General features: G+C 64.9%; 55 protein-coding genes (1 of these 55 running past the window's edge). 36 read left to right on the top strand and 19 right to left on the bottom strand.

Translation table 11 applies throughout. The features are described 5' to 3' along the window. Positions 1 to 590 carry the 5' end (the start) of an APC family permease gene (locus CH292_RS01870; protein ID WP_094627579.1) on the bottom strand. 934 nt of this gene lie to the left of the window's left edge, so only the first 590 of its 1,524 coding nucleotides appear in the window; it begins with the start codon at positions 588 to 590; its stop codon lies off the left edge, out of view. Between the two features lie 259 nt (positions 591 to 849). Between CH292_RS01870 and CH292_RS01865 the strand changes: the two genes are divergently transcribed. Further along, positions 850 to 2,427 carry an FAD-dependent oxidoreductase gene (locus CH292_RS01865; RefSeq protein WP_019663509.1) on the top strand — a complete coding sequence of 526 codons (1,578 nt, stop codon included), beginning with the start codon at positions 850 to 852 and terminating at the stop codon, positions 2,425 to 2,427. 27 nt (positions 2,428 to 2,454) lie between these two features. Continuing rightward, entirely contained in the window at positions 2,455 to 3,105 is a 651-nt protein-coding gene (locus CH292_RS01860) for a Rid family hydrolase (protein ID WP_094653859.1), read from the top strand. A 3-nt stretch (positions 3,106 to 3,108) separates the two neighbouring features. On the opposite strand, the gene CH292_RS01855 is transcribed toward CH292_RS01860, so the two are convergent. Further along, on the bottom strand, positions 3,109 to 3,720 hold the full coding sequence (locus CH292_RS01855) for a nucleoside/nucleotide kinase family protein (protein ID WP_094653858.1): 612 nt from the start codon (positions 3,718 to 3,720) through the stop codon (positions 3,109 to 3,111). Positions 3,721 to 3,776: 56 nt separating this feature from the next. On the opposite strand from CH292_RS01855, the gene CH292_RS01850 reads away from it, so the two are divergent. Together CH292_RS01850 and CH292_RS01845 are read left to right on the top strand one after the other, a co-directional pair. Then, positions 3,777 to 4,367, top strand: a complete 591-nt coding sequence (locus CH292_RS01850) for an ABATE domain-containing protein (RefSeq protein WP_094653857.1) — start codon at positions 3,777 to 3,779, stop codon at positions 4,365 to 4,367. Further along, the gene (locus CH292_RS01845) at positions 4,364 to 4,765 is read left to right on the top strand and encodes an SRPBCC domain-containing protein (RefSeq protein WP_037144493.1); all 402 of its coding nucleotides are present in this window, start codon (positions 4,364 to 4,366) and stop codon (positions 4,763 to 4,765) included. The genes CH292_RS01850 and CH292_RS01845 overlap by 4 nt, the downstream gene beginning before the upstream one ends. On the opposite strand, the gene CH292_RS01840 is transcribed toward CH292_RS01845, so the two are convergent. The 3 genes from CH292_RS01840 to CH292_RS01830 all read right to left on the bottom strand — a co-directional run bounded on the left by CH292_RS01840 (position 4,756) and on the right by CH292_RS01830 (position 7,914). After that, positions 4,756 to 5,490, bottom strand: a complete 735-nt coding sequence (locus CH292_RS01840) for an aspartate/glutamate racemase family protein (protein ID WP_094653856.1) — start codon at positions 5,488 to 5,490, stop codon at positions 4,756 to 4,758. The two genes, CH292_RS01845 and CH292_RS01840, sit on opposite strands and share 10 nt — an antisense overlap. 10 nt (positions 5,491 to 5,500) lie before the next feature. Continuing rightward, entirely contained in the window at positions 5,501 to 7,060 is a 1,560-nt protein-coding gene (locus CH292_RS01835) for an NCS1 family nucleobase:cation symporter-1 (RefSeq protein WP_179277887.1), read from the bottom strand. A 137-nt stretch (positions 7,061 to 7,197) separates the two neighbouring features. After that, positions 7,198 to 7,914, bottom strand: coding sequence for a GntR family transcriptional regulator (locus CH292_RS01830; protein WP_019663514.1), 717 nt, complete (start codon positions 7,912 to 7,914; stop codon positions 7,198 to 7,200). 113 nt (positions 7,915 to 8,027) lie between these two features. On the opposite strand from CH292_RS01830, the gene mftE reads away from it, so the two are divergent. From mftE to CH292_RS01775, 12 genes are all read left to right on the top strand, one after another. Then, positions 8,028 to 8,738, top strand: coding sequence for a mycofactocin biosynthesis peptidyl-dipeptidase MftE (gene mftE / locus CH292_RS01825; RefSeq protein WP_020111186.1), 711 nt, complete (start codon positions 8,028 to 8,030; stop codon positions 8,736 to 8,738). Between the two features lie 103 nt (positions 8,739 to 8,841). Then, positions 8,842 to 10,239, top strand: coding sequence for a mycofactocin biosynthesis glycosyltransferase MftF (gene mftF, locus CH292_RS01820; RefSeq protein WP_027498702.1), 1,398 nt, complete (start codon positions 8,842 to 8,844; stop codon positions 10,237 to 10,239). Continuing rightward, positions 10,236 to 11,684, top strand: a complete 1,449-nt coding sequence (gene mftG, locus CH292_RS01815; protein ID WP_094627584.1) for a mycofactocin system GMC family oxidoreductase MftG — start codon at positions 10,236 to 10,238, stop codon at positions 11,682 to 11,684. Before mftF ends, mftG begins: the two co-directional genes overlap by 4 nt. 52 nt (positions 11,685 to 11,736) lie before the next feature. Next, positions 11,737 to 11,871, top strand: coding sequence for a hypothetical protein (locus CH292_RS29215; RefSeq protein WP_019663518.1), 135 nt, complete (start codon positions 11,737 to 11,739; stop codon positions 11,869 to 11,871). 162 nt (positions 11,872 to 12,033) lie between these two features. Then, complete coding sequence (locus CH292_RS01810; protein WP_026347506.1) at positions 12,034 to 13,326, top strand: transcriptional regulator; 1,293 nt, start codon at positions 12,034 to 12,036, stop codon at positions 13,324 to 13,326. A 115-nt stretch (positions 13,327 to 13,441) separates the two neighbouring features. Further along, positions 13,442 to 14,965, top strand: a complete 1,524-nt coding sequence (gene adh / locus CH292_RS01805; RefSeq protein WP_019663520.1) for an aldehyde dehydrogenase — start codon at positions 13,442 to 13,444, stop codon at positions 14,963 to 14,965. An 80-nt stretch (positions 14,966 to 15,045) separates the two neighbouring features. After that, entirely contained in the window at positions 15,046 to 15,537 is a 492-nt protein-coding gene (locus CH292_RS01800; RefSeq protein WP_094627585.1) for a DUF779 domain-containing protein, read from the top strand. Between the two features lie 37 nt (positions 15,538 to 15,574). Continuing rightward, complete coding sequence (locus CH292_RS01795; protein WP_094653853.1) at positions 15,575 to 16,546, top strand: cation diffusion facilitator family transporter; 972 nt, start codon at positions 15,575 to 15,577, stop codon at positions 16,544 to 16,546. 110 nt (positions 16,547 to 16,656) lie between these two features. Further along, a complete protein-coding gene (eat, locus tag CH292_RS01790; protein ID WP_019663523.1) occupies positions 16,657 to 18,096 on the top strand; it encodes an ethanolamine permease in 1,440 nt (479 codons plus the stop codon). Continuing rightward, complete coding sequence (locus CH292_RS01785; protein ID WP_019663524.1) at positions 18,093 to 19,505, top strand: ethanolamine ammonia-lyase subunit EutB; 1,413 nt, start codon at positions 18,093 to 18,095, stop codon at positions 19,503 to 19,505. The genes eat and CH292_RS01785 overlap by 4 nt, the downstream gene beginning before the upstream one ends. Beyond that, positions 19,502 to 20,275 carry an ethanolamine ammonia-lyase subunit EutC gene (gene eutC, locus CH292_RS01780; protein WP_020111180.1) on the top strand — a complete coding sequence of 258 codons (774 nt, stop codon included), beginning with the start codon at positions 19,502 to 19,504 and terminating at the stop codon, positions 20,273 to 20,275. The genes CH292_RS01785 and eutC overlap by 4 nt, the downstream gene beginning before the upstream one ends. 53 nt (positions 20,276 to 20,328) lie before the next feature. After that, complete coding sequence (locus CH292_RS01775) at positions 20,329 to 21,945, top strand: AMP-binding protein (protein WP_179277886.1); 1,617 nt, start codon at positions 20,329 to 20,331, stop codon at positions 21,943 to 21,945. Positions 21,946 to 22,001: 56 nt separating this feature from the next. Here the strand turns inward: CH292_RS01775 and CH292_RS01770 are convergent, their stop codons facing one another. Beyond that, positions 22,002 to 22,895, bottom strand: coding sequence for a hypothetical protein (locus CH292_RS01770; RefSeq protein WP_094653851.1), 894 nt, complete (start codon positions 22,893 to 22,895; stop codon positions 22,002 to 22,004). A gap of 206 nt (positions 22,896 to 23,101) precedes the next feature. Between CH292_RS01770 and CH292_RS01765 the strand changes: the two genes are divergently transcribed. Continuing rightward, positions 23,102 to 25,042, top strand: coding sequence for an acetoacetate--CoA ligase (locus CH292_RS01765; protein ID WP_094627588.1), 1,941 nt, complete (start codon positions 23,102 to 23,104; stop codon positions 25,040 to 25,042). On the opposite strand, the gene CH292_RS01760 is transcribed toward CH292_RS01765, so the two are convergent. Beyond that, the gene (locus CH292_RS01760) at positions 25,033 to 25,500 is read right to left on the bottom strand and encodes a thioesterase family protein (RefSeq protein ID WP_019663529.1); all 468 of its coding nucleotides are present in this window, start codon (positions 25,498 to 25,500) and stop codon (positions 25,033 to 25,035) included. The two genes, CH292_RS01765 and CH292_RS01760, sit on opposite strands and share 10 nt — an antisense overlap. Positions 25,501 to 25,542: 42 nt before the next feature. Between CH292_RS01760 and CH292_RS01755 the strand changes: the two genes are divergently transcribed. From CH292_RS01755 to CH292_RS01720, 8 genes are all read left to right on the top strand, one after another. Continuing rightward, positions 25,543 to 26,991: an amidohydrolase gene (locus tag CH292_RS01755; RefSeq protein ID WP_094653850.1), complete on the top strand. Its 1,449-nt coding sequence runs from the start codon at positions 25,543 to 25,545 to the stop codon at positions 26,989 to 26,991. Beyond that, on the top strand, positions 26,988 to 27,605 hold the full coding sequence (locus tag CH292_RS01750) for a TetR/AcrR family transcriptional regulator (protein WP_020111176.1): 618 nt from the start codon (positions 26,988 to 26,990) through the stop codon (positions 27,603 to 27,605). The genes CH292_RS01755 and CH292_RS01750 overlap by 4 nt, the downstream gene beginning before the upstream one ends. Positions 27,606 to 27,767: 162 nt before the next feature. Continuing rightward, positions 27,768 to 28,193 carry a PPOX class F420-dependent oxidoreductase gene (locus CH292_RS01745; RefSeq protein ID WP_033189889.1) on the top strand — a complete coding sequence of 142 codons (426 nt, stop codon included), beginning with the start codon at positions 27,768 to 27,770 and terminating at the stop codon, positions 28,191 to 28,193. A 422-nt stretch (positions 28,194 to 28,615) separates the two neighbouring features. Further along, positions 28,616 to 58,708 (top strand): non-ribosomal peptide synthetase, encoded by a 30,093-nt coding sequence (locus CH292_RS01740; RefSeq protein WP_094653849.1) that lies wholly within the window; start codon positions 28,616 to 28,618, stop codon positions 58,706 to 58,708. 145 nt (positions 58,709 to 58,853) lie between these two features. Next, on the top strand, positions 58,854 to 72,773 hold the full coding sequence (locus CH292_RS01735; protein WP_094653848.1) for a non-ribosomal peptide synthetase: 13,920 nt from the start codon (positions 58,854 to 58,856) through the stop codon (positions 72,771 to 72,773). A 263-nt stretch (positions 72,774 to 73,036) separates the two neighbouring features. Further along, entirely contained in the window at positions 73,037 to 78,856 is a 5,820-nt protein-coding gene (locus CH292_RS01730; RefSeq protein WP_256977843.1) for a non-ribosomal peptide synthetase, read from the top strand. 337 nt (positions 78,857 to 79,193) lie between these two features. Then, a complete protein-coding gene (locus tag CH292_RS01725; protein ID WP_256977842.1) occupies positions 79,194 to 82,532 on the top strand; it encodes an amino acid adenylation domain-containing protein in 3,339 nt (1,112 codons plus the stop codon). A gap of 150 nt (positions 82,533 to 82,682) precedes the next feature. Continuing rightward, positions 82,683 to 96,524 (top strand): non-ribosomal peptide synthetase, encoded by a 13,842-nt coding sequence (locus tag CH292_RS01720; RefSeq protein WP_094653846.1) that lies wholly within the window; start codon positions 82,683 to 82,685, stop codon positions 96,522 to 96,524. A 7-nt stretch (positions 96,525 to 96,531) separates the two neighbouring features. On the opposite strand, the gene CH292_RS01715 is transcribed toward CH292_RS01720, so the two are convergent. From CH292_RS01715 to CH292_RS01680, 8 genes are all read right to left on the bottom strand, one after another. Further along, entirely contained in the window at positions 96,532 to 97,452 is a 921-nt protein-coding gene (locus CH292_RS01715) for an alpha/beta fold hydrolase (RefSeq protein ID WP_020111169.1), read from the bottom strand. 254 nt (positions 97,453 to 97,706) lie between these two features. Then, complete coding sequence (locus CH292_RS01710) at positions 97,707 to 98,603, bottom strand: glycosyltransferase family 2 protein (RefSeq protein ID WP_094653845.1); 897 nt, start codon at positions 98,601 to 98,603, stop codon at positions 97,707 to 97,709. A gap of 24 nt (positions 98,604 to 98,627) precedes the next feature. Continuing rightward, complete coding sequence (locus CH292_RS01705) at positions 98,628 to 99,476, bottom strand: ABC transporter permease (RefSeq protein WP_027498700.1); 849 nt, start codon at positions 99,474 to 99,476, stop codon at positions 98,628 to 98,630. Positions 99,477 to 99,478: 2 nt separating this feature from the next. After that, positions 99,479 to 100,297: an ABC transporter permease gene (locus tag CH292_RS01700; protein WP_020111165.1), complete on the bottom strand. Its 819-nt coding sequence runs from the start codon at positions 100,295 to 100,297 to the stop codon at positions 99,479 to 99,481. Between the two features lie 23 nt (positions 100,298 to 100,320). Beyond that, positions 100,321 to 101,292: a daunorubicin resistance protein DrrA family ABC transporter ATP-binding protein gene (locus CH292_RS01695; protein WP_020111164.1), complete on the bottom strand. Its 972-nt coding sequence runs from the start codon at positions 101,290 to 101,292 to the stop codon at positions 100,321 to 100,323. A 132-nt stretch (positions 101,293 to 101,424) separates the two neighbouring features. After that, positions 101,425 to 102,378 (bottom strand): diiron oxygenase, encoded by a 954-nt coding sequence (locus CH292_RS01690; RefSeq protein WP_094653844.1) that lies wholly within the window; start codon positions 102,376 to 102,378, stop codon positions 101,425 to 101,427. A gap of 17 nt (positions 102,379 to 102,395) precedes the next feature. Further along, entirely contained in the window at positions 102,396 to 103,271 is an 876-nt protein-coding gene (locus CH292_RS01685; RefSeq protein WP_094653843.1) for a prephenate dehydrogenase dimerization domain-containing protein, read from the bottom strand. Positions 103,272 to 103,281: 10 nt separating this feature from the next. Next, positions 103,282 to 103,767, bottom strand: coding sequence for a hotdog fold domain-containing protein (locus tag CH292_RS01680; RefSeq protein WP_094653842.1), 486 nt, complete (start codon positions 103,765 to 103,767; stop codon positions 103,282 to 103,284). Positions 103,768 to 104,250: 483 nt separating this feature from the next. Here CH292_RS01680 and rpsJ point away from each other — a divergent pair, with 483 nt between their 5' ends. From rpsJ to rpsQ, 11 genes are read left to right on the top strand one after another with little or no spacing between them, the layout of a single operon-like run. Next, positions 104,251 to 104,556: a 30S ribosomal protein S10 gene (gene rpsJ / locus CH292_RS01675; RefSeq protein WP_003938093.1), complete on the top strand. Its 306-nt coding sequence runs from the start codon at positions 104,251 to 104,253 to the stop codon at positions 104,554 to 104,556. Positions 104,557 to 104,570: 14 nt separating this feature from the next. Then, positions 104,571 to 105,236, top strand: a complete 666-nt coding sequence (gene rplC / locus CH292_RS01670) for a 50S ribosomal protein L3 (protein WP_026347512.1) — start codon at positions 104,571 to 104,573, stop codon at positions 105,234 to 105,236. Then, positions 105,233 to 105,904 carry a 50S ribosomal protein L4 gene (rplD, locus tag CH292_RS01665; RefSeq protein WP_019663545.1) on the top strand — a complete coding sequence of 224 codons (672 nt, stop codon included), beginning with the start codon at positions 105,233 to 105,235 and terminating at the stop codon, positions 105,902 to 105,904. Before rplC ends, rplD begins: the two co-directional genes overlap by 4 nt. Further along, entirely contained in the window at positions 105,901 to 106,206 is a 306-nt protein-coding gene (gene rplW / locus CH292_RS01660; protein WP_019663546.1) for a 50S ribosomal protein L23, read from the top strand. The genes rplD and rplW overlap by 4 nt, the downstream gene beginning before the upstream one ends. Positions 106,207 to 106,244: 38 nt before the next feature. Continuing rightward, positions 106,245 to 107,081, top strand: a complete 837-nt coding sequence (rplB, locus tag CH292_RS01655; protein ID WP_019663547.1) for a 50S ribosomal protein L2 — start codon at positions 106,245 to 106,247, stop codon at positions 107,079 to 107,081. A gap of 13 nt (positions 107,082 to 107,094) precedes the next feature. Then, a complete protein-coding gene (gene rpsS, locus CH292_RS01650; protein WP_008718309.1) occupies positions 107,095 to 107,376 on the top strand; it encodes a 30S ribosomal protein S19 in 282 nt (93 codons plus the stop codon). Continuing rightward, positions 107,373 to 107,792 (top strand): 50S ribosomal protein L22, encoded by a 420-nt coding sequence (gene rplV / locus CH292_RS01645; protein WP_019663548.1) that lies wholly within the window; start codon positions 107,373 to 107,375, stop codon positions 107,790 to 107,792. The genes rpsS and rplV overlap by 4 nt, the downstream gene beginning before the upstream one ends. Then, positions 107,792 to 108,595: a 30S ribosomal protein S3 gene (gene rpsC / locus CH292_RS01640; protein WP_019663549.1), complete on the top strand. Its 804-nt coding sequence runs from the start codon at positions 107,792 to 107,794 to the stop codon at positions 108,593 to 108,595. The genes rplV and rpsC overlap by 1 nt, the downstream gene beginning before the upstream one ends. Before the next feature lie 2 nt (positions 108,596 to 108,597). Beyond that, complete coding sequence (gene rplP, locus CH292_RS01635) at positions 108,598 to 109,014, top strand: 50S ribosomal protein L16 (RefSeq protein WP_019663550.1); 417 nt, start codon at positions 108,598 to 108,600, stop codon at positions 109,012 to 109,014. Beyond that, on the top strand, positions 109,014 to 109,259 hold the full coding sequence (rpmC, locus tag CH292_RS01630; RefSeq protein WP_019663551.1) for a 50S ribosomal protein L29: 246 nt from the start codon (positions 109,014 to 109,016) through the stop codon (positions 109,257 to 109,259). The genes rplP and rpmC overlap by 1 nt, the downstream gene beginning before the upstream one ends. Continuing rightward, positions 109,256 to 109,534, top strand: a complete 279-nt coding sequence (gene rpsQ, locus CH292_RS01625) for a 30S ribosomal protein S17 (RefSeq protein ID WP_019663552.1) — start codon at positions 109,256 to 109,258, stop codon at positions 109,532 to 109,534. Before rpmC ends, rpsQ begins: the two co-directional genes overlap by 4 nt. Before the next feature lie 66 nt (positions 109,535 to 109,600). On the opposite strand, the gene CH292_RS01620 is transcribed toward rpsQ, so the two are convergent. The 4 genes from CH292_RS01620 to CH292_RS01605 form a co-directional block, all read right to left on the bottom strand. Continuing rightward, positions 109,601 to 112,747 carry a helicase HerA domain-containing protein gene (locus CH292_RS01620; protein WP_255122662.1) on the bottom strand — a complete coding sequence of 1,049 codons (3,147 nt, stop codon included), beginning with the start codon at positions 112,745 to 112,747 and terminating at the stop codon, positions 109,601 to 109,603. Further along, positions 112,744 to 113,430 (bottom strand): hypothetical protein, encoded by a 687-nt coding sequence (locus CH292_RS01615; protein WP_094653916.1) that lies wholly within the window; start codon positions 113,428 to 113,430, stop codon positions 112,744 to 112,746. Before CH292_RS01615 ends, CH292_RS01620 begins: the two co-directional genes overlap by 4 nt. Next, a complete protein-coding gene (locus tag CH292_RS01610; protein WP_094653841.1) occupies positions 113,420 to 114,457 on the bottom strand; it encodes an endonuclease domain-containing protein in 1,038 nt (345 codons plus the stop codon). Before CH292_RS01610 ends, CH292_RS01615 begins: the two co-directional genes overlap by 11 nt. Before the next feature lie 41 nt (positions 114,458 to 114,498). Further along, the coding region (locus tag CH292_RS01605; protein WP_373454664.1) for an AIM24 family protein at positions 114,499 to 115,343 on the bottom strand (845 nt) is incomplete at its 5' end.

Genomic DNA, 115,343 nt, shown 5'->3' with positions numbered 1-115,343 from the left:
ACGAGAAGGGCGGTGATGAACAGCAGCGAGCAGACTTCCACTACGAGGATGGCCGTCGCGGCGAATCTGACTCCGCGGAGCAGACATCCGAGCATCGCCGCTGCGATCACACCGTGCACCGCGGCGATACCCAGGATTCCGCCGGTGGGCACGCCCAGCTCGTGCAGAACCGTTCGGACGGCCTGTCCTCCGAAGTACAGGGTCATTGCGCCACTCGCGCAGTATTTGCACAGCATCGCTGCGCCCACGGTCAGTGCGCCCCTCGGTCCCGACCCCTTGACCGCGAAGCTGTACAGACCTCCGGACGAGGAGAACCTCCGGGTGAACTGGGAGACACAGAAGGCGATCAACGACACCACGATCGTCGCCGCCAGTATCGTCAGAACACCGGCGAGCATGGTCTCGTGGGTGAGCATCGTGAGCGGCAGAATCACCATCGATGCGGCGGGCGCCGTCGTGGCCACCGACTGCGCGAACATTTCGACTCCCGACAGCTGCCGACGGCCGAGGGCGCGCAACGGTGACAGTGCAGGGCGCTCGGGCTCCCGCGCTGCGAAGGACGCGGTGATGGCGTGTTCCAGTGCAGACATGATGGCCGAAAAATAGCCGTGAATTGTTGCGCCCCGATTTCGTGAATGCTTCACCTGTTCGCACGCGAGTGATAAGCCTCGGCGAATCCGCTACCGCTTCTCACTGCATCTGTCGCAAGACGTTTCCTGCGCTACGCATTCCGGAATTGTGTGCGTTCCACGATTGCCCTGACTCGAAACCAGTGATTTCGACGGCCAGGGCTACCTGGGGTGGGCAGAAGGAGTGGAAGAGCACATGGGAGTTACACGGAGATCGTTCATGCGGGGACTCGGAGTCACCGGCGGTGCGGGTCTCGCTTACGGAGCGATGTCGACGCTGGGGTTGGCGCCCTCGGCGGCAGCAGCCCCCTCACGATTCCAGGCACCGGCGATGGCCGATCTGATCGGGCGAGTCGACGGCAGCCCCACCGTGGTGGTGCTGGGCGGTGGGCCCGCGGGACTGTGCGCCACGTACGAGTTGCAGAAGGCCGGGTACTCCGTGACCGTCCTCGAGGCTCGGCAGCGTCCGGGTGGACGCGTGTGGTCGATCCGAGGCGGAGCGGAGGAAACGGATCTCAACGGAGAAACGCAGAAGTGCACCTTCTCCGAGGGGCATTTCTACAACATCGGAGCAACCCGAATTCCGCAGAGCCACATCACGATGGACTACTGCAGGGAACTCGGCGTCGAACTCCAGACATTCGGAAACCAGAATGCCAACACCGTAGTCAACTACAAGAGCGACACGTCTCTGAATCAGAAGTCCGTGTCCTACCGTGCAGCGAAAGCCGACACCTACGGGTACATGTCGGAGTTGCTGCAGAAGGCCGCGAGCCGCGGTGCCCTCGACGACGTGCTCACCGCGGACGACAAGGACGCCCTGTCGGAGTTTCTCTCCGATTTCGGAGACCTGTCCGACGACGGAAGATACGTAGGCTCGTCGCGGCGCGGGTACTCCTCGGAACCGGGCGCCGGCCTGGACTTCGGTACCGAGACCGAGCCGTTCGGCATGTCGGAAGTCATCCGCAGCGGCATCGGGCGTAACTTCAGTTTCGAGTTCGGGTACGACCAGGCCATGCTGATGTTCACCCCCGTGGGAGGCATGGACCGCATCTACTACGCGTTCGCCGAGTCCATCGGCGAGGACAACATCGTCTACGGCGCCGAAGTCACGTCCATGAAGAACACCTCCGGTGGCGCGACGGTCGAGTACGTGAAGGACGGATCCGCACAGTCGATCTCGGCGGACTACGTGATCTGCACGATTCCGCCGAACCTCATCGGGAGGCTGGACACCAACCTCCCTGCGGACGTACTCGCCGCCAATCTCGCGGCGAAGGCGTCGTCGTCGGGCAAGCTGGGCATCGAGTACTCGCGTCGGTGGTGGGAGACCGACGAGCGGATCTACGGCGGTGCCAGCAACACCGATCTGGACATCTCGCAGATCATGTTCCCCTACGACCACTACAACTCCGATCGCGGCGTGGTCGTCGGCTACTACAACTCCGGCAAACGGCACGTGGCATTCGAATCGCTCACGCACAAACAGCGTCTGGCGAAAGCTCTCGCCGAAGGCTCGCTGCTCCACGGTGAGAAGTACACCAAGGACATCTCCAGTTCGTTCTCGGGAAGTTGGCGCCGAACCAAGTATTCCGAGAGCGCGTGGGCGAACTGGGCAGGGTCGGGCGGATCGCACGGCGGCACGGCCACGGCCGAGTACGAGTTGCTGTTGAAGCCGGTCGATCGCATCTACTTCGCCGGGGACCACCTGTCCAATGCCATCGCGTGGCAGCACGGCGCCTTCACCTCCGCACGCGACGTCGTCACTGCGCTCCACGAGCGCGTCGTCGCGTCCTGACCTCTCACTTCCACGAAAGGAAATCTCTTGTCCAAGGTCACACGTTTCTTCTTCGCCGCGCTCGCTGCCGGTGCCGTCGTGTTCACGGCGGCGTGCTCGTCGGACTCCTCGGCCGCCGACACCTCGACCGACACGGCGCCGGGCGCCAGGTCGGTCCTCGAAGCGGGGGAGTCGAATCCGATGATCGCCCAGGGAGTCGAGATCGCAGGGGATGCAACGGTGTACAAGACGAGCGGTATCGGCCCCACTGCGATGAACGACGCCGCTCCGACCGGCACTCCCGAGTCCTTCGTCGACACCGACGAGTTCTCCGGCGGCACGCTCCCCGACGGCGTCACCGTCACCGAAGCGCAAGGCATCAACGTCCTGAAGAAAATCAGGGACAACCTCGAAGCCGAAGGCTATTCGCTCGAGGACGTGGTGACCATGCGTGTGTTCCTCGACAACGCACCCGGTGCCGCGGTCGCGGACTTCGCCGGCTGGAACCGGGCGTACCGGCAGTTCTTCGCCAACACCAACCTGGACTCGGACGAGACGGAACTGGTACCGATGGGTACCGCGGAGCCTGCGGCACCCGTGGAGCGCAACTCGGCACGACCGACCCGCTTCGCCCTCGAAGTCGCCACCCTCCCCGTTCCCGGCTGGCTCGTGGAGGTGGAGGTCGACGCGGTCAAGTAACCCTCACAGACGAACGCGGCGGTCCGCACGAGATGCGGTGGAGGCGACGAGGACAGCGTTGTCCTCGTCGCTTCCAAGCGTCCACGCTCGTGCTTCGAAATCCGTTTTACCGAACATGCTGTGCCGCTCCACGAGTCGGGTGCGACGCAGTTCGTCGTCGATGTCGATGAACCAGACTTCGTCGATCTCGGCATGTGCCAGTGGCCAGTCCCCCTCGTCGAGCAGAAGATAGTTTCCCTCGGTGATCACCAACGGCACGTCCGGGGCGACCGCAATGCTGCCTGCGATGGGCTCTTCGAGGGTTCTGTCGAAGCGCGGCGCGTAGACGATCCCGGCGTCGTACTCGTGTCGGAGGCGACGCAACAGATGCGCGTAACCCGCGGCATCGAACGTGTCGGGCGCGCCCTTCCTGGCCCGACGCCCGAGTGCGTCGAGGGTGGCGTCGGCGAGATGGAACCCGTCCATGGGCACCAGCACTGCGCGGTCGGATCCGAGCCCGTCGACCAGGCGTCCACCGAGCGTCGACTTGCCCGCGCCGGGCGCCCCGGCTATCCCGAGAATTCTTCGGCCCGGTCCGGCCGCGAGGTCGTTCGCCCACGCGATCAACTCGTCCATGGTGCGACAGTATGCCGAGGGTTTCCGAATCTGCGGTAACCGGTTAATGTGGTTACATGGCAGCTGCTCGGTCGGTGAATCTGGTCTCGCGCGACGGCGTCGCGTTCACGGTCGAAACGGGTGCCCTGTGTATCGATGTTCTCTACACCGGAGGTCTCGCCGAACGTGCGCAGTGGGAAACGTTGCGTTCACCCGACGATCTTCAGGTGTGGTCGGAAGGTGCGAGCGTGTTCTGGGGACCGATCGTCGTTCCGGTGACGAATCGGGATCTGGCCGACATCGTCTCGCTCCGAGAAGCGATCTGGAAAAGCGTGAATCGAGTGATCGACGGTGACGACCCTGCAGTATCGGACGTCGATTCGATCAACATTTTTGCAGACCGGTCGGCACCGAGACCTCGGCTCGAGGAGGGAACGATCGTCACTGTCGGGCGAACGGACGGTGCTGCAGTGGTGGGTGCGATCGCGCGCGACGCCATCGAGCTTCTGGGCTCTCCCAGGCGTGAACGGCTTCGCAGGTGTCACGCAACAGACTGTGCTCTGGTCTTTCTCGACACCTCGCGTGCTGGAGCGCGTCGGTGGTGCTCGATGGCCAGGTGCGGAAACCGCGCCAAGGCGCGAACGAGACGACGAACGGAGCAGCAATGAGTCCAGTCGGAAAAACCAAGGACGCAGGGTGGGAGATCGGGGTGTCGAAGACACTCCCGTTCACGGTCGACCAGGTGTGGGCAGCGTTGGTCGATTCTCCCGACCTCTGGCTGGGTTCGGGAGCGAAGATCCCGCACTCGAAGGGTGAGCCGTGGTCGGCCGAGGACGGGACGACGGGCGAGTTGCGCAGCCGCACAGATTTCGACCGAGTTCGGCTGACGTGGCGGCCGGCAACGTGGTCGCACGACAGTACGGTCCAGGTCGCCGTCCGCGCATCCGGTGAACGAACGATGGTGCGCTTCCATCAGGAGCGCCTCGCCGACGCCGAGGAACGTGAAATGCAGAGAATTCACTGGACGCAGGTACTGACACGCGTGGAGCGGGCGCTTCAGGGCTGAGAACCGAAGCCGGACAGCAAACCCGAGTATGCCTTGGGTGGAGGTGGTGCGAATTCGCTGCGCGTTCCTGTGCGCAGGCCCATGGTGACGAGCGACTGAACGGCGAGTGTTGCCGCGGCGACACCGTCGACGACCGGCACCCCGATCTCCGACGAGATGTGCTCGCACAGGTCGGCCATGCCGGCGCAGCCGAGCACGATGGCGTCGCTTCCGTCGGATTCCAGAGCGTCACGACATGCTTCGGTGACGATCTTGCGGGCGTCGGGGTCGGTCTCGAGGTCGAGGACAGGAATGTCGCATGCGTGGACCGCGAGGCATGTGCGGGTGAAACCGTAGTGGTCGGCGAGGTCCTGTGCTCTGCCCGTGGTGCGTTGCAGAGTGGTGACCACCGAGAACCCTCGACCGAGGAAGCTCGCAGCATGCATCGCAGCCTCGGCGATCCCGACGACGGGGCCTGCGGCAGCTTCACGGGCGGCGTCCATGCCCGGATCGCCGAAGCAGGCGATGACGTAACCGTCGGCGCCCTGCTGTTCGCCGATCGCGATCTGTTCGAGAATGCCTGGCACGCTGAGTGCTTCGTCGACGTGAGATTCGATGGAGGCGGGCCCCATCGTCGGGTTGACCGCGTCGACGAGCGTGCCCGGACCGGCTACGGCCCGGGCACACCTGCCGATCGTGTCGGTCATCGACGATGTGGTGTTGGGATTGATGACCTTGATGAGCACCTGCAGAATCCTATGCGCTCACGGAATCGTCGAGATGGTTCGTCACGGCGAGCTTGCTCCTGGTGGCGAGAACGTAGTACAGCCCGAACCCGATTCCACATCCGATGAACCAGCTGTACTTGGACGCGGTCGCCATCCCGGCGATCTCCATTCCCTCGATGGCGCCGTTGAACAGCACCGGGAACATGGCGATCAGTGCACCGACTGTCGTGGCGTACACGGCAGCGGGGTTGTAACCCTTGGAGTACCAGTACTTCCCGGCAGGAGACATGGTGAACAATTCGTCGACGACGACCTTCTGCTTGCGCACCAGGTAGTAGTCCGCGATCAGGACGCCGAACAGTGGGCCGATGAATGCGCCGAGGGTCTCGAGCGTGAGGTGGATGACCTCGGGGTTGTTGTAGAGGTTCCACGGGGTGATCAGGACCGAGCCGACGGCGGCGATCATGCCGCCTGCCCGCCAACTGATCTTCTGCGGGCTGACGTTGGAGAAGTCGAAGGCGGGGGAGATGAAGTTCGCGACGATGTTGATGCCGATCGTCGCGATGGTGAACGTCAACGCACCGAGAACGATGGCGAAGGTGCTGTCGATCCGGGCTACCGTCTCCACCGGGTCGGTGATGAGTTCACCGAACACGGGCAGCGTCAGGGACGCGGTGACCACGACCAGGATGGAGAAGACCAGGAAGTTGACCGGCAGACCGAGGAAGTTCCCTTTCTTCACTGCGGCGTAGGACTTTCCGTAACGGGAGAAGTCGCCGAAGTTGAGCATGGGGCCGGAGAAGTACGAGACGACGAGAGCGATGGCGCCGAGCATGACCGGAACGGAACTGAATCCTGTGTACTCGACTTCGCCCAGGTTCAGATCGATTGCACCCCAACCGGCCTTCCAGATGAGGTAGCCGCACAGCGCGAACATGACCACGTAGACGGCAGGCCCGCAGAAGTCGATGAACTTACGAATCGACTCCATGCCGCGCCAGAAGACAGCCGCCTGCAGTACCCACAGGAACAGGAAGCTCGCCCATCCGAGAGCGGAGAGGCCTGCGAAGCCGTAATCGGCGGTGACGGCGTACGGAGCAAGCGACGGGAACAGTTTGATCAGGACGATGTCCAGCGCCGCCGACGCCAGAAATGTCTGAATTCCGTACCAGGCCACCGCGATCAGACCGCGGATGATCGCCGGGATGTTGGCGCCCAGGACACCGAACGACGCCCGGCACATCACCGGGTAGGGAACGCCCGCCACCTGGCTGGGCTTGGCGACGAGATTGCAGAAGAAGTAGACGATGGTGATGCCGACGAGCAGGGACACCAGGACTTGCCAACTGGCCAGCCCGAGCGCGAAAAGGCTACCTGCGGTGACGTATCCGCCGACGGAGTGCACGTCGGACATCCAGAACGCGAACAGGTTGTACGACGTCCACGACTGCTTCTTCAGCGGCGCCAGGTCTTCGTTGGTCAGTCTCGGGTCGTAACTGTCCTTGATCAGTCCACCGCCGACGGGATGGCCTGCTGCCTCGATCATGTCGCCGACAGGCGATATCGAGCTGTTCGCTGTGTCTGTCATCGATGCTCCTGGTACGTCGTGCGAAAGAGCGCTTCGGGTGTGATCGGCCTCTGCCTTCGGTGGCCCGAGTCCGGTGAAGAAAAAGTAGCGACGAAGTGTTGCCCCTGCGTGACGGCAGGAATATATCTTTCGAGACGTCAGTCTCCGGGCGAATCGGCCAGCAACCCGGTATCGCTCGTGATGGACGAGATGACGGTGTTGAGGCGGGCGGAGTGAGACTGCGAAATGGCCAGCAGGGTTGCCGCGTCGCGGTCGAGGAACGCGTCGAGCATCGACCGGTGATCCGCATGCAGGGACGCGCGGTCCGACCCCGCGACCTGCACCATCGGCTGTATCGGCTCGGTGATGTTCCATGCGGACTCGAGCATGTGCAGTAATCGTTTCATTCGAGACGGCCTGGTCAGTGCCATGTGGAACTCGCGACTGCGGCGATGGTATTCGCGGGGATCATCGGCGGAAATGGATTCCTCGAGAAGTCGATCGGCCTCGATAGCTCGCTCCCGATCCTGCTCGTCGGCCAGTGCGACTGCGGTGGCGAGCGCCGCCGACTCCAGTACCTCACGAACGATGTACATCTCGCGGAGCTCGGCCGAGGTCAACTGTGCGACGGTGTATCCGAGGTTGGGGCGGTGGTCCACCAGACCTTCGCCGATCAGTGTCTTCAGCGATTCACGCACGGGGATTCGGCTCACGCCGAACAGTTCGGCCACATCACCGAGAGGGATGGGAGTGTTGGGCGGCGCGTCCCCGGACAGGATCACTCGTCGGAGCTCGTCGAGAATGGCGGGTTGTGCACCGCCCGGTTCGGCAATGCTCAACTGCGCCAGCAGTACCGATCGCCGACGTGGGGGCATGGTGCTCCTTTCGTGCCTCTGGTGCGCACGCTAATGGCGGATTGTTTCCTGTGTGTGACGTGCGGAGTGGAAACGAATCGAGGCAGATCGGCGCAAGCGGATACCATTCGACAGTGGCCGAGACCGAGCAACCGTCCTCCTCGTATCGACGCTTGGCCGACGATCGATGGCCGGCGGTCGACGGTCGACGCACTGTGGCGGTGCCGGTCGGTGCAGTCGAGCAGCACGGGCCTCATCTACCTCTCGACACCGATACTCGGGTCGCCCAGGCCGTGGCGGAGCGATTGCCCGGCGTGGTCGTCGCGCCGTCGATCGCGTACGGGGCGAGCGGAGAGCACGAGGGCTTCCCCGGCACCATCTCTATCGGTGCGGACGCGCTGGAGGCGATCCTCGTCGAGTACGGCAGGTCGGCGTGCCGGTGGGCGGACCGTCTGGTGTTCGTCAACGGGCACGGCGGCAACGTCGGTGCGCTGGCCGCGGCGGTTCGGCTGCTGCGGTACGAGGGGCGCGACGTGGCGTGGTTGCCCTGTGTCGTTCCGGGTGCCGACGCACACGCCGGCCGTACCGAAACTTCACTGCTGCTGCATCTTTGCCCGGAGGTGGTGGACAAGTCGCGTATCGAGGTCGGGAACACGGACTCGCTCGCGGACCTTCTGCCTCTGCTGCGTTCCGGTGGTGTCCGAGCGGTTACCCCGAACGGAGTGCTGGGTGACCCCCGTGGGTCGTCGGCGGCCGAAGGCGAGACCGTCCTGGGGCAGATGTGCGCCCTCGCGGCGGATGCGTTGCAGCGATGGGGACCGTCGGAGCGGGGCATGTTGACGTGAACCTGCGGTCCGAAAAACCGCGTTCGAACAGGCCGTGGGTATGTTTCCGAATTTCTGCGTCCACGGATAACACTTCGCGGCAATGTCCGCTTACGATCACCTGATGGGTCAAGGACGATTGCCTGATGGATTCGGGGTGCGCGTCGATCCTCGTGTACGCACATACTCGGAGGGGCGCGTTCTGATCGGGGGTTCCCCGACTCGGATGCTGAAACTGGCACCCACCGCTGCGGCGATGATCGGCGACGGATTCCTCGAGGTGACCGATTCGCAGTCCGCGCTCGTGGCGCGGAAACTGCTGGACTCCGGTGTCGCGAATCCGCGACCGATGTCCATTCCGTCTCCGCAGGACGTCACCGTGGTGATCCCGTTGAAGAACAACGCGGCAGGGCTGTCCCGCCTCCTTCCTGCGTTGCACGGACTGAAGGTCATCGTCGTCGACGACGGATCCGACGAGCCGGTCACGGTGCCGCCGGTTGCGTGGAGCATCGGCGGGGTGACGACGCTGCGGCACGAGAGTTCTCGGGGGCCCGCTGCAGCGCGCAATACCGGGCTTCGGTCCGCAACAACTGATTTCGTGGCATTCCTGGATTCGGATGTGGTGCCGCGCAAGGGCTGGCTCGAGGTCATGCTCGGGCATTTCTCCGACCCTGCGGTCGCACTGGTCGCGCCGAGGATCGTGGCTCTCGAACCCGAAGGCAACGCTCTGGCCCGGTACGAGCACGCCCGGTCGTCGCTGGACCTGGGTCGCAAGGAAGCCGCGGTTCGAGCGGGCAGCTCTGTCTCCTACGTCCCGAGCGCCGCAATGCTCATCCGTCGCCACGTCGCCGAGGAGTGCAACGGATTCGACGAATCCATGCACGTCGCCGAGGACGTCGATCTCTGCTGGCGGTTGCAGGAGGCGGGGTGGCGGCTGCGCTACGAGCCCGTTGCCAACGTCGCGCACGATCATCGCGTCACGTTCGGTCGGTGGTTCGGCCGCAAGCTGTTCTACGGCACCGGAGCAAGTCCACTCGCGGACCGGCATCCGGGCATGGTGCCCCCGCTCTCGATGTCACCGTGGACTCTGATCTCCTGCCTGTTCGCGATCAGTTTCACCAAGTTCGGCCTACTGGGCGCGTTGCTGACGCTCGGGGCGACGACAGGCAGGCTCCGCAGGATGTTCCTCGGGCTCGACCAACCGACCCGCATCGCGGCGATCCTGGCAACGGAAGGGTTCATCGGCGGGCTCTGGCAACTCGCGTCGGCGATGTGTCGACATTATTGGCCCATCACACTTCTGGCGGTCGTGCTGTCGAGTCGAATCCGCAGGATTGCGCTGGGAATCGCTGTCGCAGATGCGATGACGGACTGGTACAAGCATCGCGAGCTCGGTGGGCTCGACCCCATTCGATACGCGTTCTTCAAGCGCGTCGACGATGTCGCGTACGGAGCCGGACTGTGGACCGGGGCGGCACGGTCTCGCAGCCTGAAAGCCTTGACACCCCGAATGGACACATGAGCCCCAGCCGCACGGTCGACGTGATCGTCGTCGGCGGCGGATCGTGCGGCGCCGTCGTCGCGTCGAGGCTCAGCGAGGATCCTTCGTGCTCGGTCCGGCTCCTCGAAGCAGGGCCCGGATTCCGGACCGTCGACGAGGTTCCGCCGGATGTGCTCGACGCACGTGTACTTCCCCTGGGGGCCGACAGTCCGTGGCTCGACACGTACTCCGCCGATCTGGCGGACGGTATCGCCGCTCGGGTCTCGCGGGGGCGAGTGCTCGGTGGGTCGGGCGCGGTCAACGGTGGATACTTCGTGCGCGCCCGGCCGGACGACTTCGATGCGTGGCCTGCATCGTGGTCTTTCGCGGATGTACTGCCGTACTTCTCGGCGCTGGAACGGGACCTCGACTTCACCGGGCCCTATCACGGCAGCGAGGGACCGATGCCCGTGTCGCGGGTGCTGCCCGGAGCGGGAAGCGCCATGACAGAGGCCTTCGTTGCTGCGGCCGAACGCGCCGGGTTCGCGTTCGACGAGGACAAGAACTCGCCGTACTCGGCGGACGGCGTAGGCCCGGTGCCGCGCAACATCTCCGGAGGGGTGCGAACGAATGCCGCTCTGGCGTACCTTCTTCCGGCGTCGGATCGTCCCAACCTTCAGGTCCGCAGCGACGCAACTGTTCTCGGCATCGTCGTCGATCGGATGCGCGCGGTCGGGGTCGCCGTCGACCACGGCGGTACGAGGGAGATGCTACGGGCGGAGCGAATCATATTGTGTGCGGGAGCAGTTCGGACCCCGCAGCTGCTGATGCTCTCCGGTATCGGGCCTGCGGGCCGGCTGGGCGCGCTCGACATCCGGACCGTCGTGGATCAACCGAACGTGGGACGTGGTTTCAGTGATCATCCGGAAGTAACTCTGCCGTACAGTGTTTCGTCGACCGGTCCCGCATCGTCGCCCATGGAGGCGGTGCTGCACGTCGGAGACCTCGAGATCCGCCCCTACTCGGCTCCGTTCGACCGCATGATCGCAGGCCTCCCGGCCGGGGATCCGCTGATCGGAGTCGGCCTGATGCGACCCGAGTCGAGAGGGGACATCGAGCTGGTGTCGTCGGACCCGGCGATCGCGCCCCGGGTTCGGTACCGATACCTGGAATCCGTCGCCGACCGGCGGGCGTTGGCGTCCGGACTGGAACTCGTCGCCGAGCTCATCGAGAACACCGAATCCGTCGAGGGCGACCTCGACGGGTTCGTGCGCGCCAGGCTGGGGACATCGCTTCACCTCTCGGGAAGCTGCGCGATGGGCGGGGAGGACGCCGTCCTGGACGACACGTGCGCGGTGCGCGGCGTCGACGGGTTGTACGTGGTCGACACGTCTGCCTTCCCCGTCGTTCCTTCGCGAGGGCCCCACGCGACGGCGATCATGCTCGCCGAACGCGCCTGCCGCCTCATTCGTGGCTCGGTGGCGTAAGTTCGTGGTCTGTGGACCATTCTCGGTTCCGCAGAGAATGGGGCACCCCGCCATGTCTGACAAATCTCCTCGCAGTTCGATGTCCAAGAAACAAGGAAAGTCGTTGAAGGAGAAGCGCGCGGACAAGAAAATGAAGGCCTCGGGCGACACCGGCATCGACATCTCGGCGACCGTCAAAAAGCGCTGACCGCGCCGGGCACCCAGCTCGGTCCGGTAACCCCCGCGACGCAGGTCGAGAATGCACGGGCCCTCCGGCCTCGGCGATCCCCGCCGGGCTCGGTGGGCCTGTATTCTGCGTGTGTGAGCTGCGTTACAGTAGTGTGACCGCGCCAGAAGAGGTACTTGTGTGATGACTGGAAGAACGCCAGGACAGGGGAACCCCTGGGTTGCCCTTCGCCCTGGTGAGGACATCGACGTGCTCGCACGTCGGGTGACCACAGCGCACCGCTCTTTCGTGGAGGACTCCTCGTCCACCGCCAGTGTTCGTTCCGTGGTCCTCGATTCCTGGATGCGCAGCCGCACCAAAGGTGTCGACCCCGACGGTGGAAACGACTCGATCGTGTTGTCCGGTGCGGAACTGGAGCGCTATCGCTCCGAGCACCCCATGTCCATCATCAGGCCGGTCATCCGCAAGCTGCTGGTCGAGGATGCCGCGGACACCGGCTTGCTCGTCGCGATCTCCGACGCCGAGGGCCGGCTGCTGTGGGTCGAGGGAGATTCGGCTGCGAAGGATCGCGCGATGTCGATGAACTTCGCCGAAGGCGTCGACTGGAGCGAAGAAAGCAAAGGGACCAACGCTCCCGGCACGGCGCTCGCGGTCGACCACTGCGTCCAGATCTTCGCCGCCGAGCACTTCAGCAGGACCGTGCACGAGTGGAGTTGTTCCGCGGCGCCCGTCCATCACCCGACGAGCGGACAGATCCTCGGCGCGATCGATATCACCGGCGGTCCTCGCGTTGCGGTTCCCGAGGTGTTGTCTCTGATTCGCGCCACTGTCGCCGCCGCCGAGTCGGAATTGCGTGTGCATCTGATGAATTCGCCGAAGTCGTTGGGTGACAGTGCTCCTCGGTTGGAGGTGCTCGGTTCGGGCCGGCCCGGGTTGACGAAAGGAAGCGGTCGCAGCGCGCTGTCGCAGCGGCATGCGGAGATCCTGTTGCTCCTGGCCGATCACCCGGAGGGTCTCAGTTCCGATCATCTCGCCGTACTGCTCGACGAGCAGGAATTGGACTCGGTGACCATCCGCGCCGAGATGTCGCGACTACGCAAAGCATTCGGAAGTGCAGGTCTGGCGTCGAGGCCTTATCGGCTCGTAGGCGAACTGACCACCGATGTCTCCGACATCCGGCGCGCCCTCGACCGCGGCGACATCGAGGGGGCGTTGCGCATCTACACCGGTCCCGTTCTTCCCGGGTCCACGGCACCCGGCATCGAGGACATCAGAGAAGAACTTCGCTCCCGGGTCCAAGCCGCGCTGCTGCGGGCAGGGGATCCGGTGTTGCTGGCCCAGTGGACGTCGTCGATCCACGGGCGCACCGATGTGTACGCGTGGGAAGCGTACCGGGCCACGCTCAGTCAGGACTCCGCACTGTACGGGCAGGTCAGCGCCAGAATCGAGCATCTCGACCGCCAGCTCGGCGTCTGATCCGTCGGGCCGGGCGCCCAGCAGAAATTGCACGCAGTGCAGCAACGTAGTTGCAACGTTGCGCACTCTAGTGTCTTGAATCACATCAGTTGATGAACGACGAAGGAGTCACTAGATGTCCGTCTATGCCCGTCCAGGTACCGCCGATGCAAAGATGTCGTTCCAGCCGCGCTACGACAACTGGATCGGTGGCGAGTGGGTACCACCAGTCAAGGGCCAGTACTTCGAGAACCCGACTCCCGTCACCGGTGAGAACTTCTGCGAGGTCGCCCGCTCCACGTCCGAGGACATCGAACTCGCCCTCGATGCTGCACACGCCGCCGCACCCGCCTGGGGCAAGACCTCCGCAGCCGAGCGCGCCGTGGTCCTCAACAAGATCGCCGACCGCATCGCGGAGAACCTCGAGTCCATTGCGCTCGCCGAGTCCTGGGACAACGGCAAGCCGATCCGTGAGACCCTCAACGCCGACATTCCGCTCGCCGTCGACCACTTCCGTTACTTCGCCGGATGCATTCGGGCACAGGAAGGTTCGTTGTCGGAGATCGACGACGACACGGTGGCCTACCACTTCCACGAGCCGCTCGGTGTCGTCGGGCAGATCATTCCCTGGAACTTCCCGATCCTCATGGCCGTGTGGAAACTCGCGCCGGCACTTGCCGCAGGCAACGCCGTCGTGCTCAAGCCGGCCGAGCAGACGCCCGCGTCCATCCTGCACCTGATCTCCATCATCGGTGACCTGTTGCCTCCGGGCGTCGTCAACATCGTCAACGGCTTCGGCACCGAGGCGGGCAAGCCTCTCGCGTCGAGCCCGCGTATCGCGAAGATCGCGTTCACCGGCGAGACCACCACCGGCCGCCTGATCATGCAGTACGCCTCGCAGAACCTGATCCCCGTCACCCTCGAACTGGGCGGCAAGAGCCCCAACGTGTTCTTCTCCGACGTCCTGTCCTCCAACGACGACTACCAGGACAAGGCGCTCGAGGGCTTCACGATGTTCGCCCTCAACCAGGGCGAGGTCTGCACCTGCCCGTCCCGCTCGCTCATCCAGGCGGACATCTACGACGAGTTCCTGGCGCTCGCCGCGATTCGTACCAAGGCAGTGCGCCAAGGTGATCCGCTGGACACCGAGACGATGATCGGTGCGCAGGCATCCAACGATCAGCTCGAGAAGATCCTCTCCTACATCGAGATCGGCAAGGGCGAAGGCGCTCAGGTCGTCACCGGCGGAGAGCGCGCACAGCTCGGCGGAGATCTCAACGGCGGCTACTACGTCCAGCCGACCATCTTCACCGGCAAGAACAACATGCGTATCTTCCAGGAGGAGATCTTCGGACCGGTCGTCTCGGTCACGTCCTTCAAGGACTACGACGAAGCGATCTCCATCGCCAACGACACCCTCTACGGCCTCGGCGCCGGCGTGTGGTCTCGTGACGGTGGCGTCGCCTACCGCGCCGGCCGCGACATCAAGGCCGGGCGAGTGTGGACCAACACCTACCACCAGTACCCGGCGCACGCTGCCTTCGGCGGGTACAAGCAGTCCGGCATCGGTCGTGAAAACCACAAGATGATGCTCGACCACTACCAGCAGACGAAGAACCTCCTGGTCAGCTACGCCCAGAAGGCTCAGGGCTTCTTCTGATGTCCGACGCGCGACCTCCAGCGCGTCTCAGCGCATCGGGTCCGGCTCCGCCTGCGCGTCTCAGAGCCACCGCCGGGGCGATGGAGCTTCTCCGTCGCCTCGGCGGGATCCACGGCGCGTTGATGATGCATCAGTCCGGAGGGTGCTGCGACGGCTCGTCGCCGATGTGTTATCCAGCAGGGGAATTCATCGTCGGCGATCGGGATGTGCTGCTCGGTCTGTTGGATCTGCGGCTCGGCGTCGGCGACATCCCGGATGATCTCCCCGAGGGCGACGACGCAGTGCCCGTGTGGATTTCAGGTTCACAGTTCGAGGCGTGGAAGCACACCCAGATGGTGCTCGACGTGGTGCCCGGGCGTGGTTCCGGGTTCTCGTTGGAAACCCCTGAGGGGCTTCGATTTCTCAGCCGCGGACGGGCGTTCACTCAGCAGGAGTTCGACGTACTGAAGGAGCTGACACCGTTCGTCGGAGTCGACTGGGAAGAGGGGCGCAGGCCTCCCGTTCCCGACGACGTCATCGTCGTCGCCGAAGCGGTCGACGCCTGCCCGGTCCCGGGCATGCTGCAGGGCTGACCACTCACAAGGGAGGTGGGCGCCTACAGTCGAACGCGTGAAATCTTCCAGTACGACGCCTGCCGGTGCGGAGACCGAGAGCCTCCGCACCGTCGTCATCGCCTTCGGCGCCAATCTGGGTGTCGCGATTGCCAAGACAGTCGCTGCGGTGATCACGGGTTCGGCGTCGATGGTCGCCGAGGCGTCGCATTCGTGGGCGGACACCGGCAACGAGATATTCCTGCTCGTCGCCAACAAACGAGGCTCCCGCGGCCCCGACGACCGGAGACCGCTGGGATACGGCAGGGAAGCGTATTTCTGGTCGACACTCGCCGCGGTCGGTTTGTTCGTCGCGGGCGCCGCGGTGTCGATCTGGCACGGCATCACCTCGCTCCTCGCGGGCGAATCCAGCAGCGAGAACTACACCGTCGCGTACGTCGTACTCGCGCTGGCGTTCGTGCTGGAGGGAATCTCGTTCCTTCAATCGGTTCGGCAGATCCGCGGTGAAGCAGCCGAGTACGAGAAGGACTTCTTCGACTACGCACTCGAGACGTCCGATCCGACACTGCGTGCCGTGTTCGCCGAGGACAGCGCGGCCCTCATCGGCATCGTCATTGCCGCTGCAGGCATCGGACTGCATCAGCTCACCGGGTCCAGTGCCTACGACGCCGTCGGTTCGATTCTCGTCGGTGTTCTGCTCGCCGTCGTCGCCTTCGTGCTCATCGACCGAAATCGACGTTTTCTCACCGGCGAACCGGGTTCGCGAGCATTATGGAACGCAGTGGTGGAGCGAATCGAACAGCTTCCGGAGGTGGCGTCCGTTCGGTTCGTTCGCATCGAATTCGTCGGTCCGAAGCAGATCCTTCTGGTCGCGAGCGTCGACCTCGTCGGCGACTCGGTCGAATCCTCGATCGCGCACACACTCCGGCGGCTGGAGCGTGAGCTCGAGACCAACAAGGCTGTGGTGGACGCAGTACTGACAGTCGCAGAACCCGACGAGGGAGATGTCGGTCCGACACCGAGCCACTGACGTAATTCGCTCGTCATATTGCGATGACTCGGTGCTTACACCGCGGGCATATCTTGATTCGGATTCGCTCACCCGCGAAAGAAGTCGCATCGCTTCGAGAGAGGCCGGCCATGTCCGTCACAGAACCAACACCCACCCATCACGACGGGACCGAGTCGCACGTAGAGGGCAGCGACTATCTGGCCAAACGCCAGCTGAAGAAGGGCACGGCGGGATGGGTCCTCCTCGCTGGACTCGGCGTCAGCTACGTCATCTCCGGTGACTACTCGGGCTGGAACTTCGGTCTCGAACAGGGTGGCTTCGGTGGCTTGCTCATCGCAGGCATCCTCATCGCAGGCATGTACCTGGCCATGGTCCTCGGCATGGCCGAGATGTCGTCGGCGTTACCGGCGGCGGGCGGTGGGTACACGTTCGCTCGTCGCGCACTCGGACCGTGGGGTGGATTCGCAACCGGCACCGCCATTCTCATCGAATACGCCATCGCTCCGGCAGCCATCGCCACCTTCATCGGTGCGTACGTCGAGTCTCTCGGATTGTTCGGCATCACCGACGGTTGGTGGGTGTACCTCGCGGTGTATGCCATCTTCATCGGCATCCACCTCGCAGGTGCCGGTGAGGCACTCAAGATCATGTTCGTCATCACCGCCATCGCCCTCGTCGGTCTGGTGATCTTCGCGGTATCGGCACTGGGACAATTCGACTCGGCCAACCTCACCGACATCGCGCCGACGGACGCCGCGGGCGCGTCGAGCTTCCTTCCGTTCGGCTATCTCGGAATCTGGGCGGCGGTTCCGTTCGCGATCTGGTTCTTCCTCGCCATCGAAGGGGTTCCGCTCGCCGCAGAAGAAGCGAAGGATCCCACCAAGAACGTGCCGCGCGGCATCATCGCGGCCATGGGCGTCCTGCTGCTGACCGGCGCCGGGGTTCTGCTCCTGGTGACCGGTGCGGGCGGCGCCGACGCCATGCAGGCGTCGGGCAACCCGCTTGTCGAAGCCCTCGGCGACGGCACGGCCGCCAAGGTGGTCAACTACATCGGGCTCGCCGGCCTCGTCGCCAGCTTCTTCTCCATCATGTACGCCTACTCGCGTCAGCTCTTCGCGCTGTCGCGGGCCGGGTACCTGCCGAAGACCCTGTCGGTGACCAACTCTCGCAAAGCGCCGACGCTCGCGCTGATCGTCCCCGGCATCATCGGTTTCCTCCTCTCGCTCACGGGTCAGGGAGCGATGTTGCTCAACATGGCCGTGTTCGGTGCCGCGCTCAGTTACGTTCTGATGATGGTCAGTCACATCGTTCTGCGACGTAAAGAACCGACCATGCCGCGGCCGTACCGGACCCCGGGCGGCATCGTCACCACGGGCTTCGCACTCGTCGTCGCAGCGCTGGCTGTGGTCGCCACGTTCCTCGTCGACAGCACGGCAGCGCTGTGGTGCCTCGGGGTCTTCGCTGCGTTCATGCTGTACTTCGGGCTCTACAGCCGTCATCATCTCGTGGCGAACTCGCCGGACGAAGAATTCGCAGCCCTCGCGAAAGCAGAAGCCGAACTCGAATGAGCACGTACTCACACCAGGTATCCGGTGCCAACTTCTCGTTCGACGGCCTCGTCGAGCTGATGGCGAAGGCAACACCGTTGCGGTCGGGTGACGAATTGGCCGGGTGCGCGGCACAGTCCGACGCCGAACGAGCTGCCGCGCAATGGGCACTGTCCGACGTCTCGCTCGACGTGTTCCTCGAAGATCTCCTCGTTCCGTACGAGAGCGACGAGGTCACCCGGCTCATCATCGACTCGCACGACCGCACTGCCTTCGGTGCGATCTCGCATCTGACGGTCGGTGGGCTCCGGGACTGGCTGCTCGACGCCGCCGCCTCGAAGGATTCGGCGTCGACTCTGCGATCCGTCGCACCGGGGTTGACTCCGGAAATGGTTGCGGCCGTCAGCAAGATCATGCGCAATCAGGATCTGATCTCGGTGGCGCGGGCTGCCGAGGTGACATCGGCGTTCAGGACAACCGTCGGACTCCCTGGGACGTTGAGCACGCGATTGCAGCCCAATCACCCGACCGACGATCCACGCGGAATCGCCGCCGCGACTCTCGACGGTCTGCTGCTCGGATCGGGTGACGCAGTGATCGGCATCAACCCGGCGACGGACTCGCCGCACGCGACGTCCGATCTGCTCTTTCTGCTGGACGAGATCCGGCAACGGTTCGAGATCCCCACACAGTCGTGTGTGCTCTCGCACGTCACGACGACGATGGAACTCATCTCCAAGGGCGTTCCGGTGGATCTGGTGTTCCAGTCCGTGGCAGGGACCGAAGGGGCCAATTCAGGCTTCGGTGTCAACGTCTCATTGCTGCGAGAGGCCAACGAGGCAGGCCGGTCGCTGCACCGGGGAACCGTCGGGAACAACGTCATGTATCTGGAGACGGGGCAGGGTTCGGCGCTCAGTGCAGGCGCCCACCTCGGCGCCGGGGGACGCCCGGTCGACCAGCAGACCCTGGAGGCACGCGCATACGCCGTGTGCCGTGATCTCGAACCGTTACTGGTCAACACCGTCGTCGGATTCATCGGACCGGAGTACCTGTACGACGGCAAGCAGATCGTCCGTGCCGGGCTGGAGGATCACTTCTGCGGCAAGCTCCTGGGCCTGCCGATGGGCGTCGACGTCTGCTACACCAACCACGCCGAAGCGGACCAGGACGACATGGACACCCTTCTCACGCTGCTCGGTGCAGCCGGAGTCGCGTTCGTGATCGCAGTCCCCGGAGCCGACGACGTGATGCTCGGTTACCAGAGTCTGAGCTTCCACGACGTTCTGTACGTGCGGCAGGTGCTCGGGCTGAAGCCCGCACCGGAATTCGCAGCATGGCTGGACCGGCTCGGCATGGTCGACGGCAGCGGTCGAATCCTCGACGTCGACGCACTGAGGTCGCCGTTGCGTTCGCTGACGAGTGCACGATGAGCGCCGTAGAACGCGCCGACGACGGATTCTGGCAGGAGCTGCGTCTGAGTACGCAGGCGCGAATCGGACTGGGGCGTACCGGAGACTCGCTGCCCACCCGCCGAGTGCTCGAGTTCCGATCGGCACACGCGGCTGCGCGGGATGCCGTGCACATGCCACTGGACGTCGACGACACAGCGGCGGCCGTGGAGAAGATCGGCATCGGGGTACCGGCGGTCGTGACGTCCAAGGCGACCTCTCGCGCGGAGTATCTGCGACGGCCCGATCTCGGACGGACCCCCGACGACCTGTCCTCCATCACCCCAGGTGACTTCGACCTCGGATTCGTCCTCGGTGACGGGCTGTCACCCCGGGCCCTGATGGATCACGGACCGTCGATGCTCGCGGCGCTGGTCGAAGAACTGTCCGATGTGTACAGCCTTGCCCCGCCCGTCATCGCCACCGAGGCCCGCGTCGCGTTGGGTGACCACATCGCGGAGGCAATGGGTGTTCGCACCGTCGTCGTACTCATCGGTGAGCGGCCAGGGCTGTCGGTAGCGGACAGCTTGGGGATCTACCTGACGCATCTGCCTGCACCCGGAAAGTCCGACGCCGACCGCAACTGCATCTCCAACATTCATCCGCCGGAAGGGCTGGGGTACGAGCAGTCCGCCAGGATCGTTGCCAGTCTCGTCGCCGGCGCTCGCAGGCTCGGCAGGTCCGGTGTTGCGTTGAAGGACACCTCGCGCGCGGACGCACTCGAGAACTCCGAAGTGCTGACCATCGAGTAGTACACCCTTTCGGGGGTAGGCGACTTGTGACGGCAATCACTACTGTGGTCGACATGGAAAGTCGTAGTTATTCGTCCGGGCCGTCGTCGACAGCGTTGCTCGAGGAGACCATCGGCCAGAACCTCGACCGAACCGTAGCCGAGTACGCCGGTCACGATGCACTGGTCGACGTCCCCTCCGGCAGACGGTGGACGTACTCCGAGTTCCTCGCCGACGTCGAACTGCTCGCCGCGGGCCTGCTGGTCAAAGGCGTGACGACAGGTGATCGAGTGGGAATCTGGGCGCCCAACTGTCCCGAATGGGTGCTCGCGCAATACGCGACCGCCAAGATCGGCGCAATTCTGGTCAACATCAATCCCGCGTATCGCACGCACGAGTTGAAATTCGTCCTGAATCAGGCCGGAGTGTCGGTTCTGTTGTCCGCGCAGGAATTCAAGGGCTCGGACTACGGCGCGATGATCGAGGACGCACGCGAGGAGACCGTGCGGGAGGTCGTTTTCATCGGGAGCTTCGGCTGGGAACTGATGACCGACCGCGGACACCGGGCACTCGCCGAAAACCCTTCCCTGGTCGCGGACGTGCAGAGCTCGTTGGCGCCGAAGGATCCGATCAACATTCAATACACCTCGGGCACAACAGGGTTTCCCAAGGGCGCGACCCTGAGTCACCGAAACATCTTGAACAACGGGTACTTCGTCGGTGAGTTGTGCCATTACACCGAACACGATCGCGTGTGCATTCCGGTGCCGTTCTATCACTGCTTCGGGATGGTGATGGGAAACCTGGCCTGTACGTCGCACGGTGCGGCGATGGTCGTTCCCGGACTCTCGTTCGATCCGGCGTCCACGTTGGCCGCCGTGGAGCAGGAGAAGTGCACGTCCCTGTACGGGGTACCCACCATGTTCATCGCCGAACTCGCTCTACCGGAATTCGATTCGTACGACCTGTCCTCGCTCCGCACCGGCATCATGGCCGGCTCGCCGTGCCCCACCGAGGTGATGAAGCAGGTCATCGAAAGGATGGGCATGGCCGAAGTGTCCATCTGCTACGGCATGACCGAGACTTCCCCCGTGTCGCTGCAGACACGCAGCGACGACACCATCGAACAACGCGTCTCCACCGTCGGCGCCGTCGGGCCGCACCTCGAAGTACAGATCGTCGACCCCGTCGGCGGATCGACCGTCGCCCAGGGGGAGTCCGGTGAACTGTGCACCCGCGGATACTCGGTGATGCTGGGCTACTGGAACCAGCCGGAGAAAACAGCCGAGGCCATCGACGCCGACGGATGGATGCACACCGGCGACATCGGTGTCATGGACTCCGACGGCTACGTTTCCATCACCGGCCGCATCAAGGACATGGTCATCCGCGGTGGCGAGAACGTCTACCCCCGAGAGATCGAGGAATTTCTATACACCCACCCCGACATCCTCGACGCCCAGGTCATCGGAGTTCCCGACGCCAAATACGGTGAGGAACTGATGGTCTGGATACGGATGCAGGACGGAGCAACCCCGCTGGACGCGGATTCGATCCACGCCTTCTGTGCGGGCAAACTGGCGCACTACAAAATTCCGCGCTACGTGCACATCGTCGACGAGTTTCCCATGACCGTCACAGGCAAGGTCCGCAAAGTCGAAATGCGCGAGCGGTCGCTGGATCTGATCTAGTTCTCGGAGGCAGGTGCCGTGCTCCGAGGACAGTCAGCGCGGTTGTGAACGCACATTCAGCTCATGAGTGCACGGGCCCTGGCTCGTTCGAATCGCATGAACACCTCCGCGAAATTCCACAGGTCCCTCCAGACCCAGCGGATGACCTGGTAGCCCTCGTCACGCAGGGCGTCCTCCCTGGCCTTCTCGCGAGCTAGGTTCCGGGAGTCGCCGCCGTACTTGCCCAGCCCGTCGAACTCGCCGATGATTCGTAACTTCGGCCAGAAGAAGTCCACCCGGAAATCGAGCAAGGGGACTCTGTACTGCAGAGTGGGAGTGGGTATTCCGTGCTCCTCCATCCGCAGTCGACTGAGGGATTCGCCTGCGCTTTCGCTGAGTCCGTTCATCCGGTGAACCGCCCGCCGCGCTGCGGCTATGTTGTGCAGCCTCGAACTCCGCTCGAGGGCGTCGGCGAGCTCGTCCGGCGTGATCGCGAACTTGCGCAGTGCCGAGTCGCCGATCACCACTGCATGATCCAGGTCGAGCACGCGCGCGGTGTCGACGATCGTGCGCGCCGGGGAGGTAACCGGTACCGGCCCGAGTTCGACAGTGGTGGACGGCGTCAGACGGCCCGTATGCACGTGAAGGCTCGAGGTCCTCCTGGCCCCTGTCGCACGATCGGCCGTGAGGTGCACGCGCCCGAGGTCGGTGTTCCACATCGTCAAGCCGTGCAGCACCGCAGCGGAGACGTGGCTCACCACATGTCCCCGCTTTCCTCGAACTGCGGCGACGGCTCTGAGTCGATGAACGCCCGCCGGTGTCAGAGCATCGAATCGATCTGCTGGACAGTAGATCCCGGTGGCGACCTTTCTGATCTCACCGGAGGCGATCATTCGACGGAACTCGTCGTCGCTGTATCCGGCGGCGGATGCTGCTGCACGGGTGAGGAAGCCATCGGCGTCGGGATGCATGCGGTGATCGTGCAGTTGATGAGGCGTCGAAACCACCCCCTCGCGTCCGATTGTGGACGGACGAGGGGGTTGTGGATGAATTCTGGTTCGCTCGTACCATTCCGTCCGGTGTCCTCACAACGTCGATGGTGTTTTCACAACACGCATCAGCGTTGTGAACGCACATCCTCGTTGTGAGAAGCGACGCTCGGGGGATACTGGAACGCATGACCGAACCGCAGTGGACACCGTCGACGGAGGACGTCGAGAGCGCTCGCATCACCGACTTCACGCGGGAGGTGGAGCGCAGGCACGGCGTCTCGCTGCCGGATTACACGGCGCTGTGGCGATGGTCGACGCAGAATCTGGATGAGTTCTGGCGTCAGGTCTGGGATTACTTCGACGTCGTTGCCTCCCAGCCCGCGACCTCGGTGCTCGGCTCGTCCGATATGCCGGGGGCGCAGTGGTTTCCAGGAGCCGAGCTCAACTACGTCGACCAGGTGAGACGCCACGTGCGAGACGATCGTCCGGCCATCGTCCACGTCGGTGAGGACGGTGCCCGATCCGAGCTTTCCTGGGCCGAACTCGCGCGTCAGTGTGCTGCGTTGGCGGACGCTCTGCGCCGCGAGGGCGTCGTGCCAGGGGACCGTGTCGTCGGATACCTACCGAACATCCCGGAGGCGGTGGTCGCATTCCTCGCAGCGGCCGGCATCGGGGCGGTGTGGTCGGCCTGTGGACAGGACTACTCACCGTCGGCGGCGATCGATCGTCTCGGGCAGTTGGACCCGAAGGTCCTCGTCGTCGCCGACGGGTATTCCTACGGCGGCAAGTTTCACGAAAAGAGTGCCGACGCGGCAGAACTACGCGACGGCCTCCCGACGGTTCGGACGGTCGTCCAGGTCGGAAGCAATGTCGCCGAAGGAGCGATGTCGTGGGAGGAGTGCACGGCAGGCGAGCACGAGTGGGTCACGACGCCCGTTCCGTTCGACCACCCGCTGTGGGTGGTGTTCTCGTCCGGCACGACAGGTCTGCCGAAGGGGATCGTCCACGGGCACGGGGGAGTCCTGCTCGAGCATCTGAAGGCCGTTGCGCTGCAATCGGATATCGGTGCCGACGACGTCTTCTTCTGGTACACGAGCCCGAGTTGGATGATGTGGAACTTCCAGGTCGCCGGCTTGCTCGTCGGGGCGACCATCGTGTGCAGCGACGGGAGCCCGTCCTATCCCGCGCCCGACGGGTTGTGGTCGATCGCGGCGGCGGAGTCGGTGACGTTCCTCGGCACCAGCCCTGGTTACGTTCTGTCCTGCATCAAAGCGGACTCCGTTCCGTCTCGTGATCACGATCTGAGTGCGCTTCGCGCGATCGGTATCACCGGGTCCAGCATGCCTGCGTCGTCGTCGGAGTGGTTGGCGCGGAGCGTCGGTGAGCGGGTTCCGGTCTTCTCCATCTCGGGTGGAACCGATGTCGTGTCCGCATTTGCCGGCGGTGTTCGCACTGTTCCGGTGTGGCCGGGGGAGTTGTCGGCGCCGTTTCTCGGAGTTGCGCTCGACGCGTTCGACGAGGACGGACACTCCGTGACCGGGGAGGTCGGGGAACTGGTGGTCACGAAGCCGATGCCGTCGATGCCGGTGCGGTTCTGGAACGACACCGACGGAGAGCGATACCGAGACGCGTACTTCGACACCTATCCCGGCGTGTGGAGGCACGGGGACTGGATCACGCGCACCGACCACGGGAGCGTCGTCGTGCACGGCAGGTCCGACTCGACGTTGAACCGCAACGGTATTCGTATGGGCAGCGCCGACATCTACCAGGCCGTGGAATCCCTGCCGGAAATCGTCGAAGCTCTGGTCCTGGGAGTCGAATCCGAGGACGGTGGTTACTGGATGCCGCTGTTCGTCGTGCTGGCGGACGGCGAGGAGCTGAGCGACGTGTTGCAGGACAAGATCAAGGACTCGATTCGTCGACACGCATCGCCTCGGCACGTACCGGACGTGATCATCGCTGCGCCCGGGATTCCGCACACCCGGACCGGCAAGAAGCTCGAAGTGCCGCTGAAGAAGATCTTTCAGGGGCGAGACGCCGCGCGTTCCCTCGACCGATCGGCCGTCGACGCCCCGGACCTCATCGACTGGTACACGGATGTCGGTCGGAATCGTCAGGGCTGACGAGTCCACTTCGCCAGGTACTCCTTCTCCGCTGGACTGATCCGCCGCAGGCGCTCCGATCCGACGTCGACCATCGCCATTCGTGTCGTGGCCAGCACGGCCGGAGCGGAGTCCGCCGCAGCGCCCGCTGCGCGCACCTCGTAACCGATCGTGAAATCGACCGAACGCACCTGCTCGAACCAGAGCGTGACATCGAGCGGACTGTCCGAGTGGCGCAGGGGCTTCTTGTACGCGATGTTCACGTTCGCGATCAACGCGCTCTTGATCAAGGACTCGTTGGCCTGCGCGGCCCGATCTTCCGGACGTTCCCCTGGCGCGTCTCCAGTGCTGAGCAGCCACTCGATTCTGGCTTCCTCCAGCAAAGTGACCATCCGCGCATGATTGATGTGCGCGAAAGCGTCCATGTCCGACCAGCGGACGGTGATCGTGGCGTGGTAGCCGGGCTTCGAGTTCGTCACCGCATCACGGTCTCACGTCCCTCGGTGTTCTAGAGTCCGGGTGTGTTGATCAAGAACGTGGTCCTGACTCCAGGCGGCGGCGCGGTGGACGTACAGACGGTCGACGGCCGGATCGCCGACATCAGCGCAACCACGGCGTCGGGCAGCGCGATCGAGGGCGACACTCTCGACGGGCGCGGCGCGGCTCTGCTGCCGTCCTTCGTCGACAACCACGTTCATCTGACGCAGTGGGCGACGTCGCTGACGCGCATCGACGTCTCCGGTGCCGATTCCGCTGCGGATCTCGCGGACATCCTGGCTCGCTCGAACGAGCGGCACGGTTCGGGGATTCTCCGAGCGCAGGGATTCCGCGACGCCTTGTGGCCGGACGCCCCGCACAAGGACATCCTGCAGAACGCGTTGCCCGGCCGTCGAGCGGCGATCACGAGCATGGATCTGCACACTCTGTGGCTCAGCCCTGCGCTCCTGGACGACCTCGGGATCGATCATCCGACGGGTGTGCTTCGAGATCACGACTGCATGGAGGGCCTCGGCGCTCTCGATCGGCTGGCCGACCCCGTGGACAGTGATTGCGGTGCCCTCGCCGCGACACGAGAACTCGCACGACGAGGTATCACCGCCGTCACCGACTTCGAGTACGCGGACAATCGAGCCGTGTGGACCCGACGGTCGGCGCTGGGGCGCGCCGATGTCCGCGTCGACTTCACGGTCTGGCCCGAGTGGCTCGACCACGAACTGGAACGCGGCGCAGCCACCGGCGACATCGTCGCCGACGGTGTCGCGCTCGGACCGCTGAAGGTCATGTTCGACGGTTCGCTCAACACGAGGACGGCCTGCTGCCACGACCCGTATCCCGGCGGCACGTCGAGCGGGGTGCTGCTCGAGACGCCCGAGGACCTCGTGGCCGTCATGAGGCGGGCCAGGGCGGGCGGCATCACTCCGGCGATCCACGCCATCGGGGACCGCGCCAACTCGCTCGCACTGGACGCATTCGAGACTGTCGGCGGGGGAGGCCGCATCGAGCACGCTCAGCAGATCCGCCCCGGGGACATCCCGCGATTCGCCGCCACAGGCGTCGCAGCGTCGATTCAGCCCCAACATGCGATGAGCGATCGGGACGTGGCCGACGAGCTGTGGGCGGGACGAAGCTCGATCGCGTACCCCTACCTGTCTCTGCACCGGGCGGGAGCGCGGCTGCTGGTCGGGTCCGACGCCCCCGTCAGTCCTCCCAGCCCGCTCGACGCGGTCGCCGACGCCGTCTGGCGCACCGACGACGAGCGACCACCGTGGCAGCCGTCGGAGGCACTGCCGCTGGGCGTCGCGCTCGCCGCGGCGTCCGGGGGGCGACACTCCGTCGAACTCGGGTCGAAGGCGGACCTGGTGCTGCTCGCCGAGCATCCTGCACGGCTCGGCAACCGCGATCTCCGTGCCGTCCCCATTCTCGCCACCGTGCTCGGCGGCAGGCTGACGTTCGACAGTGCCTTCGCATGAACGACACCGGTTCCTGGCGCCGATACGAGGCGTCGACGCTACCCGCGCCGTTGGCCGCAGCTCTGTCGGCTTTCGTCGACCAGGGATATCACGGCACCTCCGTACGAGAAATCGCCGGACGAGCAGGGTTGTCCGTCCCTGGCCTGTACCACCACTACCCGTCCAAGCAGGCCCTGCTCGTCGGACTGATGACAGCAGCGATGGACGAGCTGCTGGAGAGATCGAGATCAGCAGAGACCGAGGCCGGGCCGTCGCCACGAAAACGGTTCGACGCCGTGGTCGAGTCGTTGCTGCTGTTCCACATGCACCGGCGTGAGCAGGCATTCCTCGGGTCGACGGAGATCCGAAGCCTCGACGAGGTGAACCGCATCGACTACGTCGGTAGGCGCGATGAGCAGCAGCGCATGGTCGACGCCATCGTCGCCGACGGGATCGCATCCGGAGACTTCGGCCTCGATCACGCCGAGGACGCCTCGCGAGCAGTCACGACGATGTGCATCGGAGTCGCCGGCTGGTACCGGCCGGACGGGCCCCTGGCGCCGTCGGAACTGGTCGAGACCTACCTCGCCATCGCGCGGCGAATCGTGGGGGCGCGAGTGGAGCCTGCGGAATGAGCCGGGAGGCGCGAGTGGAGCCTGCGGAATGAGCCGGGAGGCGCGAGTGGAGCCTGCGGAATGAGCCGGGAGGCGCGAGTGGAGCCTGCGGAATGAGCCAACAGAGCGCGAGTGGAGCCTGCGGAATGAGGCGTGTCGGAGTGCGGCGGTAGCGTTGCGAGCATGGCATCTCTTGCGGATCTCGAGGTCAGGAATTTTCTGCTGACGGGGACACGAACCGGAAAGCTCGGCTTCGTGGCGTCGGACGGTCGGCCGTTGGTGGCGCCGGTGTGGTTCGTGCTCGAGGACGACGCCGTCGTGTTCAACACGGGCGCGGACACGGCGAAGGGTAAGGCGATCGCCAGGGATCCGCGGCTGGTGTTGTCGGTCGACCTGGAGGAGCCGCCGTACGGGTTCGTACAGGTCCAGGGTGTGGCGGAGACATCGGAGGATCCCGACGACCTGCTCAGGACAGCCACGGCCATCGGTGGTCGGTACATGGGCTCGGACCGTGCCGAGGAATTCGGTCGACGCAACGGCGTGCCCGGAGAGCTGGTCGTGAGGATCAAGCCGACGAAAGTGATCGCGTCCATGAACGCGACTGCGTGAGTGGACCGCGAGTGGAGGGGATTCGTTGGTGTGCCGGGCTCGGTCCGCTCTCCGCGATGCCCTGTAGATTGGACAAGTGATGTGCACAGGCGCAAACGTCGCCGGCAGACGTAGATCCGGTCCTCGTCGTTTCGGGTCCCACGGAGCGCTGTCCGAATCGATATCCCACGTGATGGGACCGAGGCAGATGGCCGTGTAACGGCTGATCCCATGTGCGCAGATGTACCCATGAGTAACATCGGCGACTGTTGGGGCGTCGATTAGTTCTCGTTGCAGATACCAATTAGATTTGTGAGTTCGGTGTTCGGAAGTGTCGGAGCTGTCGACGCGGACCGAAGGCGTGTGATTGTGGGAAAGAGAGGATTCGATTGGACCCGCTAGGTTGGGACGAATCAGTCGGAGGAGCACAGGCGCATCAGGAAGTGCCGGACTCGTCTTTCCCGCTTTCTCCCGCACAGCTGGGCATGTGGTTCGCCCAGCACGTGGATCCGTCGGTGCCCGCCAACATCGCTCAGTACGTCGAGCTGCGCGGGGATCTCGATCTGGATGCACTGCGCACAGCGCAGTCTCGCGCGGCGTTGGAGCTGCAGTCCGGTTTCGTCCGCATCGTGGAGGTCGATTCCGAGCCACGCCAGTTCGTCGACTCCACCCTCGAGGATCCACTCGGCTACATCGATCTGCGGGGTGAACCGGACCCGGTCAGTGCAGCTCAGGACTGGATGCGCGCAGATTACAGCGCACCCATCGACATTCTCCGGGATCGACTGATCGCGGCAACCGTTCTGCACCTCGAGGACGACAGGTACTTCTGGTTCAACCGAGTCCACCACGTCGTGCTCGACGGCTTCGGCGCGGTCACGTTCATGAATCGTGCTGCCGAGCTGTACACGGCATCCGTGGAGGGGCACGAGCCACCGCCGAGCAAGGCCTCCGATCTCAGCAAGGTGTACGAGGCCGAGGTTGCGTACCGTGAGTCGAGCCGGTTCGAGAACGACAAGGCGTACTGGGCCGATCGGGTCGCGGGTATCGAGGCCCCCACGAGCCTCGGTGGCCGTACTGCCGCCCCCGCACCTGTCAGTCAGATCGACAGTCGATCGTTGTCCGCGGGGACGACCGCGGACCTCGCTGCACTGGTCGAGTCTGCCGACACCACGACTGCGACGGTGGTCATCGCTGCGTTCGCGAGCTACCTGGCTCAGATGACCGGCACGCAGGATGTCGTCCTCAGTTTGCCGGTGACCGCTCGCACGACGGCAGTCCTGCGTAGGTCCGGTGGCATGGTGTCCAACGTGGTGCCGTTGCGTCTGACGGTGACGACGGACATGTCCATCGAGGAGTTGCTGTCCAAGGTCACCACCGAGGTGTCCGGTGCGCTCAGGCATCAGCGTTACCGCCACGAGGACATCCGACGCGATGCGGGCAGCACCACCGGGCAGGCGTCCTTCTTCGGCCCTTGGGTCAACATCATGCTGTTCTTCAGCGAGGTACGTCTCGGGTCCATGGTCGGGACACTGAACGTTCTGTCGACGGGTCTCATCGAGGATTTCGGTCTGAACCTGTATCAGAGCGTGGGTGGAAAGCAGACCCACATCGACTTCGAGTCGAACCCCAACGTGTACTCGGCAACGGAATCCGAACGTAACCACGCTCGTTTCGTGGAATTCCTCGATCGATTCGTCGCCGCGGCACCCACCGACCGTGTGTGGGATCTGGAGTTGCTCACCACGACCGAGCAGGAGCTTGTCGTCGGTGGTTTCAACGAGACCGACCACGAGGTTTCCCAGCGGACGTTGCTGTCGGATTTCCACGCACGCGTGGACCTCGATCCTTCCGCAACGGCCTTGGTCTACGAGGGAACAACGCTCAGCTACGGTGAACTGGCCTCCCGCGTCAGCGGTCTCGCGCGACTTCTCGTGAGCAAGGGGGTCGGGCCGGAAGCGCTGGTGGGTCTGTCGATCAGGCGGTCACTCGATCTGATCGTCGGGATGTACGCCATCGTCGAGGCCGGCGGCGGATGGGTTCCCATCGATCCCGACCATCCCGCCGAGCGCACCAGGTACATCCTGGAGTCCGCCGATCCGCTGTGCGTCCTCACCGTGGCCCGCGACGAGGTCGACCTGCCCGACGGTGTCGAGGCGGTGGAGATCGACCTCCTCGATGTCGACTCGATGGACTGCACGCGCGTCGAGGACCGAGATCGCGTCGCTCCGTTGCGCCTGGACAACACGGCCTACGTCATCTACACGTCCGGTTCGACGGGGCGCCCCAAGGGTGTTGCCGTGTCGCACGCGGCAATCGACAACCAGTTGCAGTGGATGCGCGCGGAATACGGCCTCGACGCCTCCGATGTCTACCTGCAGAAAACGGCGACGACGTTCGACGTGTCCTTGTGGGGCTTCTTCCTGCCGCTGCAGGTGGGTGCAACGATGGTGCTGGCGACCCCTGACGGGCATCGAGACTCGATCTACGTCGCGGACAGGATTGCCGAACACGGCGTGACGGTCACGGACTTCGTGCCGTCGATGCTGACAGTGTTCGTCGCCAATGCCCCTGTCGGAACCTGTGATTCGCTCCGCCACGTCTTCGTCATCGGCGAAGCGCTCCCTGCCGAGACCGCGGCAGCATTCCGCGAACTGTGCGGGGCGGGTCTGCACAATCTGTACGGCCCGACCGAGGCCGCGGTGTCGGTTACCTACTACGAGAGCGGGATTCAGGACGTCAGAACCGTCCCGATCGGTGTCCCGGAATGGAACACCCGTGCGTTCGTGCTCGACGGCAGGCTCAGGCCGTCGCCGATCGGAGAAGCCGGCGAGCTCTACCTCGCGGGCGTCCAACTCGCACGTGGTTACGTCGGTCGCCCCGACCTGAGTTCGGATCGCTTCGTCGCGAGCCCCTTCGGTGCGGGCGGGGACCGCATGTATCGCACGGGCGACCTCGTGAAGTGGCGCGCCGACGGCAATCTGGACTACATCGGACGAACCGATTTCCAGGTCAAGTTCCGCGGCCAGAGAATCGAACTCGGTGAGATCGAGACGGTGCTACTGGCCGACGAGACGATCTCGCAGACCGTGGTTCTCGTGGTGGAGACGGCTACTGGTGAACAGATCGTCGCGTACGTCGTTCCATCATCCCGCGAGTCGATCGACGTCGCGGCCGTGGTGGAGCGAGCGGGCCGGTCGCTACCGTCGTACATGGTGCCTGCATCCGTCATGGTGTTGGATGCGTTCCCGCTGAACACGAGCGGCAAGCTCGACCGAAAGGCATTGCCGGAGCCCGTCTTCAGCAGTGCGCGTGAATACCGCGCGCCCCAGACCCACGCGGAGCAGGTCGTCGCGAGCGTGTTCGAGGACGTACTCGGCGCGACCCGTGTCGGACTCGACGAGGACTTCTTCGAGCTCGGCGGAAACTCCTTGGTTGCAACGCAACTCGTGACCCGCGTCGGGGCTGCACTCGGTGTGCGCCTGGGCGTACGTGAATTGTTCGAGGCGCCCTCGGTCGGTGCTCTGGCAGCGCGTGCGACGAGCGCTCTCGCGCAGGGCTCGGTGGGGCCCGAGCTCGTAGCAGGGCCCAGGCCGGATGTGGTGCCGCTGTCATTGGCTCAGCAGCGCATGTGGTTCCTGAACAGGTTCGATCCGGATACCGCTGCGTACAACCTTCCGTTCATGGTGCGACTTCGCGGCGACGTCGACAGATCGGCCGTGGAGCGCGCATTCGCAGACGTCGTCGAGCGCCACGAGACGTTGCGTACGGTCTACCCTCAGATCGACGACGCTCCACAACAGGTCGTTCTGCGGGCACGGGACGTGTTCGACGGATTGAACGTGACGGACGTCGACGAGGCCCAGCTCGTGGACAGTCTGATCGATCTCGCGCGGGGTGGATTCGACGTCTCCGTTCAGGCTCCGTTCCGAATCGAGCTGTTCAAGCTGTCCGACACCGACTACGTGTTGGCGATGGTGCTGCACCACATCGCGGCCGATGGTTCGTCGTTCGGGCCCCTCGCGCGTGACATCATGGTCGCCTACCAAGCGCGTACCGACGGGCGGTCGCCGAGCTGGACGCCGCTTCAAGTCCAGTACGCCGACTATGCACTCTGGCAGCGCCGGGTCCTGGGCGCCGAATCCGACGAGAACTCGCTGTCGGCACGACAGATCGCGTTCTGGTTGCGCACACTCGACGAACTCCCCGATCAGCTCGACCTCCCTTCGGACCGACCTCGCCCGGCCGTTGCGACCAACGGGGGCGCCAAGAGCCGCTTCGTGATCGAACCGGATGTGCATCGTGGTTTGAGCTCCGTGGCTCGCTCGCATCAGGCGTCGCTGTTCATGGTGGTTCAGGCTGCGTACGCAGTTCTGCTGTCGCGCTTGAGCGGAACGACGGACATCTCCATCGGCGCGCCGATTGCCGGTCGAGCAGACCAGAAGCTCGACGACATCATCGGCATGTTCGTCAACACCCTCGTGCTCCGCGCGCGGGTCGACCCGCACTCGTCGTTCGACGTCCTGCTGGATCAGGTCAGGAACACCAACTTGTCGGCGTTCGCGCACGCCGACATCCCGTTCGAACGGCTCGTCGAAGTACTCAATCCGGCGCGTTCGACCGCACGACACCCGCTGTTCCAGGTCGCTCTGTCACTCGAGTCCGCCCGCCAGCGTGAGCTCAGCTTCGCGGGCCTCGAGGTGGCCGCGGAGGAACTCGACGTTCCCATTGCGAAGTTCGACCTGCAGTTGTGGTTGACCGAGCATCAGGACGAGAACGGACGCCCTGGCCGGATCGAAGCAGTCTTCGAGTACGCCACAGATCTGTTCGACGAGGCCACGATCGAGAGTTTCTCGAAACGGTTCGTGCGGATCCTGGACGCCATCGTGGCCGATCCGTCGATTCCGGTGGGTGCGATCGACATTCTCGCGGCCGACGAAGCCTCGACGCTGACGTCGGTGCACGGTGGCACCGTCGACTCGCAGCGACTGTTGCACGAGTTCCTCGACGCCGGTGTTGCGGCCAACCCCGACGGCGCGGCTGTACGCGCATCCGGAGCGGATCTGACCTACAGCGAGCTCGACGTACTCACCAACCGCTACGCGCGGTACTTGATCGAGCGTGGAATCGGCCCGGAAACCGTGGTCGCTCTTGCGTTTCCGCGATCGCTCGAGATGGTTCTGTCCATCTGGGCAGTCGCGAAAACCGGCGCAGCATGGGTGCCGGTGGACCCCGAGTACCCCGTGGATCGGGTGCGCCACATGTTGTCGGACTCGGGTGCGGTTGTCGGCATCACCACCTCGGCGCGAGTCGACGCCCTGCCCGGCACGTGCGAATGGTGGCCGATCGACGCGCAGGAATTCGAGTCGTCCGTCGAAGGCCGTTCGGGCGCAGCGCTTTCCGACGCGGACCGCCTGTCCTCGGTGACTCTCGACTCCGTCGCCTACGTCATCTACACCTCCGGTTCGACAGGCCTGCCCAAGGGTGTGAGTGTCACTCATCGTGGCCTGTCCGGACTGATCGATTCCTCGCGTGAGCTGTACCGTGTCACGCCTGAATCGCGCTTCCTGCACGTGATCTCACCGTCTTTCGACCCGTCTGTCCTGGAATGGGCACTTGCTGCTTCCGCCGGTGCGACACTGGTCGTGGTGCCGCCGACGATCATCGGCGGCCCCGAGCTCCATACGCTCTTCGCCCACGAGTCCGTCACGCACGCCGTCATCACACCTGCCGTACTCGGCTCGATGGATTCCGCCGGCCTCGACGATCTCGAACTGCTGTCCGTCGGCGGCGAGGCGTCGGCTGCAGATCTGGTCGGCCGCTGGGCCAGGGGACGCCGGTACTTCAATGCCTATGGTCCTACCGAGACGACCATCGTCTCGACGCGCGGTGAGCTCTTCGTCGGTGAGCGAATCACCGTCGGTGGCCCCGTACCCGGAGTCGGGGCACTGATCCTCGACACCCGGTTGAACCCCGTCCCCGTGGGTGTCGCAGGTGAGCTCTATCTATCGGGCGCAGCCGTGGCGCGTGGGTACTACCGTCGTCCGGGACTGTCCTCGGAACGATTCGTCGCCGATCCCTTCGGTGGGTCGGGTACGCGTATGTACCGGACGGGCGACGTCGTGCGGTGGACCAACGACTTCGACATCGAGTACGTCGGACGATCCGATTTCCAGGTCAAGGTCCGAGGGTTCCGCATCGAACTAGGCGAGATCGACGCGGCGCTCGAGAGTTTCCCCGCGGTGACGTTCGCTGCCACCCTGGGCCGGGAAACCGCGTCGGGGCAGACGGCACTGGTGTCCTACGTGCACGGTTCGTCCGGCATCGACAGTGACGAGTTGGCGAGATACGTGTCGCGGCTGCTGCCGAACTACATGGTGCCGTCGGCGATCGTCGTGCTCGACGAGGTCCCGTTGACACCGATCGGAAAGCTCGACCGCCGGGCACTCCCCGAGCCGGAGTTGGGAATCAGTTTTCGAAAGTTCCGCGCCCCCACGACACCGATCGAAGAGACCGTGGCAACGGTGTTCAGCGACGTCCTCGGGGCACCCGTCGTCGGCCTCGACGACGACTTCTTCGAACTCGGTGGAAACTCGCTGGTCGCGACTCAGGTCGTCGCCAGGCTGGGTGCTGCGCTCGACGCGCAGGTGCCGGTCAGGGCGATCTTCGAGTCACCGACGGTAGCCCAGCTGGCGATCAGGGTCGAGCAGGAAGCTGGACGAGGCGCTCGCATCGAGCTCTCCAGAGGTGTTCGGCCGGAACGTATTCCGCTGTCGCTGGCGCAGCAGCGTATGTGGTTCCTCAACCGTTTCGACACCGAGTCGGCCACCTACAACCTGCCCATCGCGCTCCGTCTGTCCGGAGCTCTCGACGTGCCGGCGTTGCAGGTCGCGATCATGGACGTGATCGACCGCCACGAATCGCTGCGGACGGTGTTCCCCAACTCGGCGGACGGTCCGCATCAGGTTGTTCAGGACGCGGCACAGATCGTTCCCAACCTGATGCCGGTATCGACCACTGCGACTGATCTACAACGATCCATCGCGCACTTGGCCGCCACGGGTTTCGACGTCACCGCGGACGTTCCGGTGCGCGCGCAGCTGTTCGAGATCACCCCGACCGAGCACGTTCTGACGATCGTCGTCCACCACATCTCGGCCGACGGTTGGTCGCTCGGTCCGCTCGCGCGCGACGTGATGATCGCGTACGCCGCACGGACGGAATGGGAGTCGCCGGCATGGGTTCCGCTTCCGGTCCAGTATGCCGATTACACCCTGTGGCAGCGCGCGGTCCTCGGATCGGAGGACGACGCGTCCTCGCTGATCTCCCAGCAGGTCGCGTATTGGAAGTCGACGCTCGACGGGCTCCCTGATCAACTGGACCTCCCGACGGATCGTCCGCGCCCCGCGCGTCAGTCGTTCGGCGGTGGGACGGTGGAATTCGAGATCGAGCCGCGAATCCATGCGGGGCTTCTCGATCTCGGTAGAGAGCGCAATGCGTCGCTGTTCATGGTGGTCCACGCAGCGCTGGCGGTGCTCCTGGCACGCCTGTCGGGAACCGAGGACATCGTCGTCGGAACTCCGGTGGCGGGGCGCGGCGAGCAGGCTCTCGACGACGTCGTGGGCATGTTCGTCAACACCCTCGTGTTGCGGACCGACGTCGACGGCCACGAGAGCTTCAACGACCTGCTGGCTCACGCACGCGAAGCTGCGCTCGGGGCATTCGCGCACTCGGACATTCCGTTCGAGCGCCTCGTCGAGGTGTTGAACCCGTCGAGGTCGACGGCACGACACCCTCTGTTCCAGGTGATGCTGTCGTTCGAGAACCTAGGGCCGACTCATCTCGACCTCCCCGCTCTGAGCATCGACAGCCTCGATCTGGATGTCGCCGTCGCGAAGTTCGATCTGCAGCTGACCCTCACCGAGCGACTGACATCGGATGGCGACGCGGACGGTCTCGCGGCCGAATTCACCTACGCGACAGATCTGTTCGACGAATCGACGATTCAGGCGTTCGCAGACCGCTTCCTGCACGTGCTCGGCGCCGTCATCTCAGACAGTTCCGTTCCCGTTGGTGACATAGAGTTGTACGACGCCGTCGAGCGTGGGTTGATTCTGAAATCCTGGAACAACACCGAGCACGAACTCGGCGTCGACGCAACACTTCTCGATGCCTTCGACGCGCAGGTGGCCGCACGCCCCGATTCGGTTGCCGTCGTGTTCGACGGGCAGGGCGTCACCTACGCAGACCTCGACGCACGTGTCAATCGCCTCGCACGCGAACTCGTCGCCCGTGGCGCGCGACCGGACGAGTCGGTCGCCGTTGCGATGCGTCGATCGTTGTCGATGATCGTCGCTCTCTATGCAGTACTGCGATCGGGAGCGGGCTACGTCCCGGTCGACCCGGACCAGCCGGCCGAGCGCAACGGGTACATTCTCGAGGTCGCATCGCCGATCGCCGTGTTGACGACCTCACACGACGACCTGGACATCCGAGTCGACGTACCGATCGTCGTGGTCGACTCGCTCGACACGAGCACTCACTCGGCGGCGACGATCACCGATGCGGATCGCCTCGCGCCGCTCCGCGCGGACAACGTCGCCTACGTGATCTTCACGTCCGGATCCACGGGTAAGCCCAAGGGCGTCGCCGTCTCGCACTCCGCCGTGGTGAACCAGATCTCGTGGCTGGTCGCCGAGTACGGTCTGAGCACCGAAGACGTTGTTCTGCAGAAAACTCCGTTCACGTTCGACGTGTCGGTGTGGGAACTGTTCGGATCGCTCGCTGCCGGTGGCCGTCTGATCGTCGCCGAGCCGGACGGTCATCGCGACCCGGCGTATCTGGTGTCCGTCATCGAGTCGGAGGGCGTCACCGCGACGTCGTTCGTGCCGTCCGTCCTGTCCGCATTCGTCTCGGCCGTCGGTCCCGACGGATGTCCTTCACTGCGGACGGTTCTGGTTGCAGGTGAGGCTCTTCCGACATCGGTGGTCCGATCCGCTGCGTCGGCGCTTCCTTCCGCACGGATCCACAATCTGTACGGTCCGACCGAGTTCGCGGTTCACGCGACCGCGCGTGCCGTGGCAGGGACTCCGGGCGTGTCCGTCCCCGGCGCCTCGGCGCCCATGGGGTCGCCGGTCTGGAACGCACGGGTGCTCGTGCTCGATTCTCGGTTGCGTCCGGTTCCGATCGGCGTCGCGGGGGAGCTCTATCTGACGGGCGCACAGGTTGCACGCGGTTACTTCGGTCGTCCCGACCTGTCGGCAGATCGCTTCGTTGCCTCGACCTTCGGCGACGGCACTCGGATGTACCGCACCGGCGACCTCGTTCGATGGTCTGCTGCCGGGGAACTCGACTACCTCGGACGCACGGACTTCCAGGTCAAGCTGCGCGGTCTTCGTATCGAGCTCGGCGAGATCGAATCCGCGTTGCTCGGACACGAGTTGGTGGCTCAGACGGTCGTTCTGGTTCGTTCCGATCAGCTCGTCGCTTACGTCGTTCCCGTCCCGGGTGCAACGGTGGACACCGGGGCATTGCAATCCGCCGTCTCCACGGTGCTGCCGACCTACATGGTGCCGTCCACCTTCGTCGTGCTCGATGCTCTCCCGTTGAACGCGTCCGGCAAGCTCGATCGCCGGGCTCTGCCCGATCCGGTGTTCGAAGCGCGAGTGTTCCGTGCGCCCCGCACACCGGTCGAGGAAATCGTGGCCGGTGTGTTCGCCGAGGTCCTCGGTGTGCCGCGCGTGGGTCTCGACGACGACTTCTTCGAGTTGGGCGGAAACTCGCTCGTCGCGACGCAGGTCGTGTCGAGAGTCGGTGCTGCTCTCGGAGCCCGCGTGCCCGTACGGACGCTGTTCGAGGCCTCGACCGTCGAAAGTCTCGCTGCCCGTGCGGAATCGCACGTCGGTGGTGGTCGCGTCGCACTCGTCGCAGGCCCACGTCCGGATCACATTCCGCTGTCGCTCGCGCAGCAGCGAATGTGGTTCCTCAACCGCTTCGACACCGAGTCCGCTGTGAACAACCTCCCGGTGGCAATCCGGCTCTCGGGAAGCCTCGACGTGTCGGCGCTGCAGGCCGCCATCGCCGACGTGCTCGAGCGTCACGAAGCGCTGCGCACGGTCTATCCGGAGACCGACGGAGTCGCCTCGCAGGTCATTCTGCCGACGTCGTCGGCTGTTCCTGTGTTGGTGCCGGTCACCGTTGCCGAGGACGACCTTCCGGGACGAATCACGTCGGTGGTCTCGACAGGGTTCGACGTGACGCGGGAAGTACCGCTCCACGCCGAGCTGTTCGCCGTGACCGACACCGAGCACGTGCTCGTGTTCGTCGCGCACCACATCAGCGCCGACGGTTGGTCGATGGGCCCGTTGACGCGCGACGTGATGATCGCCTACGCCGCCAGAACGGTCGGCGAGGAGCCTGGGTGGGCTCCGCTCGCGGTCCAGTACGCGGACTTCACTCTGTGGCAGCGTGAAGCACTCGGAGACGAATCCGACCCTCGGTCGTTGATCTCGACGCAGGCGGATTTCTGGAAGTCGACGCTCGCGGGTCTGCCCGAGGAACTCGTTCTACCGTTCGATCGTCCGCGTCCCGGCGTACAGTCCTTCGTCGGTGGCACCAGCAGTTTCCGTATCGAACCGGAATTGCACCGAGACCTCGTCGAACTGGCTCGCCGTACCGGCACGACACTGTTCATGGTCGTTCACTCGGCGCTTGCAGTTCTGTTGGCCCGCTTGTCCGGAACGTCGGACATCGCAATCGGCACGCCGATCGCCGGGCGTGGTGAAGCGGAACTCGACGACGTGATCGGCATGTTCGTCAACACGCTCGTTCTGCGCTCCGACGTGGAACCGAGTCGTTCGTTCGAGAACCTCCTCGAGGCGACTCGCGAGGGCGACCTCAAGGCATTCGGAAATGCCGACGTGCCGTTCGAGCGACTCGTGGAGATCCTGAACCCGGAACGCTCCACAGCACGCCACCCGCTGTTCCAGGTCGCGTTGTCGTTCCAGAATCTGCCGCAGACCAGCTTCGAACTGCCGGGGCTCAAGGTCAGCGCGGTCGATTTCGACATCGACGTCGCCAAGTTCGATCTGTCGTTGTTGTTGTCCGAGCACACCGATCAATCGGGTGCGCAGACCGGTATCTCCGCCGAATTCACCTATGCGACAGCTCTGTTCGACCGCTCGACGGTCGAGGTGTTCGCTCGCCGGTTCGTTCGAATTCTCGAAGGTGTCGTCGCGCGACCCGATCGTCCGGTCGGTGACCTCACCATTCTCGAGAACGACGAGTACCAGTGGCTGACTCACGTCCACGGCGACGAGGTGACGCACGGCGGTACTCTGCCGGAGATCTTCCAGCGCGGTGTCGACATCGATCCCGACGGTGTGGCAGTGCGCGCGGACGGCCGCTCCATCACCTATCGAGAACTCGACGAGACGTCCACGCGTGTCGCGCGCGCGTTGATCGAACGTGGCGCCGGCCCGGATCGCATCGTCGCACTCGCCTTCCCGCGCTCGTACGACATGGTCGCCGCGGTCTGGGCGGTGGCCAAGTCAGGCGCTGCACACCTTCCGGTCGATCCCAACTACCCGTCCGGACGCATCGAGCACATGGTCGGCGACTCGGGCGCACTGTTCGGCCTGACGTCGAGCGACCACGTCGAGGAACTGCCTTCGGCGATCGAGTGGCTCGTGACCGACGGCGCCGATTTCGCAGCGGCGGTCTCTCGGCAGTCCGACACTCCGATCACCGACGCGGATCGCACGTCGCGGCTGTCCATCGATCACGCCGCGTACGTGATCTACACCTCCGGCTCGACAGGACTCCCCAAGGGCGTCGTCGTCACGCACAGTGGTCTGGGCGGCGTGCTCGACGCGGCGACCGACCTGTATCACCTGGACCGAACATCCAAGTTCCTGCACATCTGTTCGCCGAGCTTCGACCCGTCGGTTCTCGAATGGATGGCCGCGTTCTCCGAAGGCGCGACCCTCGTCGTCGTGCCGTCGACCATCATCGGCGGCGAGGACCTCGCCGAGTTGCTCGTGACCGAGCAGGTGACCCACACGATCATCACCCCCGCCGTGCTCGGAACAGTGGACGCGGCGGGGATCGACAGTCTCCGGGTCGTCTCCGTCGGCGGCGACGTCACCACCCCCGATCTCCTCGCTCGGTGGGCGCCAGGCCGTACGTACTTCAACGGGTACGGTCCGACCGAGACAACGATCATCTCCACGTTCGCCGAGCTTCGGCCGGGCATGCCCATCACCGTGGGCCGACCGATCCACGGAATGTCGGCGCTCGTTCTCGACGCGCGTCTGCACCCGGTTCCCGTCGGTGCCGCAGGTGAGCTCTATCTCGCGGGCGGCGCTCTCGCCCGGGGCTATCACGAGCGCGAGGATCTGACGTCGTCGCGTTTCGTCGCCAATCCGTACGGTGCTCCCGGTGCGCGCATGTACCGCACCGGCGACGTCGTCCGTTGGACCTTCGGATCGGACGCCGTGATCGCCGACCCGAACGCCGTGACCATCGAGTTCGTCGGGCGATCGGACTTCCAGATCAAGGTCCGCGGATTCCGTGTCGAACTCGGCGAGGTCGACGCAGCACTGACCGAACACGACAGCGTGTCCTTCGCGGCCACGCTCGGACGTGAACTTCCCAGCGGCGCAACCGGTCTGGTTGCCTATGTGCTCCCGGCGCGTGGGGCGACAGTGGACGTCGAGGGTCTCACCGAGTTCGTGGCGAAAACTCTTCCTGCGCACATGGTCCCGGCGTCGATCATCGTCCTCGACAGTGTTCCGTTGACCCCGGTGGGCAAGCTGGACCGTGCGGCGCTACCGGAACCGGTGTTCGCCGAACAGGAATTCCGCGGTGCGACCGGAGAAATAGAGACGATCATCGCCGAAGTCTTCGCCGATGTTCTGAACATGGAGCGTGTGAGCGTCGACGAGTCGTTCTTCGCTCTCGGCGGCGACAGCATCGTGTCGATTCAACTGGTCTCGCGGGCGCGCGCACGGGGTATCTCGTTCACCCCTCGGGACGTGTTCGAGCGCAAGTCCGTTGCCGCGCTTGCCGAGGTCGCCACCGTGATGAGCGAGACCACGGACGTCCCGGTGGTGGAAGAGCTGCCCGGCGGCGGACTGGGTCCGCTGGCACTGACGCCGATCATGAAATCCATCCTCGAAGGTCCGGGTGGATTCGCGAGGTTCGCGCAGTCGGTGGCGGTCACGCTGCCCACCGGCATCGACCACGGGCTGCTGAGCAGGACCATCGGCGCGGTCGTCGATCACCACGACGTGCTTCGGTCCGTCGTCGAGCGTGCCGAAGGCGGCGAGTGGACGTTCTACGTCCGGGATCACGGCACCGTCGACGTCGAGGATCTGCTGGTTCGCGTCGAGCTCGACTCCGGGCTCGACGACGCAGAGGTTCGCGCGCGTGCCGAGTCCGCACTCGACGAGGCAAAGGACCGCCTCGATCCCGAGCGTGGTCGGATGTTGGAAGTCGTCTGGTTCGACTTCGTCGGTGACGGGCCTGCGCGGGCAGGCATCCTCCTCCTGGTTGCACACCACTTCGTGGTCGACGGCGTGTCGTGGCGAATCCTGCTGCCCGACCTCGCCGTGGCATGGGGGCAGGGAGCGGCCGAGCAGCCGATCACACTTCCTGCCGTCGGTACGTCGATGCGTCGGTGGGCCCACGGTTTGGTCGACGCCGCTCACGACAGCGAGCGTGAAGCTGAAATCGGTTGGTGGACAGACGTTCTGGCAGGTACCGATCCGCGAATCGGTTCTCGCGCGTTCGACGCGCGAGTCGACACGCTGTCGTCGACCGACCGCGTCGACATCGAACTGTCCGCGGCGGTCACCGACGCCGTGCTCACCCGAGTACCGAGCGCGTTCAACGGTGGTGTCAACGACGGACTTCTGGCCACCCTGGCGTTGGCTCTCGGCGAATGGCGTTCCCGAACCGGCGCTGTGACCTCCGAGAGCCTGGTCAAGCTCGAGGGCCACGGTCGCGAGGAAGACATCGTGCCGGGTGCGGACCTCTCCCGCACCGTCGGATGGTTCACCAGTGCGTTCCCGGTCCGGCTCGATTTGAACGGGATCGACGTCGACGACGCTCTGGCCGGTGGCACAGCGGTCGGCGACGCGGTCAAGGCCGTGAAGGAACAGCTCCTCGCTGTGCCGGACAAGGGAATGGGCTACGGTCTGCTCCGCTACTTGAACGGTGAGACGGCCAAGGTTCTGCAGTCCAGCGCGAGCACTCCGCAGGTCAGCTTCAACTACCTGGGACGCGTGTCCACCGAGGGCATCTCGGCGGAACTGACCGGCGGCGCCTGGCTCCCGTCCGCGGTGTTGGCGGACGTCGGTGCACCGGGTGATCCGGACATGCCGGCCAATGCCGCGGTGGACATCAACTCTGCCGTTGTCGACACTGTCGACGGACCCCGTCTGACCGCAAGTTTCACGTTCGCGACAGGGATGCTCACCCGCACCCAGGTGTCCGAACTGGTCGAGCTGTGGGATCGTGCGCTGACCGCGCTGACCGAACACGTGGCAGGAGACAACGCAGGGGGACTGACTCCGTCGGACGTTCCGCTCGTGTCCGTGTCGCAGGCCGACATCGATCGATGGGAGGCGACGTACCCTGCGGCGGCGGACATCTGGTCGCTCGCCCCGTTGCAGTCTGGCCTGCTGTTCCATGCGTTGATCGCCCAGTCGACCGACGCACGGGCTGGGTCGGTCGACGTCTACACGATGCGGGTCGTGCTACGGCTGAGCGGAAACGTCGAGCGTGAGCGTCTTCACGGTGCTGCTCAGGCGCTGCTCGACCGGTACGAGAACCTACGGACGGCATTCGTACAGAATGTGGACGGTACGTCGGTTCAGTTGGTGCTGGATCGAGTCGACGTGCCGTGGAGGGACGTCGACCTGACGTCGCTGCCGGAATCGGAGCGCGAGGCGGCCTTCGACGAGCTCCGTGCGGCCGACAAGATCGAGCCGTTCGATCTGACGTCGGCTCCGCTGATGCGGTTCACGTTCGTGACCGTGTCGGCCACCGACGTACGGTTCCTCGTGTCGAGTCACCACCTTCTTCTCGACGGATGGTCGACGCCGCTGTTGATGCGAGATCTCTTGGCTCTGTACGCGCTCGAAGGTGACGTGTCGTTGCTGCCTCGCGTGCGTTCCTACCGGTCGTTCCTCGGCTGGGTCGCGGAGCAGGACGCACGCGTCTCGGTCGACAAGTGGATCGAGGCCTTGGCAGGTGTCGAGGAACCGACGATGCTCACGTCGGCCGAGCGTGCCGGAGAGGCGTCCACCGATATCGGTGAGGTGATTCTGGATCTGAGCCCGGCGTTGTCGTCGGCGCTTCACTCGGTCGGAGCGCAACTCGGTGTCACGCTGAACACGATGGTTCAGGCAGCGTGGGGTCTGCTCCTCGGTCGGTCCGTGGGAAGCAACGACGTGTTGTTCGGCGCCACGGTGTCCGGACGCCCGGCGGGTCTGGCAGGCGTCGAATCCATGGTGGGTCTGTTCATCAACACCCTCCCTGTCCGTGTCCGGTTCGACGGCCACGAATCGGTCGAGTCCGTACTGGTGCGGCTGCAGGGTGAACAAGCCGATCTGCTCGATCATCATTACCTGGGGCTCAACGAGATTCAGCGAGCTGCGAATCTGGGAGCGTTGTTCGACACCCTGACGGTGTTCGAGTCGTATCCAGTCGACGAGGCCGGTCTCGCCGAACAGGCGAAGAACATCGACGGCATGTCGGTGTCCGGGGTCGAGCTGGAGGACGCGACCCATTACCCGCTCACGCTGCTCATCGCGGTGGATTCACAGGTGCATCTGAAGCTGAAGTACCTGACCGATGTTCTGGACGGCGCGGCCGTGGCCACCATGATGGGCCGGCTGGAACGCATTTTCGAGGCTTTCGCCGCGGATCGAACGGTCGCTATCGGCGACGTCGACCTGTCCGACCCGAGCGAACGCGCACTGATCGCTGCCGCGAACGACACCGCTCACGATGTCGACGAGTCGGCAACGCTCGTCTCGATGTTCGACGCCCAGGTGGCGAGGACACCCGACGCCGTGGCGCTGACGTTCGATGGCGAATCACTGACGTACGCCGAGTTCCATCGCCGGGTCAATCGACTCGCCCGTGCCCTCGTCGAGCGCGGTGTCGGCGCGGAATCGCTTGTCGCGGTTGCCTTCAAGCGCTCGCTCGATCTGATGGTCGGCGTGTACGCCGTGCTGGAAACCGGTGCAGGCTACGTGCCGATCGATCCGGATCAGCCTGCCGATCGCGTCGAGTACATCCTGAACACCTCCGCGGCGGCGACGGTTCTGACCACGTCGCGAGAACGGTTCCGGGCGGACGACGCGGTGGTGCTCGAGATCGACCGTCTGGGGCTCGACGAGTACTCGGATGCGCCGCTCGTCGACGCGGACCGCATCGGTGTTCTGCGTCCGTCGAATGCGGCATACGTGCTGTTCACCTCGGGCTCGACAGGTCGGCCGAAGGGCGTGACGATCACTCACGCCGCCATCGTGAACCGCCTTGTCTGGATGCAGGACCAGTACGGTCTACGGGCCGATGACGTGGTGGTGCAGAAGACACCGGTGACGTTCGACGTGTCGGTGTGGGAACTCTTCTGGCCGCTGCAGATCGGCGCCCGTTTGGTGATCGCGAGGCCGGACGGACACCGCGACCCGGTCTATCTGGCGGAGTTGATGCGCGGCGAGCGGGTTTCGGTCGCACACTTCGTGCCGTCGATGCTTGCCGTGTTCGCCGCGGAGCCCACAGCGAACGGTGCCGACGCGCTTCGATGGATCTTCGCGTCCGGTGAGGCGTTGCCGCCGGCCACTGCGCGGACGATCGGGTCGGTTCTGCCGGCCGCTCGGTTGGTCAACCTGTACGGCCCCACCGAAGCGGCCGTCGACGTGACCTACCACGACGTCGTCGACGCGGACGTCGCGTCGGTGCCGATCGGGCGTCCGGTGTACAACACCCGAGTTCACGTGCTGGACGATCGACTTCGCTCGGTGCCGGTCGGGATGGTGGGGGAGCTCTATCTCGCCGGTGTGCAGCTCGCTCGCGGTTACCATTCGCGTCCCGATCTGACGGCCGACAGGTTCGTCGCCGATCCGGCGGACAGGCACGGTGGCCGCCTCTACCGCACCGGCGACCTGGTTCGCTGGACGTCGAGCGGCGAGCTCGAGTACATCGGTCGCTCGGACTTCCAGGTCAAGCTTCGTGGTCTGCGAATCGAGCTGGGAGAAATCGAGTCCGCTCTTCTGCGGGCCGATTCGGTGGCTCAGGCCGTCGTACTGGTCGTACGCGATCAGCTGGTCGCCTACGTCGTGCCCACTGCAGGCGCGTCGGTGGACGTCGATGCTGTAGTCGCGTCGGCGGCGACCACGCTTCCGGAGTACATGGTTCCGGTGTCGGTTCTCGTTCTCGACGAACTTCCGGTGGGACCGTCGGGCAAGCTCGACCGTAGAGCGCTGCCGGAGCACACGTTCGAGAGCTCGGCCGAGTTCCGCGGTGCCGAAACCGATGTCGAGCGAGTACTCAGCGAGGTCTTCGCGGACGTCCTCGGTCTCGACGCGGTCGGCATCGACGACTCGTTCTTCGCGCTCGGCGGCGACAGTATCGTGTCGATCCAGCTCGTTGCACGCTCTCGGGCGAGAGGTGTCGTGATCACCCCACGCGACGTCTTCGAGCAGAAGACCGTCGCGGGTCTCGCTTCGGTGGCCGCCGCTGCCGAGAACCTCGTCGACGAGGTCGTTCTCGGTGAGCTCGACGGTGGCGGAATCGGTTGGGCACCACTGCTTCCGTTCGCTCGGTCGATGACCGATCGGGGTGGGTCGTTCGATCGCTTCGTGCAGTCGGTGACCCTCGAGTTGCCCGTCGGTATCGACCGTCAGGGAATCGTGTCGACCATCCTCGCCGTGGTGGACCGCCACGACGGACTCCGGGCGCGCCTGGTGAACGAGTCCCAGGGGTGGGGTCTCGAGACTTCCGCACCCGGTTCGGTGTCGATCGATCGTCTCGTCGACCGCATCGAAGTGGGCGCAGAGCTCGACCTCGACGAGGTTCTGGCTCGTACCGCAGCGGCCGTCGACGATTCGATGTCGCATCTCGACCCGTTCGCAGGCGACATGCTCCGCTTCGTCTGGGTCGATTTCGGTTCGTCGAGGAGCGGCCGTCTCGTCGTCGTGGCACACCACCTCGTCGTCGACGGCGTGTCCTGGCGAATCCTCGTGCCGGACTTCGTCTCCGCCTGGGCGCAGACGGCGGCGGGTGCAGTCCCCGCTCTGCCCGAGGTCGGCACGTCGGAGCGTCGCTGGGCGCACGCCCTCGCGGACGAAGCGCGTTCGCCTCGTCGTCTCTCGGAGATGGATCTGTGGCGCAGCGTCGCGGGAACTCCGGATCCGGTCCTCGGTACGCGCGCGTTCGACCCTGCCCGTGACGTCACGTCGACGGTGGAACGTTGTGCGATCGAGTTGTCGCCGAGCGTGACTCGCGCCCTGCTGACCGCAGTGCCCGATGCCTTCCACGGTGGAGTGTCGGACGGGCTGTTGGCCGGTCTTGCCCTTGCCGTACGAGAGTTCCGTGCGCGTCGCGGAGTGGATGCGCCTGCGACATTGGTTCAACTCGAAGGGCATGGCCGCGAAGAAGAACTGATTCCAGGTGCGGATCTCTCGCGCACCGTCGGATGGTTCACCAGCATGTACCCGGTCCGTCTCGACCTCACCGGAGTCGACCTCGCCGACGCACTCGACGGTGGCCCCTCCATCGGGGCCGCGGTCAAGCTGGTCAAGGAACAATTGCTCGGCATTCCGGACAAGGGCATGGGATACGGGCTGTTGCGGTACCTCAACGAGGACACCGCGAACGAGCTCGGCTCGCTGTCGACCGGTCAGATCAGTTTCAACTACCTCGGTCGTGGTAGCGCCGGTGAGGTTCCGGAAGGAATCGAAGGGTGGCTGCCCGCAACCGATTTCGACGATCTGACCATCAGCGGTGACGCCGACATGGCGGCGAACAAGACCGTCGACATCAATGCGATCGTCCGCGGAGCCGGGGACGATTCGGCGCTCGCTGCGACGTTCGCATTCCCCGTCGGTGCCATCGATGCAGACGACGTTCGGGAACTGGCCGACCTCTGGGTGGGCGCGCTGACCGCTCTGGCCGCTCACGTCGCGGACGGTACCGCAGGCGGTCTGACACCGTCGGACGTCCCGCTGGTCCGTATCGGTCAGCGCGAGATCGACGTCGTCGAACAGCGCTACCCGTCGACGCGTGACATCTGGTCGCTCGCGCCGCTGCAATCGGGCTTGTTGTTCCACGCACTGCTCGCGGAGTCGTCCGTCGACGTGTACACGATGCAGATGGTTCTGCGCTTGACCGGCGACGTCGATGCCGGTCGTCTTCGTACCGCTGCGGCGTCGCTCGTCGACCGGTACGACAACCTGCGGACCGCGTTCGTGACGGTCGCCGACGGCTCCACCGTTCAGGTGGTCCAGGACGACGTCGAACTCCCGTGGGCCGAGCACGACTTGTCCGGACTCCCGTCGGGAGATCGTGAGCGTGCGTACGAGGAGCTGCGTGCGGGGGAGCAGGAAGCTCGATTCGACACCGCCACGGCACCTCTCGTGCGTTTCACCCTGGTGAAGATCACCGAGGACGACAGTCGGCTGCTGTTCGCGAACCACCACGTCCTGCTCGACGGATGGTCCATGCCGTTACTGATGCGGGACCTGTTGGTTCTGTACGCCGCACACGGCGACGCGTCCGGTCTGCCGCGTGTGTCGTCCTACCGAACGTTCCTGTCCTGGATCGCACGTCAGGATCGAGCACGGTCCGAAGGCGTGTGGGCCCGAGCGTTCGAGGACGCTCCGGAGCCGACGATTCTCGCTCCCGGTGCCGTGGGACGTGAGATCACGTCACGGTCGGGTGCCGTGGAGACAGTCCTGTCGGCAGAGTTGTCCTCGTCGCTGACGCACTTGGGCGCCCGCCTCGGAGTCACCGTGAACACGCTGGTTCAGGCCGCGTGGGGAATCCTGCTGTCGGCATCGACCGGACGGGACGACGTCGTCTTCGGCGCGACGGTATCCGGCAGGCCTGCAGGACTTCCCGGCGTCGAGTCGATGGTCGGCCTGTTCATCAACACACTCCCGATCCGTGTTCGCCTGAACGCAGCCGAGTCCGTCGAGTCGGCGCTCACGAGGCTCCAGGCCGAGCAAGCCGATCTGCTCGATCACCACTACCTCGGGCTCACCGACATCCAGCGCGCAGCCGGTGTCGGTGCCCTCTTCGACACACTGACCGTGTTCGAGTCCTACCCCGTCGACGAAGAAGGGCTCGCGGCCCAGGCGTCGAACATCGACGGCATGGCCGTGTCCGGTGTGGAGTCGAACGACAGCACGCACTACCCGCTGACGTTGCTCATCGTCGCGAACGACCGAATTCGGTTGACACTGAAGTACTTCGAGGACCTGTTCGACGAAGATCACGTGGCAGCACTGATCGGCCGGATGGAGCGCATTCTCACCGCCGTGGCCGTCGATCCGAGCGTCAGGGTCGGCGACCTCGACCTTCTCGGCGACGACGAACGTCATGCCCTGGTCGTCGATCGCAACCAGACCGATCATGCCGTCGACGAGGCGTTGCTCCTGGACGCCTTCTTCTCCCGCGCAGAATCGACTCCCGACGCACCTGCCTTGACGTTCGAAGGCGACACGATCAGCTACCGCGAGTTCGCCGACCGCGTCCATCGGCTGGCGCGCTACCTGGCCGGCCACGGTGTCGGGCCGGAGATCGCGGTGGCAGTCGGCATGCGCCGGTCGATCGATCTGATGGTCGGCATCTACGCCGTCGTGGAGGCAGGCGGAGCGTACGTTCCTCTCGATCCGGAACAGCCTGTCGATCGTCTCGAGTACATCGTGGACGTGGCGAACGCGGTGCTCGTGCTCTCGACCGAGCGCGACGCGGTGGAGCTGGGTGCAGGTTCACCCCCGGTGATGCACATCGACACGCTGTCGCTGTCGGAGTATCCGGCGGTTGCGCTCGGTCCGTCGGACCGGACCGTCGGGCCGGACAACAGTGCATACGTGCTGTTCACCTCGGGTTCGACGGGTCGGCCCAAGGGTGTCACGATCACTCATCGCGCCATCGTCAACCGCCTCGAGTGGATGCAGGCCGAGTACGGACTGCACGACGCCGACACCGTCGTACAGAAGACACCGGTGACGTTCGACGTGTCGGTGTGGGAACTGTTCTGGCCCATGCGTGTCGGCGCGAGAACCGTCGTCGCGCGGCCGGACGGTCACCGCGATCCCGCATATCTCGCACAGCTGTTCGCGCGGGAGTCGGTCTCGGTGGCGCACTTCGTGCCGTCGATGCTCGGTGTGTTCTCGGCAGAACCAGGTGCAGCCGATGCTCGCGACCTTCGGTGGGTGTTCGCGTCCGGTGAGGCATTGCCGGAATCGACTGCGGCAAAGATCGTGTCGCTGCTTCCGTCGGCGCGGCTGGTCAACCTCTACGGGCCGACCGAAGCCGCAGTCGACGTGACGTATCACGAGTTCGTCGCCGCGGACACCCGCGGTGTCCCGATCGGTCGACCGGTCTGGAACACGCAGGTGTACGTGCTCGACAACGCTCTTCGGCCCGCTCCCGACGGCTCCGAGGGAGAGCTGTATCTCGGTGGCGTTCAATTGGCACGCGGCTACAGCTCACGACCTGATCTGACCGCGGACCGATTCGTCGCGAACCCCTTCGGACTCGGGCGGCTGTACCGCACGGGTGATGTCGTGCGGTGGAACACAGCCGGCGAACTCGAGTACGTCGGCCGCTCCGATTTCCAGGTCAAGCTGCGCGGACAACGAATCGAGCTCGGTGAGATCGAGGCCGCCCTCGTCGCCGACCCTGCGGTCGCACAGGCTGTGGTGGCCGTACGCGACGATCGTCTGGTGGCATGGGTCGTTCCGTGGACGGCACGCACGACAGTCGCGGACATCTCGTCGGAAGCCGAGACTCGACTGCCTGCGTTCATGGTTCCGTCGGCTGTCGTGCTGCTGGACGGTCTTCCGCTGACGAGCTCGGGCAAGCTGGATCGCAGGGCACTTCCCGATCCGGAGGTCTCGGCCGCGGAATTCCGTGCGCCCTCGACTCCGATCGAACAGGCCGTTGCGACGGTGTTCTCTGACGTGCTCGGCGTGGAGTCCGTCGGCCTGGACGACGACTTCTTCTCCCTGGGCGGCAACTCACTGGTGGCGACGCAGGTCGTCGCCAGGCTCGGCGCTGCCCTGGACACGACGGTCCCGATCCGGGTTCTCTTCGACGCCACCACGGTCGGCGGTCTCGCACGTGCAGTGGAAGCACACGTGGGGGCCGAAGGAACGGGCTCGCAGGGCCGTGTCGCACTGGCCGCTCAGGACCGCCCGGAACGGATTCCGCTGTCGCTCGCTCAGCAGCGGATGTGGTTCCTCAACCGTTTCGACTCTGCCTCCGCGGTCAACAACATCCCCGTCGCGATACGACTGACGGGCGAGTTGAACACCGAGGCGCTGCGCGACGCGGTGACCGACGTCCTCACCCGCCACGAGACGATGCGGACGGTCTACCCCGAGGTCGACGGTGTCGGGCATCAGGTGATCCTCGAGCCGTCCCAGGTCTCCATCGATCTGGCGCCGCACGCTGTGTCCGAATCGGACGTGGTGAACGAGGTCGTGTCGATCGTCTCGATCGGGTTCGACGTCACTCGAGACGTCCCCGTGCGCATTCGGTTGCTGGAAATGAGCCCCGAGTCGCACGTTCTGGTGTTCGTCGTGCATCACATTGCTGCAGACGGATTCTCGATGGGCCCTCTGACGCGCGACGTGATGACGGCCTACGCGGCACGCACTGCCGGCGATCGACCGCAGTGGCAACCGATGGACGTGCAGTACGCGGATTACACGCTGTGGCAACGCAGCGTTCTGGGCAGTGAGGACGACGCGTCGTCGCTCGTGTCGGCGCAGATCGACTACTGGAGGTCTCAGCTGTCCGGGTTGCCGGATCAGATCGACCTACCGTTCGACCACGCTCGACCCGACGTGGCGAGTTACCGCGGGCGAACCACACAGTTCTCCGTCTCACCGTCTCTGCACCGCAGTCTCGAAGAGCTTGCGCGGGCACACGATTCGACCGTGTTCATGGTCGTGCACGCAGCGTTGGCCGTGCTGATGGCGCGGTTGTCCGCGTCCGAGGACGTGGCGATCGGTACGCCCGTCGCAGGACGCGGTGATGCGCGCTTGGACGACTTGATCGGCATGTTCGTGAACACGCTGGTACTGCGCACCGAGGTGTCGCCTGCAGTTGCGTTCGACGCGGTAGTGGCACAGGCGCGTGAAGTCGATCTGCAGGCGTTCGGCAACGCCGACGTTCCCTTCGAGCGCTTGGTGGAGATCCTGGACCCGCAGCGGTCGCAGGCTCGTCATCCGCTCGTGCAGGTGGTGCTCGCATTCCAGAACCTCGGTCGCACGGCCCTGGAACTGCCGAACCTGTCCGCGGAGGCGGTGCAGTTCGATGCGGAGATCGCGAAGTTCGACCTGCAGTTCACCTTCGAGGAGGAGACCGGCGGCGGTTACACCTGCTACGTCTCGTACTCGACCGATCTGTTCGACGAGTCGACGGTCGTGTCGATGGGGGAGCAGTTCCTCGCTGTTCTCGGTGGTGTCGTGACCGATTCGTCTCGGGCGGTCGGTGACATCGAGATCGTCGATGCGCTGACGCGTGATCGTGTTCTCACTCAGTGGAGTTCGTCGGGTTCGGACGTGTCGGTGAGCGAGGCGACGCTGATCGATCGGTTCGAGGCAGCTGTGTCCGCGCATCCGGGTGGTGTAGCCGTCCGTTTCGGAGACGAGTCGGTGACGTACGCGGAACTCGACGGCCGGGCCGATCGTGTCGCGCGAGCTCTGATCGAGGTCGGAGCACATCCGGATGCGCTCGTTGCGGTGGCGCTCCCGCGGTCGGTCGAATTGATCGTGGGCTTGTTGGCGGTGCTGAAGGCCGGCGCAGGCTACCTGCCGATCGACCCGTCGTACCCGTCCGAGCGGATCGCGTTCATGGTCGACGATGCGAGTCCGGTTGCGGTCCTCACCGATTCGGCCGTGCTGGAGGGCGAGTCGATGGCACCGGTGCGCGCCGGTTCCCTCCCGGTCGTGGACTTGTCTCGACTCGAAGGCGAGGGGCGCATCGGTGCCGGCGGAGAGAGTGACGGCCGTGAGGATGCGGACAGGGTGTCCGATGCGGATCGACGCGCTCCGTTGCGTCCCGAGCACTTGGCGTACGTCATCTACACGTCGGGTTCGACGGGTCGTCCCAAGGGTGTGCTGATTCCGCATCGTACGGTCGTCCGACTTCTCGACAACACGGACGCATCGTACGGTTTCGGGCCGGACGACGTGTGGACGATGTTCCACTCCTACGCGTTCGACTTCTCGGTGTGGGAGCTGTGGGGTCCGTTGGCTTTCGGCGGCACGCTGGTGATGGTGGACTACTTCACGTCCCGGTCACCGGAGGCGTTCCGCGAGCTTCTCGCCGCCGAACGTGTCACGGTGTTGAATCAGACGCCGTCGGCGTTCTACCAACTTGCCGAACTCGACCGGGTGCAGTCCGCGGATGCGGGTGAGCTGTCTCTGCGGTACGTGATCTTCGGTGGTGAGGCTCTCGAGCCTCGTCGTCTCGCTGGATGGTTCGACCGCCACGGCGACGGCAGCACGGCGGGGCCGCGACTGGTGAACATGTACGGCATCACCGAGACGACGGTCCACGTGTCCTACCGCCCGTTGACGGCGGAGTCCATCGGCTCGGCGTCGGTGATCGGTGCACCCATCACAGGGTTGGGTGTCTACGTGCTCGACACTCGGTTGAACCCGGTGCCCGTGGGAGTGGCGGGCGAGCTGTACGTCTCCGGTGGGCAGTTGGCTCGTGGCTACCTCGGACGCGCCGACCTGTCGTCGGTGCGGTTCGTGGCCAATCCCTTCGGCGAGGGTCGGCTCTACCGCACAGGCGACGTTGCTCGATGGACGCGGCGTGAGGACGGTAGCGGCGAGCTGGTGTACCTCGGCCGTGCGGACGATCAGGTCAAGGTGCGAGGATTCCGCATCGAGCTCGGCGAGATCGAGGCTGCCGTCTCGGCTCAGAACGGCGTGACAGCGGCGGCGGTCGTGGTGCGTGAGGACTCGCCGGGTGCGGTTCGTCTCGTTGCCTACGTGGTGGGTTCTGCCGACCTGGACGCGGTGCGAGCGGGAACGGCGCAGTCCGTTCCGGAGTACATGGTTCCCTCCGCGTTCGTGCAGATGGACGAGATTCCGTTGACGGTCAACGGCAAGCTCGATCGGCGTGCTCTGCCGGAGCCCGCGGCGGTGGCCACGGCGTTCCGTGCGCCGTCGACACCGATCGAGGAGATCGTCGCGGGAGTGTTCGCAGACGTGCTCGGTGTCGCGCGCGTCGGTGTCGACGACGACTTCTTCTCGCTCGGCGGAAACTCGTTGCTCGCAACGCAGGTGGTGTCTCGGCTCGGTAGTGCCTTGGATGCGTCGGTGCCGGTGCGGCTGTTGTTCGAAGCCTCGTCGGTCGGCGACCTGGCTGCACGCGTCGAGTCCGCCGTCGGAGGTGGGCGCACCGAACTGGTCGCCCGCGAACGGCCGGCGAACGTGCCGTTGTCCTTGGCGCAGCAGCGCATGTGGTTCCTCAACCGCTTCGACAGTGCGTCGACGGCGTACAACATCCCGATGGCACTTCGCCTGTCGGGCCGCCTCGACGAGGACGCGTTCTCCGCGGCCATCGGTGACCTCGTGGCACGCCACGAGACGCTCCGAACGGTCTACCCGGAAACGGACGGTGGTGCCGTACAGCGGGTGCTCTCGTCCGAGCGTGCCGGGATCTCGTTGCACATCGAGGATGCCGATCCGGCGTCGGTGACCGAGAAGGTGATGGCGCTGGCCGCCACCCGATTCGACGTCACGACCGAAGTTCCGGTACGCGTCACCCTGTTCCGGGTCGGTGCCGACGAGTACGTCGTGGCGATGGTGGTTCACCACATCTCCGCCGACGGTTCGTCGATGGTTCCGATGACGACCGACCTGATGACCGCGTACGCGGCGAGGACGACGGGCACCGAACCGCAGTGGACACCACTGCCGGTCCAATACGCCGATTACGCGCTGTGGCAACGCGAGGTTCTCGGCCGAGAAGACGATCCGACGTCGGTCGGCGCGCAACAGTTGGACTACTGGAAGACTGCACTCGCAGACCTGCCGGACCAGCTGACCCTGCCGATCGACAAGCCGCGTCCTGCAGACCAGAGTTTCCGGGGCGGCCGCGTCGAGTTCACGGTTCCGGCCGGTACACACGCCGCACTGCAGGAGCTCGCTCGCGCACACAATGCGACCGTGTTCATGGCCGTGCACGCGGCGTTCTCGGTACTCCTCGCGCGCCTGTCGGGCATGAACGACATCGCCGTCGGTACGCCCATCGCAGGACGCGGAGAAGCGGCGCTGGACAATCTCGTCGGCATGTTCGTCAACACTCTGGTTTTCCGACTCGACGTGGACGGCGGCCGGGACTTCGTGGACCTGCTCGCGCAGGCACGCGAGACGGATCTACGGGCGTTCGCCAACGCTGATGTTCCGTTCGAACGCCTCGTGGAGGTCCTCAACCCCACGCGGTCGACGGCACGGCACCCGCTGTTCCAGGTCGGTTTCTCGTTCCAGAACGTGGCGCAGACGGCCCTCGAGCTCGGTGATCTGACGGTGTCGGCGGTGGACGCGGACTCGGGTAACTCGCAGTTCGATCTGCACCTGATCCTGGCGGACAAGTACGACGACTCGGGTGCGCCTGCGGGCTTCGAGGCGCTGATGACCTACGCGACCGATCTCTTCGAGCCAGAGACGGTCGACGCCGTCGTCGCACGCTTCGTCCGCGTCCTGGAGGAGGTCGTGGCGCGGCCGGACGTTCCGGTCGGAGACATCGACATCACCTCGCCCGGCGAACGCGTCGAGCTGGTGTCGACGTGGAACGACACCGCTCGCGACCTCGGGGCGGACCGAACTCTCGTCGATCTGTACGACGCGCAGGTACGGCGCAGCCCGGACGCGACCGCGGTCGTGTTCGACGGTGTCTCGCTCACCTACGCCGAGTTCGACGCTCGCGTCGAGCGCGTCGCGCGGTCGCTCGTCGAGCGCGGCGTCGGACCCGAAAGTCTGGTGGGACTTGCCATTCGACGGTCCACCGACCTCGTGGTCGCGATGTACGCGATCGCCAAGGCCGGGGGTGCGTACGTTCCTCTCGATCCAGATCAGCCGATCGAACGCACCGAGTACATCCTGTCCGTGGCGGCACCGGTCTGCGTGATCACCACGGCTCGCGAGAACGTCGTCATCGACGGCTCCGTCGATCTGGCGGATCTCGAGAAGGACGCGGATGCAGTCCGGACGACGGACGCGCGCGCGCTTCGCAGTGACAACCGCGCGCTTCGCGCCGACAACACGGCGTACGTGATCTTCACCTCCGGGTCGACCGGTAAGCCGAAGGGCGTCGCGGTTTCGCACGGCGCCATCGTCAACCAGTTGGTGTGGAAACACGCGGAATTCGGGATGAACTCGTCGGATTCGGTGCTGCTGAAAACCGTTGCGACGTTCGATCTCTCGGTGTGGGAGTTCTGGTCCGCCCTCACCGTCGGTGCATCCATGGTGATCGCCTCGGCCGACGGTCACCGTGATCCGGACTACCTGCTGGGTCTGCTCCGTGACCACGAGGTGACGACACTGCACGTGGTGCCGTCGATGTTGTCGATGCTGACCACGGTGTCCGACGGTGCACTGCCACCGACGCTGCGGCGAGTCCTGGCGATCGGTGAAGCACTGCCCGCGGCGACCGCGTCGGCGCTGAAGAAGGCGAGTTCCGCGGAGCTGTACAACCTGTACGGGCCCACCGAGGCGGCGGTGTCGATCACCTCGCACCGCGTCGTCGACGGTGACACCACGACGGTTCCGATCGGAAAACCGGAGTGGAACAGTCGGGTTCACGTTCTCGATGCGCGTCTGCAGCCCGTTCCCGTCGGCGTCAGCGGTGAGCTCTACCTGGCGGGATCTCAGTTGGCGCGTGGCTACCACGGTCGGGTCGATCTGACAGCCGATCGATTCGTCGCAAATCCGTATGCGAGCTCGGAACGTATGTACCGAACGGGCGACATCGTGCGGTGGACGCGCTCGGGTGAGCTGGAGTACATCGAGCGTGCGGACTTCCAGGTCAAGGTTCGCGGATACCGCATCGAACTCGGTGAAATCGAATCTGCCTTGCGCGGACTCGATTCCGTTCGCGACACCGCCGTGACCGTCTACAACGACGGACGCACCGGTGACCAGCTGGTGGCGTACGTCGTGCCGAACCTCGCCGGGGGCGAAGACGGCACAGATGCCGAGACGATTCGGATCGAGCTGACCCGAATCCTCCCGTCGTACATGGTTCCGTCGGTGTACGTGATGCTGGATGCGTTGCCGCTGAACGCCAACGGCAAGCTCGATCGCGCAGCACTGCCGGAGCCGGAGACGACCGTCGGGGAGTTCAGGGCCCCGACCAATCCCATCGAGGAAGTCGTCGCACGAACGCTGTCCGACGTGCTCGGTCTCGCTCGTGTCGGGTTGGACGACGACTTCTTCGCACTGGGCGGAAACTCCCTGATCGCGACGCAGGTGGTGTCCAGACTGGGCGCAGCCCTCGATACCCGCATTCCGGTGCGGACGATCTTCGAAGCGTCGTCGGTGGAGGCGCTGGCCGCACGGGTTCAGCCACTCGTCGGTGGCGGGGCGCGGGTTCCGCTCGCTCCGCGCATCCGGCCGGACGCGGTTCCGCTGTCGCTTGCGCAGCAACGGATGTGGACCATCAATCAGGTGGACACCTCGTCGGCTGCGTACAACATCCCGGCAGCCGTGCGGTTCACCGGTGCGCTGAACACGGCAGCGTTCGCAGCCGCCATGGCCGATGTGATCGAACGTCACGAAGTGCTCCGGACGCGGTACCCGGACAGTGAGGACGGACCGATCCAGCTGATCGGCTCGGTGTCGGACGCTCTGCCGGATCTGACGCCGATTCCCGCCACGGAGAGCGACGTCTTCGGCCGCGTCGGCGCGATCCTCGGTGAAGGCTTCGACGTGACGAGCGAGGTGCCGGTTCGTGCGGCTCTGTTCGCCTTGTCCGACACCGATCACGTGTTCGCGCTCGTTGCGCATCACATCACGGCAGACGGGTTCTCGATGCGCCCGCTCATCCGCGACGTGATGCTCGCGTACACCTCTCGTGCCGCGGGGGATGCTCCGCAGTGGGCACCGTTGCCGGTGCAGTACGCGGACTTCAGCCTGTGGCAGCGCGAGGTGCTCGGTAGTGAGGACGACCCGGACAGTGCACTCGGTGGGCAGCTCGCGTTCTGGACTCGTGAGTTGGCCGGGCTTCCGGACTTGTTGCCCTTGCCGACCGATCATCCGCGACCGGCGCGGCAGTCGACGATCGGTGAGGCGTACGAGTTCACGCTCGGTGCCGATATCGCGGGGCGTATCGAGAAGACCGCTCGCGAGCACAACGCGACCGTCTTCATGGTGGTCCACAGTGCGTTGGCGGTGCTGCTGGCCAGGCTCAGCGGCACCGACGACATCGCTGTCGGAACGCCGACGGCGGGCCGAGGCGAGGAAGCCCTCGACGATCTGGTCGGCATGTTCGTCAACACCTTGGTGTTGCGTTCGTCCGTGCAGGGAGGGTCGACGTTCTCCGAGTTGTTGGCGGACACACGTGACCGCGACCTAGCGGCCTTCGGCAACGCCGACGTGCCGTTCGAGCGGCTCGTCGAGCAGATGGGTAGAACGCGATCCAGTGCGTATTCCCCGCTGTTCCAGGTGATGCTGACGTTCCAGAACGCTGTCAGCGGCACGTTCGAGCTTCCCGGGCTCGAGGTGTCGACCCTGGCGGCAGACGAGGATCAAGCCAAGTTCGACCTGCAGTTGACTGCGATCGAGCAGTTCGACGAGTTCGGTGCGCTCACCGACGTCCGGGCGCTGCTGAACTACGCGACCTCGATCTTCACGAGATCGACCGTCGAGAAGATCGCGGACAGGTTCCGGCGCATCCTCGACACGGTCACCCAGGATCCGTCCGTGACGCTTCGATCGATCGACATCCTGACGGAGTCGGAACGTGCGGCGCTGACACCGAAACGAGCTCCGCGGACAGTGGACGACCTTCCGTCGCTGGTGTCGGAGGCTGCGTCGGTGAGCCCTGCGGCGACCGTTCTGGCGCACGAGGGGCGGGAGATCTCGTTCGAGGAGTTGTCGGACAAGCTCGCGTCGGTGTCCAAGGCGATGGGTACGACCCTCAAGCCCGAGGCGTTGGTCACCGTTGCTCTGTCGCAGTTGGTGCCTGGAATCCTCCCTGCGCTCGGTGCGCAGGGGTACGCGGAAGCGGTAGCGACGATGATTTCCGCGGCCGAGGATGTAGTCGGCCCCTGAACCACCACGACAGCTGACCCACGACGACAGCTGACGTCCCCACCGAGTAATTCCTCGGCGGGAGAGGGGGACGTCGGCTGCTGTCGTGGGAGTAGGGATAATCGACCGGGTATTCGACGCGTGTCGTGATCAGGAGGAGAAGTAGATGGTGTCTGGTGGATCCGGTTCGCACTCGACGGCGATCGAAGATCTACCTGGGCTCGTCGACCGTGTCGTCGCGGCCGAGCCCGACAGGACCGTCGACATCGGCGGCAATGTCGTGTCCTACGGTGCCGTCCAACTGGAGCTGACGAATCTGGATGCTGCCATGGGCGGGGTTCTCGGCGCCGACGCCCTCGTTCCGCTTGCGCTGTCGACGCTCGCTCCGGGAGCCGTCGAGTCGGCCGACGGTGGTCTGGAGTCCGTCGTCGCCGCAATCGTGAGCGACGTGCGTTCGGTTCTCGGCTCGGACTCCCTACAGACGGGTGTGGGGGAACACGTCACCTTGGCCACCCGTTTCCGCGATCGCGCGGACCGCACTCCGGACGCCGTTGCCCTCGAATTCGACGGCCGGACCCTGACGTACGGCGAATTCTCCTCTCACGTCGATCGCTTGGCTCGCCGACTCGTCGAACTGGGGGTCGGCCCCGATGTTCGAGTCGGCCTGTCCATCTCCCGCTCCGTGGACCTTGTGGTCGCGATGTACGCGATCGTCGAGGCGGGCGGCGCCTACGTCCCCATCGATCCGGGTCACCCTGCGGAGAGAATCGCCTACGTCGTCGGCATCGCCGAGCCGCTGCTCGTGCTCACCTCGTCGGGGGAGCACGTGGCGCTGCCGGACGGCATCCCGGTTCTGTCGGTGGACACCGAGCCGCTCGACGACTACTCGTCCGACCCGTTGACCGACGCCGAGCGGCCGTTCGGCCCGGCACGTCCGAGCAACACCGCCTACGTCATCTTCACCTCCGGCTCCACGGGACGACCCAAAGGTGTCGCCGTCTCGCACGAAGCAATCGTGGCGAACCTCGATTGGCGACAGGCAGCGTACCCGTTGTCCGACGCCGACGTCGTTCTGCAGAAGACACCGTTCACGTTCGACGTATCGGTGTGGGAGTTCTTCTGGCCGCTGCAGGCAGGGGCACGGTTGGTGATCGCGGCGCCGGACGGTCATCGCGACCCCGCCTACATCGCCGACACGATGCGTGCGCACGGGGTGACCACGACTCACTTCGTGCCCTCGATGTTGACGGTCTTTCTCGGCCAGTTCGACGGTTCGGACGAGCGAGACAGCCTGCCGGCACTGAAGCAGGTGTTCGCGTCCGGCGAGGCACTTCCGGCCAGCTCCGCTCGCCGGTTCCACGAGCTGTTCGACGCGGAACTGCACAACCTCTACGGCCCGACCGAGGCCGCCGTCGACGTGACCTTCCACCGGACCGACAGTGCCGACGCGGTGTCCGTTCCGATCGGATCGGCGGTGCCGCGCACCGAACTGCACGTACTCGACGAAGGCTTGAACCCGACGCCGCCCGGGGTACCGGGTGAGCTCTATCTGTCGGGTGTGCAATTGGCGCGTGGGTACCTGGGCCGCCCGGATCTGACGGCCGACCGCTTCGTCGCGAACGTGAACTCCTCGTCCGGCGAGCGGATGTACCGCACCGGCGACCTCGTGCGGTGGAACAACGACGGGGTGCTGGATTACCTCGGACGCACCGACTTCCAGGTCAAACTTCGCGGTCTGCGTATCGAGCTCGGCGAGATCGAGGCAGCGCTGCTCACGCTGGGCGAGGTTCGCCAGGCCGTGGTGGTCGTCGTCTCCGACGAGTCCGACAACGGAGTCGACGACAGATTGGTGGCGTACGTCGTCACCTCGACGGGCACGGCGGATTCCGAGCAGTTGGCGGCCGGAGTTCGCGGCACGTTGCCGGACTACATGGTGCCGGCCGTGTTCGTCGCGCTCGACGAGTTTCCGCTGAACGCCAGCGGAAAGCTCGATCGTAAGGCACTTCCCGTGCCCGGCTCCGCGGACCTGGCGACCGAGTACCGCGCCCCCGAGAACGACGTCGAGCGCGCGATCGTCGCCGTGTTCGAGGACGTTCTCGGTGTCGACCGAGTAGGCGTCGACGACGATTTCTTCGCTCTGGGCGGCAACTCCCTGAGCGCGACGCGCGCGGTCGCTCGCGTCAACGCGGACTCGAAGGTCAAGGTCGACGTCCGCGGTTTCTTCGACACTCCGACGGCTGCGGGACTCGCCGCGTCGGTGGAGAGTGCACTGGCGTCGGGAACATCGGCCACCTCCGTGCCCCTGACTCGGCGTGAACGCCCCGACGTCGTCCCCCTGTCGATGGCACAGCAGCGCATGTGGTTTCTCAATCGACTGGACCCGACGTCGGCCGTCGACAACATCCCCGTCGCGATCCGGTTGTCCGGCGAACTGGACAAGGATGCGCTGACCACGGCAGTCGAGGACGTGGTCCAACGCCACGAGGTGCTTCGAACGCTGTACCCCGACACCGACGGTGTGGGCCGTCAGGTCGTCGCGGACATGGGTGACCGCACTCCGGAACTCGAGACCGTCGTCGTGAGTGAGCAGACCGTTCTGGACCGAGTCGTCGAGCTGGTGTCGGCAGGCTTCGACGTGACGTCCGAGGTTCCCGTCCGGTTGACACTGTTGGAACTGGAGTCGAGCGAACACGTACTCGTCGTGGTCGCGCATCACATTGCAGCAGACGGTTTTTCGATGGTTCCGCTCACCCGGGACATCGTGTCCGCATACGTGGCGCGCACAGCAGGGGCGGCGCCGGAATGGGCGCCACTCGAGGTGCAGTACGCCGATTATTCGCTGTGGCAGCGAGAGGTACTCGGATCGGACGACGATCCGAACTCGCTCATCGCCGAACAGGAACGATTCTGGATCGGCGCACTCGCCGATAGTCCGGTCCAACTCGATCTGCCCTCGGACCGACGTCGACCGGCCGTGGCGTCGGGCCGCGGCGCGAACTTCTCGGCCTTCGTCGACGCCGAGATGCGGCGCAGGGTCGAGACTTTGGCCTCGGGCCGAGGCGCTACCCCGTTCATGGTGGTGCACGCCGCACTCTCGGTGTTGCTGGCGAAGCTGTCGGGCACGTCGGACATCGTGGTCGGGACCCCGGTGGCGGGACGAGGGGAGCAGGTACTCGACGAGTTGGTCGGCATGTTCGTCAACACGTTGGTGTTGCGAGCCGACGTTCAGGACCGCCGGACCTTCACCGAGTTGTTGAATTCCGTCCGAGACACCGATCTCGACGCCTTCGCGCACGCGGACGTACCGTTCGAGCGACTCGTCGAGGTTCTGGACCCGGCTCGGTCGCAGGCCCGTCATCCGCTCTTCCAGGTCCTCCTGGTGTTCCAGAACGTCGGTTCGACCGATCTTCGGCTCCCCGGTCTCACGGTGTCAGGCGTGGAGTTCGACACCGCTGTCGCGAAGACGGACCTGCAGGTGACCGTGTCCGATCGTGGGGACGGGTGGTCGCTCGATCTGACCTACGCCACCGATCTCTTCGACGAACCAACGGTCGCGGACATGGCGCGACGGTTCCTCCTCGTGCTGGACTCGGCCGTTTCGACGCCCGATCTGCCGGTGGCGTCCGTGGACATCGTCGACGAGTCCGAGCGGACTCGGGTGCTGCACGAGTGGAATGCGACCGACCACGTCGTCGCCGACGTCACCCTGCTGGACGGGTTCCATCGGGCAGTAGCGGAGTCTCCGCACGCGCAGGCACTGCAGTTCGGTGACGAATCGCTGACGTACGCCGAGTTCGCCTCCCGTGTCGCTCGGCTCGCGCGGTACCTGCTCGGACGGGGCGTCGGTCCGGAAGTGTTGGTCGCGGTTGCGATTCCACGCTCGCTCGACATGATGGTCGCGGTGTACGCGGCACTCGAGGCCGGCGGTGGGTACGTACCGATCGACCCGAGCCAGCCGGCCGAACGGAACCGGTACATTCTCGAGACCTCGCGTGCCTCCGTCGTACTGACGACGTCCGACGCCGATGTGGCCGGTGGAGTCGCCGAGACCGTTCGCCTCGACGGACTGAGTCTGTCCGAGTTGTCGGGCGCCCCGCTGTCCGACGTCGATCGCCGAGCGCCCCGAGGCGACAACGTCGCCTACGTCGTGTTCACCTCCGGTTCGACCGGCAGGCCGAAGGGCGTCGCCGTATCGCATTCGGCCGCAGCGAACCAGACAGCGTGGTTCGCGGCCGAATACGGGATCAGCAGTCAGGACTCGGTGCTTCAGAAGACGCCGTTCACCTTCGACGTCTCGGTGTGGGAGTTGTTCGTGCCGCTCGCATCCGGGGCGCGACTCGTCGTCGCGATTCCGGACGGTCACCGTGATCCGGCCTATCTGGTGGATGTGGTCGAATCGGAGGGAATCACCGCGCTGTCCTTCGTGCCGTCGATGGTCGGTGCGTTCCTGGGAGAGTCGGTCGGCCGCGACCTCTCGGCTCTCCGCCTGATCCAACTGGCCGGGGAGGCCTTGCCGACCTCGACGGTGACCGCACTGTCGAAAGTGACCGACGCATCGGTGCACAACCTCTACGGCCCAACGGAATTCACTGTTCACGCGACGGCCCGTTCGGTCTCCGGCGCGGAAGCTCCAGCTGACGCATCCGTACCCATCGGCACCCCGGTGTGGAACACGGCTGCGTACGTACTCGACGGCAGTCTTCATCCGGTACCGGTAGGTGTCGCAGGTGAGCTGTATCTGTCCGGACGGCAGATCGCGCGCGGGTACTACGGTCGACCCGATCTGACCGCCGACCGGTTCCTCGCCGATCCGTTCGGCGGCGGGAGGATGTATCGCACCGGCGACCTCGTGCGCTGGAACCAACGAGGCGACCTCGAGTACATCGGCCGAACCGATTTCCAGGTGAAGCTGCGAGGACTGCGTATCGAACTGGGCGAGATCGACGCTGTCGCCCGCACCGTTCCCGGCGTCGCGGATGCAGTTGCCGTCGTGCGCAACGACCGGATAGCGCTCTACGTCGCGTCGCCGGCGAGCGACCGTGTGGACGCGGCCGAACTGCGAGAGACGCTACGACGTGAACTGCCGTCGTACATGGTGCCGGCCGCGATCGTCGAACTCGACGAGTTCCCGGTCAATTCCGCCGGAAAGCTGGATCGTGGAGCACTACCCGAACCGCAGGTGGAAGCGGCAGAATTCCGCGCGCCGTCGACCCCCGTCGAGGAGATCGTCGCGAGCGTGTTCGGTGAGGTGCTGGGGGCCGAACGGGTAGGAGTCGACGACGATTTCTTCGCGCTCGGCGGAAACTCGTTGATCGCCACACGAGTCGTGTCACGGCTGGGTGCTGCGCTGAACACGACGGTTCCGGTTCGACTGATGTTCGAAACCTCGACCGTCGCAGCCCTGGCGACACGAATCGAGAGCGAGGCAAGCGGTGGGGCACGGGTACCTCTCGTCCCGCGTCCGCGGCCCGATCGTGTGCCACTGTCCCTCGCGCAGCAGCGCATGTGGTTTCTCAACCGACTGGACACGGAGTCGGCGGTCAACAACATCCCGGTCGCGATCCGGTTGTCCGGCCTGCTGGACAGACATGCACTGCACGTCGCGGTCGCCGACGTACTGGCCCGCCACGAATCTCTGCGGACGGTGTACCCAGAGGTGGACGGGGTGGGCAGCCAGGAAGTCGTGCCGACCCGCGCTGTCATCCCCGACCTCGCCCCCATCCCGATAGACGCCGACGAGCTTCCGGCAGCGATCGAGGAGACCGTGCTCGCCGGTTTCGACGTCACCGGGCGAGCGCCGTTCCGCGCGAGCCTGTTCGAGGTGTCGTCGACCGAGCACGTTCTGGTGTTCGTCGTCCATCACATCGCCGCGGACGGGTACTCGCTCGGTCCGCTCACGCGAGACGTCGTCCGGGCCTACACCGCACGCGCGGCAGGGCTGGACACCGATTGGGAACCACTTGCCGTCCAGTACGCCGACTACACGCTCTGGCAGCGGGAAGTGCTCGGCTCCGAGGACGATCCGAATTCGATCATCTCCGCGCAGAAGGATTACTGGCAGAGCGCGCTCGCCGGGCTCCCTGCTCAGTTGGATCTGCCGTTCGACCGTCGCCGTCCGGCCGTGGCGAGCAATCGCGGTCGAACCCACCGATTCGAGGTCTCCGGCGAGCTTCGCGCGTCCGTGGAACGGACCGCGCAGGAGCACCGAGCCACTCCGTTCATGGTGGTGCACGCTGCGTTGTCCGTCCTGCTCGCACGACTGTCGGCAACGTCGGACATCGCCATCGGTGCGCCCATCGCCGGCCGCGGCGACGCAGCGCTGGACGACATGATCGGTATGTTCGTCAACACCCTCGTCCTGAGAACGGACGTGGATACCGCGGCATCCTTCGAGGACCTGCTCGACACGGTGCGCCGCACGGATCTCGCGGCATTCGCCAACGCCGATTTACCGTTCGAACGCCTCGTGGAGATACTCGATCCGGCTCGGTCCGCGGCGCGTCACCCACTCTTCCAGGTAGCGCTCTTCTTCCAGAATCTCGGCCGATCCTCGTTGGAGCTGCCGAATCTGTCCGTGTCGGCAGTCGACTTCGACGCCGGGATCGCCAAGTTCGATCTGCAGGTCGCGGTCAGTGAGCCGGTCGACGGCAATGGATGGTCCGTCGAATTCGCTTACGCAACCGACCTTTTCGATCCGGCGTCCGTCGAGACGCTCGAACGGCGATTCCTCCGCGTTCTCGAGCAGATCACCGACGAGCCGACGGTGATCGTCGGCGATATCGAGCTGGTCGCTGCGGACGAGGCGGAGCTGCTCGTTGCCGGATGGAACGAGACCGGACGAACCGTCGACGATGCGATGCTGCTCGACCGGTTCGCCGACGCCGCGCGCGAGACACCGAACGCCGTCGCGGTGGTGTACGAGGACGACTCTCTGACGTACGGCGAATTCGCCGCGAGGGTGGACGAACTCGCGCGCGTGCTGGTGGACGCAGGCGCGGGGCCCGACGCTTTGGTCGCCATCGCGATGCGCCGATCGATCGACCTGGTCGTCGGAATGTATGCGGTGCTGCGTGCGGGCGCAGGCTTCGTCCCCATCGACCCCGATCACCCGGTGGAGCGAATCGACTACATACTCGGTGCCGCACAACCGGTCTGCGTCCTCGTGCGCGGTCGGGACCTGTTCACACCTCCCGGGGCCGTCCGAGTGATCGACGTGGACTCCGCGCCGGCCGAGTTCCGGGGCGGCAAGGACGTGGTCCTGCCGCGTTCTCGTGCGTCTGCCGAGTCCGTCGCATACGTGATCTTCACGTCCGGGTCCACCGGCCGTCCCAAGGGCGTAGCAGTGAGTCACCGCGCGATCGTGAACCAGATGGAATGGATGCAGTCCGAGTACTCGCTCGACGCGTCGGACGTGTATCTGCAGAAGACCGCGACGACGTTCGACGTCTCGCTCTGGGGATTCTTCCTTCCGCTGAGAGTGGGAGCACAACTGGTGCTCGCCACCCCCGATGGTCATCGCGACCCCCGCTACCTCGCCGAGTTGATCTCGCAGCGACACGTGACGGTCACGGACTTCGTTCCTACGATGCTGTCGGTGTTCGCATCGGCGGTAGGACGTGCGGCGCTTCGGTCCGTGCAGCAGATCTTCGTCATCGGTGAAGCTCTTCCCGGAGAAGCGGTCCGTGACTTCGCGCGAGTCTCGGACGCGCGGGTGCACAACCTGTACGGCCCCACCGAGGCGGCCGTGTCGATCACGTACGCGGACGTGACCGACACCGCGATCGGCTCGGCTGTCACCATCGGGCGACCCGAGTGGAATTCCGCTGTCTACGTGCTCGATTCACGACTCCGGCCGGTCCCGGTCGGAGTTCCGGGCGAGCTCTACCTTGCCGGCGTCCAGCTTGCGCGTGGCTACCACGGTCGAGTCGACCTGACGGTCGATCGATTCGTGGCCAATCCGTTCGTGTCTCGCTCGTCCTCGGCCAGCAGCCGGATGTACCGGACGGGCGACCTCGTGGTGTGGCAATCCGACGGCACGCTCGAGTACATCGGTCGCACCGATTTCCAGGTCAAGTTCCGTGGGCAACGTATCGAGTTGGGTGAAATCGAGGCCGCGCTCGCTGCCCACCCGCGGGTGGGCTTGTCCGCCGCTGCGGTGGTGCAGACGAACACCGGTGACCAACTCGTCGGATACGTCGTTCCTGCGTCCGCCGAGGACACCGACATCGACATCGACGAACTGCGCGATTCGCTTGCCGAGGCGCTGCCTCGCTACATGATTCCCGGTGCGATCCTCACGCTCGACGAGTTCCCGTTGAACACCTCCGGCAAGCTGGACCGGAAGGCGCTTCCCGCCCCGACGGTCCATGCCACGCAGTTCCGAGCACCTCGCACACCGATCGAGGAGATCGTCGCAGACGTCTTCGCGGACGTACTCGGTCTCGAACGGGTCGGTCTCGACGACGACTTCTTCGAATTGGGCGGCAACTCGCTCGTTGCGACTCAGCTCGTGTCCCGACTCGGAGTCGCCCTGGACAGTCGAGTTCCGGTACGCATGGTCTTCGATGCGTCTTCGGTCGAATCCCTTGCGGCACGCGTGGAGTCGGGCTCCGGCGCCCGCCCCGCTCTGACCCCCCGCCCGCGACCGGACCGCATTCCACTGTCGCCTGCGCAGCAGCGCATGTGGTTCCTGAACCGTCTGGAGCCCGAGTCGGCGGTGAACAACATCCCGGCGGCGGTGCGATTGAGCGGTGCACTCGACGTCGATGTGTTGCGTGCAGCGATCGACGATGTCGTCGCTCGTCACGAAAGTCTGCGCACGGTGTACCCGGAATCTTCCGGAACCGGAATCCAGATGGTCCTTCCTGCCACGGCTGTTCGACCGGACTTCCGGGTGGAGCAGGTCTCCGAGGCCGACGTGGTCTCTGCGGTGACCACGATCGTGTCCGAAGGATTCGACGTCACCCGGTCGGTGCCGGTTCGAATTCGGCTGCTGGACCTCGGCAATGACGAGTACGTGCTGGTCGTCGTCGCCTATCACATTGCTGCCGACGGCTTCTCGATGATGCCGTTGATCCGAGACGTGGTGACGGCCTACGTGGCGCGCGGAGCAGGCGACGAGCCGGGATGGTCGCCCCTGCCGGTGCAGTACGCGGACTACACGTTGTGGCAGCGCGAAGTACTGGGGTCCTCGGACGATCCGACGTCACCCATGGCTGCCCAGGAACGGTACTGGCTCGAACGGTTGCGTGATGCTCCGGACGAGCCGGCACTACGGGTCGATCGTTCCCGTCCCGCCGTGGCCAGTGGGCGGGGTGCCGCCCACCGCTTCACCATCGACGCGAAGACGGTGGCAGCCATCGATTCCGTGGCAACCCGTGCCGGCGTGACTCCGTTCATGGTGGTGCACGGTGCGCTGGCCGTGTTGTTGTCGCGGGTGTCCGGTGAATCCGACGTGGTGGTGGGCACTCCGATCGCCGGTCGCGGTGAAGCCGAGCTCGACGACGTGATCGGAATGTTCGTCAACACGTTGGTGCTTCGAACGCCGGTGGCAGGAACCTCGACGTTCGTCGACCTGTTGAAGGTCGTCCGCGAAACGGACCTGTCCGCCTTTGCACACGCGGACGTTCCCTTCGAGCGTGTCGTCGAGGTTCTCGATCCACCGCGAGTCGGTGGACGACACCCGTTGACCCAGGTGCTGCTCACGTTCCAGAACTTCGCATCCACCTCGTTCTCGCTACCCGGTCTGAAGGCATCGTCGATCGACTTCGACGCCGCGGTGGCCAAGATGGACCTTCAGGTAACTGTCGGGGAGCCCACTGCAGGCCTCGACGGCGCACCGGTCCGTGAGGCCGAAATCGTCTACGCCACCGACTTGTTCGACGCGTCGACGATCGAACTACTCACCGCGCAGTTCGTCACGGTGCTCGGTGCGGTCGCGGCTGATCCTTCGGTCGTCGTCGGTGATATCGACCTCGTCGACGACGCGGAGCGAAGCCGATTGCTGGTGGAGCTGAACTCGACCGATCACGATCTGGATCCGTCGGCGACGCTGGTCTCGATGTTCGAGTCACGCGTGTCGATCTCGCCGAATGCAGTGGCGTTGACCTACGAAGGCGAGGCCGTCGCATACGGAGAACTCGACTCGCGTGCCAACCGCCTCGCGCGGTACCTCGTCGAGCGCGGCGTCGGTCCGGGCGGAACGGTGGCAGTAGCGGTCGGCCGGTCGATCGAGCTCATGGTCGGCATCTACGCGGTGCTGAAGGCAGGGGCCGCGTACGTTCCGGTCGATCCGTCGCAGCCGACCGAGCGAATCTCCTACATCCTCGACACTGCGGCCACCGCGCTGACCCTGACGACGACGCGTGATCGCGGAGAACTCGCGGGCGACGACGTGGTCGTGCTGGACGACGTGGACACGACCGTCCACCCCGACCGTCCCCTCACCGACGCCGAGCGCACGGGAGCACTCACGCCTCGGGATCCCGCGTACGTTCTGTTCACCTCCGGTTCCACCGGAAAGCCCAAGGGCGTCGTCGTCGAGCACCGTTCGATCGTCAACCGTCTGGTGTGGATGCAGGACGAGTACGAGCTGACGGTGGACGACACCGTGGTGCAGAAGACGCCGACGACGTTCGACGTGTCCGTGTGGGAACTGTTCTGGCCGTTGCAGATCGGCGCTCGACTGGTGATCGCACGGCCGGACGGGCACCGTGATCCGAAGTACGTCGCAGAGCTGATCGCCGCGGAACGCGTGAGCGTGGCGCACTTCGTTCCGTCGATGCTCGGGGTGTTCGCCGCCGAGCCGTCTGCGGCGTCGGACAGGTCTCTGCGGATCGTGTTCTCGTCAGGTGAAGCCTTGCCGACGTCGACGGCGCGTGCTCTCGCCGAGGTTCTTCCGTCCACCCGATTGGTGAACCTGTACGGACCGACGGAAGCGGCTGTCGACGTCACCTTCCACGAGGTCTCCGAAGCTGATATCGCCGCCGTCCCGATCGGTCGACCGGTCTACAACACGCAGGTGTACGTTCTCGACGCGCGACTGAACGCGGTCGGCGTCGGCGCGGTCGGCGAGTTGTATCTCGGTGGCGTGCAACTGGCGCGCGGATACTCGTCCCGCCCCGATCTCACCGCGGACCGATTCGTCGCGAACCCGTTCGGCGTCGACGGCGCGCGGCTCTACCGCACCGGCGACCTCGTGCGGTGGAACTCCGCCGGCGAGATCGAGTACATCGGACGGTCGGACTTCCAGGTCAAACTGCGCGGATTGCGCATCGAACTCGGAGAGATCGAATCCTCTGTGCTGCAATCGGATTCGGCTGGACAGGCGGTCGTTCTGGTCCGTGGTGACCGGCTGGTCGCCTACGTCGTTCCCGCAGCAGGTCGAGTCGTCGACGTGGACGCGATCCGGCGCACCGTCGCGGAGTCGCTGCCCGAGTACATGGTGCCCGCGGCGTTCGTCGTGCTCGACGAGTTCCCCCTCGGCTCAGCGGGCAAGCTCGACCGCAAGGCGCTGCCGGACCCGGCGCCCCAGCTGTCGGAGTTCCGTGAACCGACGTCCGAGGCTCAGGTCACGGTTGCCAGTGTCTTCACCGAGGTCCTGGGGCTCGAACGGGTCGGTCTCGACGACAACTTCTTCGACCTCGGCGGCAACTCGCTCATCGCTACCCAGGTCGTGTCCCGCGTCGGCGCGGCGCTCGATGCGTCGATTCCGGTCAGAACACTGTTCGATTTCTCGACGGTCGAATCCTTCGCCGCCGCAGTCGAGAGTCTGGCCGGCACGGGTAGCCGGGCACCTCTGGTCGCGACCGAGCGTCCGGCGAGGCTGCCGCTGTCGCTGGCGCAGCAGCGGATGTGGGTGCTGAGCACCATCGACCCGGAGTCGAGCGCGTACAACATCCCCCTCGCGGTGCGTTTGACCGGCGAGCTGAACCAGGATGCGCTCGCCGCGGCGATCGGCGATGTCGTCGCTCGCCACGAAACGCTGCGTACGACCTACCCGTCGGACACCGACGGTCCGGAGCAGAAGATCCTGTCACCGCAGGAGGTCGTGTTCGACCTGCGTCCCACAGTCGTCGACGGTGAAGAAGAGGCGTTCGAGGCAGTCGCCCAGCTGGTTCTCGGAGGATTCGACGTCGCGGCGACGGTACCGGTTCGTGTGGGGTTGGTTCAGCTGAGCCCGACCGAGCACGTGCTTGCCCTCGTCGTCCATCACATCTCCGCCGACGGCGCCTCGATTGCGCCGCTCGCCCGGGATGTCATGGTGGCCTACTCGGCCCGGACGCAGGGCACCCCACCGATGTGGACTGCGCTCCCCGTGCAGTACGCGGACTTCGCACTGTGGCAACGCCAGGTGCTCGGCGACACGACCGTTGGGGGATCGCCGGCGTCGACACAGCTCGACTACTGGAAGCAGACCCTCTCGGGAATTCCGGAGGCTGTCGATCTACCGACCGACCGTCCGCGTCCGCCGACCCAGTCGATGCGAGGGCACTCGACGCCGTTCCATGTCGACCCCGCGGCGCAAGCAGGATTGATCGACTTCGCGCGCGATCGTGGCACCTCGCTGTTCATGATCGTGCACGCTGGTCTGGCTGTTCTTCTCGGCCGTCTCAGCGGCAGCAGCGACATCGTCGTCGGAACCCCGGTGGCGGGACGCGGAGCCGCCGAACTCGACGATCTCGTGGGCATGTTCGTCAACACCCTCGCGCTGCGCACCCAAGTCGACTTCGGTGGAACGTTCTCCGGTCTGGTCGACGACGTGCGGTCGGTCGACCTCGGTGCATTCGGGAACGCCGACCTGCCGTTCGAGGAGATCGTCGACGCCGTGGTGCCGGCACGGTCTCAGGCACGCCACCCGATCTTCCAGGTTGCCCTGTCGTTCCAGAACCTCGAACGGGTGAAGTTGGAACTGCCGGGACTCTCGGTGGAAGGCCTGGAGGCGGGCGAGCTCGGCGCGAAGTTCGACCTGCAGTTCACCGTCGAGTCCAGGATGGACGACGCCGGCGAACCTGCCGGACTGTTCGGCTCGCTGCTGTACGCCACCGACCTGTTCGACGAGCAGACTGCGGCGTCGTTCGCAGACCGACTGACGCGCATCCTCACCGCTGTCGCGTCGGATCCGTTCGTGATCGTCGGTGATATCGAGATCATGTCCGACGAGGAAAGGGCTCGAACCGACGCGCAGACGACCTCGGCTGGGGCGAACGACGCCACGGCGGTCGCCGTCGAACGGTCGCTGCCGCAGGTGATCGGATCCGTGGTCGAGCTCGATCCGGAGGCTCCCGCGGTCGTGGACAACGGTGACGAGATGTCCTACATCGACATCGAAGGACGGTCGTCCGCGCTGGCGCGTGTCCTGGTCGACCGCGGTGTCGGGCCCGGTGATCGCGTGGTCGTCGACGTCGCGATGTCGGTGGATTGGGTAGTGACCGTGCTTGCGGTCGTGTTCGCGGGTGCCGCCGTGGTGGTGTCGGAGGCGGACACACCCGCTTCGGTACTCGGCACGAGCGCGGATGCGACGTGGGTGATCGGCACCTCCGACTCTCAGAAGAGTGACGGTGCGCAGCTCGTTGCGCTCGACGATCCCGCGGTGTCCGACGCCGTGCAGTCCGCATCGCGTCGTCCGATTGCGTACTCTGCGCGCACCCGACTGCTCGCCGTCGACGACGCGGCTGTCGTCGTGGTCGACGATCGAGCGACCGAGCCGTTCGTGATCGCCCAGAGTGAGTTGGTGGCGTCGTTGCTCGCCGCGGATGCACGACTGTCGATGACGTTCGAGTCCCGGGTGCTCGCGGATGTCGCTGCGGGACGGCTCTGGCATCTGTCCACACTGCTGTCGTCCGCTCTCGTCGGCGCGGCGTGGGTGGTACCAGCGGCCGGCGTCTCGCTGAGCGATGCGGTCCTGGACGACTGGGTCACGCATGCGTTCGTCACCGCGGATCGAGTCGAGGAGCTGTCCGAGGAAGAGTCCGAGGACCTCCAGTTCGTCGTTCTCGTCGACGCACCGACCGAGGGCGAACCCGCGGCACGTGCGATCGGAGAGGCTCGGGTGACTGCAGGCGAACGAGCTTTCGGGCGCGGCTAGGGCGGCGTCTCGGCCCGGCCGGGCGGACCTTACCGCGCAGTAACGTCGTCCGCTCGGCAATCGATGAACGGTGGGGTACGCAATCTGCGGTGCCGAGTGCATCGAACCACCTGTAGTTCGCATACCGGTGTGGATGTAACCGAGCTTCGGCCCCAGGGCCGAGCGTCGATCGAAGGGGCGAAACGGAACGTGTACGTGCAGTCAGCAAAAATGGACATCGTGTACTGCATGGACTGCACCGGCTACCGCACGGACCGCGACGTATGAACGACGACCGACCCTCGGATGTCGACCGTGCACGGTCGACGCGCAGACCCAGGCCTCCACGACCCCGCAGGGTACGGAACACGTCTCCGCTGCTGCCTCAGTTGCTCGCGGCGGCCGTCGAACTGGACCCGTCGCACACCGCGTTGGTAGCAGGAGACATCGCGCTGTCCTACGCCGAGCTCGATCGTCGATCGTCCCGGATCGCACGCGTGCTGATCTCGTCCGGAATCGGGCCGGAATCGGTCGTCGCGATCGGGATTACTCGATCGATCGAATCGGTGCTGTCGGTGTGGTCCGTCGCCAAGACCGGAGCCGCGTTCCTACCCGTCGACCCCACGTATCCAGCGGACCGAGTGCAGCACATGATCTCGGACTCCGGCGCGCGAGTCGGCCTGACCACCAGCAAATTTCGGGACTCTCTGCCCGACGAGTGTGTGTGGACGGTCCTCGACGACGCAAGATTCCAGACCGAACTGGACCGCGTCTCCGACGAGCGAATCTCGGTGTCGGATCGGACCGCAGTACTCCGTAGCGACAATCCGGCGTACCTGATCTACACGTCGGGCTCGACGGGTCTGCCCAAGGGCGTCGTCGTGACCCATCGTGGACTCGCCGACCTCACGGCCGCTCAGAAGGCCGATTACGGGCTCACCAGCCAGGCACGCACACTGCACTTCGCATCACCGAGCTTCGACGCGTCGGTGCTGGAACTGTCGATGGCCGTTGCCGCCGGTTCCACGATGGTCGTGGCACCGACCGACATCTACGGTGGAGCGGAACTGGGTGCCTTCCTACGGCGGAACCGCATCACCCACGCGTTCGTCACACCCGCAGCCCTGGCGTCGGTGGAACCGGTCGACCTGGACGACTTGGTGGCCGTCGTGGTCGGCGGTGAAAGTTGTCCACCCGAACTCGTCGAGGCGTGGGCGCCCGGCCGCTCCTTCTTCAACGCGTACGGGCCGACCGAATCCACCGTCGCCAGCACCATCTCGCCGGCACTGAGGCCCGGAGATCCCGTGGTCATCGGTAAGGCGATCGTCGGAACGACAGCGCACGTTCTGGATCGCCGGCTGCGCCCCGTTCCTACCGGCGTCGCCGGTGAGCTGTATCTGGACGGCGCCGGTCTGGCGCGCGGGTACGAGTCACGTCCGGGCTTGACCTCGTCTCGCTTCGTAGCGAATCCGTCGGCCGATCAGGGAACACGGATGTACCGAACGGGGGACGTCGTTCGTGTCACGGCCTCCGGTGCTCTCGAATATCTCGCGCGGAACGACTTCCAGGTCAAGGTCCGCGGGTTCCGTATCGAACTCGGCGAGATCGACACCGCGTTGTCCTCGCACGACGCCGTGGCGTTCGCGGTGACCGTCGGAGTTCCTGGACCGACCGGAGACACTGCGCTCGTCTCCTACGTCCGTCCGGTCGTAGGCCACGAGATCGATGCCGCCGAGCTCACGGCATTCGCCGGCGGTGTGCTGCCCAAACACATGGTGCCCGCGTCGATCATGCAGATCGACACCGTTCCGCTCACCCCGTCGGGCAAGCTCGACCGTGACGCGCTTCCCGAACCGGTGTTCGCGAGTCGTGAATATCGTTCTCCCGAAACAGCGTCCGAGCGCGCGGTGGCAGCGGTGTTCTCGACGATTCTCGGAATCGAACAGGTCGGGCTCGACGACGACTTCTTCGAACTGGGCGGCAATTCCCTGTCCGCGACCAGACTCGCGGCGAGAATCGGCGCTGCCACGGACGTCAACATCGCTGCAGGTGAGGTGTTCCAGGATTCCACGGTCGCCGGCCTGGCTCGGGCTGTGGACGCAAAGGCAGGAGCTGCTCGCCGCATCGCGTTGGGAGAGCTACCGCGTCCTGATCGTATTCCGGTTTCGTTGGCGCAGCAGCGCATGTGGTTCTTGAATCGGTTCGACGCGGAATCTGCCGCGTACAACATTCCCGTCGCGATCCGGTTGTCCGGCGCTCTGGACGTCGATGCGTTACGGGCTGCGATCGACGACGTGGTGGGACGGCACGAGCCGTTACGGACGTTGTATCCCGAGGACGAGTCGGGGCCGGTGCAGAAGATTCTGCCCGCCGCCCAGGCAGGTGTCGATCTCGAGGTCGTCGATGTCGATCCTGGTGAGATCGTGTCTGTAGTGCGAGCATTGGCGGCCACATCCTTCGATGTCACCGCCCAGGTGCCGGTTCGGGTGCGGTTGTACCGGTTGTCGGAGACCGAGTACGTGTTGGCGTTGGTGGTTCAGCACATCTCCGCCGACGGTGGATCGATGGGTCCGTTGACCCGCGATGTGATGGTTGCGTACGGTGCCCGGTCTGCCGGTGGGGTTCCGGGGTGGGCGCCGCTGGAGGTTCAATACGCAGATTTCGCGATCTGGCAGCGTGAAGTTCTCGGTTCCGAAGACGATCCGAGATCGATTGCGTTCGAACAGTTGTCGTTCTGGAAGCAGGAGCTCGCCGGGCTTCCGGATCAGCTGGAGTTGCCGACGGATCGGCCGCGACCTGCTGTGCAGTCCTTTGCCGGCGGGAAGATCGATTTCTCGATGAACGCCTCGGTCCAGGAGTCGTTGTCGGCGGCGGCACGGTCGAGCAACGCGACGTTGTTCATGGCGGTGCACGCAGCGTGGGCGAGTGTGTTGGCGCGGCTGTCCGGTTCGGTGGACATCGCAGTCGGGTCGCCGATCGCAGGTCGCGGTGAAGCTGCCTTGGACGATCTGATCGGAATGTTCGCGAACACGTTGGTCTTTCGGACCGAGGTGGATCCGTCGGCGAGCTTCGAGCGGACGTTGGCTGCTGTGCGCGAGGTGGACGTGCGTGCACTGGCGCACGCGGACGTTCCGTTCGAGCGGCTCGTCGAGGTGCTCAACCCCGCGCGGTCCACTGCACGTCATCCGCTGTTCCAGGTCGGTCTGTCGTTTCAGAACATCGAGAAGGCGGTGCTCGAACTGCCAGGGCTGTCGGTGTCCGCGGTCGATGCGGACGCCGAGGTCGCGCAGTTCGATCTGCATCTGATCGTCTCCGACCAGTACGACGAGGACGGTAATGCGACAGGGATGGGCGCCACCCTGAAGTACGCGACTGCGTTGTTCGACGAGGACACCGCCCGGTCGATCGTGGATCGGTTCGTCGCGTTCGTGACTGCGGTGGCGTCGGACCCCTCCGTCGTCGTGGGTGATGTGGACATCATGGGCGCGAGTGAGCGCGAGCTCACGGTGGTGACGTGGAACGAGACGGCGCACGAGATCGATTCGGGGGCGACTCTGGTGGCCGCTGTCGACTCGGCAGTGTCCGGTCGTCAGGATGCGATCGCGTTGACGTTCGGGGATCGATCGTGGTCCTACCGGGAGTTCGACGAACGCGTGAACCGTCTTGCTCGATATTTGATTTCGTGTGGTGTCGGGCCCGAATCCACGGCCGCGGTCGCCATCCGGCGGTCGGAGGTGATGGTGTGGGCGATGTTCGCGGTGGTCAAGGCGGGCGGTGCGTACGTGCCCGTCGATCCGGATCAACCCGCGGACCGTGTCGGATACATCGTCGGGTCCGCCGCGCCCGTGGTGGTGTTGATCGCCGGTGGAGACGGTGCCGAGTTCGCCGGCGCGTCGATTCCGGCCGGACAGCGGGTCGTCGACATCGAGGATCTGGACCTCGGCGGCGTCGACGGTACGGCGGTGACGGATGAAGATCGGGCGGTGCCGTTGCGCCCGGACAACACCGCGTACGTGATCTTCACGTCCGGTTCGACCGGTCGCCCCAAGGGGGTCGCGGTGTCGCATCGTTCGGTGGTCAATCAGCTCGAATGGATGCGCGCCGAGTACGAACTGGACGAGTCCGACGTCTTTCTGCTCAAGACTGCTGCGACGTTCGACCTGTCGGTGTGGGAGTTGTGGTCGTGGGTGGTCGTAGGTGGTCGCCTGGTGATCGCCACTGCGGATGGGCACCGCGATCCGGTGTATCTGTCGACGCTCGTGCAGCACGAAGCAGTGACGACATTGCACGTCGTGCCATCGGTGCTCGCGGCGATGGTGGAGGCATCGGGTGGGGCGTTGCCGTCGTCGATTCGTCGGGTACTGGCCATCGGTGAGGCGTTGCCTGCGTCGACTGCGCGGACGGTGCTCGGCGGCGGAAACCTCCGCCTCGACAATGTGTACGGTCCTACCGAGGCCGCGGTGTCGGTCACGTCGATCCAGCTCGAGCTTCCGATCGACTCCGTCGTACCGATCGGCCGGCCGGAGTGGAATTGTCGTGTGGCCGTGTTGGATTCGCGTCTGCATCCGGTTCCTGTCGGCGTCGTGGGCGAGCTGTACCTGTCCGGAGTGCAATTGGCTCGGGGATATCAGGGTCGGTTCGACCTGACCGCGGATCGGTTCGTCGCCGACCCTGCCGGGAGTGGTGAGAGGATGTACCGCACCGGTGATCTGGTCCGGTGGCGAGCCGACGGAGTACTCGACTACATCGGACGCAGTGACTTCCAGGTCAAGATCCGTGGATTTCGAATCGAACTGGGCGAGATCGAGTCCGTGGTCGCCGGTGTGCCCGGAGTTCGTGACGTCGCCGTTCTGGCGCGGTCGGACGAGCGGCTGGGGGACCGCCTGGTCGCGTACGTCGTGGGATCGTCGGGTGACGTCGATCCAGGTGCGGTGAAAGCGGCGGTGGCCGAACGGCTTCCGTCGTACATGATCCCGGCCGCGTTCGTCGTGCTGGACGAGTTGCCTCGGAACGTCAACGGAAAGCTCGACCGTGCTGCGTTGCCCGAGCCCGAGATGGAGGTGCGGGAGTTCCGTGCACCGACATCGCCGACAGCGCAGACGGTGGCCGACGTGTTCGCGGACGTGCTCGGAGTCGAGCAGGTCGGCCTCGACGACGACTTCTTCGAACTGGGTGGCAATTCGTTGGTGGCCACCCAGATCGTGGCTAGGTTGAGCACGGCGGTCGGCTTCCAGGTCCCGTTGCTGTGGATGTTCTCGGGATCGACCGTCGACGCGTTGGCGCGCAGAATCGACGAAGGACCTGCGGTCACGGACGCCCGGACAGCATTGGACGTCGTGTTGCCGATACGACCCTCGTCGTCCGGTCGTCGACTGTGGTGTTTCCATCCGATAGTGGGCGTGTCGTGGTCGTTCGGAGGGTTGGCGCAGACGCTGGCGTCCGACATCGGCATCACCGCACTGCAGTCACCGGCACTGACGGAGCCCGAGTGGGCTCCGAGATCCATAGCGGACTGGGCCGACAGGTACGTCGACGAAATTCGACGCGTTCAACCGGAGGGTCCGTACGAACTCCTGGGATGGTCGCTCGGGGGTGTCCTGGCTCATGCCGTCGCAGTGCGGTTGCAGAAACAGGGGAGCACCGTTCGACTTCTGGCGATGATGGACAGCGCGCTGGGCGGATCGGAGGAAGCAGCCGACGTCGCCGCGCGTGCCACCCCCGTGACGATGTCGCACCTGTTCGGCGCACTCTTACCGGATGCCACGTTCGACGGTTCGGACGTCACCGCGGAGTCCATAGCTGCCGCCGTTGCCACTCTCCCCGCTCCGTTCTCCGAGATCTCGGCGGAGCGAATAGCCGACGTGGTCTCCGGCGCAGAGGAGGCACGCTCCCTGCTGGCCGGGCACGTGCCCGAGGTCTTCGACGGTGACGTGGTGTACTTCACCGCCGGAGTAGACGATCCGACGGGCAGAGTCGGCGCAGATGGATGGCACCCCTTCCTCACCGGTCGGGTGGACAATCAGGTGGTCGAAGAAACTCACTGGAGAATGGCATCTGCTCGCGCATTGGCCATTGTCTCGAAAGTGGTGAACTCGTCGAAATAGTGCATAACAATCGAAAGTATTGTTATGCACTTTTCGATTCGACTTCGATCCTGTTATTTCGGACATTCGACCGTATGCGGCTTGTTCGGGCGACTGTCTCAGAATCCAAAACCTCAGTGTGACTTGGCTGATGCGCTGTTCGCCGCGCGGTCGGCGGGTGTTCGCCGAACCTTTTCGTAATCGTGTTGTAATAGTTCGTCGAGTCCGGGTGAGCATGTTTCCAACGAAGCCTGCCCACGACGAACGGCGGGCGACCTGGCCACGAGGCGGCGTCCAACGAGCACGGTCGAGGGGTTGTTCACGTATGAGTTCGCGGTCCACGTCGTCGAGTGACCGAGTGAAGGGTGAACGAAAGGATCGCGGGCAACGGGGACGTAGACCGGCCCGTAGTCGGGTCACGCTGCTACCGGCGTTGCTGAGTACCGCGGTCGAACGAGATCCGAGCGCCGTCGCGATCGTCGACGGCGAGCGGACGGTCACGTACGCCGAACTCGACGCCCGGTCGTCCAGGCTGGCTCGGTACCTCATCTCCGGCGGAGTCGGCCCCGAAGTCGTGGTCGCACTCGCTCTGACTCGATCGATCGAGTCGATCGTCGCGGTGTGGGCCGTCGTCAAATCGGGAGGCGCCTTCCTTCCGGTCGACCCGTCCTACCCGGCCGAACGCATCCGCCACATGGTGACCGACTCGGGCGCGAGCCGAGGGCTCACCCTCACCGAGCATCTGTCGTCGTCCACCATGCACCCGGCCGGGCTACCGAATGCGTGCGCATGGACCGCGCTCGACGACACCGAGACGGGGGCGCGCCTGGGCGAACTGTCCGACGAGCCGGTGTCCACGAGCGAACGAACCGGTACCCTGCGTGCCGAGAACCCCGCTTATCTCATCTACACCTCCGGCTCGACGGGCACGCCGAAAGGGGTGGTGGTGACGCATGCGGGGCTGGCAGCCCTGTGCGCTCAGGCAGTGCGGACGCTCGACCTGACCCATCGTTCCCGGACACTGCATTTCACCTCACCCAGCTTCGACGTGTCGGTGTTCGACTATCTGATCGCGATCGGCTCGTCCGCAACGATGGTGATCGCGCCTCCGGACAACTACGGCGGCGAAGAACTCGTCGAGCTGCTTCGCCGAGAACGCGTCACGCATGGCTTCTCGACCCCTGCGGCCCTGACATCGGTGGACGGTAACGGACTCGACGACCTGGAGGTTCTGGTCGTGGGAGGCGAGGACTTCGGGGCCGATCTGGTCGCACGGTGGGCACCCGGCAGGTCGCTGATCAACGGGTACGGACCCACCGAGGCCACGATCTTCGCGACGATGTCCGATCCGATCCGGGACGGTTCCCCCGTGACGATGGGCCGCCCTGTCGACGGAATGCGCGCTCACGTTCTCGACGCGCGTCTCGCGCCTGTTCCACCGGGGGTCGCTGGGGAGTTGTACCTTGCCGGACCCGGTGTGGCCAGGGGATATCACGGTCGCTCGTCGTTGACCGCGGCGCGATTCGTGGCCGACCCCCGCGATTCCGCCGGTGGACGTATGTACCGGACGGGCGACCGTGTTCGCAGTACGTCGTCCGGCGGTCTGGAGTACCTCGGCCGCAACGACTTCCAGGTGAAGATTCGCGGATTCAGAATAGAGCTCGGTGAAATAGACGCTGTTCTTCGATCTCACCCGGACGTCGATTTCTCCCTCACGACAGGCGTCGACGCCGGTGCCGGAACCACTGCGCTGGCGTCCTACGTTCTGCCCTCGAAATCCGCAGCACCCGACGCCGCTGAATTGAAGGAGTGGGCGGGCCGGTCTCTGCCGTCGCACATGGTTCCGTCGGCTGTCGTGCTGATCGATCACGTGCCGCTCACCGGTGCAGGCAAAGTGGATCGTTCTGCATTGCCGCAGCCGGAGTTCACCGCGCGTGAGTTCCGTGAACCGTCGACGTTCGCCGAGAAAGCAGTTGCCGCCGTGTATGCGGAACTGCTCGGCCGCGACCGGGTGGGCGCGGACGACAACTTCTTCGAACTCGGTGGGAACTCGCTGATCGGAACCCAGGTTGCAGCACGTGTCGGATCACGGCTCGACTGCTGCGTGCCCGCCCGGTTGTTGTTCGACGCGCCGACGGTCGCAGGTTTGGCTCGCGAAATCGCAGCGATGATCGAGAGATACGGGGAGGGCACTCGCCTGTCGGGCCACCTGGATGTGGACGCTGTCGATCTGGCTGTCTTCGACCTGGTTGCCCGCGAAAAGTCTCGTCGGACATATCACCTGGCGGACGATCCGAGACCGGATCCGGTGACCTTCGATGCTGCCGGTGCGCCGTCCACGACGACACTGCGGGCCACCCTGGTCCCGTTGTCCCCCAATCAGGAGCGGCTGTGGGAGGACAACCGTCTTTCGCAGACCCACGCGCGCAACATTCCTGTGGCCGTACGGATGCAGGGAGAACTGGACGTCTCCGCGTTGCGTGCGGCGGCACTCGATGTCGTCGACAGGCACGAGGTACTTCGAACCGTCTATCCGGATGTCGACGGTGTCGGACACCAGAAGGCAGTCGCAGCCCACGACGTTCGGCTCGACCTCGAACCGATCGACGTCGACGAGAACGACATCGCCTCCGCGGTGGAGAAGGTAGCGGCGACCCGCTTCGACGTGACCGCCGAGGTCCCTGTGCGAACCGCGGTGTTGAGGGTATCGCCGGTCGACCACGTTCTCGTTTTCGTCTTGCACCACATCGCCGGTGACGGATTCTCGATGCGTCCACTCACCACGGACGTGCTGACCGCGTACGTCTCGCGAACAGACGGCCGTACGCCCGAGTGGGAGCCGCTGCCGATCCAGTACGCCGACCATGCCCTGTGGCTTCGAAGCGTCCTGGGTGACCCCGATGATCCAGAGTCGCTGGCACACCGACAGGTCGAGTACTGGCGGTCGCGATTGGACGGCCTCGCGTCGGCCGGACGTGTCCCGACCGATCACGCACGTCCGGCGACGGTGACGACGTCGGGTGCGAATGTCGGCTTCCTGATTTCCGCGGACGTTCGTCGAACCGTGGAAACGTTGGCCGTGGAGAACAACGCATCGCTGTTCATGGCCGTACACGCTGCAGTGGCAGCAGTGCTCGGTCACGAATCGGGATCCGACGACATCGCCGTTCGAATTCCAGCGGCCGGTCGAGGGCTCGCAGAACTCGACGGGCTCATCGGGAAGTTCAACAACTCGGTGGTGCTGCGAACGCGTGTCGACCCGGATACCGCGTTCACGGACCTGCTCGCGCACAGTCGCGCCGTCGACCTGAGTGCTCTGGAGCATGCAGACGTGCCCATCGACGACGTGCTGAGCCGAGTCGACACCGGTGAACTGCCCGTTCAGACGACGGTCAGTTTTCAGAACCTCGGGTGGCCCGGCTTGGAACTGCCTGGCTTGCGGATCACACCGGTCGATTTCGATTACGGGGTCAGCAAATACGAGCTTCAGCTGGTGTTTCAGGACGTGACGGGTGACGCGGGCGACGCCGCGCTGGCAGGAACCGTGCTTTATGCGACCGACCTGTTTCGCGAAGAAACGGCGGAACGACTGGCAGCCGGCGTCTCACGTCTTCTCGACGCCGTGTCGATCGACCCGTCCGTGACCATCGGCGAGGCCCTCGCACCGTCGGTTCCCGGTGCGACCAGAGGAGACTGACGGTCAGGGAAGTTTCACAAAACGCCCAGCCCCGACCGGAGACGACGCGTTCGTCACAGTATCGTGGGCAAGGTAGACCGCTCTTGATTGTTCGGTACGCGAACACCGCGGTACCGAACATTCGATCGAGGGTGGGGAGGATTGCACCACATGGTTGTCGATCCCGACCACAGCCTGCCCCTCTCGGTCACCGACGTTCGCAGGCTCGTCACGTCCGTCGCGCACGCGGAGGCCGATCGTCCCGCCCTCGTGTTCGACGGTGTGACCGTCCGATTCGGTCAGCTGGCCGAGGCAGTGGACCGGCTGGACTCCAGCATGGGTGGAGTCCTCGGACCGGACGCGCTGTTCGCTCTGGTCCTGGGAGACCTGCTTCCCGCGACCTTCCAGTCCGACGAGGGTGCGTTCGACCGCGTTCTCACCGAGCTCGCCGCCTCGCTGTCCCGTCTCGTCGCCGCCCCCGAGTTCGACGGCGACGATGTCAGGCCGTCCGGCACGTTGCTCGACGAATTCGACGCTGTCGTGGAGAGCACACCGGACAGCCCTGCGGTGCGGTTTCGAGACCAGGTGTTGAGCTACGGAGAGCTGGATCGGAGAGCCGAGCAGGTGGCACGTCACCTCGTGTCGCTGGGTGCCGGGCCCGACCGAACCGTCGGCGTGGCCATGCATCGGTCGGTCGAGTTGATCGTGGCAATGTACGGAATCGTCAAGTCCGGCGCCGCCTATCTACCGTTGGACCCCGATCATCCGCGCGAGCGGCTCGACTACATCGTCGACGTCGCCGAGCCGGTACTGATCGTCACCGAGGACACCATCGCCCACCGGCTGCCGTCCGAAGTGCCCGTCGTCGATGTTCGAACCCTCCTGACCCACGGTTCCGACGCCCGTGACGGGGATCTGTCGGGACCGGCGCCGGACGACCTGGCCTATGTGATCTTCACGTCCGGATCGACCGGTCGGCCGAAAGGCGTCGGGGTCTCGCACCGCGCAATCGCCGCGAACCTGCACTGGCGACAGCGCCTGTACCGGCTGAACGCGCGGGACGTCGTCCTGCAGAAGACACCGTTCACCTTCGACGTGTCGGTGTGGGAGTTCTTCTGGCCGCTGCAAGTGGGTGCGACGCTCGTCGTCGCGGAGCCGGGTGGGCACACCGACCCCGAATACCTTGCGACGACCATCCGGTCCACCGACGTGACCGTCGCGCATTTCGTCCCGTCGATGCTGGCGGTGTTCGTCGATGTCGTCGGCGTAGAGGATATTTCGAGTCTCAGATACCTCTTCGCGTCGGGCGAAGAGCTCGGTGCCGCCACCGCAGCACGGTTCGCATCGCTGTCGGCTGCCGAGCTGCACAACCTGTACGGGCCGACCGAGGCCGCCGTCGACGTGACCGCGCACCACGTGACGGGGGCAGGCGACGGACCTGTACCCATCGGCGTAGCTGCCGACGACACCGAGCTGTATGTACTCGACGGTGCACTCGGCCCCGTGCCCGATGGGACGGTCGGAGAGTTGTACCTCGCCGGTATTCAACTGGCACGCGGATACGTCGGAAAATCGCAGCTCACTGCGGATCGGTTCGTGGCCGACCCATTCGGTTCAGGTCGACGCATGTATCGCACCGGGGACCTGGTCAAGTGGACCGACGGCGGGGTTCTGGTCTACCTCGGCCGCAGTGACTCCCAGGTCAAACTCCGCGGACTGCGGATCGAGCTCGGCGAAGTGGAAACCGTTCTGCAGCAGGATCCCTCCGTGCTTCAATGCGCGGTGATCGTGCGCGGCGACCGCCTGGTCGGATACGTGGTGCCGACGAGATCGTCCGAATTCGACGAGGAGGCGGCGACGGCCAGGCTGAAGGCGGTGCTTCCGGCGTACATGGTGCCGAGTGCCCTGGTGGAACTGGACGCGATGCCACTCGGACACTCCGGCAAACTCGATCGGCGAAGCCTTCCTGACCCCCCGGCCGAACGAACCGCCTTCCGCGCACCGGAATCCGACACGGAAATCGGTGTCGCGGAGGAGTTCGAGGTGCTCCTCGGTGTATCCGGCGTCGGGCTGGACGACGACTTCTTCGCCCTCGGTGGGAACTCGTTGGCGGCGACGCGTGCGGTGTCCCGTGTGAATTCTCGATTCGGCGTACGCACCGCCGTCCGTGACTTCTTCGACAACGCGACCGTGGAACAGTGGGCGACGGTCGTCGAGTTCGCCGCCGGTTCCGGGCCCGACGGCACCGCCGTGCTCGGGCGTCTGCCGGTGACCTACCCCGTCCCGCTCTCGGCTGCCCAACAACGAATGTGGTTCTCGGCCAGGCTCGACAGCGAGTCCGCCGCCGACAACATCGTGCTGGCGCTCGAACTGCGCGGGCCGCTGGATCCGACTGCTCTGACGGCAGCTGTCGGTGACGTGGTCGCTCGCCAGGCGGTACTGCGGACCACCTACCCGGAGGTCGACGGGACAGGCACCCAATCGGTGGCCGATCCAGGGCATGCCCCGATCGATCTGAGCGTCGTCGACGCGGATCCGTCGTCGGTGATGCGTCACCTGGAGCGGGCCGCCACGACGCCGTTCGACGTCACAGCCGCGCCGCCGTTCCGAGTCAGGTTACTGCGCACGGCATCCGAGCATCACGTCTTGATCTTCGTGGTCCATCACATCGCAGCCGACGGCTTCTCCATGCGCCCTCTTGCGTCGGATGTCACGGAAGCGTACGTCTCGCGCCTCGCTGGGCACGCGCCCGAGTGGATGCCGCTACCGGTGCAGTACACGGACTTCACGGTGTGGCAGCGAGCGCTGCTCGGGGCATCCGACGATTCGACGTCACTGGCTGCGGCTCAGGAAAGGTTCTGGTCGACGACACTCGCCGGTGCGACGGAGGAGACGATCGTCCCGACGGACAGGCCGCGAGGGCCAGTTCGGTCGGGATCGGGTGGACGTAGTTCCCGACGTCTCGATGCAGCCGTCCATCGGCGAATCGTCGAACTCGCCGGACGCCGGGGCGTCACTCCGTTCATGGTGGTGCACGCCTGCATCGCAGTGTTGTTGGCGCGGATGTCCGGTGAATCGGATGTCGTCGTGGGTACACCGGTTGCCGGCCGCGGTGAGACCGATCTCGACGCAGTCGTCGGCATGTTCGTGAACACGCTGGTGCTGCGGACGCCGGTGGACTCGTCGGCGACCTTCGACGACGTGTTGGCCCGAGTACGCGAGGTGGACCTGTCCGCGTTCGCTCACGCGGACCTTCCGTTCGACCGTGTGGTGGAGATACTGGACCCACCTCGTGTCTCTGGACGTCACCCGTTGTTCCAGGTGTTGTTGACCTTCCAGGACGGAGGCCGCGCGACCGTACAGGCGTCCGGACTTGCGCTGTCGCCCGTGGAGGTCGCCGTCCATGCCGCCAGATTCGACCTCGAACTGGTCTTCTCCGAAAGCTACTCCAGCTCCGGTGACCCGAACGGCATCGAATTCTCCATCACGTACGCGCGCGACATCTTCGATACGTCGACCGTCGACGCGCTGGCCGCTCGCGTTCGTCTTCTCCTCGACGTGGTGTCCGAGGATTCGACGGCGGTCGTCGGCGACATCGCTCTGATCGATGCCGCCGAGCGCCGCTGGTTGATCGACGAGATCAATTCGACCCATCACGAGTTCGACGAGACGTCGACGTTGGTGTCGATGTACGCTGCGCGCGCGGCAGCGTCGCCCGATGCCGACGCTCTGACGTGCGACGACGTCACTCTGACCTATCGGGAGTTCGACGCACGCGTGAACACGCTTGCGCGGTACCTGATCTCGCGAGGCGTCGGTCCGGAAACGCGAGTCGCGGTCTCGATGCATCGCTCCTTCGACCTCTTCGTGGCCATTTACGCCGTGCAGGCAGCTGGTGCTGCATACGTCCCGATGGATCCGGATCAGCCTGGAGAGCGGCAGCGGCACATCGTCACGGCGTCGAACGCTGTGCTGGTGCTGTCGAGGAACGAGGACCTTGTCGGCGCGTCGATCTCGAGCCAGGCGCTCGAAGCATCGAGTGTCCCGGCGGTGTCCGTGGACGAGATCGACCTGCGCGCCTTCTCGCCCGGACCGCTGACCGACGCCGATCGTCTCGGTACGCTCACCGCGGCGAACACTGCCTACGTTCTCTTCACGTCGGGATCGACGGGTGCCCCCAAGGGGGTGTCGGTCGACCACCGCGCCATCGTGAATCGGCTCGTCTGGATGCAGGAACAATACGGGTTGACCCGAGAGGACGTCGTCCTGCACAAGACTCCGGTGACGTTCGACGTGTCGGTGTGGGAGTTGTTCTGGCCGTTGCACATCGGTGCTCGAACGGTGATCGCGCGTCCGCACGGCCACCGTGATCCGAACTACCTGGCCTCGCTCCTGTCGTCCCAGCAGGTAACGGTCCTGCACTTCGTACCGTCGATGGCCGCCGTGTACGCCTCCGATAGGGCACCGGCGAACGTCGCGCCGCGATGGGTGTTCTGCTCGGGAGAAGCCCTGCCGTCCGCAACGGCATCGTCGCTGCAGACGGCACTGCCGGGTGCACGCGTGGTCAACCTGTACGGCCCCACGGAGGCTGCCGTCGACGTGACCCACCACGAGTTCTCCGACACCGACACCGACGGCGTACCGATCGGACGTCCCGTGTTCAACACTCGTGTGCACGTGCTCGATTCGAGGTTGCACCCGGTCCCCGTGGGTGGGCAAGGGGAGTTGTACCTCGGCGGCGTGCAACTCGCGCGCGGATACTCGAATCGTCCCGAGCTGACGGCCGACCGGTTCGTCGCCGACCCGTTCTCGATCGACGGGGCGAGGCTCTATCGCACGGGTGACGTCGTACGGATGCGCACCGACGGCGAGCTGGAATACCTCGGCCGCTCGGACTTTCAAGTCAAGCTGCGAGGGTTGCGCATCGAACTCGGGGAGATCGAGAACGTTCTTCTCCGCGACGGCTCGGTCCACCACGCCGTGGTGGATGTACGAGGTGACAGGCTCGTTGCCTACATCGTCCCCTCGCACGGGTCGTCCGTGGACACCGAACGGCTACGGGATGTGGCCGGGCGGGTACTGCCCGAATACATGGTTCCGTCGGCGTTCCTCGTGATCGGCGAGCTCCCGCTCGGACCGTCGGGCAAACTGAACAGGCGAGCGCTGCCGGAGCCGATGTTCGAGCGCACAGAGTTCACCGAGCCGCGTACTCGCGCCGAGCACGTAGTCGCCGAGGTCTACAGCAGCCTCCTGCGTGTCGATCGAGTCGGGCGCGACGACGAATTCTTCTCTCTCGGTGGCAACTCGCTTCTCGCCACTCAGGTGACCGCCCGGGTCGGCGCAGAACTCGACGTCGACCTCGATGTCCGCGCCGTGTTCGACGCACCGTCGGTGGCTGCCCTGGCAGCAGTGATCGATCGCAGCGTCGGGAAGAAGCGGCGCGCACCCCTGACGGCGCGCACACGTCCGGAACGAATACCGCTGTCCCTTGCGCAGCAACGAATGTGGTTCCTGGATCAGTTCGAACCGGACTCCGCCGCCTACAACATTCCCATCGTCGTCCGTCTCACCGGTGAGCTGAACGAGACAGCCCTCCGAACGGCCATCGACGACATCCGTGAACGCCACGAAACGCTACGCACCGTGTATCCGGATGTGGACGGTGTCGGCCACCAACGAATTCTGCGTATCGACGAGAGCCCGTTCGAGCTCGGTGTGGACACCTGCACCGAGAACGACGCGCTCGGACGCATCCGCGTGCTGGTGAACACGAGTTTCGCGCTGTCCGAAGCTCCGCCGTTCCGTGCCCATCTGTTCCGAGTCGGCGATACCGAAGGAATCCTCGCGGTCGTCGTCCACCACATCGCCGCCGACGGTTTCTCCATCGGTCCCCTCATGCGAGACATCGTGTACGCATACGCGGCACGAGTCGGAGGTCGGACACCGATGTGGGAGCCGATGAAGGTGCAGTACGCCGACTTCTCGGTGTGGCAGCGCGAGGTCCTCGGGGAGGAGAACGATCCGGAATCTCTGGTTCGCACGCAGATCGACTACTGGAAGCGGCGTCTCGCAGGGAGCCCCGAGCAGCTGGACCTACCGACCGACCGTCCTCGCCCGGTCGTGCAGTCCGAGCGCGGTGCCGTTCACCGCTTCGCGATCGGCGGTGCATTGCATCGCGCCGTCGTCGCGCTGGGCCTCGACGTGGGATGCACGCCGTTCATGGTCGTGCACGCAGCGTTCGCGATTCTGTTGGCACGTGCGGCGGCAACGGAAGACGTCACGATCGGAACGCCGATCGCAGGCCGTGGTGAGCGTGCGCTGGACGATGTGATCGGCATGTTCGTCAACACGCTCGTGCTCAGATCCGAGATCCGTCCCTCGGACACCGTGAGGCACGTGCTCGCGTCGACGCGCGAATCCGACCTCGACGCGTTCGCGAACTCGGACCTTCCGTTCGAGCGGCTGGTGGAGATACTCGATCCGACGAGGTCGACGGCGAGACAACCTCTGTTCCAGGTGATGCTCGCGTTCCAGAATCTCGAACGCACAAGCGTCGAGCTCCCGGAGATCCGCGCCGCGGGCGTCGAACTGGAAACCGGGCTGTCGAAGTTCGATCTGTACCTGACCATGTCGGAGGATTTCGACCGTTCCGGCGAACCCGCAGGAATGTCGGCTCAGTTCCTCTACCTGACCGAGCTGTTCGACGAAGACACCATCGCCGCAGCCGGACGGCGATTCGTCCGAATACTCGAGGCCATGGTCACCGATCGGTTCGCGGTCGTCGGTGACATCGACCTTCTCGACGACCACGAGACGACATCGGTTCTCACCGAATGGAACCGAACCGCGGTCGCTGCCCGCGAGGACATGCTCCTCGATCGATTCCGCCGGGTTGCCCAGAGGTCTCCCGATTCGATTGCGATTCGCCACGGTGACCACGAGATCTCCTACGCACAGTTCTCCGATCAGGTGAAGGCGCTGTCTCGGACGCTGCAACACGCAGGTGTCGGACCGGAGACCACCGTCGGTGTGGCAGTGTCACGGTCTTTCGAGTCGGTCCTCGCGGTGTACGCCGTGCTCGATGCCGGCGGTGCCTACGTACCGATCGATCCGCAGCAACCGATCGAGCGCCTGCACTACGTTCTGGAGGCGTCCGAAGCCTCAGTCGTTCTCGTCGACGGTGCTGCGTCGAGCGTGGAGTTGTCGAAGGCGACAACCGGGGTCGTCACCATCGACGTGCACCACACGGTCGAGAGCGAACCGAACGCGACTGTGTCGGTCCATCGACACCATCCGGACGTCGCGGCGTACGTGATCTTCACGTCCGGGTCGACCGGCAGGCCGAAGGGTGTGGTGGTCAGCCACCGCGCCGTCGTCAATCGGCTGGACTGGATGCAGCAGTGCTATCCACTGGGCACCGACGATGTCGTGGTCCACAAGACTCCGCTGACGTTCGACGTGTCTGTGTGGGAGCTGTTCTGGCCGCTCGGGATCGGGGCGACGCTGGTGATCGCGGATGCGGACGGTCACCGCGACCCCACCTATCTTGCACGGCTGATCGAGACGCACTCCGTCACCGTCGCGCACTTCGTACCGTCGATGCTCGCGGTGTTCACCGCTCATCCGGACGCGCGGTCGGCGCGAAGGCTGCGGCGGATCTTCGCATCCGGAGAAGCGCTCCCCGCTGCCACAGTGCGTGCGACATCGGAGATTCTGGCTGGAACCGACCTCGTCAACCTGTACGGACCCACCGAGGCCGCCGTCGATGTCACCCGGTACGACATCGTCGACTCCGCTGCGCCGACCGTACCCATCGGCCGGCCGGTCTCGAACACCCGTGTGTACGTGCTCGATTCGCGCTTGAACCCGGTATGGCCCGGTGTAGTGGGGGAGCTGTATCTGGCAGGGGTACAACTCGCCAGAGGCTATGCGACGAGACCGACACTGACTTCCGAGAGGTTCGTCGCCGACCCGTTCGATTCGACGGGCGGACGACTCTATCGGACTGGAGATCTGGTGCGGTGGAACCCCGTCGGTGAACTCGACTACGTGGGCCGCAGCGATTTCCAGGTGAAACTTCGAGGCCAGCGCATCGAATGCGGTGAGGTCGAGGCTGCAGTGCTCACTCATCCCAACGCTCGCCAGGCCGTCGTGGTACTGCACACCGACGCAATCGTCGGTGACTCCTTGGTGGCGTACGTCGTACCCGAGGACGGGGCGAGCATCGACGCAGCGGACATCCGTGCGGCTACTGCGCGCTTCGTCCCCGACTACATGGTTCCGACGTCGATCGTCGTCGTCGACCGGCTGCCGGTCGGTCCGAACGGCAAGCTCGACCGTCGGGCGCTGCCCGCGCCCGCGGTCCAGGTGCGGACGCACAGGGCGCCGTCGACTCCCGTCGAGGAGATCGTCGCCTCGACCTACTCGGACATGCTCGGCGCACCCCGAGTGGGTCTGGACGACGATTTCTTCGCCCTGGGCGGGAACTCGCTGATCGCAACCCAGGTGGTGGCGCGGTTGGGAGCAGAGCTGTCCACCGACGTTCCCCTTCGGATGTTGTTCGACGCTCCGGGAGTCGAGGTCCTCGCAGGACGAATCGAGCGGGAGACCACGCGGTCGGTCCGAGGCGTTCTGGCGCGACGACCGGACCACGACACCCCGGCTCCGCTGTCCCTACCGCAGCAACGCATGTGGTTCCTCAACCGACTCGATCCTCGTTCGGCAGCGAACAACGTGCCCGCGCTGATCCGGATAACAGGAAACCTCGACGTCGGAGCCCTGGTCGAGGCCTTTCACGACGTCACGACCCGACACGAGATCCTACGGACGCGCTACCCCGACGTCGACGGGGTCGGCTTCCAGTTCGTCGAACCCCACCGTTCGGTTGCACTACGTGTGGAGCACAGTGACTCCGCGTCGACTACCGCGCGAGTCCTCGAGATGGTGTCTCGTGGATTCGACGTGACCGAGACGGTTCCCGTACGCGCGGTTCTGCTGCGGGAGTCCGCAGACGAGCACGTCCTCGTCGTCGTCGCCCACCACATCTCCGTGGACGGATTCTCGGTAGGTCCGCTCACCCGGGACCTGGCGCGCGCGTACGCAGCTCGGGCGTCCGGCAACGAACCCGCATGGGATCCTCAGCCCCTGCAGTATGCGGACTTCGCAGTCTGGCAGCGCAATTTCGTCGGCTCCGAAAACGATCCCGCATCGCCCGCGTCGCGTCAGATCGACTACTGGGTCCGGCAGCTCTCGGACGTGCCTGCCGAAATCGAGTTGCCGCGCAGCAGTTCTCGCGCGACGACGACGGCCGCTGCCGAGGAACGGGCAGGCGCCGTCGTCGTGTCCATCGATCGGTCGACGCGAGATGCGGTGGCAACGTACGCCAGAGGCGTCGGGGCAACTCCGTTCATGGTCATGCACGCCGCCCTCGCCGTGGTGTTGTCGCGAATGTCCGCCAACGAGGACATCACCGTCGGAACCGTTGTCGCGGGTCGTGGGGACAGTCGCCTCGACGAGATGATCGGTATGTTCGTCAACACTCTCGTTCTGCGCACCCGGGTCGATCCGGCCGCGAACTTCGACCGGTTCGTGGCCGACGTACGTGAAACCGATCTGTCCGCGTTCGCCAACGCCGACGTGCCGTTCGAGCGAATCGTCGATGTGACGGATCCGCACCGAATCCGCGGCAGACACCCGCTCTTCCAGGTGATGTTCGTGTTCCAGAACCTCGCTCGGATCGACTTGGAGTTGCCCGACCTGACCATCAGCGGGGTGGAATTCGATTCCGTCGAGGCGAAATTCGATCTGCAGGTGACGGTGGCCGACGCCTACGACGCCGGTGACGTGGCCGGGTGGGACGTCGAATTCGTGTACGCCGCGGATGCACTGGATCGAGCCACGGTGCAGCGCATCGCCGACGCCTACGCACGTGCTGCGTCCGCGCTCGTGGAGCAGGCGCACGAGCCGCTGGGGGACGTGACGCTGCTTCCGGCTGCGGAGCTGGAGCTCGCACTCGTCACCGAGACAACCGACGACCCGATGCCGTCCGCATTCTCCACGTTGGTCGACCGGTTCCATGCCATGGCCGGAGAGGTACCCGATCGCGTTGCACTGCGTGACGGGGGCAGATCCTGGACTTACCGAGATGTCGCGGCGAAAGCGAACGTGATCGCTCGCGAACTGATCGCGCTGGGTGCACGCCCGGAAGCTACGGTCGCTGTGTCGCTGCCCCGATCGGCGGACCTCGTGGTCGCGCTGCTCGCCGTGGTCACCTCGGGCGCCGCGTACCTCCCCATCGATCCGGACCACCCGGACGATCGGGTTCGTTTCGTCCTCGACGATTGCGCCCCGGTCGCGGCCGTGTACCAGGGCGTCGACTCACGCTTCGGTGGACTGCCTGCCGTCGACATGGCGGCTGTCGCTCCTACCGCGGCCGAGGTGGATCGGCGCTCCGAGGCGACAGTGACCGATGCAGAACGGCATTCGTCGTTGCGTCGTGGGTCGCTCGCGTACGTCATCTACACGTCGGGATCGACGGGGCAGCCGAAAGGCGTCGGAGTCACCCATGACAACGTGCTGACCCTCTTCGAGAAGACGAACGACGTCTTCGAGTTCGGAGCGACCGACGTCTGGACGATGTTCCACTCGTTCGCATTCGATTTCTCCGTGTGGGAGATGTGGGGAGCCCTCCTTCACGGCGGCACGCTCGTCGTGGTCGATCACTACACCGCTCGTTCTCCCGAGGTGTTTCGGGAACTACTCGCCTCCGAGCGTGTCACAGTTCTCAATCAGACGCCGTCGGCGTTTCAACGGTTGGTCGACGTGGACACCGAGTCGTCGACGGAACTCGTTCTCCGGCACGTGCTGTTCGGGGGAGAAGCGCTCGAACCGCGGCGTCTGCGCACGTGGTTCGGCAGGCACGGCGACGGCGAAGCCCGTGGTCCTGCACTGTTCAACCTGTACGGAATCACGGAGACGACGGTGCATGTCACTGTCCGGCGAATCGCTGCATCCGACGTCGAGTCCGGCTCGATAATCGGGATGCCGATTGCGGGCCTGTCCGTACACGTACTCGATCGTCGCCTGCATCCCGTGCCGGTAGGCGTCGAAGGCGAACTCTACGTGGGTGGCTCTCAAGTGACCCGCGGCTATCTGGAACGACCGGGCTTGACAGCGACGCGTTTCGTAGCAAACCCCTTCGGGGACGGCGAACCTCTCTATCGCACCGGTGACCGGGTCCGATGGGTGGTCTCCGGGAAGACCGGCGAGCTCGAATTCTCGGGTCGAGCCGATCAACAGGTCAAGGTCCGTGGTTACCGTATCGAACTCGGTGAGGTGGAAGCAGCGACTGCGGCCCATCCCTCGGTAGCCACAGCGGTTGCCGTCGTGCGGGAGGACCCACCGCTCGGGCCTCGGGTCGTCGCGTACGTCGTACGTGCGGCCGGTGCGTCTGAAGACCTCGACTCGATCCGTCGAACCGTAGGAGAACGACTGCCCGACTACATGATTCCGTCCAGTTTCGTCGAACTCGAAGATCTGCCCCTCACCGTCAACGGCAAGCTCGACCGGCGCGCACTGCCTGCACCGACCGTCGTCGACACGACGTACCGCGCCCCGTCCACCGCCGTGGAAGAAGCGGTGGCGGAGGCATTCTCGGCCGTCCTCGGTAACGACCGGGTCGGCTCGGACGACGACTTCTTCGCGCTGGGCGGCAACTCGTTGGTCGCGACCCAGGTCACCGCCCGACTGGGCGCTGCTCTGGACACCGAGGTCGACCTACGAGCGCTGTTCGAAGCGCCCACGGTGTCGGCTCTCGCGGCGAGGATCGCGTCCCAGGTCGGGACGGGCAGGCGTCGAACACTGGTGTCTCTCGGTAGACCCGACACGCTTCCGCTCTCCCCGGCGCAGCAACGCATGTGGCTGCTCGCTCGACTCGACCCGACGTCCACGGACTACAACATCGCGTTCGCGCTGCGAGCGAGCGGCACCCTCGACGTCCACGTCCTGCGTCGGGCCGCAGACGACGTCGTCGGTCGCCACGAGACCCTGCGAACGTACTATCCCGACATCGACGGCGTCGGCACGCAGGTCGTTCTTCCACGCGCGGATGCAGCAATCGACTTCGTGGTCGAAGAGATCACGGGTGACGACGTCGTCGATCGTGTACGCGAGATACTCGCGACCCCGTTCGACGTCACCGCGTCGGTCCCGGTGCTCCTGCGTGTTCTCGAGGTGACGCCCACCGAGCACGTCATGGTGTTCGTCACCCACCACGTCGCAGCTGACGGTTTCTCGATGGCACCGCTGACGCGCGATCTGCTGATCGCGTACAACGCACGCATTCGCGGCACGGAGCCGTCGTGGACACCGCTCGACGTTCAGTATGCGGACTACGCGCTGTGGCAGCTCGAGGCGCTGGGGTCGACCGACGACCCGGACTCGCTGGTGTCACGGCAGGAGTCGTACTGGAGGACTGCACTGGACGGACTGCTCGAGCAGCGGGGTGTGCCCGTCGACCGAGCACGGGGCGTGGGCGTCGGTCGAGTCGGTGCCGAGTACCGCTTCGTCGTCGACGCGGACTTGCGGTCGGCCCTCGACACGCTGGCTCGTCGTCATGGCGTGACGCTGTTCATGACACTGCACGCTGCCCTCGCCGTTGTTGTGGCCAGACTGTCCGGCGATGCCGACATCGCCGTGGGGACACCGGTTGCGGGACGCGGGGACTCGGCCCTCGACGACATGGTGGGGATGTTCGTCAACACCGTGGTCCTGCGAACACCGCTCGACGGATCCGAGACCGTCGGCGACGTGCTTGCCCTGGTGCGCGAGACCGACCTGAATGCGTTCTCGCACGCCGATGTGCCGTTCGATCGCATCGTCGACATGCTCGACCCACCGCGATCGAGGTCTCGATCGCCGTTCTTCCAGGTGCTGCTCGCACTACAGAATCACGCGACCACCGTTCTCGAACTTCCGAATCTGGCCGTGTCCGCACTCGAGGCGGAAGAACACGTCGCGAGATACGACCTTCAGTTCGTGTTCTCGGATGCGGTTGCATCCGATGGGCGAGCCGAATCCGCGTGCTCGTTGATCTATGCGACCGACCTGTACGACGAGTCCACGGTGGTCCACGTCGCCGAGGTGTTGTTGTCGGTTCTGCGTTCGTTCGGGATCGCCGACGACGCCGTCGTCGGCGACATCGAGATCGCCCAGCCCGCCCCGCCTCCACCCGAGCCCCGCGATGCCGACTCGAGCCTGGCCGCCCAGCGCACGATGGCGGCGATGTTCGACGCAGCGGTCGAAGCGGAACCGGGTGCGCCGATGATCGTCGACATAGACGGCGAGCAGTCCTACGTCCGGACTTCGGACCACGTCGCGCAGTTGGCCCGCTTGCTGATGTCCGAGGGCGTCGGCCGGGGGACACCCGTGACGATCCATCTCCCGTTCTCCGAGCAGGGCGTCTGCGCAATCCTTGCTGTCTGGTCAGCCGGAGGCGCGGTGTCTCTCGACGCCGGCGAGGTCGCGGTCGGTGTAGGTTTCTCGGATCCGTCCGGCTCGGCGCTTCCCTGGATCTCCGTCGACGACGCGAGCCTGTCCGGCCGATCGACGCGGCCGGTCGACCGGGGCGTACGAGGCTTCGGTATCGACCCCGACGACACGGCCGTCATCTCCGGCGGGGAAGTGGTCACGCACCATCGGCTGGCGCAGTCGGCGTCGACGTCAGGGCGAACCTTCGCCGTCGACCACGAGGCACGCCTGCTGACCGTCGATCGTGACGCACGCTCGGTGACTCGGCCAGATCGACGACACTTTCTCGGGGATCGCGACGTCCTGACGGTGGCCGTCGCGGCCGCGACGGGAGCTGCGCTCGTGATGGACGACCGGAGTGCCCAGGTGCCCGACCTCATCGACGACACTTGGGCAACGCACGTCGTTCACGGCAGTGGCGCCGACGTGGACCTCGGTGGGACGGATGTCGTGGACGTGGTCATCGACCACCCGTGGGCGCAGTAGCGGCGGGTCAGGACTGTGGAGCGCACTCCAAGGGGTGCGAGTCCGGGTACGTGGGATCCAACGCGCGACTGATCATGTAGAACACATCCGGATCACGCGTCAGACCCATGTGCGACGCCGTGTTGCCGGGGCAGATGTCCTGGACCCACTCGTTCTTCACCTGGCCGGTACCGCCGTCGTTCAGGAAGGTTCGCTCCGGAGGCGTCACGACCTCGTCCTTGCGGGTTGCGATCACGGTGTACTCGACACCGGGCATGACTTCGCTACCGGCGTTGAGCTTCTTCAACAAGGGCGAACCGATGAGCTGTTGTGTGCCCGCGATTCCGAACACCAGTTGCGACGTCAGATCGCGGGGAAGCCCGAACGATGCCGCGAGGAGGTACAGCTGCTGCAGCCCGTTGAAGCTGGTTCCGTGGTTGGTGGCGCCGAGAGTGATGACCTGGTTCACCTTGCTGCGCGACGCGTCGGATGCATCGGCACCACCGTTGAACTTGAGGTACTGCCGCGAGACCGTGCCTCCCTGCGAATGTCCGACGAGATCGACCTGGGAAGCGCCGGTGCTCGACAGGACCAAGTCGACGAATTGGCCGAGCTCGCTCGCTGACTGCTCGATGTCGTCGATTCCCCAGACGAGGCGACTGTGGTCCCACATCACCGGCATCGCGCCGTAGTTGAGAGCGAACACGCAGTAGCCCTGACCAGCGAGCTCGGGCGAAAGTTTCGGCCAGCTCTCCTGCATGTCGGTGTCGGTTCCGTGGACCAGGATGACCGGGCGAGGATGCGCTTCGGAGGGCTTGCACGAGAAGTCGTTCGCGCCTTCGGGAGGCGTACCCATGCGCTCCAGGGACAACGGCTCTGGTTCGACTCCCGGCTGCGCGGACGCAGTCGGTGCGCCGATCACAGCAGCGAGTCCGACCAGGGCACACATTGAAACGAGTGCACGTAGTGACCGCGTCGTGAAGAAAGCTCGGCCGCGTCGTACGCATGCGTTCAACTGCTTGCTCCTTGTTGGTTGGTCCACTGCGGTTCGTCCATCCCCTGCAGTTTGCTTCAGGTCGCTTCGACCAGTTCTGTGTCCAGCAGAAGCGCGTCCGATGCCGTCATCGGAGAGAGCGACAATTGTCGCCCGTCGGATCGGCACATCTACCCAGCATTGCGAGACATGCGGGTAAATGCAAATGGCTACCAGCCGAAAGTGTGATATTTCAAGCCTCCACGCACCTCACCGGCATGCGCGGCAACCGCTCGTGCCCATTGGCCGCGTGAAACTTTGGTGACGAATGAGGGAACCAGAGGATTTCCCAGTATCAGTAGCGTCCACCAGTAAGCGACCCGCCGAACGCTGACCGGAGGGCAGCCTCGGGCGCGGTATTCGCCCTGCAGCCTCGCGAATCCGTACCCCAGCTTGTAGGACTGCCGAAGCAATGGCCGCAACTCCTCGCGCAGCCTGTAGGCGACCTCGGCCACCGGTAGGAATCCGAAGGTGTACCCGGCCAATTGTGCTCGCCAGCAGAACTCGACGTCCTCGCTGGCGTGATAGGAGGTGTCCATCCCTCCCAGGTCACGCCACACGCCCGTCCAGGCCCCCATGCTGGCGCCGATGGCGTGAGGCAGAAACGTGGTCCGTCCCTGCCGCTCGGCGGGCATGGACGGCGTCCAGGACATTGCCTTCGCGGTGTTGATTCCCGCGGTCTCCACAGCCGTTCCGACGACGTCGAAATCCTGCGCGAAGCCGACAAGTGAACTGATCCAGTTCTCGTGGACTATGTCGTCCGCATCACAGAAGGCGAGAAATTCGCCCGATGCGTGCCGTGCGCCGCAGTTTCGGGCGAACGACACACCTGCCTGCTCGGAAGCGTCGATGTACTGAATTTTCATACGAGTATTGAGCGAATGGTCGGATATGTGGCGCCTCAGTAAATCGCCGACTCCGTTGTCGGCTACTACGACTTCGAATTCCCCCAAATAATTTTGCTGTGCCAATCCGTCGAGTTGTTCGTCGAGTTGGCTGAGAATTCCATTCATCGGAATTACGACGGAAACAGTCGGGCGAACAGTTCGGTGCGCGTCGATTGTCATATCGACAGCATAAAAGAAAACTGCTCAGGCGGAACTGGACGCCTGACGGTAACCGCGGATGGCCGGGTAGAGGAACACGATCACCAGACCGAAGGACCACGCGAGAGTCTGCAGGACGGGCGTCAGTGTCGGTCCGCCCAGAGCGAAGGCACGCATCGCATCCACCGCACACGACATGGGCTGCGCTGCAACCACAGGCTGCAGCCAAGTCGGGTACGCCGCCACCGGCACGAACCCGGAGTTGAAGAAGAGCAGCAGAGTGCACAGAATCGAGACCAACTCGACCAGCGGCGCGTCTCGTGACACGGTGGCCAGAAACGTCACCAGGACCGCGAACCCGATCCCGAACGCGATGGGTAGAAGCACGAGGCCCAGTCCGGCCAGCAAGCCCTGGTTGAGCCGGAATCCGAGCGCGAACCCCATGGCGATGATCACCAGCGTGGTCACGAACACACGCACGGCCTCGGCCATCATCCGACCCACCAAGCCGGCTGCACGGTGGGTGGGCAGAGTCCAGAAACGCGGCAGCAACCCGTTCATGCGTTCTTGCTTGAGGCCCACTGCACTGACGATGGAGCCGAACATTGCGCCGATGAGCACGATGAGAGGCACCTGGCCGTACACGGCGGGCTGCCCGGTGGCCATCGAAATCGAGTCCCCGAGTACCACTCGGAACATCAGAAGCATCAATGCCGGGTAGAGCATGGCCTGAATCATGGTCGTAGGGTCTCTCGACCAACGCTTGAGCAAGCGAGTGCACTGGATGGTGCTGTGGACGAACAGAGCACGTGCCGACGACTCCGGCAGCATCGTCGTGGGCTCCGGAAACCCGAACGTCTCACGGGTAGCGGCGCGCGGCTGAATGTCGGTCATGATCAGTCTCTCCGTCGCAGGCTCGCCCACAGGGCAAGTGGAACGAGCACAAGGGTAAGGCCGACGATCCAGAGAACGGCGGGGAGCACGACCGACAGCTGGACCGTCCCGTCGGCCATGTCCCTCATCGCTGCCGCGAACTGTGAAATCGGCTGATTACGCACGAACGGGCGAATCCACTCGGGAAAGCCGGACTCCGGAACGAACCCTGTCGACGCCATACCCAGGATCAACTGCGGCAACGTCAGCGCCTGACTGGTGGCTTCCGGGCTCTTCGAGAGAGTTCCGATCGCATCGGCGCCGAAGGACAGCACGGTACTGATTGCCAGCGCCATGGCGCCGAACATGACGGCCTGGTCGAACCCCGCGCTGAATCGAAACCCGATGACGTGCCCGTAGATCAGAGCGGCAGTCAGAGTCACCGTCGACCGGAGGAACGCACTCGTCATTCGTGCCATGAGAGGAGCGCCGATGACGACCGGCATGGTCTTCAGGCGGGTGGACAGACCCGTCAGGGTCTCCGTCGAGGCTCGCTGCGCCGAGGAAATCGCAGTGAACGCCATTGCCTGCAGAACGATGATCGGCATGAGGAACTGCGCGTAGTCGATCCCCTGGAACTGCATGACGAACTTCAGCGGCAGGAAGAAGCCCAGCGTGAAGATCAGGGGTGCGAGGACTGCGATGAACAGCTCACCTTTGCGGACCATGGTTCGGACTGTCCGCGCGGTGAGGACTTTCCACTGTACGAACCCCGAGGGCTCGAAACGAGCCTTGGCACGGGTGCGGCCGGTCGGCGTTGCCGAGGTCGAGGCAGCAGCCACCGTCGAGTCTCGAGAAGTCGTGGTCACTGCGTGGCGGCGGTGTTGGAGTGGCCGGTCAGGGAGAGAAAGACGTCGTCCAGAGACGGCCGGCGCAGTGCGATGTCCGCCAAGGGAATGCCTGCATGGTCGATTCGACGAAGAACCTCGGACAAAGTGGCAGCACCGTCCGGAGCAGGGATGGAGACGCGGTCTGCGCCGGGCGCGAGTTCCCGTGCCACGACGCCGGGCACCAATTCGCCCAGAATCCTCACAACCTCCGGCAGGCGATTCGGATCGACCGGGACAACTTCACAGAAGTTGCCTCCCGTCATCGCCTTGAGCTGATCCGACGTTCCCTCCGCGATCACCGTTCCCTTGTCGATGACGATGATGTTGTCGCTCAGAACGTCGGCTTCCTCCAGGTACTGCGTGGTGAGCAGCACGGTGATGCCCTGCGCTTTGAGTGCCTCGACCAGTGACCAGACGCCCTGACGGCTGCGCGGATCCAGCCCCGTCGTCGGTTCGTCGAGAAACACGACCTCCGGACGAACGACCAGACCACATGCGATGTCGATGCGGCGGCGCATTCCACCGGAGTATCCGCGCACCGGTCGTTTGCCGGTGTCCGCCAGGTCGAATTCCTCGAGCAACGCGTGGGCGCGGGCCTTCGACGCCTTCTTGTCCAGGCCCATCAGTCGACCGAACAGCTCGATGTTCTCCCGTCCGGACAGAGTGTCGTCGAGGGCGGCGTACTGGCCCGTCATCATGATGGACCTGCGGACCGCAGGTGCATCGGTCACGACGTCGTGGCCCGCGACGAGTGCCCTGCCGGTGTCCGGTTTGATCAGTGTCGCCAGAACTTTGACCGTGGTCGTCTTACCAGCGCCGTTGGGGCCGAGTATTCCGAGAACGGTCCCCTTGGGAGCCGAGAAGCTGATGCCTCGGAGGGCGTGCACGTCGTCGAAAGATTTGTGGACGTCTTCGACCAGTACAGCTACGTCCTCGGGAAAGGGCATCGATACTCCGTGCGGTCGGTGGTGCAGTCGGGTTCTTCTGAAGAAGGGATTCGGTGAGCGCGTACCCGTCAGTTCAATCCAGGCACCGGACCGAAATGTTACCTGCCGGGAAAGACGGCGATTTCACATCGCTCACGACCACTCGATTCCAATTTCGTCCTCGACGTCCAGTTCGCGGCACAGAGATCGAATGCCGCTGTAGTCCTGGACGAGGTGCTCCCGGCTCCCGTCGTCGACGATGTCGCGAAGCATCGCCTCGAATCCGTCGACTTTCTCGGCACCGAGAATTGCTTCCCACGTCGAGAAGTCCGTGCTCGAGAACGCCTTCATGCCCTGGGCGAGGCCGTCGAGGAACAGTCTGCGATCACGGTCGTCCAGTGTGCCGAAGACGATCTTGGCCATCTCGTCGGCGATCGAGGCATGGCAGTACTCGTCGCGATTGTGGAGCTTCACCGTTGCGCGATTCACCGGTTGGATGATGTCGTCGTCCTCGATCAAGTCCAGGTAGGAGGTTATCGAGATCTCCGCGACAGTCGTGTACGCGAGGGCGCTCAATGCAGCAGCTCCGGAGTTCGCCGCACCGAGCTGCGCGGCGCGTTGAGCACGGACTGTCGCGCTGAACGGGAGTTGTCGCTCGGGCATCGCCCATCCGCGCTGACGACGGGTGAGCGCGCTCGCGTTCAGATGCATGAGGGTGTGGTACTGCTCGTCGACCATCGCCTGCGTGACAGCGATCGCGAGGACGTCACCCATTCCGGTGTCGAACACGTCCTGGGCAAGGAGTGAGAAGCCCGGATTGACCACGTGCTGTTCCACGTCCATGACGTTCTTGTTGAACGCGATCCAGCCCCAGGCCCGGATCCGTTTCCGCTTCTCGTCCGGCAGCGAGAGGTACACGTCGTGTTCCGCAAACGGGATCAGAGCTTCCGGGAAGTCGTGCTTGGCATGGTCGAACAGGTCGTCCAGTTCGGGTTCGGGCTTCTTGACCGTGGCCCGATTGGCCCAGTTGCCGGCCAGCCTCGACACGATCGCGCTCTCCACTGGATCGTCCGGGTCGTACTCGGGCAGTGATGGATTGTCGATCATGACCGGTTCTCCTCACGTCATTGTTCTCGCACGATACCGAAGAGTCGAGCGCAGAGAGCCGCGTATCCGGCGGGATCGGGTAGGCCGGACTCGGCGCGATCGAGGAACTTCTCGAAGTCAGGCACTACGCCGTCCTCGACGACCGAATTCAACTGGGACATCGCCGACGCCAGCGCGGACCGCGCGGTCACCGCATGGGGGTTTCCGGATTGCACATCCCAGTAGACCTCCGGTTCACCGCCCGTCACCCGAGCCAGTAATGCCAGGGCGGTACGAGCAGGGGGAGGGGCGAGAGCGTGCACGAGCGCCGGGTCGACGTCGAGCGAGGCGAGAGCAGATCCGAACGCCAGCACAGCAGCGTGGGTCAGAGCCTGCGTTGCGGCAGCCACCCGGTCGTGCTCGTCGGCGTTCACTCGCACGATCAGCCCGCCCCACGTTTCGAGACGAGCAAGAAATTCGCCGACGCGGGGGCCGTCCCGGTGGACGACCGCCGCGACAGGGCGTCCGTCCATCCCGAGGGACGGAGCGAACATCGGATTGATACCGAGCACGGAGGCATGCGTCCACCGAGCCTCGACCGAGGAGGCGAATCGGGACTTCACCGACAGTGTTTCGACCAGCAGTATGTCCCGGCCGGAATCCGGTACCTGCGCGGCAAGAGCTACCGATTCCGGGACCGCCAGGACGACGACGGTCGTCGACGCCAACAACTCGCGGAGCGTGTCGTCCGGATCGACGATGTTGCCCTGCACATGGTCACAGCCGTGCTGCGGATCGCCGGTTGCGTCGACATCCACGGTGACGACGGACAGCCCGTCGGAGACGAGGAGCCCGGCCAGAAGGGTGCCGACGGCTCCACGGCCACCGACCACGACAGCGTCATTCGACTTCATTCGTCGAGTATCACCGCTGTCGGCTCGCGGCGGAGATCCAGATGGTGATGTCCGCGTGGACGACCTCGACTCCGGCGCTGTCGCGAATCGACACCGGCACGACGACGTCCGAACCCTCCGTGACGGTTGCCCAATCGGGTGAATCGAGCAGGGCTACCGCGGTCAGTGATGTGGTGGCCTTGGTCAGATAGCGCACCGTCATCTCCTTCGGGATCCAGCGATGCGTCGGTGGCACCGTCGCTTCGGCGAGCATGCCCATGGCCACCTCGGCGAGATTGCACGCGGCGATCGCGTGAAATGTGCCCAAGTGGTTCCTGATTCCCCACCACTTCGGGGCAGTCACCTCGCAACGACCTGGCTCGAGGGACTTCACGCGGGGGAGGACGGATCCGAAGTACGGGACCCTGAGACACATGCCGATGGAGAAGATCGTCTGCCCGACGACGTTGTCGGGGAGCTTCTTCCACAGGCCGTAGGTAGTGCTGGTGGCGGTCATGCGCGTATCTTACTGCCGAGTAAGGTGCGCGGGTTCCGCGTGCGACGAATCCGCATCGAGAGGGATTTGTGCTCCGGCGCGGTCTACGGCATACTGGTCGGGTTGCCTGGACACGGGACGCGCTTTCGTGCGGCCTTCGCCAGGTAAGAGCAGAACAGGACCAGCACTCCACGTGAGTGCGTTCGGTTTGCCGGCTCGGAGATGAAGGAACGCCTCGCGCACCCGGTCATCGAAGAAGAGCAAGCGGAAAGAAGTGTCAGTAGAAATACGACACGCCCGACCGCGTGGACCGGAGAACCATGACAGATGAACAGCGGCAACGGATCGGGTCCTTCCTGATCGCCAACGTTCGGTTCGTCGTGTGAGCACGAGGGCAGTTCGAGTCTCCTCGGTTTTCGCCGAGCGGCTCGGGGACTGTGCAGACGAGGTGGAGCAGGCCATGAGGCCGGCTTCACGACAAGCGGCAAGAAAAGGACACTAAGCGTGGCGGGACAAAAGATCCGCATCAGGCTCAAGGCCTACGACCACGAGGCGATCGACGCGTCAGCGCGCAAGATCGTCGAGACGGTCACCCGTACGGGTGCCCGCGTCGTCGGACCGGTGCCGTTGCCGACCGAAAAGAACGTGTACTGCGTCATCCGTTCGCCCCATAAGTACAAGGATTCGCGCGAACACTTCGAGATGCGTACTCACAAGCGGCTCATTGACATCCTCGACCCGACGCCGAAGACGGTCGACGCGCTCATGCGCATCGATCTGCCTGCCAGTGTCGACGTCAACATCCAGTGAGCGCGGAGACAACGATGACTGATAACAAGAATCGGCCTGCCACAGGCATTCTGGGCACCAAGCTCGGAATGACTCAGGTCTTCGACGAGAACAACCGCGTCGTTCCCGTGACCGTGATCAAGGCCGGACCCAACGTGGTCACCCAGATCCGCACGCAGGAGCGCGACGGCTACAGCGCCGTCCAGGTCGCCTTCGGCGCGATCGATCCCCGCAAGGTGAACAAGCCGACCACCGGCCAGTTCGAGAAGGCAGGCGTCACGCCTCGCCGCCATGTCGTGGAGATCCGCGTCGCCGACGCCTCGCAGTTCGAGGTCGGCCAGGAGCTCACCGCTGCAGTGTTCGAGGACGGCGCTTTCGTCGACGTCACCGGCACCAGCAAGGGCAAGGGCTTCGCCGGCACCATGAAGCGCCACGGATTCAAGGGCCAGGGCGCAAGCCACGGCGCCCAGGCCGTGCACCGTCGTCCGGGATCCATCGGCGGTTGCGCCACTCCCGGTCGCGTCTTCAAGGGAATGCGTATGTCCGGCCGCATGGGTGGCGACCGCGTTACCACGCAGAACCTCTCGGTCCACAAGGTGGACAGCGAGAACGGTCTGCTCTTGATCAAGGGAGCAATCCCGGGCCGTCGCGGCAATGTCGTGATCGTCAAGTCTGCATTGAAGGGTGGTGCTCGGGCATGACCAGCCTCGAGAAGAAGACCAACCTGACGCTCGACGTCAAGGAAGCCGGCGGCAAGACCAACGGCACCGTCGATCTCCCCGCCGAGATCTTCGATGCGCCTGCCAACATCGCGCTTCTGCACCAGGTCGTCGTGGCTCAGCTCGCTGCTGCTCGTCAGGGAACTCACTCCACGAAGACTCGTGGCGAGGTTCGCGGTGGCGGCAAGAAGCCGTACCGGCAGAAGGGCACCGGCCGGGCTCGTCAGGGCTCGACTCGCGCTCCTCAGTTCGTCGGCGGTGGCACGGTCCACGGACCGCAGCCGCGCGACTACAGCCAGCGCACCCCCAAGAAGATGAAGGCAGCTGCATTGCGCGGTGCGCTCTCCGATCGGGTTCGCAGCGAGCGTCTGCACGTGATCACCGAACTGGTTGCCGGACAGACTCCGTCGACCAAGGTCGCGAAGTCCTTCCTCGGTGAGATCTCCGATCGCAAGAAGCTTCTTCTTGTTGTCGGCCGCGAGGACGTTGCAGCGTGGAAGAGCGTTCAGAACCTGGACGGCGTGCACCCCATCGCACCCGATCAGCTCAACACGTACGACGTGCTCGAAGCCGATGACGTCGTCTTCAGCGTGGAAGCGCTGAACACGTTCATCGCAGGGCCTGCGAAGAACGAGGAGGGAAGCAAGTGACCACCATCGCCGATCCCCGCGACATCCTGCTTGCACCGGTCATTTCCGAGAAGTCCTACGGACTGATCGAGGAAGGCACCTACACCTTCCTGGTGCACCCGGATTCGAACAAGACGCAGATCAAGATTGCCGTCGAGAAGATCTTCGACGTCACTGTGACCAGCGTCAACACGCAGAACCGTCAGGGCAAGCGCAAGCGGACCCGCACCGGTTACGGCAAGCGCAAGGACACCAAGCGCGCGCTCGTGACGCTCTCCGCCGACAGCAAGCCCATCGAGATCTTCGGAGGTCCGGTCGCGTAAGCGACTGGGACTCTTCGGATATAAGGACGAGAAGACTCATGGCAATCCGTAAGTACAAGCCGACCACTCCGGGCCGCCGCGGCGCCAGTGTCTCCGATTTCGCGGAGATCACTCGCAGCACGCCCGAGAAGTCGCTGATTCGCCCCCTGCACGGTCGCGGTGGACGTAACGCACACGGTCGTATCACCACCCGGCACAAGGGTGGCGGTCACAAGCGTGCATACCGTCTGATCGATTTCCGTCGCAACGACAAGGACGGCGTGCCGGCCAAGGTCGCTCACATCGAGTACGACCCCAACCGCACCGCCAACATCGCACTGCTGCACTACGCAGACGGCGAGAAGCGCTACATCGTCGCCCCCAAGGGCATCGCTCAGGGTTCGCCCATCGAGCAGGGTGCAGGCGCCGACATCAAGCCGGGCAACAACCTGCCGCTGCGCAACATCCCGACGGGTACGACCGTTCACGCGGTCGAGCTTCGTCCGGGCGGCGGCGCGAAGATGGCACGTTCGGCCGGCGCGAGCATCCAGCTCCTCGGTAAGGAAGGCCCCTACGCGACCCTGCGTATGCCGTCCGGCGAGATCCGTCGCGTCGACGTGCGCTGCCGCGCAACCGTCGGCGAGGTCGGCAACGCCGAGCAGTCGAACATCAACTGGGGTAAAGCCGGCCGTATGCGTTGGAAGGGCAAGCGCCCGACCGTTCGTGGTGTCGTGATGAACCCGGTCGACCACCCGCACGGTGGTGGCGAGGGCAAGACCTCCGGTGGACGCCACCCGGTCAGCCCCTGGGGACAGCCTGAAGGCCGTACCCGCAAGAACAAGGCGAGCGACAAGCTGATCGTCCGTCGTCGTCGTACCGGCAAGAACAAGCGCTAGGAGGGAGTTCAGAATGCCACGCAGCCTGAAGAAAGGCCCGTTCGTAGACGATCACCTCCTCGCGAAGGTTGACGTCCAGAACGACAAGGGAACCAAGCAGGTCATCAAGACCTGGTCCCGTCGATCGACAATTCTCCCCGACTTCATCGGTCACACCTTCGCCGTCCACGACGGTCGCAAGCACGTGCCGGTGTTCGTGTCCGACTCGATGGTCGGCCACAAGCTCGGAGAGTTCGCACCGACCCGCACGTTCAAGGGTCACATCAAGGACGACCGGAAGGCGAAGAGGCGATGAGCAACACCGAAACCGCCAACCCGACTGCCAAGGCCGTCGCGAAGCACGTCAGCGTCACGCCCATGAAGGCTCGTCGCGTCGTGGATCTGGTTCGCGGGCGCTCCGTCGAGGACGCGCTCAACATCCTGAAGTTCGCGCCGCAGGCAGCCAGCGAGCCGGTCGCCAAGGTGATCGCCTCCGCAGCGGCCAACGCAGAGAACAACCTGGATCTCGACCCCAGCACGCTGATCGTCGCGACCGCGTTCGTCGACGAGGGCAAGACGGGCAAGCGATTCCAGCCGCGCGCTCAGGGTCGTGCTTTCCGGATCCGCAAGCGCACCAGCCACATCACGGTGATCGTCGAGAGCCTGCCCAAGACCGGCGGAACAAGTCGTAACCGTCGTAAGGGCCAGGCGTCCAAGGAAGGGGCTCAGTAGTGGGTCAGAAAATCAACCCGCACGGCTTCCGCTTGGGTATCACCACTGACTGGAAGTCGCGCTGGTACGCAGACAAGCAGTACTCGGAGTACGTCAAGGAAGACGTCGCCATCCGCAAGCTCCTCGCCACCGGCATGGAGCGCGCAGGTATCGCGAAGGTCGAGATCGAGCGCACCCGTGACCGTGTCCGCGTGGACATCCACACGGCACGTCCGGGCATCGTCATCGGTCGTCGTGGCGCCGAGGCCGACCGCATCCGCGGAGCTCTCGAGAAGCTGACCGGCAAGCAGGTCCAGCTGAACATCCTCGAGGTCAAGAACGCCGAGTCCGAGGCTCAGCTCGTGGCTCAGGGTGTTGCAGAGCAGCTCAGCAACCGCGTCGCTTTCCGTCGTGCAATGCGTAAGGCCATTCAGTCGGCCATGCGTCAGCCGAATGTCAAGGGCATCCGTGTCCAGTGCTCCGGCCGTCTCGGCGGCGCCGAGATGTCACGCTCGGAGTTCTACCGCGAAGGCCGTGTGCCCCTGCACACGCTTCGTGCGGACATCGACTACGGCCTGTACGAGGCAAAGACCACCTTCGGCCGTATCGGCGTGAAGGTCTGGATCTACAAGGGCGACATCGTCGGTGGCCGTCGTGAGCTGGCCGCCGCTGCACCTGCTGCAGGCAACGATCGCCCGCGCCGTGAGCGTCCCTCGCGTCCGCGTCGTTCCGGTGCTTCGGGCACCACCGCGACGAGCACCGAGGCAGGCCGTGCGGCATCCGCAGAGGCTCCGGCCTCGACCGAGCCGAATCAGGAGGGCTGACGATGTTGATCCCACGCCGGGTCAAGCACCGGAAGCAGCACCACCCGAAGCGATCGGGTGCGTCCAAGGGCGGCAACCACGTGACGTTCGGTGACTACGGTATCCAGGCTCTCGAGCCTGCCTACATCACCAACCGTCAGATCGAGGCCTCCCGTATTGCGATCACCCGCCACATCAAGCGTGGCGGCAAGGTCTGGATCAACATCTTCCCGGACCGTCCGCTCACCAAGAAGCCTGCCGAAACCCGAATGGGTTCCGGTAAGGGTTCGCCCGAGTGGTGGGTCGCGAACGTCAAGCCGGGGCGCGTGCTCTTCGAGCTCTCGTTCCCCGACGAGGCCGTCGCACGTCAGGCCCTGACGCGCGCAATCCACAAGCTGCCGATGAAGGCACGCATCATCACCAGGGAGGAGCAGTTCTGATGGCTACCGGAACCCCAGCCGCAGAGCTCCGCGAGCTCACCGGTGAAGAGCTGGTCACCAAGCTGCGTGAGTCGAAGGAAGAGCTGTTCAACCTTCGTTTCCAGATGGCTACCGGCCAGCTGGACAACAACCGTCGACTGCGCACCGTTCGTCACGAGATCGCGCGCATCTACACCGTCCTGCGTGAGCGTGAGCTCGGTCTGGCCACTGGTCCTGCCGACGACACTGCAGGTGACGCGGCATGAGCGAGGAAAAGACTGTGACTGAAGGACGCAACAACCGCAAGACCCGCATCGGATACGTCGTATCCGACAAGATGGAGAAGACGATCGTGGTCGAGCTGGAAGACAGGGTCAAGCACCCTCTCTACAGCAAGGTCATCCGTCGGACCACCAAGGTCAAGGCACATGACGAGAAGGGCGACGCCGGAGTAGGCGATCGCGTTCAGCTCATGGAGACCCGCCCGCTGTCCGCCACGAAGCACTGGCGACTGGTCGAGGTCCTCGAAAAGGCCAAGTAAGCATTCACTGCTGCGAAAAAGCCCACTTCCCTTCGGAAGTGGGCTTTTTCGTGTCGTTGGAATGGTTCAGTTCGCCCGGGAGAGTCGCAGGACTTCCTCCTCGGTCGGAGGGCTCTTGGGGTGGTACGTCAGGCAAAGTGCCGTTGCTGTTCTGCGGAATTCGGTCCCCTCGACTGCGGCGTAGAACTGGCCGGTGGGCAGACGTGCAATGTCGGGCACCGAGCCACCCTTCGCGCGAGCGATCTCCTGAGCGGTGTTGATCTGCACCGGGCTGTTGAGCAGACCGTAGAACTGAGTCGCCGCGTTTCCGGCTATGTGGGGATGCAAGCCTTTGGGTGCTTGGGTCGCGAACACCAGTCCGAGTCCGTACTTGCGTGCCTGCGACGCGAGCGCGAGTGTGCTTCTGGTAGCCGCAGTCGTACGGCCGGATGGGGCGAAGTTCTGCGCCTCGTCCATGACGAACAGCCCACCGAGTGGGCGATCTCCTGCGGGGTTGCGCTTGATCCAGGCGAACAGGCCCATCTGCAACTGGTTGACGAAATTGTGCTTCTGCTCGTCCGTCGTCAGCCAGCCGAGATTGATCACCGATACCCGCGCTTTCTTACCCGCGGCGGGGGTCAGAAGCACACCAGGGTCGACAGGCGTTCCCTCGCCGGCGAAGAGGGGATCGTTCGAGGCAGCAGCCTTGAGATTTTCCGCGAGACCGGACGCAATGCGCACTGCGTCGCGCATGTCGCTCGCACCCTCGGGAAAGTCTTCGAGTAGGTCGACGAAGCTGCCGAGTGTCCCGCCGCCGGATCCGCCGAACAGCACGAGCGCCTGCTTGAGAACGGCCCGGCCGTGCTTTGCCCGCGGCGACTCTCCCGTGACCATCGCGGCGGGAATGAGCGCAGACAGGGCCGATTCGACGGATGCGTCGAACTCGTCCTGGTCACCCACGACGGCCGCGAAGTCGGGCAAAGGTTGAAAACTTAGCGGGCGGCCGCTGGACTTACGGGGAGTCCAGACGACGATGTCGGTGTCGGTCAGATACGCGGCTGCTTTCGCCTCGTCGCCGGGCGGCCATGTGCGTTCGTCGGCGGGCCAGGGGGTGCCCAACCTCGCGAGGTCGTTGTTCACGTCCAGGACGATCGCCGAAACGCCCTGCAGCGCACACTCTTCGATGAGTCGACGGATCAGCACGGTCTTGCCCGAACCCGAGCCCGCGAAAATCGCGGTGTGCTTCCGCAGCGCTTCGAGAGGCACCGTGACATCCGCGTTGGTACTGGTCTCCTGGCCGATCGAGATCGATGCGACTCGGGCCGGCGACACTGCGAGAGTGGGCGCCGGGGGTTCCGCTTCCTGTTCGATGAGGGCGCGGTCGTCGTCGACAACGCTGACCGCGGGCAACACAGTCTTGAACAGCTCGATCGAGTGAGCGGGTTTGCGCACGAGCAACCACGAGGTCAACGCGGGTGAATTCTCTGCCACCAGCGTGCTCAACGCGGACAGCGAGCGTCGGTCATCCTCGGACAGCGGCACCTCGACGCCACCTGCACGGCGAAGTGCGGCAATTGTCTGCTCGGTCTTCGCTCCCGACGGCCACGGCGCGTTTCTGATGAGAATCAGACGGCGACGGGGCATGTCGATGTGTAGGCCCGCCGTCGACACGGCCCGCTCGACGCGCGCGAGAGCAGCCCGGGCGTTCGGCGAGGTGACCGCACGGAAGCACCAGTGCTCCTCGTCGTCGGTGTCGGTGTCGACGGTGTGGCGTAGGCGGGCGTGCAGAGCGGGCTTACCGCTGGGTGGCGGGTCCTGGGCAAGGCTGTCGTCGGAAGACTGGTGCTCGTGAATCCATGCGGTGAGGCCCGCAGACAGCAGAACCGGGACGAGAGAGTCCTCCGTATCGGGGACCAGAGGCGTCGAGACGTCGGCTCCGCGGCGAAGTTCTGCGTAGCGCTCGTCGAGAGCATCGAGTTCGCTGAGACGCGCATGGGGGAGTTCACCTGGCGCCGCCGAGCCCGTTCGATCGGCAAAGGACGTCAGTTCCGACGCCTCGCCGGTGTCGAGGCAGTGCCTGATGTGACGGTCCACCGCGATGAGAAGCTGACGCGGTGTGAAGTCCGGGGCTTGGTCGAAAGCCTGAGCAGCGACCGGCCACGTCTGGTGTGGAGGCGCGAACCCTGCTTCGAGGAAGCACGCAGCCAGTCGCCGCCCGAGTAGAAGTCGACCGACCTCGGACGAGGGAATCGGTTTGAGAGGCTGAGTGACCCGAAAACGATCTCGCATCGGGGCGACGCCACGTGCTGCGATGAGCTCCCATGCGCTCGACAGGGCGGACAGCACCGATGCCGTCCTCGGGAGCGTCTCACGGAGTGACATCAACCCGTGCGCGAGGTGCTCGACAACTTTGTCTTCTTGTTCGTCGGCGGCTTGTTGATCCGATCCCGTCCGCGCTTGCGCAACGAGTGTGTCGATCTGATCGATCGCGAGGACCGTCGGCCCGGTGATCGCCAGAAGCCGAGAAATGTTCTCGGCGATTCCCTGATGTCCGAGCTCGGCCCGGCGAATACCCCATGGCGCGAATTCCTGAGCGTCGACGTCGTCGATCGACTGCAAGTACGCGTCTCCGAGGTCCTGCACCGACGCATCGGGTGCAATCGAGAGAACCAGCGCTCGGAGTGTGTGTTGCGAGGTCCGACGATGCCGGGGATGGACCTTGTACACAGCCGTCACGAACTCGTCGAGTGTGGTCGGTTCGATCATGGATTCGCCCATGATCTGATGTCGCTGCTCGTCGGAGACCTGTCCGATCTCGCAGAGCCTGCGGAGCAGCAAAGACAGCTGGCTGTCCGTGCCCTCACCGGACGGACGCATGAGATCGTCGAGCATGCCCATCAGGGTCGAGCGCCAGAAGCCCGCGGCGTCGAGAAGTCGAATCAGGAAGAAATAGCCACCGCGACTCTGCACCTCTTCACGGACTTGGCCTAGCAGATGTGTCTTGCCGGAACCCGCGGGCCCACGGACCACGACACCGAGCGGGCTTGCATCGTCCGACGATTCGGCGTCGGAGTATGCGTTCATCACCTCGACGAATACTCGCTCGTGCATGCCCGGGACGTGAACGTTCGATTGAGAACGCCATACGTCGTCGGGAGTGGGCGCCCAGCTCAACCGGACCGATTCGAGTGCTCGGATCTGCTCTCGTGCCCCATCGTTGCTCGTCAGTGTCACAGCTCGATCTCCAGAAGGTGGTTGCGCTGATTCCCGACTACGACGGCTGCGTCGTGGTCCGCATCGGAGAGTGTCTTCTGGTTCTCCTCTGGGATCAACGACACGTCCGGCGCGCGCCGGAGGCGGACAAGGGCGTCGTCGAGCTCGTCTCGGGGGATGTCGGAGAGCTCCGTACGCAGGCGGGTGAGGCGAATCGGTCGTCCGGGCTCGGGTGCCAACCGGGCATAGGCTTCGCGGATGCGAGCCTCGACCCCTACTGGCTCGACCCCTGTTGTCTCGACCCCTGCTGGCTCGGCCGCAGACTGCGTGTCGACGACCGCATCGGATGTCGGCCCACTGCGCGGGGAGAAGATCTCCGCGGGCCGGGTCTGCGACGTATCGAGCCAACGACGCAGTCCGGCCAGGACAGTGAACAGTGCCTTGCCCGCACCGGTCGGTCGCGCCGGGGGAGCGCCACCCATGAGATCACTGCAGAAGCGCCACCCTGCGTCGGTCAGCTCCAGCGTCATCGGGCGCACTGCGGTGTCTACATCGATCAGGCCCATCTTCGTCAACTTGTCACGAGACGGCTTGTCGAGACTGGGTCCCAGGTTCTTCAACTCGGAATTCTTGACCGCAGTTGCCTCGGCCATCAACACCAGCAGGACGGCGGCCTCGGTGCCTGTCACGTCATCAGCGCTCAACGGTAGTTCCTTTCGATCGTCGTCGTGCCAGTGCTGCGCCGACGGTCGCGACCACATGCTCGTGGTCGTCGATCACCTGGCTGTTGGTGAAGCGCAACACGATAAATCCCTCGGTCTGAAGTTGGTTGTCTCGCATGCGGTCCGCGCCGAACTTCGTTGCCGCACGGTGTTCGTCACCATCGATCTCCACGACGACGCGTTCGGTCCGCCACAGTACGTCCACCGTGAAGGGGCTCGACAGCGAGCCGAGTCGCACTGCTCGGTTGTGCTCGCGGCCCGTTGCCCACGGCTGGTTGTCGAGTGCTCGGCAGAGAATCTTCTCCGGTTCGCTGCCGGGATGGGGGTGCCCGACGATCGGCGGATAGCTCAGCGGGCGGAATCGATCGACCACGGTGCTCACACCGATCGGCAAGGCGGCCGCAGTCACACGAACCGACGGAAATCTGTCGACGGCGGACACGTCGTCGCCTGAAATCCAGACTCCGATGCCGGCGCGAGCGCACAGCCACTCACTCGCTGTGGCGACGACGGACGGGTCGTAGGAGGTACCGACCACGAGCACGAGCGCCGCGCAGTGCTTGCCGTAAGCAGCCGCCACCAGGGAAGCAGAACCTGACGCTCTGGTCTCCAGTGGAATCCCATCGGCGTTCGGCGAAACCCCGGTAGCTGCTGCACTCGTGAGCCTCTCCAGATATGGGCCGAAATGCGAACTTTCGGCGGCTAGTCGACGAACCGCGACGCCTCTGGCGTCACCGTCGAGCGTGGACGTACCGCGAAACAGGTCGGACTCCGGGAGCCACAGCGCGGTCGTCTCGACGGCGGCTCGTTCGAGTGCGCTGACGACGTCGTCGACGAGGTCGCGGACGCCACGAGTGTGTGCAGCAGGCAATGCGAAGAACACGACCGCAGGTGCCCCCGCGGGCAGAGGATCGACGGATTCGGCCAGTTCCCGAACGGACGAACCGTGCAGCCGCACGACACGGTCCAGTGGTAACCCCGCCCACCACGACTCGATGTGTTCCCCCACCCCGTGAACCGTACCGAGTAATCGGCCTCGATGCCGATCGGTCACCGGCCGAGCAGACCTCCCAGCGCGCCGCCGACGCCCGCCTGTTCACCGCTGCCGCTGCCCCCGATCAGCCCGCCTGGAGGCTGCTCCGACGGCTGCACCACGACGAAGCCCTGCCCACCGAATTCCAAGGTGAACCGCTCGCCGGTGCTGCGCCCGATCAGTGTCCCGAGGCCGAAAGAATCGTTCTTCTTCACGCGGGTGGACAAGCTCGACGACCAGGCGACCGCGGCTTGCGGGTCCGCGAAGGTGGGCTGATCCACCTGAAGAACCACCGGCACTCCGTCGGTCGTGATGGCGATCCGACCGCGTCCAGTGAAGACGCAGTTGAAGAAACCGGCGTTTCCGCCGGAAGCAGCACCCTGAACGCGTTTGACGTCGTAGGACAGGCTCGACTCGAATGCCAGGACGTTGGCGCCGTTGATCGTGAGGCCGTCGTTACCGTCCAGATCGATGAGGTGCACGTCCTGGGCGGCGTTGGCGAGAAACAGATCCCCGTGGCCGGATACCTTCATCAAGGGCACGCCCTCACCGGACAATGCCTGTTTGAGCGCCCGCCCGAGCCCGCCGGAGCCCTTCGCCTCGAAGTGAAGATCACCCTGATACGCGACCATAGAACCAGCTCTGGCCATGATGTCGCCGTTCATACCGATGCGACACATTTTGCTGCCCTGCTTCTGAATACCGGCCCCGGGCACTTCCGCGTGGGCGGGTGCGAACAGTTCGCTTCTCATAGGGAGGTGTCTTCCTGATGTCGGGGTGGGGGTCGGGGTCGGACTTTTGTTTTTAGTGATACGGCGTCCAACGAGATCTACGCCCTCGTCGTCGTCGGGACGACCACTGC

This window comes from Rhodococcus sp. 14-2470-1a (genome assembly GCF_002259425.1).
GTDB classification, from domain to species: Bacteria; Actinomycetota; Actinomycetes; order Mycobacteriales; family Mycobacteriaceae; genus Rhodococcoides; species Rhodococcoides fascians_E.
This window is presented reverse-complemented; position numbering and strand designations above follow the sequence as displayed.

Coding starts and splice junctions, on each gene's coding strand:
- CH292_RS01865 (WP_019663509.1), top strand. CDS start 850: ATGCGGGGACTCGGAGTCACCGGCGGTGCGGGTCTCGCTTACGGAGCG.
- CH292_RS01855 (WP_094653858.1), bottom strand. CDS start 3,720: ATGGACGAGTTGATCGCGTGGGCGAACGACCTCGCGGCCGGACCGGGC.
- CH292_RS01850 (WP_094653857.1), top strand. CDS start 3,777: ATGGCAGCTGCTCGGTCGGTGAATCTGGTCTCGCGCGACGGCGTCGCG.
- CH292_RS01845 (WP_037144493.1), top strand. CDS start 4,364: ATGAGTCCAGTCGGAAAAACCAAGGACGCAGGGTGGGAGATCGGGGTG.
- CH292_RS01835 (WP_179277887.1), bottom strand. CDS start 7,060: ATGACAGACACAGCGAACAGCTCGATATCGCCTGTCGGCGACATGATC.
- CH292_RS01830 (WP_019663514.1), bottom strand. CDS start 7,914: ATGCCCCCACGTCGGCGATCGGTACTGCTGGCGCAGTTGAGCATTGCC.
- mftF (WP_027498702.1), top strand. CDS start 8,842: ATGGGTCAAGGACGATTGCCTGATGGATTCGGGGTGCGCGTCGATCCT.
- mftG (WP_094627584.1), top strand. CDS start 10,236: ATGAGCCCCAGCCGCACGGTCGACGTGATCGTCGTCGGCGGCGGATCG.
- CH292_RS29215 (WP_019663518.1), top strand. CDS start 11,737: ATGTCTGACAAATCTCCTCGCAGTTCGATGTCCAAGAAACAAGGAAAG.
- CH292_RS01810 (WP_026347506.1), top strand. CDS start 12,034: ATGACTGGAAGAACGCCAGGACAGGGGAACCCCTGGGTTGCCCTTCGC.
- adh (WP_019663520.1), top strand. CDS start 13,442: ATGTCCGTCTATGCCCGTCCAGGTACCGCCGATGCAAAGATGTCGTTC.
- CH292_RS01800 (WP_094627585.1), top strand. CDS start 15,046: ATGGAGCTTCTCCGTCGCCTCGGCGGGATCCACGGCGCGTTGATGATG.
- eat (WP_019663523.1), top strand. CDS start 16,657: ATGTCCGTCACAGAACCAACACCCACCCATCACGACGGGACCGAGTCG.
- CH292_RS01785 (WP_019663524.1), top strand. CDS start 18,093: ATGAGCACGTACTCACACCAGGTATCCGGTGCCAACTTCTCGTTCGAC.
- eutC (WP_020111180.1), top strand. CDS start 19,502: ATGAGCGCCGTAGAACGCGCCGACGACGGATTCTGGCAGGAGCTGCGT.
- CH292_RS01775 (WP_179277886.1), top strand. CDS start 20,329: ATGGAAAGTCGTAGTTATTCGTCCGGGCCGTCGTCGACAGCGTTGCTC.
- CH292_RS01770 (WP_094653851.1), bottom strand. CDS start 22,895: ATGCATCCCGACGCCGATGGCTTCCTCACCCGTGCAGCAGCATCCGCC.
- CH292_RS01765 (WP_094627588.1), top strand. CDS start 23,102: ATGACCGAACCGCAGTGGACACCGTCGACGGAGGACGTCGAGAGCGCT.
- CH292_RS01750 (WP_020111176.1), top strand. CDS start 26,988: ATGAACGACACCGGTTCCTGGCGCCGATACGAGGCGTCGACGCTACCC.
- CH292_RS01745 (WP_033189889.1), top strand. CDS start 27,768: ATGGCATCTCTTGCGGATCTCGAGGTCAGGAATTTTCTGCTGACGGGG.
- CH292_RS01735 (WP_094653848.1), top strand. CDS start 58,854: ATGGTGTCTGGTGGATCCGGTTCGCACTCGACGGCGATCGAAGATCTA.
- CH292_RS01730 (WP_256977843.1), top strand. CDS start 73,037: ATGAACGACGACCGACCCTCGGATGTCGACCGTGCACGGTCGACGCGC.
- CH292_RS01720 (WP_094653846.1), top strand. CDS start 82,683: ATGGTTGTCGATCCCGACCACAGCCTGCCCCTCTCGGTCACCGACGTT.
- CH292_RS01715 (WP_020111169.1), bottom strand. CDS start 97,452: ATGTGTGCCCTGGTCGGACTCGCTGCTGTGATCGGCGCACCGACTGCG.
- CH292_RS01710 (WP_094653845.1), bottom strand. CDS start 98,603: ATGACAATCGACGCGCACCGAACTGTTCGCCCGACTGTTTCCGTCGTA.
- CH292_RS01705 (WP_027498700.1), bottom strand. CDS start 99,476: ATGACCGACATTCAGCCGCGCGCCGCTACCCGTGAGACGTTCGGGTTT.
- CH292_RS01695 (WP_020111164.1), bottom strand. CDS start 101,292: ATGCCCTTTCCCGAGGACGTAGCTGTACTGGTCGAAGACGTCCACAAA.
- CH292_RS01690 (WP_094653844.1), bottom strand. CDS start 102,378: ATGATCGACAATCCATCACTGCCCGAGTACGACCCGGACGATCCAGTG.
- CH292_RS01685 (WP_094653843.1), bottom strand. CDS start 103,271: ATGAAGTCGAATGACGCTGTCGTGGTCGGTGGCCGTGGAGCCGTCGGC.
- CH292_RS01680 (WP_094653842.1), bottom strand. CDS start 103,767: ATGACCGCCACCAGCACTACCTACGGCCTGTGGAAGAAGCTCCCCGAC.
- rplC (WP_026347512.1), top strand. CDS start 104,571: ATGACTGATAACAAGAATCGGCCTGCCACAGGCATTCTGGGCACCAAG.
- rplD (WP_019663545.1), top strand. CDS start 105,233: ATGACCAGCCTCGAGAAGAAGACCAACCTGACGCTCGACGTCAAGGAA.
- rplB (WP_019663547.1), top strand. CDS start 106,245: ATGGCAATCCGTAAGTACAAGCCGACCACTCCGGGCCGCCGCGGCGCC.
- rpsS (WP_008718309.1), top strand. CDS start 107,095: ATGCCACGCAGCCTGAAGAAAGGCCCGTTCGTAGACGATCACCTCCTC.
- rplV (WP_019663548.1), top strand. CDS start 107,373: ATGAGCAACACCGAAACCGCCAACCCGACTGCCAAGGCCGTCGCGAAG.
- rplP (WP_019663550.1), top strand. CDS start 108,598: ATGTTGATCCCACGCCGGGTCAAGCACCGGAAGCAGCACCACCCGAAG.
- rpmC (WP_019663551.1), top strand. CDS start 109,014: ATGGCTACCGGAACCCCAGCCGCAGAGCTCCGCGAGCTCACCGGTGAA.
- rpsQ (WP_019663552.1), top strand. CDS start 109,256: ATGAGCGAGGAAAAGACTGTGACTGAAGGACGCAACAACCGCAAGACC.